Annotated in this window: 112 protein-coding genes, 3 tRNA genes and 1 pseudogene (1 of these 116 only partly in view); 58 read left to right on the plus strand and 58 right to left on the minus strand. The window is 62.3% G+C overall.

Annotated features, from left to right (window positions below):
- The 6 genes from SynM161_RS00840 to SynM161_RS00865 all read left to right on the plus strand — a co-directional run.
- Window positions 1-589, plus strand: partial view of a glycosyltransferase gene (locus SynM161_RS00840; protein ID WP_186541700.1) — the end only. It extends 671 nt beyond the left edge of the window; only the last 589 of its 1260 coding nucleotides appear in the window; its start codon lies beyond the left edge, outside the window; its stop codon occupies window positions 587-589.
- Entirely contained in the window at window positions 586-1758 is a 1173-nt protein-coding gene (locus SynM161_RS00845) for a glycosyltransferase (protein ID WP_186541701.1), read from the plus strand. Before SynM161_RS00840 ends, SynM161_RS00845 begins: the two co-directional genes overlap by 4 nt.
- 183 nt (window positions 1759-1941) lie before the next feature.
- The gene (locus tag SynM161_RS00850; RefSeq protein ID WP_186541702.1) at window positions 1942-2811 is read left to right on the plus strand and encodes a sulfotransferase; all 870 of its coding nucleotides are present in this window, start codon (window positions 1942-1944) and stop codon (window positions 2809-2811) included.
- A gap of 160 nt (window positions 2812-2971) precedes the next feature.
- Window positions 2972-3781, plus strand: a complete 810-nt coding sequence (locus SynM161_RS00855; protein ID WP_186541703.1) for a sulfotransferase — start codon at window positions 2972-2974, stop codon at window positions 3779-3781.
- A gap of 59 nt (window positions 3782-3840) precedes the next feature.
- Window positions 3841-4680, plus strand: coding sequence for a sulfotransferase (locus tag SynM161_RS00860; RefSeq protein WP_186541704.1), 840 nt, complete (start codon window positions 3841-3843; stop codon window positions 4678-4680).
- An 89-nt stretch (window positions 4681-4769) separates the two neighbouring features.
- Window positions 4770-6014: a CCA tRNA nucleotidyltransferase gene (locus SynM161_RS00865; protein ID WP_186541705.1), complete on the plus strand. Its 1245-nt coding sequence runs from the start codon at window positions 4770-4772 to the stop codon at window positions 6012-6014.
- A 9-nt stretch (window positions 6015-6023) separates the two neighbouring features.
- Here SynM161_RS00865 and SynM161_RS00870 read toward each other — a convergent pair whose 3' ends face one another.
- Window positions 6024-6587, minus strand: coding sequence for an HAD family hydrolase (locus tag SynM161_RS00870; protein ID WP_186541706.1), 564 nt, complete (start codon window positions 6585-6587; stop codon window positions 6024-6026).
- 162 nt (window positions 6588-6749) lie between these two features.
- On the opposite strand from SynM161_RS00870, the gene SynM161_RS00875 reads away from it, so the two are divergent.
- From SynM161_RS00875 to SynM161_RS00885, 3 genes are all read left to right on the plus strand, one after another.
- A complete protein-coding gene (locus SynM161_RS00875; RefSeq protein ID WP_255441830.1) occupies window positions 6750-7958 on the plus strand; it encodes an O-antigen ligase in 1209 nt (402 codons plus the stop codon).
- Between the two features lie 21 nt (window positions 7959-7979).
- Window positions 7980-10373, plus strand: a complete 2394-nt coding sequence (locus SynM161_RS00880) for a UvrD-helicase domain-containing protein (RefSeq protein WP_186541707.1) — start codon at window positions 7980-7982, stop codon at window positions 10371-10373.
- 213 nt (window positions 10374-10586) lie between these two features.
- Window positions 10587-12002 carry a hypothetical protein gene (locus SynM161_RS00885; RefSeq protein ID WP_186541708.1) on the plus strand — a complete coding sequence of 472 codons (1416 nt, stop codon included), beginning with the start codon at window positions 10587-10589 and terminating at the stop codon, window positions 12000-12002.
- Here SynM161_RS00885 and selD read toward each other — a convergent pair.
- Both selD and galE read right to left on the minus strand, forming a co-directional pair.
- Complete coding sequence (gene selD / locus SynM161_RS00890) at window positions 11950-13983, minus strand: selenide, water dikinase SelD (RefSeq protein ID WP_186541709.1); 2034 nt, start codon at window positions 13981-13983, stop codon at window positions 11950-11952. The two genes, SynM161_RS00885 and selD, sit on opposite strands and share 53 nt — an antisense overlap.
- Window positions 13980-15041 (minus strand): UDP-glucose 4-epimerase GalE, encoded by a 1062-nt coding sequence (gene galE / locus SynM161_RS00895; RefSeq protein ID WP_186541710.1) that lies wholly within the window; start codon window positions 15039-15041, stop codon window positions 13980-13982. Before galE ends, selD begins: the two co-directional genes overlap by 4 nt.
- Before the next feature lie 87 nt (window positions 15042-15128).
- Here galE and hisS point away from each other — a divergent pair, with 87 nt between their 5' ends.
- The 4 genes from hisS to SynM161_RS00915 are packed head-to-tail and all read left to right on the plus strand — an operon-like array spanning window position 15129 to window position 19796.
- On the plus strand, window positions 15129-16421 hold the full coding sequence (gene hisS / locus SynM161_RS00900) for a histidine--tRNA ligase (RefSeq protein ID WP_186541711.1): 1293 nt from the start codon (window positions 15129-15131) through the stop codon (window positions 16419-16421).
- A 2-nt stretch (window positions 16422-16423) separates the two neighbouring features.
- Window positions 16424-17374, plus strand: coding sequence for a UDP-glucuronic acid decarboxylase family protein (locus SynM161_RS00905; RefSeq protein ID WP_186541712.1), 951 nt, complete (start codon window positions 16424-16426; stop codon window positions 17372-17374).
- Window positions 17371-18774, plus strand: coding sequence for a nucleotide sugar dehydrogenase (locus tag SynM161_RS00910; RefSeq protein WP_186541713.1), 1404 nt, complete (start codon window positions 17371-17373; stop codon window positions 18772-18774). Before SynM161_RS00905 ends, SynM161_RS00910 begins: the two co-directional genes overlap by 4 nt.
- On the plus strand, window positions 18774-19796 hold the full coding sequence (locus SynM161_RS00915; protein WP_186541714.1) for an NAD-dependent epimerase: 1023 nt from the start codon (window positions 18774-18776) through the stop codon (window positions 19794-19796). Before SynM161_RS00910 ends, SynM161_RS00915 begins: the two co-directional genes overlap by 1 nt.
- 99 nt (window positions 19797-19895) lie before the next feature.
- On the opposite strand, the gene SynM161_RS00920 is transcribed toward SynM161_RS00915, so the two are convergent.
- The 6 genes from SynM161_RS00920 to SynM161_RS00945 all read right to left on the minus strand — a co-directional run bounded on the left by SynM161_RS00920 (window position 19896) and on the right by SynM161_RS00945 (window position 22108).
- The gene (locus SynM161_RS00920; protein WP_011363231.1) at window positions 19896-20096 is read right to left on the minus strand and encodes a photosystem II reaction center protein J; all 201 of its coding nucleotides are present in this window, start codon (window positions 20094-20096) and stop codon (window positions 19896-19898) included.
- Between the two features lie 10 nt (window positions 20097-20106).
- Window positions 20107-20226 carry a photosystem II reaction center protein L gene (locus tag SynM161_RS00925; RefSeq protein WP_006852026.1) on the minus strand — a complete coding sequence of 40 codons (120 nt, stop codon included), beginning with the start codon at window positions 20224-20226 and terminating at the stop codon, window positions 20107-20109.
- An 8-nt stretch (window positions 20227-20234) separates the two neighbouring features.
- Complete coding sequence (gene psbF, locus SynM161_RS00930) at window positions 20235-20375, minus strand: cytochrome b559 subunit beta (protein ID WP_006851435.1); 141 nt, start codon at window positions 20373-20375, stop codon at window positions 20235-20237.
- Between the two features lie 3 nt (window positions 20376-20378).
- The gene (gene psbE, locus SynM161_RS00935; RefSeq protein ID WP_006850675.1) at window positions 20379-20627 is read right to left on the minus strand and encodes a cytochrome b559 subunit alpha; all 249 of its coding nucleotides are present in this window, start codon (window positions 20625-20627) and stop codon (window positions 20379-20381) included.
- A gap of 71 nt (window positions 20628-20698) precedes the next feature.
- Window positions 20699-21700, minus strand: coding sequence for a photosynthesis system II assembly factor Ycf48 (locus SynM161_RS00940; RefSeq protein WP_186541715.1), 1002 nt, complete (start codon window positions 21698-21700; stop codon window positions 20699-20701).
- A 9-nt stretch (window positions 21701-21709) separates the two neighbouring features.
- Complete coding sequence (locus tag SynM161_RS00945) at window positions 21710-22108, minus strand: rubredoxin (protein ID WP_186541716.1); 399 nt, start codon at window positions 22106-22108, stop codon at window positions 21710-21712.
- An 83-nt stretch (window positions 22109-22191) separates the two neighbouring features.
- Here SynM161_RS00945 and SynM161_RS00950 point away from each other — a divergent pair, with 83 nt between their 5' ends.
- The 3 genes from SynM161_RS00950 to SynM161_RS00960 are packed head-to-tail and all read left to right on the plus strand — an operon-like array spanning window position 22192 to window position 23860.
- Entirely contained in the window at window positions 22192-22554 is a 363-nt protein-coding gene (locus tag SynM161_RS00950) for an NAD(P)H-quinone oxidoreductase subunit 3 (protein ID WP_038551549.1), read from the plus strand.
- A 2-nt stretch (window positions 22555-22556) separates the two neighbouring features.
- Window positions 22557-23297 (plus strand): NADH dehydrogenase subunit K, encoded by a 741-nt coding sequence (locus tag SynM161_RS00955; protein ID WP_186496844.1) that lies wholly within the window; start codon window positions 22557-22559, stop codon window positions 23295-23297.
- Window positions 23294-23860, plus strand: a complete 567-nt coding sequence (locus SynM161_RS00960) for an NAD(P)H-quinone oxidoreductase subunit J (RefSeq protein WP_186541717.1) — start codon at window positions 23294-23296, stop codon at window positions 23858-23860. The genes SynM161_RS00955 and SynM161_RS00960 overlap by 4 nt, the downstream gene beginning before the upstream one ends.
- Here SynM161_RS00960 and yvcK read toward each other — a convergent pair.
- Window positions 23854-25209: a gluconeogenesis factor YvcK family protein gene (gene yvcK / locus SynM161_RS00965; protein ID WP_186542323.1), complete on the minus strand. Its 1356-nt coding sequence runs from the start codon at window positions 25207-25209 to the stop codon at window positions 23854-23856. The two genes, SynM161_RS00960 and yvcK, sit on opposite strands and share 7 nt — an antisense overlap.
- A 149-nt stretch (window positions 25210-25358) precedes the next feature.
- Between yvcK and SynM161_RS00970 the strand changes: the two genes are divergently transcribed.
- On the plus strand, window positions 25359-26117 hold the full coding sequence (locus SynM161_RS00970) for an ABC transporter ATP-binding protein (protein ID WP_186542328.1): 759 nt from the start codon (window positions 25359-25361) through the stop codon (window positions 26115-26117).
- 5 nt (window positions 26118-26122) lie between these two features.
- On the plus strand, window positions 26123-26983 hold the full coding sequence (locus SynM161_RS00975; RefSeq protein WP_186541718.1) for an MlaD family protein: 861 nt from the start codon (window positions 26123-26125) through the stop codon (window positions 26981-26983).
- Window positions 26984-27000: 17 nt separating this feature from the next.
- Here the strand turns inward: SynM161_RS00975 and SynM161_RS00980 are convergent, their stop codons facing one another.
- Window positions 27001-29118 (minus strand): putative cobaltochelatase, encoded by a 2118-nt coding sequence (locus SynM161_RS00980; protein WP_186541719.1) that lies wholly within the window; start codon window positions 29116-29118, stop codon window positions 27001-27003.
- Between the two features lie 38 nt (window positions 29119-29156).
- Between SynM161_RS00980 and folK the strand changes: the two genes are divergently transcribed.
- Entirely contained in the window at window positions 29157-29642 is a 486-nt protein-coding gene (gene folK, locus SynM161_RS00985; protein ID WP_186541720.1) for a 2-amino-4-hydroxy-6-hydroxymethyldihydropteridine diphosphokinase, read from the plus strand.
- On the opposite strand, the gene SynM161_RS00990 is transcribed toward folK, so the two are convergent.
- Window positions 29584-31302, minus strand: coding sequence for an ATP-binding cassette domain-containing protein (locus tag SynM161_RS00990; protein WP_255441832.1), 1719 nt, complete (start codon window positions 31300-31302; stop codon window positions 29584-29586). The two genes, folK and SynM161_RS00990, sit on opposite strands and share 59 nt — an antisense overlap.
- A 62-nt stretch (window positions 31303-31364) precedes the next feature.
- Here SynM161_RS00990 and SynM161_RS00995 point away from each other — a divergent pair, with 62 nt between their 5' ends.
- Both SynM161_RS00995 and SynM161_RS01000 read left to right on the plus strand, forming a co-directional pair.
- Entirely contained in the window at window positions 31365-31925 is a 561-nt protein-coding gene (locus SynM161_RS00995; protein WP_114988091.1) for an NUDIX hydrolase, read from the plus strand.
- Window positions 31925-33358 (plus strand): FAD-binding domain-containing protein, encoded by a 1434-nt coding sequence (locus tag SynM161_RS01000; protein ID WP_186541722.1) that lies wholly within the window; start codon window positions 31925-31927, stop codon window positions 33356-33358. The genes SynM161_RS00995 and SynM161_RS01000 overlap by 1 nt, the downstream gene beginning before the upstream one ends.
- Here the strand turns inward: SynM161_RS01000 and SynM161_RS01005 are convergent.
- Window positions 33337-34578 carry a DegT/DnrJ/EryC1/StrS aminotransferase family protein gene (locus SynM161_RS01005; protein ID WP_186541723.1) on the minus strand — a complete coding sequence of 414 codons (1242 nt, stop codon included), beginning with the start codon at window positions 34576-34578 and terminating at the stop codon, window positions 33337-33339. The genes SynM161_RS01000 and SynM161_RS01005 overlap by 22 nt on opposite strands.
- 19 nt (window positions 34579-34597) lie before the next feature.
- On the minus strand, window positions 34598-35182 hold the full coding sequence (locus tag SynM161_RS01010) for a thioredoxin family protein (protein ID WP_186542329.1): 585 nt from the start codon (window positions 35180-35182) through the stop codon (window positions 34598-34600).
- A gap of 57 nt (window positions 35183-35239) precedes the next feature.
- Between SynM161_RS01010 and SynM161_RS01015 the strand changes: the two genes are divergently transcribed.
- Window positions 35240-35758, plus strand: coding sequence for a hypothetical protein (locus tag SynM161_RS01015; RefSeq protein WP_115009587.1), 519 nt, complete (start codon window positions 35240-35242; stop codon window positions 35756-35758).
- Here the strand turns inward: SynM161_RS01015 and SynM161_RS01020 are convergent.
- Window positions 35740-36180 (minus strand): hypothetical protein, encoded by a 441-nt coding sequence (locus SynM161_RS01020; RefSeq protein WP_115009586.1) that lies wholly within the window; start codon window positions 36178-36180, stop codon window positions 35740-35742. The two genes, SynM161_RS01015 and SynM161_RS01020, sit on opposite strands and share 19 nt — an antisense overlap.
- A gap of 15 nt (window positions 36181-36195) precedes the next feature.
- Complete coding sequence (locus SynM161_RS01025; protein WP_186541724.1) at window positions 36196-37107, minus strand: FAD-binding domain-containing protein; 912 nt, start codon at window positions 37105-37107, stop codon at window positions 36196-36198.
- An 83-nt stretch (window positions 37108-37190) separates the two neighbouring features.
- On the opposite strand from SynM161_RS01025, the gene fabI reads away from it, so the two are divergent.
- Genes fabI through SynM161_RS01040 form a run of 3 tightly spaced genes read left to right on the plus strand, consistent with a single transcriptional unit; the run spans window position 37191 to window position 40141 of the window.
- Window positions 37191-37973 (plus strand): enoyl-ACP reductase FabI, encoded by a 783-nt coding sequence (fabI, locus tag SynM161_RS01030; protein ID WP_186541725.1) that lies wholly within the window; start codon window positions 37191-37193, stop codon window positions 37971-37973.
- A gap of 29 nt (window positions 37974-38002) precedes the next feature.
- Window positions 38003-38611: an imidazoleglycerol-phosphate dehydratase HisB gene (gene hisB, locus SynM161_RS01035; protein WP_186541726.1), complete on the plus strand. Its 609-nt coding sequence runs from the start codon at window positions 38003-38005 to the stop codon at window positions 38609-38611.
- Window positions 38612-38671: 60 nt separating this feature from the next.
- On the plus strand, window positions 38672-40141 hold the full coding sequence (locus SynM161_RS01040) for a carotenoid oxygenase family protein (RefSeq protein ID WP_186541727.1): 1470 nt from the start codon (window positions 38672-38674) through the stop codon (window positions 40139-40141).
- Here SynM161_RS01040 and SynM161_RS01045 read toward each other — a convergent pair whose 3' ends face one another.
- The 6 genes from SynM161_RS01045 to SynM161_RS01070 form a co-directional block, all read right to left on the minus strand.
- Window positions 40142-41689, minus strand: a complete 1548-nt coding sequence (locus SynM161_RS01045) for a BCCT family transporter (protein WP_186541728.1) — start codon at window positions 41687-41689, stop codon at window positions 40142-40144.
- Window positions 41690-41707: 18 nt separating this feature from the next.
- Complete coding sequence (locus SynM161_RS01050; protein WP_186541729.1) at window positions 41708-42898, minus strand: FAD-dependent oxidoreductase; 1191 nt, start codon at window positions 42896-42898, stop codon at window positions 41708-41710.
- Window positions 42895-43950, minus strand: coding sequence for a Glu/Leu/Phe/Val dehydrogenase dimerization domain-containing protein (locus SynM161_RS01055; protein WP_186541730.1), 1056 nt, complete (start codon window positions 43948-43950; stop codon window positions 42895-42897). The genes SynM161_RS01050 and SynM161_RS01055 overlap by 4 nt, the downstream gene beginning before the upstream one ends.
- On the minus strand, window positions 43950-44987 hold the full coding sequence (locus tag SynM161_RS01060; RefSeq protein WP_186541731.1) for an SAM-dependent methyltransferase: 1038 nt from the start codon (window positions 44985-44987) through the stop codon (window positions 43950-43952). Before SynM161_RS01060 ends, SynM161_RS01055 begins: the two co-directional genes overlap by 1 nt.
- A 69-nt stretch (window positions 44988-45056) precedes the next feature.
- On the minus strand, window positions 45057-45638 hold the full coding sequence (gene rdgB / locus SynM161_RS01065) for an RdgB/HAM1 family non-canonical purine NTP pyrophosphatase (RefSeq protein ID WP_186541732.1): 582 nt from the start codon (window positions 45636-45638) through the stop codon (window positions 45057-45059).
- Window positions 45635-47098 carry a phosphoglucomutase/phosphomannomutase family protein gene (locus tag SynM161_RS01070; RefSeq protein ID WP_186541733.1) on the minus strand — a complete coding sequence of 488 codons (1464 nt, stop codon included), beginning with the start codon at window positions 47096-47098 and terminating at the stop codon, window positions 45635-45637. Before SynM161_RS01070 ends, rdgB begins: the two co-directional genes overlap by 4 nt.
- 53 nt (window positions 47099-47151) lie before the next feature.
- Between SynM161_RS01070 and SynM161_RS01075 the strand changes: the two genes are divergently transcribed.
- Complete coding sequence (locus SynM161_RS01075; RefSeq protein ID WP_186541734.1) at window positions 47152-48627, plus strand: TM0106 family RecB-like putative nuclease; 1476 nt, start codon at window positions 47152-47154, stop codon at window positions 48625-48627.
- On the opposite strand, the gene SynM161_RS01080 is transcribed toward SynM161_RS01075, so the two are convergent.
- Both SynM161_RS01080 and pyrE read right to left on the minus strand, forming a co-directional pair.
- Window positions 48609-49403 (minus strand): glycine cleavage T-protein, encoded by a 795-nt coding sequence (locus SynM161_RS01080; RefSeq protein WP_186541735.1) that lies wholly within the window; start codon window positions 49401-49403, stop codon window positions 48609-48611. The two genes, SynM161_RS01075 and SynM161_RS01080, sit on opposite strands and share 19 nt — an antisense overlap.
- Entirely contained in the window at window positions 49400-49972 is a 573-nt protein-coding gene (gene pyrE, locus SynM161_RS01085; protein WP_115081541.1) for an orotate phosphoribosyltransferase, read from the minus strand. The genes SynM161_RS01080 and pyrE overlap by 4 nt, the downstream gene beginning before the upstream one ends.
- Before the next feature lie 56 nt (window positions 49973-50028).
- On the opposite strand from pyrE, the gene SynM161_RS01090 reads away from it, so the two are divergent.
- From SynM161_RS01090 to SynM161_RS01105, 4 genes are all read left to right on the plus strand, one after another.
- Window positions 50029-50514: a hypothetical protein gene (locus SynM161_RS01090; protein ID WP_186541736.1), complete on the plus strand. Its 486-nt coding sequence runs from the start codon at window positions 50029-50031 to the stop codon at window positions 50512-50514.
- Between the two features lie 26 nt (window positions 50515-50540).
- A tRNA-Ile gene (locus SynM161_RS01095) sits at window positions 50541-50613 on the plus strand.
- 13 nt (window positions 50614-50626) lie between these two features.
- Complete coding sequence (locus SynM161_RS01100; RefSeq protein ID WP_186541737.1) at window positions 50627-51910, plus strand: hemolysin family protein; 1284 nt, start codon at window positions 50627-50629, stop codon at window positions 51908-51910.
- Between the two features lie 37 nt (window positions 51911-51947).
- The gene (locus SynM161_RS01105) at window positions 51948-52955 is read left to right on the plus strand and encodes a Gfo/Idh/MocA family protein (protein WP_186541738.1); all 1008 of its coding nucleotides are present in this window, start codon (window positions 51948-51950) and stop codon (window positions 52953-52955) included.
- A 15-nt stretch (window positions 52956-52970) separates the two neighbouring features.
- Here SynM161_RS01105 and SynM161_RS01110 read toward each other — a convergent pair whose 3' ends face one another.
- A complete protein-coding gene (locus SynM161_RS01110) occupies window positions 52971-56147 on the minus strand; it encodes a glycoside hydrolase family 15 protein (protein ID WP_186541739.1) in 3177 nt (1058 codons plus the stop codon).
- A gap of 48 nt (window positions 56148-56195) precedes the next feature.
- Between SynM161_RS01110 and SynM161_RS01115 the strand changes: the two genes are divergently transcribed.
- Entirely contained in the window at window positions 56196-56930 is a 735-nt protein-coding gene (locus SynM161_RS01115; RefSeq protein ID WP_186541740.1) for a WecB/TagA/CpsF family glycosyltransferase, read from the plus strand.
- A gap of 4 nt (window positions 56931-56934) precedes the next feature.
- Here SynM161_RS01115 and SynM161_RS01120 read toward each other — a convergent pair whose 3' ends face one another.
- Window positions 56935-57078: a photosystem II reaction center protein K gene (locus SynM161_RS01120; protein WP_025362038.1), complete on the minus strand. Its 144-nt coding sequence runs from the start codon at window positions 57076-57078 to the stop codon at window positions 56935-56937.
- Window positions 57079-57109: 31 nt separating this feature from the next.
- A complete protein-coding gene (gene tgt / locus SynM161_RS01125; RefSeq protein ID WP_186514539.1) occupies window positions 57110-58228 on the minus strand; it encodes a tRNA guanosine(34) transglycosylase Tgt in 1119 nt (372 codons plus the stop codon).
- Between the two features lie 29 nt (window positions 58229-58257).
- Between tgt and cobS the strand changes: the two genes are divergently transcribed.
- Window positions 58258-59028, plus strand: a complete 771-nt coding sequence (gene cobS, locus SynM161_RS01130; RefSeq protein ID WP_186541741.1) for an adenosylcobinamide-GDP ribazoletransferase — start codon at window positions 58258-58260, stop codon at window positions 59026-59028.
- On the opposite strand, the gene SynM161_RS01135 is transcribed toward cobS, so the two are convergent.
- A complete protein-coding gene (locus SynM161_RS01135; RefSeq protein ID WP_186541742.1) occupies window positions 58988-60109 on the minus strand; it encodes a sensor histidine kinase KdpD in 1122 nt (373 codons plus the stop codon). The two genes, cobS and SynM161_RS01135, sit on opposite strands and share 41 nt — an antisense overlap.
- A gap of 340 nt (window positions 60110-60449) precedes the next feature.
- Between SynM161_RS01135 and SynM161_RS01140 the strand changes: the two genes are divergently transcribed.
- Window positions 60450-60818 (plus strand): DUF3155 domain-containing protein, encoded by a 369-nt coding sequence (locus SynM161_RS01140; protein WP_011363271.1) that lies wholly within the window; start codon window positions 60450-60452, stop codon window positions 60816-60818.
- On the opposite strand, the gene SynM161_RS01145 is transcribed toward SynM161_RS01140, so the two are convergent.
- Window positions 60819-61391, minus strand: coding sequence for an alpha/beta hydrolase (locus SynM161_RS01145; RefSeq protein ID WP_186541743.1), 573 nt, complete (start codon window positions 61389-61391; stop codon window positions 60819-60821).
- Window positions 61392-61447: 56 nt separating this feature from the next.
- Between SynM161_RS01145 and purH the strand changes: the two genes are divergently transcribed.
- On the plus strand, window positions 61448-63010 hold the full coding sequence (gene purH / locus SynM161_RS01150; protein ID WP_186541744.1) for a bifunctional phosphoribosylaminoimidazolecarboxamide formyltransferase/IMP cyclohydrolase: 1563 nt from the start codon (window positions 61448-61450) through the stop codon (window positions 63008-63010).
- A gap of 54 nt (window positions 63011-63064) precedes the next feature.
- Window positions 63065-63523, plus strand: a complete 459-nt coding sequence (locus SynM161_RS01155; protein ID WP_114988117.1) for a DUF4079 domain-containing protein — start codon at window positions 63065-63067, stop codon at window positions 63521-63523.
- Window positions 63524-63530: 7 nt separating this feature from the next.
- Here SynM161_RS01155 and SynM161_RS01160 read toward each other — a convergent pair whose 3' ends face one another.
- The 4 genes from SynM161_RS01160 to sfsA form a co-directional block, all read right to left on the minus strand.
- The gene (locus SynM161_RS01160) at window positions 63531-64139 is read right to left on the minus strand and encodes a DUF1997 domain-containing protein (RefSeq protein WP_186541745.1); all 609 of its coding nucleotides are present in this window, start codon (window positions 64137-64139) and stop codon (window positions 63531-63533) included.
- A gap of 60 nt (window positions 64140-64199) precedes the next feature.
- Entirely contained in the window at window positions 64200-65399 is a 1200-nt protein-coding gene (locus tag SynM161_RS01165) for a 4-hydroxy-3-methylbut-2-enyl diphosphate reductase (RefSeq protein ID WP_186541746.1), read from the minus strand.
- A 110-nt stretch (window positions 65400-65509) separates the two neighbouring features.
- The gene (locus SynM161_RS01170; protein WP_186541747.1) at window positions 65510-66982 is read right to left on the minus strand and encodes an ammonium transporter; all 1473 of its coding nucleotides are present in this window, start codon (window positions 66980-66982) and stop codon (window positions 65510-65512) included.
- Window positions 66983-67085: 103 nt separating this feature from the next.
- Window positions 67086-67850, minus strand: coding sequence for a DNA/RNA nuclease SfsA (gene sfsA, locus SynM161_RS01175; protein ID WP_186541748.1), 765 nt, complete (start codon window positions 67848-67850; stop codon window positions 67086-67088).
- A gap of 68 nt (window positions 67851-67918) precedes the next feature.
- Here sfsA and murJ point away from each other — a divergent pair, with 68 nt between their 5' ends.
- On the plus strand, window positions 67919-69526 hold the full coding sequence (gene murJ, locus SynM161_RS01180) for a murein biosynthesis integral membrane protein MurJ (protein WP_186541749.1): 1608 nt from the start codon (window positions 67919-67921) through the stop codon (window positions 69524-69526).
- Here murJ and SynM161_RS01185 read toward each other — a convergent pair.
- The 3 genes from SynM161_RS01185 to SynM161_RS01195 are packed head-to-tail and all read right to left on the minus strand — an operon-like array spanning window position 69513 to window position 70382.
- Window positions 69513-69776, minus strand: a complete 264-nt coding sequence (locus tag SynM161_RS01185; protein WP_114988123.1) for a cytochrome-c oxidase — start codon at window positions 69774-69776, stop codon at window positions 69513-69515. The two genes, murJ and SynM161_RS01185, sit on opposite strands and share 14 nt — an antisense overlap.
- A gap of 27 nt (window positions 69777-69803) precedes the next feature.
- Complete coding sequence (locus SynM161_RS01190) at window positions 69804-70094, minus strand: DUF3181 family protein (RefSeq protein ID WP_114988124.1); 291 nt, start codon at window positions 70092-70094, stop codon at window positions 69804-69806.
- 42 nt (window positions 70095-70136) lie between these two features.
- The gene (locus tag SynM161_RS01195) at window positions 70137-70382 is read right to left on the minus strand and encodes a hypothetical protein (protein ID WP_186541750.1); all 246 of its coding nucleotides are present in this window, start codon (window positions 70380-70382) and stop codon (window positions 70137-70139) included.
- Window positions 70383-70470: 88 nt separating this feature from the next.
- On the opposite strand from SynM161_RS01195, the gene SynM161_RS01200 reads away from it, so the two are divergent.
- From SynM161_RS01200 to SynM161_RS01230, 7 genes are all read left to right on the plus strand, one after another.
- Window positions 70471-70544: transfer RNA gene (locus SynM161_RS01200), tRNA-Arg, on the plus strand.
- 95 nt (window positions 70545-70639) lie between these two features.
- Window positions 70640-71929, plus strand: coding sequence for a serine hydroxymethyltransferase (gene glyA / locus SynM161_RS01205; RefSeq protein ID WP_255441835.1), 1290 nt, complete (start codon window positions 70640-70642; stop codon window positions 71927-71929).
- Window positions 71930-72044: 115 nt separating this feature from the next.
- Entirely contained in the window at window positions 72045-73187 is a 1143-nt protein-coding gene (locus SynM161_RS01210; RefSeq protein WP_186541751.1) for a glycosyltransferase family 4 protein, read from the plus strand.
- Window positions 73180-74439, plus strand: coding sequence for a competence/damage-inducible protein A (locus SynM161_RS01215; protein ID WP_186542332.1), 1260 nt, complete (start codon window positions 73180-73182; stop codon window positions 74437-74439). The genes SynM161_RS01210 and SynM161_RS01215 overlap by 8 nt, the downstream gene beginning before the upstream one ends.
- Before the next feature lie 26 nt (window positions 74440-74465).
- The gene (leuC, locus tag SynM161_RS01220; RefSeq protein WP_186541752.1) at window positions 74466-75884 is read left to right on the plus strand and encodes a 3-isopropylmalate dehydratase large subunit; all 1419 of its coding nucleotides are present in this window, start codon (window positions 74466-74468) and stop codon (window positions 75882-75884) included.
- Complete coding sequence (locus tag SynM161_RS01225) at window positions 75884-76498, plus strand: 3-isopropylmalate dehydratase small subunit (RefSeq protein WP_186541753.1); 615 nt, start codon at window positions 75884-75886, stop codon at window positions 76496-76498. Before leuC ends, SynM161_RS01225 begins: the two co-directional genes overlap by 1 nt.
- Window positions 76499-76562: 64 nt before the next feature.
- Window positions 76563-77006, plus strand: a complete 444-nt coding sequence (locus SynM161_RS01230) for a pentapeptide repeat-containing protein (RefSeq protein ID WP_186541754.1) — start codon at window positions 76563-76565, stop codon at window positions 77004-77006.
- Here the strand turns inward: SynM161_RS01230 and SynM161_RS01235 are convergent, their stop codons facing one another.
- On the minus strand, window positions 77007-79784 hold the full coding sequence (locus SynM161_RS01235; RefSeq protein ID WP_255441979.1) for a DUF3769 domain-containing protein: 2778 nt from the start codon (window positions 79782-79784) through the stop codon (window positions 77007-77009).
- A 155-nt stretch (window positions 79785-79939) separates the two neighbouring features.
- Window positions 79940-80059, minus strand: a complete 120-nt coding sequence (locus SynM161_RS01240) for a photosystem II reaction center protein I (protein ID WP_006042333.1) — start codon at window positions 80057-80059, stop codon at window positions 79940-79942.
- Between the two features lie 64 nt (window positions 80060-80123).
- Here SynM161_RS01240 and SynM161_RS01245 point away from each other — a divergent pair, with 64 nt between their 5' ends.
- A complete protein-coding gene (locus SynM161_RS01245; RefSeq protein ID WP_255441836.1) occupies window positions 80124-83063 on the plus strand; it encodes a glycoside hydrolase family 38 C-terminal domain-containing protein in 2940 nt (979 codons plus the stop codon).
- On the opposite strand, the gene psbN is transcribed toward SynM161_RS01245, so the two are convergent.
- Window positions 83051-83191, minus strand: coding sequence for a photosystem II reaction center protein PsbN (gene psbN / locus SynM161_RS01250; protein WP_011363291.1), 141 nt, complete (start codon window positions 83189-83191; stop codon window positions 83051-83053). The genes SynM161_RS01245 and psbN overlap by 13 nt on opposite strands.
- Before the next feature lie 84 nt (window positions 83192-83275).
- Here psbN and psbH point away from each other — a divergent pair, with 84 nt between their 5' ends.
- Genes psbH through SynM161_RS01270 form a run of 4 tightly spaced genes read left to right on the plus strand, consistent with a single transcriptional unit; the run spans window position 83276 to window position 84605 of the window.
- On the plus strand, window positions 83276-83476 hold the full coding sequence (gene psbH, locus SynM161_RS01255) for a photosystem II reaction center phosphoprotein PsbH (protein ID WP_006849996.1): 201 nt from the start codon (window positions 83276-83278) through the stop codon (window positions 83474-83476).
- A 9-nt stretch (window positions 83477-83485) separates the two neighbouring features.
- A complete protein-coding gene (locus SynM161_RS01260; protein ID WP_115131609.1) occupies window positions 83486-83716 on the plus strand; it encodes a TatA/E family twin arginine-targeting protein translocase in 231 nt (76 codons plus the stop codon).
- A 14-nt stretch (window positions 83717-83730) separates the two neighbouring features.
- Window positions 83731-84348, plus strand: a complete 618-nt coding sequence (gene pth, locus SynM161_RS01265; protein ID WP_115161223.1) for an aminoacyl-tRNA hydrolase — start codon at window positions 83731-83733, stop codon at window positions 84346-84348.
- Window positions 84348-84605: a DUF3146 family protein gene (locus tag SynM161_RS01270; RefSeq protein WP_011363294.1), complete on the plus strand. Its 258-nt coding sequence runs from the start codon at window positions 84348-84350 to the stop codon at window positions 84603-84605. Before pth ends, SynM161_RS01270 begins: the two co-directional genes overlap by 1 nt.
- Here the strand turns inward: SynM161_RS01270 and SynM161_RS01275 are convergent.
- From SynM161_RS01275 to rph, 4 genes are read right to left on the minus strand one after another with little or no spacing between them, the layout of a single operon-like run.
- Window positions 84583-85029 carry a resolvase gene (locus SynM161_RS01275; protein ID WP_186541756.1) on the minus strand — a complete coding sequence of 149 codons (447 nt, stop codon included), beginning with the start codon at window positions 85027-85029 and terminating at the stop codon, window positions 84583-84585. The genes SynM161_RS01270 and SynM161_RS01275 overlap by 23 nt on opposite strands.
- Window positions 85026-86177 carry a DUF3084 domain-containing protein gene (locus SynM161_RS01280; RefSeq protein ID WP_186541757.1) on the minus strand — a complete coding sequence of 384 codons (1152 nt, stop codon included), beginning with the start codon at window positions 86175-86177 and terminating at the stop codon, window positions 85026-85028. The genes SynM161_RS01275 and SynM161_RS01280 overlap by 4 nt, the downstream gene beginning before the upstream one ends.
- 27 nt (window positions 86178-86204) lie before the next feature.
- Window positions 86205-86921 (minus strand): global nitrogen regulator NtcA, encoded by a 717-nt coding sequence (gene ntcA / locus SynM161_RS01285; RefSeq protein WP_186541758.1) that lies wholly within the window; start codon window positions 86919-86921, stop codon window positions 86205-86207.
- A gap of 58 nt (window positions 86922-86979) precedes the next feature.
- The gene (rph, locus tag SynM161_RS01290; RefSeq protein WP_186541759.1) at window positions 86980-87723 is read right to left on the minus strand and encodes a ribonuclease PH; all 744 of its coding nucleotides are present in this window, start codon (window positions 87721-87723) and stop codon (window positions 86980-86982) included.
- Window positions 87724-87868: 145 nt separating this feature from the next.
- Here rph and SynM161_RS01295 point away from each other — a divergent pair, with 145 nt between their 5' ends.
- Together SynM161_RS01295 and dcd are read left to right on the plus strand one after the other, a co-directional pair.
- The gene (locus SynM161_RS01295) at window positions 87869-88468 is read left to right on the plus strand and encodes a cob(I)yrinic acid a,c-diamide adenosyltransferase (protein ID WP_186541760.1); all 600 of its coding nucleotides are present in this window, start codon (window positions 87869-87871) and stop codon (window positions 88466-88468) included.
- Window positions 88468-89061 carry a dCTP deaminase gene (gene dcd / locus SynM161_RS01300; protein WP_006849961.1) on the plus strand — a complete coding sequence of 198 codons (594 nt, stop codon included), beginning with the start codon at window positions 88468-88470 and terminating at the stop codon, window positions 89059-89061. Before SynM161_RS01295 ends, dcd begins: the two co-directional genes overlap by 1 nt.
- 10 nt (window positions 89062-89071) lie before the next feature.
- Here the strand turns inward: dcd and thyX are convergent, their stop codons facing one another.
- Together thyX and SynM161_RS01310 are read right to left on the minus strand one after the other, a co-directional pair.
- Window positions 89072-89794: an FAD-dependent thymidylate synthase gene (gene thyX / locus SynM161_RS01305; RefSeq protein WP_186541761.1), complete on the minus strand. Its 723-nt coding sequence runs from the start codon at window positions 89792-89794 to the stop codon at window positions 89072-89074.
- A gap of 44 nt (window positions 89795-89838) precedes the next feature.
- On the minus strand, window positions 89839-90414 hold the full coding sequence (locus SynM161_RS01310; protein WP_186541762.1) for a thioredoxin domain-containing protein: 576 nt from the start codon (window positions 90412-90414) through the stop codon (window positions 89839-89841).
- Between the two features lie 63 nt (window positions 90415-90477).
- Between SynM161_RS01310 and SynM161_RS11970 the strand changes: the two genes are divergently transcribed.
- Window positions 90478-90981: a hypothetical protein gene (locus SynM161_RS11970; RefSeq protein ID WP_255441837.1), complete on the plus strand. Its 504-nt coding sequence runs from the start codon at window positions 90478-90480 to the stop codon at window positions 90979-90981.
- Window positions 90982-91065: 84 nt separating this feature from the next.
- On the opposite strand, the pseudogene SynM161_RS11975 reads toward SynM161_RS11970, so the two are convergent.
- A pseudogene (locus SynM161_RS11975) lies at window positions 91066-92961 on the minus strand (transglycosylase SLT domain-containing protein); the annotation flags it as partial.
- Window positions 92962-93096: 135 nt separating this feature from the next.
- Here SynM161_RS11975 and glmM point away from each other — a divergent pair.
- Window positions 93097-94491 carry a phosphoglucosamine mutase gene (gene glmM / locus SynM161_RS01320; protein WP_186541763.1) on the plus strand — a complete coding sequence of 465 codons (1395 nt, stop codon included), beginning with the start codon at window positions 93097-93099 and terminating at the stop codon, window positions 94489-94491.
- On the opposite strand, the gene SynM161_RS01325 is transcribed toward glmM, so the two are convergent.
- The 4 genes from SynM161_RS01325 to SynM161_RS01340 are packed head-to-tail and all read right to left on the minus strand — an operon-like array spanning window position 94478 to window position 98778.
- Window positions 94478-95431 (minus strand): BadF/BadG/BcrA/BcrD ATPase family protein, encoded by a 954-nt coding sequence (locus SynM161_RS01325; RefSeq protein WP_186541764.1) that lies wholly within the window; start codon window positions 95429-95431, stop codon window positions 94478-94480. The genes glmM and SynM161_RS01325 overlap by 14 nt on opposite strands.
- Window positions 95428-96744, minus strand: coding sequence for an IctB family putative bicarbonate transporter (locus SynM161_RS01330; RefSeq protein ID WP_186541765.1), 1317 nt, complete (start codon window positions 96742-96744; stop codon window positions 95428-95430). The genes SynM161_RS01325 and SynM161_RS01330 overlap by 4 nt, the downstream gene beginning before the upstream one ends.
- Window positions 96745-96753: 9 nt before the next feature.
- Window positions 96754-97458, minus strand: a complete 705-nt coding sequence (trmB, locus tag SynM161_RS01335) for a tRNA (guanosine(46)-N7)-methyltransferase TrmB (protein ID WP_186541766.1) — start codon at window positions 97456-97458, stop codon at window positions 96754-96756.
- A 24-nt stretch (window positions 97459-97482) separates the two neighbouring features.
- A complete protein-coding gene (locus SynM161_RS01340) occupies window positions 97483-98778 on the minus strand; it encodes an FIST N-terminal domain-containing protein (RefSeq protein WP_186541767.1) in 1296 nt (431 codons plus the stop codon).
- A 69-nt stretch (window positions 98779-98847) separates the two neighbouring features.
- Here SynM161_RS01340 and SynM161_RS01345 point away from each other — a divergent pair, with 69 nt between their 5' ends.
- Entirely contained in the window at window positions 98848-99459 is a 612-nt protein-coding gene (locus SynM161_RS01345) for a DUF3177 family protein (protein WP_186541768.1), read from the plus strand.
- A complete protein-coding gene (locus SynM161_RS01350; RefSeq protein ID WP_186541769.1) occupies window positions 99459-99752 on the plus strand; it encodes a hypothetical protein in 294 nt (97 codons plus the stop codon). Before SynM161_RS01345 ends, SynM161_RS01350 begins: the two co-directional genes overlap by 1 nt.
- On the opposite strand, the gene ileS is transcribed toward SynM161_RS01350, so the two are convergent.
- Both ileS and SynM161_RS01360 read right to left on the minus strand, forming a co-directional pair.
- The gene (ileS, locus tag SynM161_RS01355) at window positions 99737-102661 is read right to left on the minus strand and encodes an isoleucine--tRNA ligase (RefSeq protein WP_186541770.1); all 2925 of its coding nucleotides are present in this window, start codon (window positions 102659-102661) and stop codon (window positions 99737-99739) included. The genes SynM161_RS01350 and ileS overlap by 16 nt on opposite strands.
- Window positions 102662-102688: 27 nt before the next feature.
- Window positions 102689-103183 carry a Ycf66 family protein gene (locus SynM161_RS01360; RefSeq protein ID WP_186541771.1) on the minus strand — a complete coding sequence of 165 codons (495 nt, stop codon included), beginning with the start codon at window positions 103181-103183 and terminating at the stop codon, window positions 102689-102691.
- A 54-nt stretch (window positions 103184-103237) separates the two neighbouring features.
- On the opposite strand from SynM161_RS01360, the gene SynM161_RS01365 reads away from it, so the two are divergent.
- Window positions 103238-103319, plus strand: a tRNA-Leu gene (locus SynM161_RS01365).
- 54 nt (window positions 103320-103373) lie between these two features.
- Window positions 103374-104405, plus strand: a complete 1032-nt coding sequence (crtR, locus tag SynM161_RS01370) for a beta-carotene hydroxylase (RefSeq protein WP_186542344.1) — start codon at window positions 103374-103376, stop codon at window positions 104403-104405.
- 7 nt (window positions 104406-104412) lie between these two features.
- Here crtR and gatC read toward each other — a convergent pair whose 3' ends face one another.
- Genes gatC through SynM161_RS01390 form a run of 4 tightly spaced genes read right to left on the minus strand, consistent with a single transcriptional unit; the run spans window position 104413 to window position 106451 of the window.
- The gene (gene gatC / locus SynM161_RS01375; protein ID WP_115009536.1) at window positions 104413-104706 is read right to left on the minus strand and encodes an Asp-tRNA(Asn)/Glu-tRNA(Gln) amidotransferase subunit GatC; all 294 of its coding nucleotides are present in this window, start codon (window positions 104704-104706) and stop codon (window positions 104413-104415) included.
- Window positions 104703-105491 (minus strand): creatininase family protein, encoded by a 789-nt coding sequence (locus tag SynM161_RS01380; protein WP_115081579.1) that lies wholly within the window; start codon window positions 105489-105491, stop codon window positions 104703-104705. Before SynM161_RS01380 ends, gatC begins: the two co-directional genes overlap by 4 nt.
- Window positions 105492-105534: 43 nt before the next feature.
- The gene (locus tag SynM161_RS01385; protein WP_170950905.1) at window positions 105535-105678 is read right to left on the minus strand and encodes a hypothetical protein; all 144 of its coding nucleotides are present in this window, start codon (window positions 105676-105678) and stop codon (window positions 105535-105537) included.
- Between the two features lie 14 nt (window positions 105679-105692).
- Window positions 105693-106451 (minus strand): queuosine precursor transporter, encoded by a 759-nt coding sequence (locus SynM161_RS01390; RefSeq protein WP_186541772.1) that lies wholly within the window; start codon window positions 106449-106451, stop codon window positions 105693-105695.
- A 28-nt stretch (window positions 106452-106479) separates the two neighbouring features.
- Between SynM161_RS01390 and SynM161_RS01395 the strand changes: the two genes are divergently transcribed.
- Window positions 106480-107121: a DNA-3-methyladenine glycosylase gene (locus SynM161_RS01395; RefSeq protein WP_186541773.1), complete on the plus strand. Its 642-nt coding sequence runs from the start codon at window positions 106480-106482 to the stop codon at window positions 107119-107121.
- Window positions 107118-108167, plus strand: coding sequence for an aspartate carbamoyltransferase catalytic subunit (locus tag SynM161_RS01400; protein ID WP_186541774.1), 1050 nt, complete (start codon window positions 107118-107120; stop codon window positions 108165-108167). Before SynM161_RS01395 ends, SynM161_RS01400 begins: the two co-directional genes overlap by 4 nt.
- Here SynM161_RS01400 and SynM161_RS01405 read toward each other — a convergent pair.
- Together SynM161_RS01405 and SynM161_RS01410 are read right to left on the minus strand one after the other, a co-directional pair.
- A complete protein-coding gene (locus SynM161_RS01405; protein WP_186541775.1) occupies window positions 108107-108589 on the minus strand; it encodes a hypothetical protein in 483 nt (160 codons plus the stop codon). The genes SynM161_RS01400 and SynM161_RS01405 overlap by 61 nt on opposite strands.
- Window positions 108590-108660: 71 nt before the next feature.
- The gene (locus tag SynM161_RS01410; RefSeq protein ID WP_170951337.1) at window positions 108661-109041 is read right to left on the minus strand and encodes a DUF565 domain-containing protein; all 381 of its coding nucleotides are present in this window, start codon (window positions 109039-109041) and stop codon (window positions 108661-108663) included.
- Window positions 109042-109097: the final 56 nt, after the last annotated feature.

Genomic DNA, 109097 nt, shown 5'->3' on the forward strand with positions numbered 1-109097 from the left:
TCCTGGTGGTTTGAGGCTGCAGGATTCTCACCAGCCGAGTCACGATCAGCGGGAGATTCTGGCGGTGGCTCGTCTGGTGCCCCAGAAGGGTCTGGATGTGCTGATCCGTGCTTTCGCGTCTCTGCCGCCGTCGGTCCGAGATGGTTGGTGCGTCACCCTTGTGGGTGATGGGCCGGAGCGCCAAACCCTTGAAGAACTAGCAAGCGTTGCGGGGCTCAGGGATATGGTCCGTTTCGAGGGATTCCGCTCGGATCCGCTGGTGTTTGTGCGCCGCGCGTCGATCTTTGCGCTGCCTTCGCGGTTTGAAGGAATGCCCAATGCACTGCTTGAGGCCATGGCGGCAGGACTGCCCTCGGTGGTGAGTGATGCATCACCCGGTCCGCTGGAGATGGTGAGGGATGGTCAGCAGGGGCTGGTGGTGCCCAGTGACGATGTGATCGCTTTCGCTGCGGCACTCCAGCGGCTGATGCTCGATGGAGATCTGCGCCATCGTTGCGGTGTTGCTGCCATGGCAACGTTGCGGACGCTCGACTGGGATGTGGTGGAGTCCCACTGGCGTTCGGTATTGGCTTTGCCTGCGCAGCTATGAGTGAGGTCCCCGCCGGTCGCAGCAACTGCCGTGAGCGGGTGCTTGTTTTGGCCCCCACAGCACGCGCTGTCAGTGAAACGTTCATTCGCGCCAATCTCAACGGGCTGTCATTGGACTTGACGGCTTACTTCGGCGATGACCTTCCCTTGCATGCGCCTTGGCGATTGGCCTACGGCAGTGCCATCTTCATCAGCAAATTTTTCACGCGTTTGAATTGGCTGCATCTGGCTGGCTTGCCTGCAGCCTGTGTGGCCTTTGCCCTGATCCGTCGCCATCAACCGGAGGTGGTGATGGTTGAGTTTGGCTTTGAAGCCGTGCGGGTGATGGAGGCCTGCGTTTGGTCGGGCGTACCCCTGGTGGTGCATTTCCGCGGATCCGATGCTTCTGCACGGACTCGACTGGGGCTTCTCAAGAATCGTTATCGACGTCTGCTGAGCATGGCCTCCGGTGTGATCGTCAAATCCAGACCAATGGCCGACACCCTGTTAGCGCTGGGTGCACCGGCGGACCGCCTGCTGATCAGTCCCTCTGGCGCCAATGCGTCCTTGTTTCAGGGCAGCTCCCCGGCTGCGGCCCCCCCTGTCCTGTTGGCAGTGGGGCGTTTTGTGCCCAAGAAAGGACCTCTTGAAACCCTCCGAGCATTTGGCTTGCTTTGCCGTGATCCAGTGCTTTCTGCCTCCAAGCCCCAACTCTGGATGGTGGGTGACGGACCACTGTTGCCCTCAGCACGATCGCTGGTGATTGAACTTGGCCTTCAGGAGAGGGTTCGCTTTCTGGGTGTTTGCTCTCAAGTTCGTGTGGCGGAACTGATGCGGCAGGTCCGAGGATTCGTTCAGCATTCGAAGGTGGCCCCGGATGGTGACAGCGAGGGCAGTCCCGTGGCAGTGATGGAGGCTCAACTCAGTGGTTTGCCCGTTGTTGCGACGCGTCATGCGGGCATTCCTGAGGTGGTGCTGGAGAACCAGACAGGGTTGCTGGTGGATGAAGGAGATGAGTGCGCCATGGCACATGCGATGAGCTTGCTGCTGTTGGATCCTGCGTTGGCGGCAGAGTTGGGTGCCTGCGGACGCCGGCGCATTCAAGAGCAATTCACGGTTGAACATCATCTTCGGCAGGTCGAGCAGCTGTTGCGCGATGCCATCTACGACAGGAGAGCAGCGTGCTGTTGACGATTTATGGAGTGGTCGAAACCAAACTTGTCCCTACGACGGCTATCACTCTCGTCACTTTTTGCGAGGTCTAAGGTGGCTGTTCTGATGATGTGGTCTCGTTATGCTAAAGGTTTTAAAGAGATCCAAGAAGGGAATAAGTCACTTTATTTATTTTCGGAATCACCTCTAATTAATTAATTAATGACTTTTCCGCCTGACGCATCTGTAAGGCCAACTGTGGTTTACATCACAAGTAGGGGCCACAGTGGTTCTACTTTGTTGTCTCTAATACTTGGAGGTCATTCTCAGATTGTGAGTGGAGGAGAGTTGAAGATGCTGATTAATGCCAAGGATGAAAACAAATTATGTAGCTGCCACTTTGTAACTCCAGATCAATGCCCTTTCTGGAGTCAGGTGCAGCGTCATGTCATCGATTCTGTCGGTGTTCCTTTTGATGAGCTTGCTTTAATGGAGGATGGTGATGATGAGACTTTCTCACTGCATAATCAGGCTTTGTTCACTGCGATTGCTGATGTAAGTGGCTGTTCGATCGTTGTTGATTCATCGAAGTCTTTGATGCGTTTGTCCCGCTTACTTCGGGCGCAGGAAAATGGATGTTTTATCAATGTGCGGCCTATCCATCTTCATAGAGGCCCCTTGGGGTTTGCAAACAGTTGTCGAAGAAAAGGTCAAACATTATTCGCTGCAGCTGAACGTCATTCGAGGGAATTTTTTAGAACTCGCGAATTCCTCAGTGGCAAGTCTCATTTGTTTGTTAGTTATGAAAAATTTGCTCGTCAAACAAGGCCCTCGCTGTGCCGTTTGATGGGCTGGATTGGTTTGTCGATTGATGAATCTCAGTTACAGTGGAGGCAGGGTATTCGTAGAGATATTGGAGGAAATCGTATGCGAATTGGCGGCTCGTCTTTGATTCAAATCGATCAGAGTTGGAAGCATGATTTAACTATTGCTGAAATCATCAAGCTAACGTTCTTTACTCTGCCGATTCGTTTGCGTTCTAAATGGCTTTACTCTAGGTTCCGTAATCGCAGGATTAAATTTGGTTTATGAGTCTGGGCTTACGGATTCATTGTTGTTGATTTTGGCTTCTGTTCAGGCATTGCTATGCATGATTCCACTAGTCTTGAGTGGCAGGTTTGTCGCTCTTGGCAGTTCTTTTTCAGATTATACCTATGTTATAATAAGCATTATTTGTGAAAATCTATAAAAAATGACCTCCTGGAATTTGGTTTATATCACTAGCAATGGCCATAGTGGGTCAACATTGTTGGATATGTTGATCGGCTCCCACTCTGAGTGCATCACTTTGGGAGAAATTCATCAGCTCACGCTGAAGGCGAAAGGGGTATGTGCTTGTGGGGCCGCTAACTATAAAGAATGCTCTTTCTGGCGTGATATCGATTTACGACTTCAGTCTGATGGTGGACCTGAGTTGTCTGAATTGCATGTCGACTCTTGCCATCAAGACGAATTTCGGCGTAGTAATCATGCATTGCTTAGTGTTCTTCAAGAGAAAACAAAAGCTCGTTGGTTTGTGGATTCATCCAAGAAGCTGACGAGATTAAAAAGTTTGCTCGCTGATTCCTCTATCAACGTTTTGCCTGTACACATTGTTCGACGGCCTGAGGGTGTCGTCTGCTCAAACATGGCAAAGGGAAGAGGATTTTTATCTTCGTTGCGTTCCTATTATTCTGGCCTTTGGTCCAGATATAAGTATTTGCGAAGGAAACCCCATCTTCTTGTTTCTTATGAGGAACTCTGTTCTCATCCAGAACAAGTGATGAATCGGATTATGAATAAATTGGGTTTAGATTTTGAGTCTGAGCAGTTGGATTGGTCAAGTCATGACCACCATAATGTAAATGGGAATAAGCGCACACGCACAACTCGCCAGTCTTCAATTCGTTTGGATGAGCGTTGGAGGACAGACCTCAGTATCTGGCAGCGTCTTGTTGTGAAGCTGGCTACGGTTAAATTCAAGACTTGGCTTCGATTGCGCTATGGGGTCGAGTCTTGCTGAAAATTTCTTGCGAAGCTGATAGAATGAACTGAATTAATTCCATTACAGATCTAAAAAATATGCAAAAAATTGGACCTCACTTTATTGTCATCGGAGCGCAACGTTCTGGAACGACATGGCTTCATCGTGTATTGTCTCAGCACGATAAGCTTTGGCTTACTCCTGTCAAAGAGTTGCATTATTTTGATAAACAATCTATCAAGTTGGGAGTATTGAATAAGTATGAGCGTCATCGGGCTCGTTTCTGGAGCTGGAAGCGTGCGGCGATCGATCCGAGATGGTTTGGCCGCTATTGGTTCTTGCCTCGTGGTGATGAATGGTATGCAAAGCTTTTTCGTCGAGCCCGTGCAAGGGGAAAAATTACAGGAGAAATTACTCCTGCTTATGCTGCAATGTCTGATCAAAAATGGGTTCAGATTCATTCATTATTCCCTGATGTCCGTTTAATTTTTGTGATGCGAGATCCGATTATAAGAACCTGGTCTGCCCTTCGAAATAATATGAAGAAAGGTCGAATTGATCCTTTCTCTTCTGTAGAAGATCTTATTGAGCTGTCTTTGAAGCCGTCCATTGCTTCTAGATCTGATTACCTCCATGCAATTCAGATGGTGGAGTCGAAATTTGGGGCTGACCAGCTGCATTGCTGTTTTTTTGAGCAGCTCATAGCTGAGCCAACTGTTTTCGCGGATTCAATTTTTAAATTTTTGGGTGTAAATCCATTGGGAGAGGAATTGGTTGTTCCTGCGGCTGTTAATAGTGCAGCCGGCGGAGATCAACCTCCTCTTGCATTGCAGCGAGCTTTGGCAAAGGAGTATCTGCCTATGACCGATCAGTTGGCTGACCGTTTTGGTGGCATTCCACGAGAATGGGCGACAAAGTATCGGAAGCTTTTGGGCTGATTTTCGCTGGTTTTGGCTGATTCGCCGTTGCCTCTCCTGGTTCTTCTTTGGGCCATGACGATCGTGTTTGATCTTTCGCTTTGGGCGGTATGAGTCAATATCTTTCCCTTGATGCTCCTGATTTAGACAGCGATCTAATCGCTTTGTTGGCAGAACAGGCGGGCTTTTCTGGTGTTCGTCTTGCCCTGGTGGGAGGTGCTGTGCGCGACCTCATGTTGTATCAAATGCTCCGAGATCCTTGGCGTCCGCTGTCGGATCTTGACCTTCTCCTGGAAGGTTCATCCTCTGATTTTGTAAGTCATTTGCAGGATCTGTACGGACCTGATCGTGTCTCTGAGTTGCAGCTGCATGAGCAGTTTGGGACCGCTGAACTCGTGATTGATGGGTTGCGTTTGGATGTGGCCTGTGCCCGCACCGAGACGTATCCCGCGCCTGGAGAGAACCCTCATGTCCAGGCCGGCACTCTTGAGCAGGATCTCGCACGCCGTGACTTCACGGTGAATGCGATGGCTTTGGTGCTCCAACCGGATGGATCACCTCAATTGTTTGACCCCCATCGGGGTCGAGAGCATCTGTTGCAGCGTCAGCTTGTGTTCTTGCATGAAACCAGCGTCGCTGATGACCCCACCCGTGTTTTTCGTGGCGCCCGCTATGGCGCCCGCCTTGGTTTTCAGTTGGCACCCTCAGCGTTGGTTCAGGTGCAAGCCACCTTGGTCCAGTGGCCCTGGGCGTGGAAGCCAGGTGACGTCATGGACGCTGTGCCTCCTGCCTTGGGCACCCGGTTGCGCATGGAGTTGGAGCTGCTGTTCGAACGTGAACCCTGGCAAGAAGCACTCACGCTGTTGCAGCAATGGTCCGCAATGCCCTTGCTTGATCCTGCCTTGCAACGCGATTGTCGTCTCTGCCGACGGCTGGTTCAGGGAAGTCGGCTTGAACTCCCCGCTTTGATGGTCCTAGTGGCTGCTGCCGGCGATCCAGTCGGTCTGGCTTCACGTTTGCAGCTTCCCCACCAACAGCAGCTCTGGCTTAATCAACTGGTTGATATTCGTCATTGGTTGGCTGATGAGGTCAGCGAATTGCCATGGGATGGCTGGGGTGCCCTGGATTGGACCCGGCGCCTCGAGCAGAAGCGCTGGGCACCTGAGGTGGTGGCGCTTGCTGTGCTCGACAACAACGCATTCCGACGACCAATGCTGCGGTGGTGGGGGCGTTGGCGGCATGTGAGATCACCAGTGAGTGCCCGCGAGCTCATGGCTCAGGGCGTAACGGCAGGTCCCGCCCTTGGCGATGCGCTGCGTCGTTTGAGAGATCAACAACTTCAGCAGATGTGCTGAAGCAGGTGGTTAGTTGTTGCGATCCCGCCAGCCCTGGTCGGCAAGAGTTGTCCAGATCCCGCGGGCTTTCAGAACCCGCTCAGCCAGTTCGCGCACGGCGCCATGACCTCCCTTGTGATGCATCACTGCATCTGCTTGGCGGCGTATTGGCCCACAAGCGTCACTTGGCGCCAGTAGGAGTCTCACGTTGCGGCGGACGGCGAGATCGTTGAGGTCATCGCCCACAAAACCGGTGTTGTTTGGCGCAATCCCCAGGCGTTGTTGCAGTGCCTTGAGTGCGGGTGGTTTGTCTTGGATGCCCACCAGGCAGTGGTTGATGTTCAGTTGGCGTGCCCGTGCTTCTGTGGCACCGCCATGGCCACCGCTGAGCAACGCCAGTTCGATCCCGGCTTGTTGCAGCAGTTTCAGGCCGAGACCATCGCGAACGTCGAAGCGTTTCTGCAGTTGACCCTCCGGATCCAGCCATAGGCCTCCATCCGTGAGCACACCATCAACGTCCAACACCAAGAGCTGCAACTGGGCCAGTGGTGTTTTGAGCCGTTGCCAGTGCCATTCACGCAGCATTCGTCGCATCCTCTTGTCCCTCTCCTATTGCGAATCCGGTCTGTGCTCGATCTTGAATGTGCATGGTTCCCTGCAGCTGTCGGCCAAGCTTTCTCTGTTGGCCTCTTCGCTCGTGTCAAAGCCTTCAGTGGTTTGGTTCTGGCAGGCTGAGGATTCTTCCAATGGCTTGTCTTGCCAGGTTTGATTCACTACCTCAAATCTCCTTGGCTGGATCTGCTGCTTCCGCTCTCGCTGATGGGCTTCATTTGGGAGCGCAGTGGTAACCCAGCAGGCATGGTCTGCCTTCTCGCCACTTGGTGTGCTCTGAAGTTCGCACGATGGCTGCCCTCACAACCGGTGTACGGCGTGTTGATCGGGGTGCTCAGCATCATTCTCAGTGCGGTGATCCATCCCGTGAGCGCTTCGGCTCCCACAGATTTGTTGCTGGTGTTGCTTGCCTTCGCGGCTGGTCTTCAGCAATCCAAGGATCACTGGAGAGTCGCCCTCTGGATCGTGCTGGCGACCGTGATCGTTTCTCTTCCTTTTGTTGAGTTCGACCGATACAACAGCAATCTCGACGCCATCCCGTGGTCAGTTGTACGTGATCTCCTGCCTCAGGAAGCAGCTCGAATCCAGAAGATCACCATCAATCGTTCCGGTTATCTCTACGGGCTTTTCGCCTTGGTCGGATACGGACTTTTTCGGGCTGAAGTTCGGCCTTGGATGTCCCGTTTGGCGGCGGTTGTGGGCATGCTCAGTTTTGTTATGGCTTTAGGAACCGCATCTCGGGCCGCTGCTCTGTTCCCAATGGCAGTACTGGTCTTGAGCGAAATGTTCTGGCGAAATCGCCTTTGGGTGGCTCGGAGGGCTCAATCCCTCACGGCCGTTGTGTTGGTGTTGTCGTTGATGTTCAACGTGATTATTTATTGGCCTACCAGCCCATTGGCTGCTGGAGATCCTGCCGATGTGGGTCGAGCCAACATCGCTCAGTGTTTCGTGCGTCAGGCTGCACGCTCCTTGCCTGAGCTGGTGATCGGACAGGGCTACGACAGGGTGTCTGATCATTGTGCTGAAAGGGTGTTTCTTCCTGTTCCAGATCGCACGAAGGAAATTCCCCATGCGCACAACGTTTTTGTGCAGGCACTTGCAGATCAAGGCCTTGTGACCTTGATGCTCATGGTGATGGCTTTCGCTGTGATTTTGCATCGTTTGTTTCTTGGCCTTGGGGGTGATGCAGCACCCCTTTGCTTGATCGGTTTGTCCTGTGCCCTGTTCATCCTTGCGTCCGCGTTGGTGGAATCCACGTTGCTGAAAACATCCCTGCAGCAGGTGATCAGTGGTTACCTGCTGGCCGTTGCTTGGGTGGCACCGGCACCGCGTGGGCCCATGCGGCACAACTAAGAACTCTCGTAGCATCAGCCGATGGGTTTTTTGGCCGGCCTTAACGACGCCCAACGACGGGCTGTCGATCATCACGAGGGGCCTCTGCTGGTAGTGGCGGGCGCTGGCAGTGGCAAAACGCGCGCTCTCACCCATCGGATTGCTCACCTGATCGGTGAGCACGGTGCCGATCCCGCTCAGATCCTGGCGGTGACCTTCACCAATAAAGCTGCCCGCGAGATGAAGGAGCGGCTTGAGCTTCTCCTGGCGCAGCGTCTGGCCCAGAGCCAGTACGGCCAGCCCTGGAGCACCCTGCCCCCGGTGGAGCAGCGTCAGCTGCGCTCACGTATTTACAGGGAGGTGACCAAGGAGCTGTGGATCGGCACCTTTCATGCCCTGTTTGCGCGGATGCTCCGCTACGACATCGACAAGTTCAAGGACGCGGAAGGCCTCACCTGGACCAAACAGTTTTCGATCTACGACGAGGCCGATGCCCAGAGCCTGGTGAAGGAGATTGTGACCCAGGAGCTGCAGCTGGATCCCAAGCGGTTCGAGCCCAAAAAGACCCGCTGGGCCATCAGCAATGCCAAGAACCAGGGTTGGCTGCCGGATCAGCTTGAGGCGAATGCCGAAGGTCAGCGGGGCAAACTCACTGCCGATGTCTACCGGCGTTACCGCAAGGCACTGGCCGCCAACAACGCCCTCGACTTCGATGACCTCCTGCTGCTGCCAGTGCAGTTGCTCCAGCAGAACGAGCAGGTGCGCAGTTACTGGCACCGCCGCTTTCGTCATGTGCTGGTGGATGAATACCAGGACACCAACCGAACCCAGTACGACCTGATCAAATTGTTGGTCACCGATGGCAAGGATCCTCAGGATGTTGAGGACTGGTCAGGCCGTTCCGTCTTTGTGGTCGGTGACGCTGACCAGAGCATCTACAGCTTCCGTGCGGCTGATTTCACGATCCTTATGGGGTTCCAGGACGATTTCGGCGATCAGGCGCCGGATGAATCCACCCGAACGATGGTGAAGCTGGAGGAGAACTACCGCTCCACCGCAACGATTCTCGAGGCAGCGAATGCCCTGATCGCCAACAACAGCGAACGGATCGACAAGGTTCTGCGTCCCACACGGGGAGAGGGGGAGCTGATCACCCTCACCCGCTGTGACGACGAGATTGCGGAGGCGGAAGCCGTGGTGCACCGCTTCCGAACGATGGAAGCCGCCAACCCCGAGCTGAGTTGGGGTGATATGGCCGTGCTCTATCGCACCAATGCCCAGTCCCGTGCGATTGAGGAATCACTGGTGCGTTGGGGAATCCCCTACATCGTGGTGGGGGGGCTGCGCTTCTACGACCGTCGCGAAATCAAGGATCTGCTGGCCTATTTGCGGCTGCTGGTGAACCCGGCCGACACGGTCAGTCTGCTGCGGGTGATCAATGTGCCGAAACGGGGCATCGGCAAGACCACGATTCAGCGCCTCACCGATGCGGCCAATCAACTGGGGATTCCGCTGTGGGACGTGGTGAGTGATCCCGAAGCGGTGCGCTCCCTCGGCGGCCGTTCGGCCAAGGGTCTTCTTCAGTTCTGTGATCTCGTCAATGACCTGAAAGCCCGCAGTCGTGATGTGGCTCCATCGGAACTGATTCAGCAGGTGATGGAGAAGAGCGGTTACGTCAGTGAGTTGATTGCCGATGGCACCGATGAGGCTGAGGAGCGCCGCCGCAACCTGCAGGAATTGGTGAACGCCGCTCTGCAGTACCAGGAGGAAAACGATGAGGGCGACCTGGAGGGATTTCTGGCCACGGCAGCTTTGTCGAGCGATGCCGACAACAAAGACACTGCGGCTGATCGCGTCACCTTGATGACGCTGCACAGCAGCAAGGGTCTGGAGTTCCCGGTGGTGAGTTTGGTGGGTCTTGAGCAGGGATTGTTCCCCAGCTACCGCTCCCTGGACGACCCGGCTTCGCTCGAGGAGGAGCGTCGGCTCTGTTATGTGGGCATTACTCGAGCCAAGGAACGGCTGTTCCTGTCCCACGCCTGTGAACGTCGTCTTTGGGGTGGCATGCGCGAAGCGGCCGTCCCTTCGGTCTTTTTGTCTGAGTTGCCTGAAGCCTTGATTCAGGGAGATCTCCCCCAGACCGGTGGGGCAGCACTCCGGCGTGAGCGGCGCCTTGACCGGCTGACCCGCGTGGACCGCGACAAGCCGTCATCGGCCCCCGCCAATGCTGTGCGTCGCCGTCAGGCCGGTCCAGCCCCTGGGCGCAGCTGGCAAGTTGGCGATCAGGTCGTCCATGCCAGCTTTGGGGTTGGTGAAATCACCCACACCTTTGGAAGTGGCGAGAAGGTGTCCATCGCGGTCAAGTTCGCAGGGATGGGTCCAAAAATTCTGGATCCTCGCCTGGCCCCGATCGAGCCTGTGACGAGCTCCGGTTGAACCGAACTGGTGTCGGACCCCTGACTTCCTCAATGGATCCCACCCTGAAGAGCTGCTGCGTCATCCATCAGCTGCAGTGATTCTGGGCCTGGGCGGAGATGGGACATTGGTAGCCCGGTTAGGGTGAATTTGAGGAATGGTTCATCCCTGGACACCGCTGCATTGGCCCAGGACTGAGGTATGGCAGCGCAGTGCAGCCCAGGTTCGAAGCCGATGAAACGCATTGGGCTTGTTGTGGTGGCAGCTCTCTGCCTGGCTTTTGGCCTCCGGGCCTTGCTGTTGATCGATGCCACTGCGCTCTGGGGGGATGAGCTGTACAGCGTCGGTAAGAGTTTTCAGCCCAGCTTCAGCAGGTTGATGGCGATGTTGCGGGAGGACACTCACCCTCCGGCGTATTACACCCTGCTCTGGCTTTGGGGACATTTGGTTGGTCAGAACCCCATCAGCCTCCGATTGCTGTCTTGGCTGGCTTACGTGGCGGGTGGTCTGGTGATGGTGTGTCAGGCGATGGTCTTGGGCGAGAAGCGTCCCCAGGTGGCGGTCATCGCAGCGCTGCTTGTGTTCTGCAGTCCATATCCCATCCGTTTTGCGATTGAGGGCAAGAGCTACGCGCTGCTTGTTCTTTTGCTCTCCTTGGCGTGGTGGTGGCGTCGTTCAGCCCATCCCATGGTTTATGGAATCACGGCTGCGTTGGCCGGACTGACGCATTTTTATGGGCTTTTTCTGGTGCTTGCGGCTGCGGCTTGGGATGGTTGGCAGCGCCGTTGGTCCATGTCGACTGCCGCCTTGATCGGAGCCCTTCCGGCCCTGGCCTGGATGGCATATGCCGCGGACTACCTGTTCAGCTCTCGAGCAGGCAGCTGGATTGGGCCGCCGGATTACGCCCTGTTTGAAGAGATCTTGGCTCGCGGTCTTGGTCTGTGGCCCCTGCCCAAATTGGGACTGATCCTGGCGTTGCTGGTGGTTCTGAGGCGCTGGGGAGGGTTGCACCATTTGCCTTGGCCGAAACTTGATCTGCTTGATCGAAGCGGTCTGGTGCCGTCCTTGTTGATGGTGATCGGTGTTGTTGCTGTGTCGTTCGTGAAACCGATGGCCTTCAGCCGCTATTTCGTGGTGCTGGTGCCAGCGGTGGTGCCCGTCGTGGCGGTTCAGATCGGTGGTTTAGATCTGAATCGTTTGGGGCGCTGCTGTTCTCTGCTCGTGCTGGGTCTGTTGCTGGCCAGTTGGTGGGGGCCTGGTTTTGCCGAACTGGATCCGGTTGCAGGCGGTGCACGTGAACAGGATCAGTTCCGGCTGATCAGCCAGCGCACCAGCGGTTTGGTGGAGCGTTATAGCCCTCGATCCCGTTTGCTCAATCTGAGTGATCGCATGGAAGAGGTCATGGGTCGGATTCCCAAAGACCCTGTCCCTTGGGGGAATCGCCATGCTTTGGAGCGACGTTTGGCCATGCCACCCTTGCCGCGGGAGCTTTGGCTGGCCAGCAGCGGACCGTTGCCGAAATTGACCCGCAAGATGCAGCCGATGCAGGAGCAGGTTGAAAGGGAGGGATACACCTGTCGGGACCGCTCCGGTGATCTCAGTTATGCCCGACTGCTGCAATGCCAATCTGCCGCCAGGGTCCTTCGCTGAGAAGAGATGCGGCTGTGCTTTCTGGGCAGGCCAAAAGCAGTGGACCACAGGTCTGCGGATCCACGAGCAGTTCCAGTAGCCCCTGGGATGGGGTCTGGTTGAGCTGCACTGTGGAGTCCAGCCAGTGCCAGCTGCGTCGATTGGCGGGGGCGAGGCTGCTGGCTAAGCCACGTTCCAGCAGCTCGAGAGCCTGGGGATAGGCAGGAATGGAGTCGGCAAATAGCTTGACCTGCAGGGGTGCGCTGCTCTGCAGCATTTCTCCCAGATGGCCCAACAGCCCGAAGCCTGTGATGTCCGTGCAGGCATGGATCTCGTCCCGGTGCGGCCGAAGCTGGTCCAGCAGCCGGTGTTGGCTGCAGGTCATCACCGCTAGGACACCGTCGATCGCGGCTGGCGGCACCGCTCCCGCCATGGCAGCGGCAAACAGCACGCCGGTGCCCAGGGGGCGGCTCAAAAGCAGCGCATCCCCCGGCTGAATCCCCCCTTTCCGCCAGGACGTTCCATGGCTGCGTCCGTTGACACAGAGCGTCAGTTGAAGTCCCAGTTCCGCCGGTTTGGGTGCATCGCTGCGGGCTTCCAACGTGTGGCCGCCAATCAGGGATGCCCCCTGCTCCTGCAGGACTGAGTTCACCCCGGCCAAGGTCTGGGCCAACAGCTCCTGCTGATCCCGATTCTCCAGAGCTGGCAGCGTCACGATGGCTTGGGCGCTGTCCACAGTGGCCCCGCAGGCCCACAGGTCGGAGCTGGCGTGCAGGGCAGTCAAGCGACCGTTCATCCAGGGATCGCTCAGCAAGGCTGGGAATCCATCCACGCTCTGCAGCAACGGCGGTTCGCCGGGAATCTGGGCAGCATCCTCTGGAGATCCGCTGATTCCCACCTGTTGTAGCGCTGCTTCCAAAGGCTGGGCGGGGAGCTTGGCGGCGCAGCCACGGCAGGCCATCGGGGTGTTCGGGGCCATGGCACCGGCGTTCCGGAATGCTTCGAGAAAGCGTTGGTCGATCCGTCGCTTCCACCGCCAGAGCAGTGCTGATGGACCGAACTGCCAATCACCCCAACGGGCCCAAGCCTGTCCATGCTGGTCCCCGATGAGCTGCAGGGCCCGACGCTGTGGATGCCAGGGACGTAGGGCCCGTTTGCGGCAATGGGCTTCGAGGTTTTGGGCCAGTGGATGGGCAGCGCGAACGGCCCACACTCCTGATGCAGGCCGCGGCGCGTTGGAGATCACGGCGCAGTCGCCAGCAGCAAACACGTTGTCGTGCCCTTCCACTTGCAGGAATCGATTGGTGCGCACCCGGCCATCGGGGTCCACCGGCATCCCACTGGTTTCGATCCAACTGGGCGCCCGACTGCCGGTGCAGCGCAGGCTGGTGCAGCTGTTGCTGTCTACGTCGCCTTCCACGAGTTGCACCCGTGCTGTGGCAAGCATCTGGCGCTCCAGAGCTCCCAGTTGCTGAGGGTGGCTCTGAAGTTGCAGTGGGCGTTGGGGCCAGCGGCGGCGCAGGGCAAGCACCACTTCGAGGCCGGCAGACCCTGACCCCACCACGCGAAAGGGAGTTGCGCTGCTGGGCTCTTGCTCTGCCAGAAAGGCAAGGGCCGGCTCCAGGGGTTTGATGGCCACTCCTTCAGCGTCGCTGCCCCGGCTGACCGCTCCGACGTCCAAGCTCAGCAGGGCGTAAGGAAGGTCAGGGCGGTCGCTCAATTGCAGCAACTGCCGTCCTAGATCAACCCCGCAGATCTCCGCCTGCACGAAAGCCGCGCCGGCGCGATCGCAGAGCTGACGCAGGTCGATCTCAACGTTTTTCTGTTGTTCAAGGCCGGCAATCATGGCCGGCACCATTCCTGAGTACAGCGCTGATCCAAGGCGATTGACGAGCACGATGCGTCGATCAGGCCGGTGCTGGGGCCGCATGGCCCAACGTTTGAGCAGAAGTGCGTGGCTGTGCCCCCCGCCGGCAAGCACCAGTGCCCCAGCTGATGTCATGCGGATTTCCTGTAGCCCATTGGGTTGGCCTGCTGCCAGGTCCAGCCATCACGGCAGATGTCGTTCAGCGTGCGCTTTGTACGCCAGGAGAGGGTGTTGGCAGCTCGTGTGGGGTCAGCGATGGTGATAGCAGCGTCGCCAGGCCGTCGATCGACAAGGGCATAGGGGATGTGTTGTCCGCTGGCGGCGGCGAAGGCGTTAACCACGTCGAGAACACTGGCCCCGGCGCCGCTGCCGAGGTTGCAGATGAGGTGCTGTGGTTCAGCATTCAGGAGGCTGTCGAGGGCGGCTTTGTGCCCGTCGGCAAGATCCATCACATGGATGTAGTCGCGCACCCCGGTGCCGTCATGGGTCGGCCAGTCGCTGCCAAACACCTGGAGCTGATCGCGACGTCCGACGGCAACCTGGGATACGAAGGGGAAGAGGTTGTTGGGGATGCCGAGGGGGTCTTCCCCGATCTGGCCGCTGGGGTGAGCGCCTACGGGGTTGAAGTAGCGAAGGCAAGCGATCCGCCAGGTGTTGGGCGCGCTGGCGTTGAGATCAGCGAGCATTTGTTCAACAGCGGCTTTGGAAAATCCGTAAGGGTTGATCGGTTGAATGGGCGCTGATTCAGCAATGGGGACGTTTGCAGGGAAGCCGTAGACCGTGGCGCTGCTGCTGAACACGAGGGTGCGGCAGCCATGGGCCTCCATGGCGGCGAGCAGGGTACGGGAGCCAGCAACGTTGACATCCCAATAAAGGAGGGGCTTCTGGACGGACTCGCCAACGGCTTTGAGTCCGGCGAAATGAATGACGGCATCGAAAGGACGATCGTTGGCGGCAGCATCTGAAAAGAGCTGGTCAAGGGTGTGGGGGTTGCGGATGTCCCCGTGCTGGATCTGCAGCCGTGTGCTGTTTAGGGACACTCCGGAGAGGGCAGCCACCCTGCTGAGGGCTTCCGGAGAGCTGTTGGAGAAGTTGTCGAGGACGAGCAGGTCGTGGCCGGTTTCCAGGAGCACCAGGCAGGTGTGGCTGCCGATGAAACCGGCGCCGCCAGTCACCAAAACACGGCTGCCCATGCACCTCGGAGTTCCTAGCATCATCTGATTTTGAAGCAACTGCCGCCAGCGGGCAGACTGGTCCGCTGTTGTGATGGGTCCGGTGTTGTGAGTCAGCTCCAGAGCCTCAGAGGCATGGTGGATCTGTTGCCAGAGGCACTGCAGCGCTGGCAGGCGGTGGAGGCCCAGGCACGAGAGCACTTTCGGCGGTCCGGGTTTGGTGAGATTCGAACGCCGCTGTTGGAGTCGACCGATCTGTTCTGTCGTGGCATCGGTGAGGGCACCGATGTGGTGGGCAAGGAGATGTATAGCTTTAAGGACCGGGGCGATCGCTCCTGCACCTTGCGGCCTGAAGGCACCGCATCCGTGGTGCGTGCAGCGCTCCAGCACGGCTTGCTGAGTCAGGGTGCCCAGAAGCTTTGGTACGCCGGTCCGATGTTTCGCTACGAGCGCCCTCAAGCAGGGCGGCAGCGGCAGTTTCATCAGATCGGGGTTGAGTGGCTGGGGGCGGAGCGGGCTCGCAGCGATGTTGAGGTGATTGCGCTGGCCTGGGATCTTCTGGCCAGCCTTGGTGTGGGGGGCTTGCAGCTGGAACTGAACAGCCTTGGAACAGCGGAGGATCGTCAGGCCTACCGCAACGCCTTAGTCGCTTGGCTTGAGCAGCGGTCTGAGGCCCTCGATCCAGATTCCCAGGCGCGCCTAAGCGCCAATCCGTTGCGGATTCTGGATTCCAAAAACAAGGACACCCAGGCACTGCTGGAGGATGCTCCAACCCTGGCGGATGCCCTTGCTGATGCCAGCCGTGAGCGTTTTGAGGAGGTGCAGCGAGGTTTGGCTGCCCTGGGGATTCCTTTTCGGCTGAATCCGCGCTTGGTGCGGGGTTTGGACTACTACAGCCATACAGCTTTCGAGATCACCAGCGATCAACTCGGAGCCCAGGCCACCGTGTGTGGTGGTGGTCGTTATGACGGTTTGATCAGCCAGTTGGGAGGCCCTCAGACCCCTGCCATTGGTTGGGCCTTGGGAATGGAGCGGTTGTTGTTGGTGTTGGAGGCCGCGGCTCAGGCAGATCCCAATGGACCGGCGGCATGCCTTGTTGGCACACCTGTGCCTGATGCCTATCTGGTGAACCGTGGAGAACGCGCCGAAACCGTCGGTCTGTCGCTGGCCCGGTCGTTGCGGCAGCAAGGCCTGACGGTTGAGCTGGATGGTTCAGGTTCGGCCTTCGGTAAACAGTTCAAGCGGGCGGATCGCAGCTGTGCCCGCTGGGCACTGGTGCTGGGCGATGAGGAGGCCGAGCGGGGTGAAGTGCGGTTGAAGCCATTGCACCAGCAGGGAGAGGAGGTCACTGTTGCGCTGAGTGGAATCGCCGCAATCGTGGAGACACTGCGCACCCCCTGAGCATGCAGATTCACCTTGTTACAGGGGGTGCCGGATTTCTGGGCTCCCATTTGATCGACCGGCTGATGGAGGCCGGGGAGGAGGTGATCTGCCTCGATAACTATTTCACTGGGCGCAAGGCCAACATCGCCCAGTGGATCGGTCATCCCCGTTTTGAGTTGATCCGTCACGACGTCACCGAGCCGATCAAGTTGGAGGTGGATCGGATCTGGCACTTGGCCTGCCCGGCTTCTCCGGTGCACTACCAGTTCAATCCGGTCAAGACCGCCAAAACCAGTTTCCTCGGGACGTACAACATGCTGGGGCTGGCCCGGAGGGTGGGAGCGCGGTTGTTGCTGGCAAGCACCAGTGAGGTCTATGGCGATCCTGAGGTGCATCCCCAGCCGGAGAGCTACCGCGGTTGTGTGAACCCGATCGGCATCCGCAGTTGCTACGACGAGGGCAAGCGAATCGCCGAGACCCTCTGCTTTGACTACCAACGCATGAGTGGTGTGGACGTGCGGGTGATGCGGATTTTCAACACCTACGGGCCTCGAATGCTGCCCGACGATGGCCGCGTGGTGAGCAACTTCATCGTTCAAGCCCTGCGAGGTGAACCTTTGACCCTCTACGGGGATGGGTCTCAGACCCGATCGTTTTGCTATGTGAGCGACTTGATCGAAGGAATGATTCGCCTGATGAACGGAGCCCATACGGGCCCGATGAACATTGGCAATCCGGATGAATTCACCATCCGCCGGCTTGCTGAGCTGGTGCGCGCTCGGATCAACCCGGCTTTGCCGTTGATCGAGAAACCGTTGCCTGAGGATGATCCGATGCAGCGCAAGCCGGTGATCGACTTGGCTCGCGAGCAGTTGAAGTGGCAGCCGACTGTGTCACTGGAGCAGGGCTTGGACCCGACGATCGATTCGTTCCGTAAGGTCCTTGCACTACGAGATCAGCCTGAGGCGTGACGATTCGACGCATCTGCTGCATTGGTGCTGGCTACGTGGGCGGCCCAACGATGGCGGTGATCGCGGATCGTTGTCCGCAGGTGCAGGTCACGGTGGTGGACCTCAACCAGGCTCGGATAGATGCCTGGAACGATCCAGACTTGAGCCGACTACCGGTGTATGAGCCTGGTCTGGATGCCGTGGTGGGCCGGGCCAGGGGGCGCAATCTCAGCTTTTCCACGGCTGTGGAGGCCGCGATTGCGGATGCCGACATGGTGTTCATTTCGGTGAACACACCAACAAAGACGAAAGGCCTGGGGGCGGGCCAGGCCAGTGACCTGCGCTGGGTGGAGGCCTGCGCACGCACCGTGGCCCAGGCGGCCCAAGGCCACACGATCGTGGTGGAGAAGAGCACCCTGCCGGTGCGCACGGCGGCTGCAATCAAAACCATCTTGCAAGCGGCATGTGATGGAGAAGATCAGCGCACGTTCTCGGTGCTGTCCAATCCCGAGTTCCTGGCAGAGGGAACAGCCATCCGCGATCTGGAAGCCCCAGACCGTGTGTTGATCGGTGGTGACGATTCGACCTCCATCGATGCCCTTGCAGCGATCTACGCCCAATGGGTTCCGCAGCAACAGATCCTGCGCACCAACCTTTGGAGCAGCGAGCTCTCAAAACTCACCGCAAATGCCTTTCTGGCTCAGCGGATCAGCTCGATCAACTCGATTGCTGCTTTCTGCGAGGCCAGCGGCGCAGATGTGCGCGAGGTGGCACGGGCCATTGGCACCGACAGTCGGATCGGCCCGAAATTCCTCAATGCCGGGCCCGGTTTCGGTGGCAGCTGTTTCCAGAAGGACATCCTCAATCTGGTGTATCTCTGCCGGCATTTCGGTTTGCCGGAGGTGGCGGATTACTGGGAGAGCGTGGTGGCCTTGAACACCTGGCAACAACACCGCATTGCCCGCCTGGTGGTGCAGAAGCTGTTCGGCACGGTGACAGGGAAGCGTTTGGCGATTCTTGGTTTTGCCTTCAAGGCCGACACCAACGACACCCGTGAGGCCCCGGCGATTCGCATCTGCCGCGATCTGCTGGAAGAGGGTGCTCAGCTCGTTATCCACGATCCAAAGGTGGCAGCCGATCAGATGGCTCGGGATCTGAATCAGGAGCCGGCCTCTCAGGTGGATCGGTTGAGCGGTACCGGCAGTTGGGCTGAGGCCGGAAGCGTTGAGGATGCCGTGATGGGTGCCGATGCCGTGCTTGTGCTCACGGAATGGCAGCACTACCGCGATTTGAATTGGCAGGCTCTGGCTGCTCGGATGCGCAAGCCGGCCTGGGTCTTTGATGCCAGGGCTGTCGCCGATCCTGCTCAGATCAAAGCCGCTGGCCTCAGCCTATGGCGCGTTGGCGACGGAGAGGGTTGATGGCACGCACCGTCCTGGTCACCGGAGCTGCTGGTTTCATCGGAGCTGCCTTGAGTCAGCGCCTGCTTCAGCAGGGAGACCGAGTGGTTGGTCTCGACAACCTGAACGACTACTACGACCCAAGCTTGAAGCAAGCGAGGCTGCGTCAGATCGAGGCGGTTGCCCAGAAGGGTGCTTGGCGCTTTGTGGAAATGGCCTTGGAAGACGGCGATGCCCTCATGGCCCTTTTCGCTGCCGAGAAGCCGACCGTGGTGGTCAACTTGGCGGCTCAGGCTGGGGTTCGTTACTCCCTGGAGAATCCGGCGGCTTATATCCAGAGCAATCTTGTGGGCTTTGGCCATCTTCTTGAAGGTTGCCGCCACCACGGCACCGAAAACCTCGTCTATGCCTCGAGCAGTTCGGTGTATGGCGGAAACCGCAATCTGCCTTTCCACGAGCAGCAGCCGGTTAACCATCCGGTGAGCCTCTACGCCGCCAGCAAGAAAGCCAATGAGCTGATGGCGCACACCTACAGCCATCTCTATGGCTTGCCGGCGACGGGGCTGCGGTTTTTCACGGTGTATGGCCCCTGGGGCCGGCCCGACATGGCACCGATGTTGTTCGCCAAAGCGATCCTGGCGGGGAACCCGATACGGGTGTTCAACCACGGCCAGATGCAGCGCGACTTCACCTACATCGACGACATCGTGGAGGGAGTGCTGCGCTGCTGCGACAAACCCGCCACCGCGAACCCCGACTTCGACCCCCTGGCCCCTGATCCCGCCACGGCCGCGGCACCGCACCGGGTGTTCAACATTGGAAACAGCCACCCCACGCCTTTGCTGCGCTTCATCGAGGTGATGGAGGAGGCCCTGGGTTGCGAAGCCATCAAGGATTTCCAGCCCATGCAGCCGGGCGATGTGGTGGCCACTGCCGCTAACACCGCAGCTCTGGAGGCGTGGGTGGGCTTCAAGCCCTCAACGCCGATCGAAACTGGCGTGCAGCGTTTTGCCGATTGGTATCGCTCCTTTTATGGCGTCTGATCGCCTGTCGTTAGGCAGCAACGTCGTCGCAGCGTTGTTGCATCAAAAAAGCCCCCTGGTCAAAGACGAGAGGGCTTTGGCTGAATGAATGGCTTCCGATCAAGCGGAACCAACACCGGTGTAGGAGCCATAGAAGAACAGACCCACAACGAACAGAACGGCCATTCCACCTGCAGTGGCCACCAGCCAGAGGGGAAGGACGCCTTCGGTCCAGCGGCTTCTCCAGGGCACAGCTGGTGTGCCATCGGGATTGCGATCGGGAATACGACCGTCGGGATATGGGGATTTTTTTCCGCTCATCGAATAATCCTCAGTTGAAGAAGTAGCTGGACATGAGCACGCCGGTCACGAAGACAAACAGCAGACCCAGGTACAGGCTGGTGCGGTTGAGTTCAACCGGCAGGTTGTTGGGATTGGGATTGCGTTCCATGGGTTGGATCAGCGGCGGATGAACTGCATCGCGGCAAGGGCGCCAAGGAAAAACACCGTCGGGATGCCGAGGGTGTGCAACGCCAGCCAACGCACCGTGAAGATCGGATAGTTGCGTGGCGTTGTGGCGACGGGAGGAGCTTGGGTCATGACTTATTTCAGACGAATGTCGAGTTCAGATTTGCCCTCGTAGCGCTGGCTCACCACAGGAGCTTTGCTTTCCGAAGCCTGGAAATAGGCGTCGGGACGAGGTGTTCCGAAGGCGTCGTAGGCCAGGCCGGTGGACACGAACAGGAACCCTGCCAAAAAGATGGAAGGCAGTGTCACGGCGTGGATCACCCAGTAACGGATGCTCGTGATGATTTCGAAGAACGGGCGTTCTCCTGTTGAGCCGGCGGCCATGGCGTTGGGCGTGTCAGGACGATGATCTTAGGAGGTGGCTCAGGTGAGCTGAGGCTGAGGCGTTGCCGCAGTTACACAGCGTTGCCCACCCAACGCAGCAGGTTGCCCCGCTCACCCAGCACAAAGGCGTGCTCTCCGTCGAACACCATGCGGGTGAAGTTGCTGGGTTGACGGTCCCCGACGGGGTCGTTCTCCCAGCTGTCGCCGCCGTCGCGGCTCACCAGCAGGGTGCCGTTGCCACCGCCGGCCCAGATGGCGCCGTCGTCATCCCAGGCCAGATCCATGTAGCCGTAGCCGTTGGTGATCGGGATGATGGCTTTGCTCCAGCTGTCGAAGTTGCCGGGCTCATCGTTGAGTCGGATTTGTGCGCCGCGGGCCACCATCCACAGGTTCCCGTCGGGTTGGAAGCCGATGCTTTGCAGCCGCTGGCTGCTAACGCGCTGGTGCACCTGCCAGACGGAATCACCCGGTTCCCATGTGGCGTAGAAGTTGCCAAGGCCACTCACGCTCACGTAGCTGCCATCCCTGCTGCGACGCAGATCCCGGACCGCACCTGCTGCATCGGTCACCTTGGCTTCCCAGCTGCTGCCGTCGTTATGGGTCTCGTAGACCGCGCCCACGTTGGTGGCGAGCTCTGCGGAATGGCTGCCCAACGCTGTGATCAGGTAGGGCTCGCCGGGCAATTTGGTGTCGAGGAACAGGCGGGTCCAGTTCTGGCCGCCGTCGTCGCTGTGCATCAGTAGCCCGGGTTGACCGGCGATCCAGCCTTCATCGCCATCGAAGTCGATGCTGATCAGACGGAAGTTCTCTTCATCGGGCAGATCAAGGCTGCGCTCATTCCAATGGGCACCCCCGTCGTTGGTTTCCCGGATCATCCGGTTGCTGCCCACCAGGTAGCCGTGGCGGCTGTCGGTGAAGGCCACATCCAGCGGGTTGGCCTGGGTGTCGAGATCCATGGCCTGCCAAGGACTCGTGCTGGCCGTGGGCACGTGGGTGGTGACGCAGCCGCTGAGGCTGACCCCCAGCACAAGCACCAGCAGAAGCTGGCTGACAGAGTTCAACAGGCGTTTCATCAGTTGGCCTCAGCGCAGGGAATAAAGGGACAGGAAAAAGGCGAAGCCGAGAGCAAGGCTGCCGAAGATCAGAACATTCTTCTGCCCGGGCGTCATCCGGTTCACCCCGAGGCCGAAATCGAGGTTTTCGTCGAAACCACTGGCCTTGGCACGCGGACCGATGTCGCGGAAGGCCGCCACTTTGCTGCGGCAGACGGGGCAGCGGAAAGCCAGCGCGTCGAGATCCTCGAAGGCCGTACCGGGTTCAATCCCAACTTTCTTGACCCCTTCGTCGGGGTCATAGACGTAGCCGCAGCTGCGACATTCGAAACGGTGGGTCCGTGGGTCGATCTCCGGAGCGGTTTCAACCGCTGGTTCCACCGCTTCGGTGGTATCGACCGGCTGGACGGACTGTTGTTCGTCGCTCACCGCTGTGTTGCTGGGCCAATCGACTCTATCGACGACAACTCCAGGCGGTGAATGCCAGACTGGCCCGGTCTACGGGGACCTCCATGTTTGCCCTGCCCGGCTACGACGCCTTTCTGGGGTTTCTGCTGATTGCGGCTGCAGTGCCGGCCCTGGCGCTGATCACCAACAAGTTGGTGGCGCCGAAAAGCCGTGCCGGTGAGCGCCAACTCACCTATGAATCCGGCATGGAGCCCATTGGTGGGGCCTGGATTCAATTCAATATCCGCTACTACATGTTTGCGCTGGTCTTCGTCATCTTCGACGTCGAGACCGTGTTCCTTTATCCCTGGGCTGTGGCGTTCAACCGTCTCGGCTTGCTGGCCTTCATTGAGGCCCTGATTTTCATCGCCATCCTGCTGGTGGCTTTGGCCTACGCCTGGCGCAAAGGCGCCCTTGAGTGGAGCTAGTTATGTCTGAGAACACATCCCCCTCTATTGCTGCTGTTCGCGATCTGCGCGAAGCCAGCTGCGGTCCGATTGGTGCCCCAGCGGTCACCAACGATCTCAGCGAGAACGTCATCCTCACCAGTCTGGATGATCTGCATAACTGGGCTCGCTTGAGCAGCCTCTGGCCTCTTCTTTATGGAACGGCCTGCTGCTTCATTGAATTTGCAGCGCTGCTCGGGTCTCGCTTCGATTTCGATCGCTTCGGTCTGGTTCCCCGCAGTTCCCCGCGTCAGGCCGACCTTCTAATCGTTGCCGGCACCGTGACCATGAAGATGGCGCCCGCCCTTGTGCGGCTCTATGAGCAAATGCCCGAGCCGAAATACGTGATCGCCATGGGTGCCTGCACCATCACCGGCGGCATGTTCAGCGCTGATTCCACCACTGCAGTGCGCGGTGTGGACAAGCTGATTCCGGTGGATCTCTATCTGCCCGGCTGTCCGCCCCGCCCCGAAGCAATCTTTGATGCCGTGATCAAGTTGCGCAAGAAAGTTGGCGATGAGTCGCTAGCTGAGCGCCGTAAGCATCAGCAAACCCACCGCTACATGACGGTCTCCCACCAGATGAAGCGTGTTGAACCTGTGGTGACCGGTTCTTACCTTCGGGCCGAATCTCAGAAGGCTGCCCTGGCTGCAGCGCCGGCAGGGCAGACCCTGGCCACCGATGCCGCCGTGCTTACCCCTGCTGCTGAACCTGTCGAGTCATGAGCGAAACCCCTTCCAAGAAGACAGCCGCCTCGGATGAAGAGGGTGCAGTTGTCGCTCCCGAGCCTGGTCCGGTGAGCCAATGGCTGAACAAGCAAGGTTTTGACCACAACAGCCTCGAGCCTGATCATCTCGGTGTTGAGCAGATCGGCGTTGATGCTGACGTTCTCCCGATGATCGCTGCGGCGCTCAAGAGCAACGGTTTCGACTACCTCCAGTGCCAAGGGGGCTACGACGAAGGCCCCGGTGAGCAGCTGGTTTGCTTCTATCACCTCCTGGCGATGGCGGAACAGGTGGAGGCCATGGCGGCCGATCCTTCGGCCAAGCTGCGGGAAGTGAGGATCAAAGTCTTCCTCAACCGAGAAGGCACCCCCTCGCTGCCGTCGATTTACGGCCTGTTCCGCGGGGCCGATTGGCAGGAGCGTGAAACCTTCGATATGTACGGCATCCAGTTCGAGGGGCACCCGCATCCCAAACGGTTGCTTATGCCAGAGGACTGGAAAGGATGGCCGTTGCGCAAGGACTACGTCCAGCCTGATTTCTACGAAATGCAGGACGCTTATTGATCGCGTTCGCGTCGATGCGTCCGGTAAAAGCGCATCACTGCAAGGGCAAGGCTGCGCGAATCGTGGCGCAGCGTTGCTGTTGGTCGTACCCCCTGCAGTGGTGCCTGTGTGACGTCATAGCCGTCTGAGCGGAGCCCTTCCGCATCGCAACGCACGGGATCAGCGCCGCGGCTTTGGTAATAGCGAACCAGATCAGACTCGGGCAGATCGTCTTGGGCCAGGACGGCAGTGAACAGTCTGGGCTCAATGCCGAGAGTGGCGAGCTGTGCCTCGATCGCGCGGATGTGACCGCGCACATCCAGGCCATCGGTCTCGCCGGGTTGCGTCATCAGGTTGCAGATGTAGAGCCTGGGGGCCTTGCTGCGTTTGATGGAGTCCACCAGTTCCGGCACCAGCAGATTGGGGAGCAGGGATGTGTAAAGGCTGCCCGGTCCGAGCACGATCAGGTCAGCATTGGCGATCGCTTCGAGGGCCCGGGGCAGGGCCGGTGGTCGTTCAGGACTGCAGCCCAGGCGAACAATGGGGCTGGGGGCGTGGCCGATGTTGCTCTCACCCTCGATCCGTTGGCCGTTTTCAAGTTCGGCCCAGAGCTGCACATCCACGTTGGTGGCGGGCACCACCTGACCTTGCACGGCCAGCACACGACTTGATGCGGTGATGGCGGTTTCCAGATTGCCCGTGATCGCTGAGAGGGCAGAGAGAAACAGATTGCCGAAGCTGTGCCCCTCCAGACCGCTCCCGGCCGCAAAGCGGTATTGGAACAGGCGGGTGAGCAGTGGCTCTTCGGTGGAAAGGGCTGCCAGACAATTACGGATGTCGCCTGGGGGTAGCACCCCCAGTTCCCGCCGGAGCACCCCACTGCTTCCGCCGTCGTCAGCGACGGTGACGATCGCGGTGATGTTGCTGCTGTAGCGCTTCAGACCGCTCAGCAGGGTCGATAAGCCTGTCCCGCCGCCGATGGCCACGATGTTGGGCCCCCGGTTCAAGCGGCTTTTGGCCCGCAAGGCATCCACCAGAACGGTGTCCTTGTCAGGGGCGAGAGCCTGTTGAATCGAGCCGAAGCTGCGGCTCTGTCCCCACAGCAAAAGCCCGCTGCCGATCAGCAGCACCAGGGGTCCGGTGATTTCGCGCGGCAGCACGGTGGTGATGCTGCTCAGCAGCCAGCTGAGGGTTTCCAGGATCCAGTAGATCGGCTTCAGATCGGCCCAGACGGCGGCCCCTAGCAGTGCCGTCAACAGGCCCAGGCCGGAGGTGAGCAGCCAGCGCTTCACCACCAGGCCAGGTTGCAGCCAGCGCACGGCTCGTTGGGAGCGGGTCATCAGATCCCGTCGCCGCTGATCGCGCATCATCCGGGCTTGGCGTCTGCTTGTCGGGGGCTTCAGCGCCAAGGAATGGCTTGATGAGCAAGTTCACCGAACTGTACGGAGCTTGTGGAAAGGCGGCAGGATGTCAGTGTTTTTCGGCCCAGACCGTGCCGCAGTCTCAACCCGTCGTGGAGATGCGGGACCTCACGATGCAGTGGGGACCTCGGCCTGTTCTGGATCGGGTCAACCTGACCCTGCATGCGGGGGAGCGGTTGGCCGTGGTGGGCCCATCCGGGGCTGGAAAGTCCACGGTGCTGCGTCTCCTGGCTGGTTTGCAGCTGCCCACCGGTGGTGAGCTGCGCCTGTTCAACCAACCGCAGACCTACCTGCGGTTGGACCAGACCGATCCACCGGACGTGCGGCTGGTGTTTCAGAACCCCGCTCTGTTGGCGTCGCTCACCGTTGAGGAGAACGTCGGCTTTCTCTTGCGCCAACGCACGCAGCTGTCGCGGCAGGAGATTCGTGACCGTGTGCATGCCTGCCTGGAGGCGGTGGGGCTCTATGACGTGGCCCACCTCTATGCCGGGGAATTGAGTGGTGGCATGCAGAAGCGGGTCAGCTTTGCCCGTGCCCTGATTGATGATCCTCAGCGGGGGAATCCGTCGATGCCCCTGTTGTTGTACGACGAGCCCACGGCAGGACTCGACCCCGTGGCTTGCACGCGGATCGAAGACTTGATTGTGAAAACCACCACCGTGGCGCAGGGCTGTTCCGTGGTGGTGAGCCATGTGCGCAGCACGATTGAACGCTCTGCGGAACGTGTGCTGATGCTCTACGAAGGCCGGTTTCAGTGGGAAGGCTCGGTGGATGCGTTTCGCAGCACCGACAACCCCTATGTCGTCCAGTTCAGGACGGGTAGCCTGCGCGGACCGATGCAACCGGCGGAGCACTGACCACCATGCGGCGCAGCGTTCGTGATGCCATCGTCGGATTCACGGTGATCGGCGGCATCATCGGATTTGCATCCACTGCCCTGTGGCTTCGGGGTTTTCGTTTGGGGTCCAGTCATTGGACGCTCACCGCCCGTTTCAACGATGCGGCGGGCCTGGCGGAGCGTTCCCCTGTGACCTACAGAGGCATCTCGGTGGGTTCGGTGCGTTCGATTGAGGTCACCCCTGAGGCGGTGGTGGCTGAGCTTGAGATCAACCAAGCTGATCTGCGTTTACCGCTGCCCGTCACGGCCACGGTGGGGGCGGGCTCGCTGCTTGGGGGTGACGCCCAGGTGGCCTTGGTCAGCGCTGGACCTCCACTTCCTCAGAACGCCCCCTTGCCCCGCGGGGCCGCTTGCCAGCCAACGCTCCAGCTCTGCAACGGTGGAACTGTGGTGGGACGAGAAGCTCCCAGCCTCTCCACCGTGACAGCAACCATGCAGGCGCTGCTGGCCCAGGTTCAGGACGAGCGGGTGATTCCCAATGTGGCGGCGTCGCTTGAGCAGATTGAGGCCTCCACGAAGGAATTCGAGGCGTTGACGGTGCAGCTGCAGGATGAACTGGCCAAGGCCGCGCCTGTGATTCGCAATCTGGAGGTGGCCACGGCACATCTGAACAACATTGCCGCTTCCCTCGATAATCCCCAGACCCTGAGTGACCTCAAGCAGACGGCCGCCAATGCCGCCCAGCTCACGGCCACAATCGATGCCGTGGGTGGCGATGTGGCTCAACTCACCAGTGATCCTGAGTTCATGAAGGGTGTTCGCAATCTCACCATCGGCTTGGGGGAATTGTTTGGCGAAATCTTTCCAGCACAAACCGCTCAATAGGCACGATATCCTGCGTTCTAGATGTTGCTGATGGCGTCCATTGCAACCGCTGCAATCGCCTGATCGCTGGCCTTCGGCAACTGCACGTATTTGCCGCCTGCGGCTTCAGCCAGGTCTTTGCCCATGCCGCTGCCGATGAACTTGCGCTCGGTGTCGATCACCAGCAGCTTGATCCCGAGCATGCGGTAGCGGGCGGCAACGTCCAGCACTTCTTGTTTGAGGTCGGGTTTCTCTTCGCCTTCAAGTTCGGGCTGACCGAGAGAGGTGCTTAGGGGCACGTTGCCGCGACCGTCGGTGATGGCCACCACCACCACCTGGCCGAGATCCCCCGTGGCCAAGGCATTGGCACCAACGCGGGCCGCCTGGGTGAGGCCATGGGCCAGGGGTGAACCGCCGCCACAGGGCATTGATTCCAGCCGGCGGCGGGCCGCCGTGATCGAGCGGGTTGGAGGCAGCAGCACTTCGGCTTGATCGCCACGGAAGGGGATCAGGGCCACTTCGTCGCGGTTTTCGTAGGCCTCGGTGAGCAGGCGGATCACGGCACCCTTGGCGCTTTGCATCCGGTTCAGGGCCATTGAGCCGCTGGCGTCCACCAGGAATACCACCAGGGCACCGGCCTTGCGCTGCAGCAGCTTGGCCCGCAGATCGCCCTCCTCCACGATCACCGAGCGGCCTGGTTCCCGTTCGCGGCGAATCTTTTGGTAAGGCGCCGCTGCTCTCAGGGTGGCGTCCACGGCGATCCGGCGCACCGGTCCGCGGGGCAGCATCGGTTTCACATAGCGGCCGCGGCTGTCGCTGAGAACCACAGAACGGCTGCCGCTGTTGCCGCTTTTCGCCTTCGCGGCATTGAACAGCAGCAGATCAGGGTCCACTTCGATCGCTTCGGGATCGAGCATGAACTCCTCGGGTACCGCCGGTGGAGCCTGATCCTCCTCGCCGTCACCCTCGTCGTCATCGGAGTTGTCGTCGTCGTTGTTGTCTTCCGGAGGGTCGTTCTCCTCCTCGTCGGATCCCTCTGGCGGCGGCGGATTCTCCTGTTGCTGATCCCCCTGGTCCTGGGGCTGTTCGGGCGGTGGCGGTGGCGGTTCCTGGTCCTCCGGCGGCGGTGGTTCCATCTGCTGGTCCGGTGGTGGCATCTGGGACGCCCGCGGAGCGATCACCAGGGCCACGGCCACCTGGAGGTCGTCAGCTTCCACCTGATCCCGTCCGCTGAGGGCGGCATGGGCCTTGGCCACCCGCACCGCGTAGAGCTCGGAGCGGTGCCCTTCAACGCCGCCGCGGATGGCTTCGGTGACGAGGTATTCGATTTGCTCGCCGCTGATCTGAACATCCGGGAGCCACTGGCGGGCCAGCAGCAGCTGGGTAGCTAGCGCATCGGTTTCCTCGCTCCATTTTTCAGCAAAGCTGCGGCTGCATTGGCCATGGCTGATAACTGCGTTGGTGATCTCCACCCGCTGCTCGGTGCTCACCAACTGGTTGGCGGAGAGCGCAATCGCGAAGCGATCCAGCAGGTGATCGCGAACGTTGCCCTCCTCCGGGTTGTAGGTGGCGATCAGCAGCGGCCGGCAGGGGTGGCTGAGGCTGAGACCTTCCCGTTCCACCCGATTTTCGCCACTGCCGACGGCTGCCAGCATCAGGTTGACGATGCCGTCGTCGAGCAGATTGAGCTCGTCGACGTAGAGCACGCCGCGGTGGGCATCGGCGAGTAGCCCGGGCTGGAACACCGCACTGCCACTGGATAGGGAGGCTGCAACATCCACAGCGCCCACCAGGCGGTCTTCGGTGATGCCAAGGGGAATCTGCACGAAGGGGGCGGGAATCACCGTGGAGGGTGCTTCGCCTGTGATCCGCTCACGGGTGGCGTCGTCCCATTCATCCGGGTTCTGGGGATCGAGGTTGCGCCCCACACCCCCATCGGCCTCGAGGATGTCGATCGGGGGCAGCAGGGCATGCAGGCCCCGGGCCAACACTGATTTGCCGGTGCCGCGTCCCCCCGCGATCACCACACCGCCCAACCCAGGGTCGACGGCCGCCAGCAGAAGGGCCAACTTCAACGTCCCATGGCCCGTGATCGCTGCCAGCGGAAAGGCACGGGTGGCCTGATCGTCCTTCACCGCTACTCCGGTTGCCACCATGGACGCGTTCAGCCCGTTCGTGCGGGCCAGTCTCGCTGATGCCCTCCATCGATGACGCTTCTGTTGCAGTGGCGCTGGGGGCGAACCAGCCCAGTGCGGCGGGATCGCCGCGCGAGACGTTGGTGGCGGTGCGGCCTTTGCTGGAGAAGCTGCTGAGGGCTTGGGCCGGTCAAGAGCTGGTTTACCGCTGGTCATCCCTGCACGACACCGCCCCCATTGGTGGCCCTCTGGACCAGCCCCGTTACTGCAATGCTGTGATGCTGGTGGAGGGGCTGCAGGCCCCGCCGAGCGTGGCCGCCGCCCTGGAACTGTTGGATGCCTTACAGGGTTTGGAACAGCAGTTCGGCCGAAACCGATCGCAGGAACAGCGCTGGGGCCCGCGCAGCCTCGATCTGGATCTGCTGTTCTGGGGAGAACTGCGGCTGGAGCACCCGCGCCTACAGCTCCCGCATCCACGCCTGCATCTCAGGCGTTTTGTGCTGGCGCCGTTGCTGGAAGCGATGCAGGGCTCGGCTGCACCGTGATCACCTGATCGGCCTGGGCCAGGAGCTCCGGGTCGTGACTGCTAATCAGCATCAGCCGTTGCTCGGCGCGTTCGCGAATCACCGAACGAACCTGCTCAGCGGCCTTGGCATCAAGGAAAGCCGTCGGTTCATCGAGAACTTCGATTGGCTTGTCGCGGAGCCAGGCCCGCAGCAGCCCCAGCCGATGAATCTCTCCGCCGGAGAAGGGATCTTGCGCCAGGGCGAGCGGTGCATCCAGCCCGCCCTGGCGCTGAAGCAGGTGGGCCAGCCCCAGCCGTTGCAGCCAGGTCTCGATGTCGTCTTGGTGCCGATTCGCTCCTAGCAGCAGGTTGTCGTGCAGGCTCGCTTCAAACAGCACCGCGTTCTGAGGGGCATAGGCAATCAGCTGATGCATCTGCCGCGCCCCGGCCAGCCCGCTCAGTCGCCAGGTGTCGTCGGCGCAGTTCAGCTGCCAGTAACTGTCTTCCTCGTTGAGCAACCCACAGAAGCGATCGATCAGGGTGGTTTTGCCGCTGCCGGAGGGGCCGGTGAGCGCCACCAACCCGTTGGCGCTCAGGTCAAGCGACCTCAGGCAGGTGGAGGCGTTAGCGCTGCTGCTCCAGTGCAGCTGGCTCAAGCGCGCCGTGGAGAGCCCGATCAGGCTGGCCTCAGCAATCGTCTGGTTGCTGGCGTCGCCCTGTCGCGGAATCAGCTGCTCGCGCCGTTGGCTCAGGGCCTCATAGCCCGGCAAGTTGCCCAGGCAGAGTCTGCGTGCTTGCACCACCGTGCTCAGGGAGGCGCTGGCGCGGTAAGCCAATACCAGGGTGGTGGTGAGCGCATCGGCGGTCAGGGCCTCTCCTTGAAACAGCATCCAAAGACCGGCGACGGCCACCACCAAGGTGTCGCGCCAGGCGTTGTAGCTGGCCCGGCGGCGCACCCGTTCCCTCAGCAACCAACGCCCCTCCGCCGTTTCCCTGGCGAAACGCTGCAGCAGCCAGCCCTCTGCCGTTGCGGCGCGCAGGGCCTTGAGGCCATGCAGCCCGTCCCCGACGGTGCGCTGCAGGGCTGCATTCAGGCGACTCTGAATGCGCCCCAGGCCCCAGCTGCCGGATCGCTGCAGCAGGGCCGCTGCCGTGGTGGCCAGCAAGGCGAGCAACAGCGGCCAGGCCGTGGCCCGGCCGACCAGCACAACGCTGGTGAGGTAGAGGCCCATGGCCAGTAGCGACTGCCCCATCCGCACCGCCTGGTCCAAGCTCAGTGCTGTGCGGTTGATGTCGGCCATCAGCAGGGCGAGCAGTTCGCCGCGCCCAAGCCGCTCCAGCTGAGCCGAGGAGGCCTCGAACACCTGGTGTAGCAGTTGCTGCCGCAGCCGATCGGTGAAGCCCGAGCGCAACCGCTCCCGCTGAATGGCCACCTGGGCCTGGATCACACCGCGCAGCAGGATCAGGCCCACAAGGATTCCCAGACTCCCTGCCACGGGCAGGCCCTGAATCATCCCCCGTGAGCCCTTGCCCAGCAGCAGCGTCACCGCCAGACCCAGGCCAGCGATGTCGAGCAGGCTGCTGAGGATGCTCAGCCCGCTCAGCCAGGCCAGGTGTCGCCATCCCGCTTCCCGGGCCAGGGCTTTGAGCAGCTGGATCTGCCGCAGGCGGGCCAGCGGTGGTGGACCTGATCGGTTCAAGGCAGGCGGCACGGGGGGCTGGGCTCACCCGTCATGCTGGGCCATAGCAATGCCCGTGACCTATGGCGCCCCTGCCGTCACCGGAACCGTTCGAGCTGCTGGACACCGTTGAGGTGGTGGACGCTCGCAAGCTCCGTTTCGAGCGCAACCGGATCAAGCTGCCGATGGGTGTCGAGGCCACCTTCGGGATGATCCGCCACCCCGGCGCTTCTCTGGCGGTGCCGATCACGAATGACGGCCAGGTGGTGTTGTTGCGTCAGTACCGCTTTGCGGTGCAGGCCCGCCTGCTCGAATTCCCTGCCGGCACGCTTGAAGATGGCGAAGATCCACTGGAATCGATGCAGCGCGAGCTGGGGGAAGAAGCCGGCTACAGCGCTGCGCAGTGGGATGTGTTGGGGCCGATGCTCCCCTGCCCGGGCTATTCCGATGAGGTGATCCACTGCTTCCTGGCCCGGGAGCTCACGCCCTTGGAGAACCCGCCAGCCGGCGATGACGACGAAGATCTGGAGGTGGTGCTGATGAGCCCAGCGGAGCTGGATGCAGCGTTGGCATCGGGCGATGAATGGCTCGATGGCAAAAGTGTTACCGCTTGGTTCCGTGCCAAGCAGCTTCTCGGCCTCTGATGACCAGCTCCCGCGTTCTGTTCTGGCACCGCCGCGACCTGCGCCTGGCGGACAACCTGGGTTTGGTGTCAGCTACGGACATCAGCCCGGCGGTGACGGGGGTGTACGTGCTCGACCCGCAGCTGATCAACCCGCCGGATCATCTGCCGCCGATGGCGCCGGCCCGGCTGTGGTTTCTGATCGAGAGCCTGGTGGAACTGCAGCAGCGCTGGCGGGAGGCCGGCAGCCGATTGCTGGTCGTCAAGGGAGACCCGGTGGCGGTGTTGCCGCAGCTGGCGCAGCAGATCGGTGCTGAGGCTGTGGTGTGGAACCGCGATGTGGAGCCCTATGCCCGTGAGCGGGACCGCCAGGTGGCCAAAAAACTGCAGGCCGATGGCCGCAAAGTGGTGGTGGATTGGGATCAGCTGTTGATCGCTCCGGAGCTGCTCAAGACCGGTGGTGGTGACCCGTACCGCGTGTATGGGCCGTTCCTGCGCAACTGGCGCGGCCAGTTGCTGGCCAAGCAACCCAGCACCGTTGCCGCCCCCACCGGGCTGGTGGATCTCGATCCTGCACAGCTGCCGGCCGGTGAGTCCCTGGAGGCTCTGCGGGAGAGCCATGGTTTCAAGGGCGCTGAGATCTGCCCCTGCCGCCCTGGCGAGGTGGCGGCCTTCGAGCAGCTCACGCGCTTCTGTGATGGGCCGCTGCTCGGCTATGAGCCGGACCGCAATTTCCCCAGTACCGCAGGCACTTCCACCCTCAGTGCTGCCCTGAGCGTCGGCACCCTCAGCCCTCGCCAGGCCTGGTGTGCGGCCCAGGACTCCCGTGAGCAAGCCCGCAGCGAGGAGCATTTGCAGGCCATCGCCGTGTGGGAGCAGGAGCTGGGCTGGCGCGAGTTTTACCAGCAGGCTCTGTTTCATTTCCCGGAACTGGCCGATGGCCCCTACCGCGAGCAGTGGCGCCGCTTCCCCTGGGAGAACAACGAGGACTGGTTCGACTTCTGGAAGGAGGGGCAGACCGGCATGCCGATCATCGATGCCGCCATGCGCCAGCTCAACCAAACTGGCTGGATGCACAACCGCTGCCGCATGATCGTGGCCTCCTATCTGGTCAAAGACCTGATCTGCGACTGGCGCTGGGGCGAGCGCGCCTTCATGGAACTGGAGGTGGACGGTGACCTGGCCGCCAACAACGGTGGTTGGCAGTGGAGCGCCAGCAGTGGCATGGACCCCAAGCCCCTGCGCATCTTCAACCCTGCCACCCAGGCCTCGAAGTTTGATTCAGCCGGCGACTACATCCGCCAGTGGGTGCCGGAACTGCGCCATGTGAACACCAAGGATCTGATCAGCGGTGAGATCGGAGCCCTGGAACGGCGCGATTATCCAGAACCGCTGGTGGACCACAAGAAGCAGCAGGCGAAGTTCAAGGCGCTTTACGCCACCATCCGGTCCTGATCGCCGTCCTCGGTACGACGGAACTGGGCCGGCACGTTGGGCGCCAGCAGCTGGCGCACCGTGTCGATCACAGCCTCTTGTTGCTCTTCACTCAACTCAGGGAAGATCGGCAGGCTCAGCACCTGGCTGCAGAGCTGTTCCGTCACCGGTAAGGAGCCCTGTTGCAAGCCCAGATGGGCGTAGGCCGGCTGCCGGTGGATTGGAATGGGGTAGTAGATGATCGTGCTCACCCCACGCTCCTGCAGGGTCTGCTTGACCCAGTCGCGGCAGCAGCTCTCGGGGATGCCGTGCCGTGCACTGGTGGTGGAGGGGTTGCAGCTGGCGTTGCAGAGCGGCTGGCCGCTGGGGCAACTGCCGATGCGCACCACGAATTGGTTCCAGCTGTGGCCGTCGTCGGCTGTCGGCAGGGTGAGGCCGTTGAGATCGCCAAGGGCATCCCGGTAACGCTTGGCAATGCTGGTGCGTTTGCTGATCCACTCCTCGAGCTTCGGCAGCTTCACGTTCAGCACCGCTGCCTGAATCGCATCCAGCCGGCTGTTGTAGCCAAGGCTTGTGTGCAAGTACCGCTCGGGCATGCCGTGCACGGCGAGCTCACGCATGGCCTGGGCCAGTTGGGCATCGCTGGTGGTGACAGCACCGCCATCGCCCGCCGCACCGAGGTTCTTGGTGGGGAAGAAGCTGAAGCAGCCCACATCGCCGAAGCTGCCCACACCCTGACCATTCCACCGTGCTCCCGTTGCCTGGGCGCAGTCTTCGACCACCTTGAGCTGATGGCGTTCGGCAATGGCCATCAGCCGCGTCATGTTCACCGCACGCCCGAACAGGTGCACCGGCATCAAGGCCCTGGTGGCGGGAGTGATTGCGGCTTCGATCTGATCGAAATCAATCAGGTAGGTGCCGGGGTCGACATCCACGAACACTGGCGTGGCGCCGACGGCGCTGATGGCCTCAGCCGTGGCGAAAAAACTGAACGAGCAGGTGATCACTTCATCGCCGGCGCCAATGCCCAGGCCACGCAGGGCCAGGATCAGAGCGTCGGTGCCGCTGTTGCAGCCCACGGCGTGCTCGCAGCCAACGCTTGCGGCAAAGGCCTCCTCGAAGCGTTTGATTTGCGGTCCACCGATGTACTGACCGCTGCGCAACACCTCGAGCACCGCCTCTTCGAGGTCCACCCCGAGATCGTCGATCTGCTGGCTGAGGCTGAAGGGAGGTACCTGCATAAAGCAAAGCTTAAGTGGCTCAGCCGAACCACTCCGGCTCGCGTCCGGGGCTCCACTTCACATTGCAGCCCACCGAGGCGGTTTGGTCTGGATTCACCAAAGATCCTTTCAGCACGGCCTCGAGGGCGGCCCGCAGGTCACGACCATCGAGGGGCTGATCGTTGCCGGGTCGGCTGTCGTCCAATTGGCCGCGATAGCGCAGGCTCTGCAGGCCTTCGCCATCCGGTGAGAACAGGTAGAACTCCGGCGTGCAGGCGGCCCTGAGCGCTCGGGCCAGGGTTTGCTGCTCATCCAGCAGGTAAGGGAAGCTCCAGCCGTGCTGCCGGGCCTGCTCCGCCAGTTGTTCCGGCCCGTCCTGGGGGTGGGTGATCAGGCTGTTGCTGCTGACGCCCACCAGCTGCACCGCATTGCTGAAGTCGTGGTCCAGCTGAGTGATTTCGGGCTCCACATGTTTCACAAAGGGGCAATGGGCACAAAGCACCATCAGCAGCACGGGCCGTTGGTCCAGAGACCTGCTGCTCAGCCGGCCGCCGGTGACCTGGGGAAGATCAAAATTAGGCAGGCCTGTTCCCAGCGCCGGCATCGTGGATGGTGTCAGGGCCATAAGGCGCAGGCAGATGCAGCGAATCTGCTTCAGGATGGCCACCTTCGGTGGTGATGGATGCCGCGCCTGCAACTGCTTTGGGGAGTCGCCCTGCTGCTGGGGGCCTGCGCTTCTCCAAAGGAACCGCCCAGCTGGCGATTGTTCTCTCTAAAGCGCCATTCCCCCCATGACGGGGTAGCTGTGGTCAATCAGCCCGATGGCTACGGGGTCCACATCTATCTGGAGACAGACACCAGTTTCCCGGGGGTGTGTCGTCCCCGATGGCTGCCGGATCCGGCCCGTCTGTTCAACGGCAATGGATCCACACCGTTCAGTTCCGGGTTGGCGACCCGTGAGGAGTTTTTTGATGCCGTGGCCCGGCGCGATGTGCGTGGCCTGTTGAAGAGCGAGCTGAAAGCTCTGTGCCAGGCCCGCGCTCCGGAAGACCGCTGGCAGTGGATCGAGCCGCCCCGGAACGATAAGCAGGTGGTTCCTGTGCAGCTGCCCTCACTCGAGGAGGAAGATCTGCTTACCAATCCCGTGGAGGAATTGAAGCGGGCCCGGCAGCTGCTGAGGGATCAACGGGCTGGTGAGTAGCCCTCCCACACCACCGCTTCGGCATCGCGCCAGTAGCGGCTGAACCGCCCCAGTCGTGGTGGCCGCGGCAGTTCCACGAACGGTTCGGGATCCAGCAGTTCAAGCGGCAGTTCTGCGTCGATGGCCTCGCCGATTCGCTCCAGGCGTGGATCTACAGAGCTGCTGCTCACCACACCATCGGCCTGATGGCGACGGGCAAAGGCCAGCACCTCATCGGCCACATCCCCCTTGCGCAGGGTGAGGGGAAGGTCGAGGGCGTTTTCGTAGAGGAAGCCGAGCCGTTTGCGGCTGATTCGTGCCTCTTGGATCCAACGGGTGTCGAACACGAACACCGCTGGTGACTCTGGCCAGGCCTGCAGCGCTGGGTTGTTGGCACCAAGGGCCTCCTCGTGAATCCAGAGGATCGGGCGTTGAAATGTCATCGAGGAATCTCCTGCTTATCGCTTGGGACGGGCCAGGGCGGCACTGGCGCCTCCGCTGCTCCGGCGTTGGCGGTTGCGCTGCTGGTTGCGGTTGTTGCCGGTCTCCCGTATGGCCGGCATCGGGGCGAACAGCTGGCTCTCCAGTTGGTCGTAGCTGCCTTCGAATGGGCAGCTGTTTGCGCTGGGGCAGCTGTCGCAGTAATGCCCGTCGCTGTAGCGCTCCAGGTTGCCGCGGTTGAAGAAGTAGGGCTTGTGGCTGAATGTGCTGGCCACCCATTGCCAGCTCAGATGGTTGCTGGCCGGATCGCCATCCAGCAGGTGCTCCAGGAACCAGTCGGCTCCGGCTTTCCAGTGCACCCGTCGCCAGTGCACGAGCCAGGCGGCCATCCACATGCGGGCGTGATTGTGCAGCCAGCCGGTCGTCACCAGTTGATCGCGGAAGCCATCCATGCAGGCCAGCCCTGTGCTGCCTGCGCGCACATCAGCCGGCAGTTCCCGGGCATAGGCCCCGGCGTCATGGCCTGTTTTGAACGGTTCCTGATCGTCATGGATGCCATCCCCCAGATCGAGCCACATCCGTTGCCAGAAGTCCCGCCAGCCGAGTTCGTTGATCAACTTTCCGCCCTCATCGCGGTTGCGGATCCGTGCAAACACTGAATCGCGCACCTCCGCGAGGGTCAGCACGCCGTGACGGATGTAGGGCGACAGCCCGGTGACCGCACCCTTGAGGTGATTGCGACTTTTGGCGTAGCGCCTTGCGTCAATGCGCCGCAGTTTGTCTTCGGCTGCTTCACGCCCACCGCGGATCGGGCTGAGTTCCCCCTCCGCCCCTGGGAACTCTTGCGCCAACAGGGTGTTGAGGGCATCGCGGGACGCGAATTGCCGCGGCAGGTCGCCGTTGATCGGGGGTGACGCAGCGCTGGGCACCGGCCTTTGTCAGCAAAGGAGCGGTGATCTTGGCGGGGGATGGGGGAGAATCGCGCGAATTCAACCCGTTCCGGTCTGTCCCGATGCTGCTTGATCTCACCGGCAAGAAGATTCTCGTCACCGGCATCGCCAACAACCGTTCGATTGCCTGGGGCATCGCTCAGCAGCTGAAGGCGGCCGGTGCTGAACTCGGCATCACGTATCTGCCTGACGACAAGGGCCGCTTTGAGGCCAAGGTGCGCGAACTCACCGCTCCCCTCGAGCCCAGCCTGTTCCTGCCTTTGAATGTGCAGGATGCCGACCAGATGGCTGAGGTCTTCGGCGAGATCAAGGAGAAGTGGGGCGTGCTCGACGGGCTGGTGCACTGCCTGGCCTTTGCTGGCAAGGAAGAGCTGATCGGTGACTACAGCGCCACCACCGCTGAAGGTTTTGCCCGTTCCCTCGACATCAGCGCTTATTCCCTGGCCCCCCTCTGCGCCCATGCCAAGCCGCTGTTCAGCGAGAAGGCCGGTGTGATCACGCTCTCCTACCTCGGTGCTGAGCGGGCGATCCCCAACTACAACGTGATGGGCGTCGCCAAGGCGGCTCTGGAGGCTTCTGTTCGCTATCTCGCGGCAGAGCTGGGTCCCGAAAAGCAAGTGCGCGTCAATGCCATCAGCGCCGGCCCAATCCGCACCCTGGCCAGCTCCGCCATCGGCGGCATTCTCGAGATGATCCACAACGTGGAGGAGAAGGCTCCTCTGCGCCGCACCGTCACCCAGATGGAAGTGGGTGGTACCGCTGCCTTCTTGCTCAGCGATCTGGCCAGCGGCATCTCCGGTCAGACCATCTACGTGGATGCGGGCTACTGCGTCACCGGAATGTGAGGCACGATGAGGGCACTGAAGCTCGGGTGATGGCACGTCAGGGAACGATCCATCGGGTCACCGGTGAAACCGATGTGAAGGTGCGGCTGGATCTGGACGGCTCCGGCCAGTGCCAGGCCAGTACTGGTGTGCCGTTTCTCGACCACATGCTTCATCAGATCAGTAGCCACGGCCTAATCGATCTGGAAATCAATGCGGTGGGAGACACCCACATCGACGATCACCACACCAATGAGGACGTGGGCATTGCCGTGGGGCAGGCCCTGGCCCAGGCCCTGGGGGACCGGCGCGGAATTCATCGCTTCGGTCACTTCGTGGCACCGCTGGATGAGGCCCTGGTGCAGGTGGCCCTGGATTGTTCCGGTCGCCCCCATCTCAGCTACAGCCTCGAGATTCCCAGCCAGAAGATCGGCACGTACGACACCGAGCTGGTGAAGGAGTTCTTCGTGGCGGTGGTCAACAACAGCGGGCTGACCCTCCACATCCGTCAGCTGGATGGGGCCAACTCCCACCACATCGTTGAAGCCTGCTTCAAGGCCTTTGCCCGGGCCCTGCGCATGGCCACGGAGGTGGATCCACGCCGGGCCGGCGCCATCCCCAGCAGCAAAGGGGTGCTGGAGCAGGCCGGCGCCAGCTGAGCGCAGCTCCGCGCTTCACAGTCCGTTACGAGAGGATGGGCGGACGTTGATCGTTCGCCCGTGACCGTCGCCCCCGCCCGCAGCTACGACCGCAGCGACTGGGCCAGTTCCTTTGTGAACGTTGAGCAGGAACTCACCGATGTGGCGCTGACCCCGGTGCGTGGAACGGTTCCGACGGAGCTTCAGGGCACCTTTTATCGCAATGGCCCCGGGCGGCTTGAGCGGGATGGGCATCGGGTGCATCACCCCTTCGACGGCGACGGCATGATTGCGGCGATGCGGTTTGAGAACGGCAGCGTCTGCCTCAGCAACCGTTTTGTGCGTACTGAGGGTTGGCTGGCGGAGGAGAAGGCCGGCAAGGTGCTCTACCGCGGCGTGTTCGGCAGTCAGAAGCCGGGTGGTCGGCTGGCCAATGCCTTTGACCTGCGCTTGAAGAACATCGCCAACACCAATGTGGTGCGTCTGGGTGATCAGCTGTTGGCCCTCTGGGAGGCGGCGGAACCCCATGCGCTCGATCCCCGCAGCCTGGAGACCCGCGGCCTGTCGCGCCTCGATGGTGTCTTGAAAAAGGGCGAGGCTTTCAGTGCTCACCCCCGCTTCGACCCCGGCCACAACGGACGGCCCCGCATGGTCACCTTCGGGGTTAAGACCGGGCCCCGCAGCACCATCCGTCTGATGGAGTTCGCCACCGATGGCCCGGACGCCGGCACCTTGCTGCACGACCGTTCCGACAGCTTCCCCGGCTTCGCCTTCCTCCACGATTTCGCCATCACCCCCAACTGGGCGGTGTTCCTCCAGAACGCCATCGCCTTTAATCCCTTGCCGTTTGTGACCGGCGAAAAGGGTGCGGCCCAGTGCTTGGCATCTCAACCCGGCGGCAAGGGGCGCTTCTGGCTGATCCCCCGCGATTCCGGCCGCTTCGCCGGTCAGAAGCCCCGCATTCTCGAAGCTCCCGACGGTTTCGTCTTCCATCACCTCAATGCCTTTGAGGATGGCGATCACGTCGTGGTGGAGAGCATCGTCTACGACGATTTCCCGTCCATCGGACCTGATGAGGATTTCGCTGAGGTGAATTTCGACACGGTGCCGGAGGGAATCCTGCACCGTTGTCGCCTCGACCTCAGTCGGGAATCGGTGCAGACCGAGCGGATCAGCGAGCGCACCTGTGAGTTCGCTATGGTCAATCCCAAGCGTCAGGGCCTCAGCGCCCGCTTCGCCTGGATGGCGGTGGCGGAGCGGGAGAGGGGCAACGATCCGTTGCAGGCCATCCAGAAACTTGATCTGGATTCCGGGGAGACCCACACCTGGAGTGCGGCGCCCAGGGGCTTTGTGAGTGAGCCGTTGATGGTGCGTCGTCCCGGTGCTGAGGCAGAGGACGACGGCTGGGTGCTCGATCTGGTGTGGAACGGGGCCCGGGCCGCATCCGATCTGGTGATCCTCAACGCCCGTGATCTGTCGGAGGTGGCGGTGTTTGAGCTGCCGTTGGCCGTTCCCCATGGCCTGCACGGGAGCTGGGCACCCATCAGCTGATTAGCTGAGTCCTTCGCGCTTGGCTTCCCTCCAGGCCAGCCTTGGCGCGCTCCAGAGGGTGGCCAGCACCAAGGGAGTCACCGGCACCGCGGTGATCACGATGAAGGCTTGCAGGGCATCGATGGAGGTGCTGTCCCCCAGTCCCGAGCCGATTCGCAGCAGCACCAAGGTGAGGCTGCCGATCATCAAGGCCCAGAACAGGCGCAGCAGAGCAGGGGGCTCGTTGCGGCCGCTCACCACCATGGCCGCGGCGTAACTCATTGAGTCGGCGCTGGTGCACATGAACAGCACCACCAGCACCAGGCCGACCGGAATCAGCAGACCGGCCAGGGGGAGTTGGCTGAGGATGGTGAGCAGGGCCGCGGCGGCTCCGTTCTGGGCCAGGGCTTCGCTGATGCCGCCCCCCGCCAATTCGAGATGCAATCCGGTGCCCCCCAGCAGGGTGAACCAAAGGTTGGTCACGATCGGGCAGAAGATGGCCACCGCCAGCACCAGCTCACGGATGCTGCGGCCGCGGCTGACGCCGGCGGTGAACAGCCCCATCAAGGGCGCATAGCCGAGGAACCAGCCCCAGTAGAACACCGTCCAGCCGTTCACCCAGTTCGCCGGCACGGCATTGGGAGTGAGGGCCATCTGAGGCAGGTGGATCAGGTATGTGATGAAGCCGCTGAAGAAGTGCTGCATCAGCCAGAGGCCCGGGCCCAAAAGCAGCAGGCCCGCCGCCATGGCCAGGGTGAGCCACACATTGAGTTCCGACAGCCACTTGATGCCCTTCTGAATGCCGCTGACGGTGGAGGTCGCGAAGACGGCGGTCAGCAGCACCACCACCAGGGATTGCAGGCCGGCACTGTCGCTGAGCCAGGGCAGTTGCCCTGCGGCATTGCTGAGCTGCAGCGAGAGGAAACCCAAGGGGCCAACCGTGCCGGCGATCGCCGCCACCACAGACAATCCATCCGCCAGGTGACCGAGCGGACCATCCACCCAGCTGCGCGGCACGATGTTCACCAGCAGCGCGCGGGGACGCAGGGGTTCACCGCGTCGCTCCAGGATCGAGAAGGTGATCGTGGTGGTTGTGGCCACCAGGGCCCAGGCGAGGAAGCCCCAGTGCAGAAAACTCACCGCCAGGGCGGGATCCACCGCTGCGGCTGTGCTGCCCTCGACCCCCGCAAACACCGGTGATGGGGTCTGGAAGTGGTAGAGCGGTTCGGCTGCCGACCAGAACACACCACCCCCCGCCAGCAGGGTGCAGATCAGCACTGCGCACCAGTCGAAGAATTTGAGACTGGGCTTGCTCTCCGCGCCTCCAAGCCGGAGTTTGCCGACTGGGCTGATGGCCAGGATCAGCGCGATCAGAAACAGCAGCATCACCATCCATTGCCAAACCCCGCCGAGGGCATCACTGATCACGGCTTTGCCGTTGTCGGTGAATTGCTTGGCCAGCGCCAGGTCGATGGCCGACACCAGCAGAAAGATCAGCAGGGGAGCAGCCCCCACCCAGAGGGGGGGCTGGCGCCACCAGGAGCGCTGGTTCGCGGGGGTGTCAGACATCGGATGAGGGGTGAGGGTTCAGGCGCGGACGGCGGCGCGTTGGTGGCTCCAGCAGGAGAGATCCACCGCTGGTTGTTCTTCACTGGCGAGGCGTGCCAGGGAATCACCGATCAGGGGGGCGAACTTGAAGGCCTGGCCGGAGCCTCCTGCGAACAGGCTCAGCTTCGGGGTGAGCCGGTCCAGCACGAAGTTCACGTCGCTGGCCATGGAGTAAGGGCTGATCACGGTCTCCACCCGCTCCTGCACACCCTCCAGTTCGTTGAACAGGAAGGTGTCGAGCAGCTCCACCAGGCGAGCGGGTGGCTCGGTCACCATGGCGTTGGGTTCGGCGACGCGCAGCTCCTTCGGAGCCCAGTCGATGCCCGCCTTGATCCGGGGGCGGCCATCCGCCGTTTGGCTGAGGACGGGGAATCCGTAGTAGAGGCCACCGTCATCGCCGCGTTCCTGCTGGAAGCAGAACCACTGGGGGTAGCGATCGGCCAGTGCCGGGTCGACGGTGTAATGGGCCCAGAGCATCGGCCACACCTCCAGTTTGGGTGAGAGGCCAAGAGGAGCCAGCAACAGCTGGCTCCAGATCCCACAGGCCACCACCAGCTGTCCGGCGGCGATGTGTTCGCCGCTCTCCAGGGTGACGCCACCGCCATCGGCATCGAGGCCCGCCACGGGGCAGTGCTCGATCAGCTGATGGCCGGCCTTGCGGGTGGTGTTGATCCAGTGGGCCACGACCCTGTCGCTGCGCACGGCGCCGGCGGTGGGCTCGAACAGTCCGGTGAAGCCCGGCTTCGGCTTCAGCGGAAAACGGGCCGCGATCTGGTCGGCGTTGAGGGCCTGATAGGGGATGCCCTGATAGTCCATGACCCGTCGGGCCCCGGGGATCGACCCCTCGATCGTCTCTTCATCCCAGCTTTCGCCGTAGAAGAGCAGGCCGTGGGTCTCCCGCAGTTGCTGACCGGCGTGGTTTTCTTCCTCGCGCCAGAGGCGGTTGGCCTCCTGGGCGAGACGGCAGAGCACCGGGTCGGAATACATCTCCCGGAACATCCGGGTTTCGCCATAGCTGCTGGCTTTGGCGTGGGCCAGGGTCTGAGCTTCCAGCAGCACCACATCGCGCACGCCGCGACGGGCCAGGGATGCAGCGCAGCTGAGGCCGGCCATGCCGCCGCCAACAATCACGACGGCTGCCCGCCTGGGCAGGGACGCTGGTGTGCTCATTCGATTTCTCCAAAGCTGAGGCCGATGGGCTCGGTGGAGGGTGTTGCAGCCACCTCCTCAAGGGCTGCACCCACAGACAGGCCCTGTTCGCGCTGATTCAGATACTCGCTGGCCCGTCGGCGCACCTCATCGCGAACGAAGGTATAGACGTCCTTGGCACCAGCGTCTTTCCAGGCGTCGGGGGAGAACCGCTCGATTGAGTCGGCGATCACAGCTCCTGCATTCACCAGGGGGTCCGGCAGCACCCGCACACCGCGGCGACGCAGGTCATCCGCCAGTTGGGGTTGCAGGAAGGGGGCATTGGCGGCAGGCACCACGGCGGGGGTTTTCAGCGCCGTCGCCATTTCGGCGTTGATCAATCCGGAGATCGAGCAGGGCAGCAGCAGGTCGAGGTTCAGTTCCCACCAAGCACAGCTCTCCGGCAGCGGCGTTGCGCCGGGAAAACTGGCTTTCTCGCGGTCCAGATCCACGGTGAACACGGTCCAACCGTGCTCGACGAGATGGCGGGCAACGGTGCCGCCAACGGCACCGCAGCCGTGCACGAGGGCCCGGCCTGGGCGGGCGTCGTTGAGGTCCTTGTCCAAAACGGCCTCCACAGCGCCGAGGGTGCCGTGGGCGGTGGCGGCACTGGCGTCCACAGGGCTGCCGACCGCCGCCAGCACATGGGGGGTGAGCGCCGTCAGACGCTCCATGTCCTCCAGGCTGGTGTTGAGATCGCAGCCGGTGATCATCGCGCCGTCAAGCGACTCCAGCAGCTCGGCGGTGACGCTGATCAGCTCATCCTTGACGGCATCGGGCTCAGCGGCCCGGGCAACGATCTTGCCGCCGGCGAAACCGGTGCCGTAAAGATCGTGCTTGTGGGTCATCAACCCCGCCAGCCGCTGGCCGTCTGCGATGCAGGCCTCATCGCTCGGGTAATTGAGCACCCGCAGGCCTCCGTTGGCGGGGCGCTTGGCATCGGTGTCTTCCGCCACCACGAACACCGAGAGGTGGTCGGAGACGTGTTCCGCCAGCACCGACACGGTCGGCGCTGTTTTCTTGCCGCTGCTCATCAGGCCACCTTCTCCATCATCTGGTGGTGCTCGACGTAGTCGAGGCTCCATTCGCTGGGGGCTTCGGCGATGCGCTGCTGCAGCCGCTCGAACACCGTGTCTGCTGCGGTGTCGCCGGCAGCACTGGCGAAGCTGTGGCGGCTCCAGCTGCGGATCGTCGCCATCAATCCGGCGGCGAAAGTCGCCGTGTCACCGTTCTCGTTCCAGCGGCGTCGGTAAGGGCACTTCACGTAAACGGTGCGCTCGTCCACCAGCCGCAGGCCGTTGCGGTAGGCGGCGCTGCTCTCGTCCTTCAGCGGAGCCATGAACTCCTCGGGGGACTTGTAGAAGTTGAGAACTGTGCCTTGTTGGTACTGCTCCTGGCTGATCAGGCCTTCCTCGGCCATGCCCCGCCAGATCTGGTGCAGCTGGTCGTGCACGTTGCGGGTTTCGCCGCCGTTGTGGCCGAGATAGAGCCCTGCTTCATCACGGGAGAGATTCACCGTCAGCAGGCGGCCGCCCAGCTTCAGTTCGCGGCTGCGCAGCTCGAGGATGTGGTTCCAGTCCTTCATCGCCTGGGCGGTGAAGCGCTGAAGCGCGTCGGCATCACCGGACGCCAACACATGGGTGTGGCTGTTCAGGGGGCCGGGGGAGGCGCTCAGCCAGTGCATTGCCGTGGCGGAAAAACCGAAGCTCACCGAGTTCGGCGCCACGGAGGGCTCGTAGAAGCTGCGGGCACTCACCAGCACCGTTGGTTTCGGATCCCGGGGGATCTGCAGGGCCAGGTTGTTGGCCAAAGCAAGGTTGTCGTTGCTCGGCAGGTCGTTGCCGATCAACGTCAGGTGGGCCTTCGGCTGGTTGGCATGCAGGCGATCCAGCACCTGGTTCCAGAGCCCAACGGCGGTTCCACCATCGGCAGCTCCGTAATCGATCAGGACATGGCTGTCAGCAACAGCCAGTTGATTCACACAAGTCAGGGCCCAGTCCGAGGCGGCTTCGATGCACAGAAGAGCGCCCTCGGTCTGCGCGCTGTAACCCGTGGTCATGGCGATGGCCATGGACCTCGTCAGCGGCAGGCCTCACCGTACAGACCATGCCCCGAGAGCCTTTGTATCCGTGGTTCTTCTTCAGCTTGCTTCGATCAACTGGCGCAACTTGGGTTCCAGGAGGCTGAAGGCTTTGCCGCGGTGGCCGTGCTGCTTTTTCTCCGCCAACGGCATCTCAGCGAAGGTGCGGCTGGTTCCAGCAACTTCGAAGATCGGGTCGTAGCCGAAACCCTGATCTCCCCGGGGTGCGGCCGTGATCAAGCCGTCGCAGCGGCCTTCCACCTCCAGCAGGATCGTGCCGTCTGGGGCGGCGACACAGAGCGCGGCGCAGAAATAGGCCTGGCGTTGGTCTGAGCCGTTCAGGGCCTTCAGCAGCCGGGCAATGCGTTTCGGGTCGGTGGGGGCGTAGCGGGCGGAATGAACACCCGGAGCGCCATCAAGCGCATCAACGCTGAGGCCTGAATCGTCGGCCAGGGCCCATTCCCCTGTGGCGGCGGCAACCGCTTGAGCTTTGAGCCGGGCATTGGCGGCAAAGGTGGTGCCCGTCTCCTCCACCTCCAAGCCTTCTGGCTGGGGTTGCACGCTGACGGGCAGGGCCTGCAGCAGACCCTGGAATTCACGAATCTTGCCGGCGTTGCCGCTGGCGATCACAAGGGTCTTCATGCGGCCTCCGCAAACTGTCGGGCCCAGGCGAGCACCTCGTTCACCCGCTCGGCATCCGGCCCTTCGCAGTAGAGCCGCAGCAGCGGTTCCGTGCCGGAGAAGCGCAGCATCAGCCAGTGGTTCGGCCCCATCCTCAGTTTGATCCCGTCGGTGCTGATCACTTCCAGCACGTCTGCGCCGGCGACGGTCGAGGGCGTGCTCTGGTCCAGCAGCGTCTCGAGCCGTCGGCGTGCCTCCATGTCGGCCAGGCACAGGTCGAGTCGGTCGTAGTGACTGCTGCCTCCATGTTGTTGCTGGAGTGCATCCAGACGCGCACCCAGGGGTTGCTTTCCTTCCACCAGGGCTTCCAGCACCAGCATCGCCGCGAACAGGGCGTCCCGCTCGGGCAGGTGCATGCCGAAGCCCACGCCACCGGATTCCTCTCCGCCGATCAGCACATCCCCGGCCAGCATCTCTGCGGCGATGTACTTGAAGCCCACCGCGAGCTCCAGAACCTTGCGTCCCTGGGCCTCCGCCACCAGCCGCATCAGATCCGAGCCGCTCACGGTTTTGACCACGGCGCCCGGCAGCTGGCGGGCTCGGGCCAGGTGATCGATCAACAGGGGCATCAGCAGCTGGGTGCTGCAGAACCGGCCGGTTTCATCCACGGCAGCGATGCGGTCACCATCGCCGTCGAACACCAATCCCACCGCAGGAGTTCCGGCGGCCGTTGAGGCTTTAACGGCCGCGATCAACCCCCCGAGGTAGGGCGCCAGGGGTTCCGGTGGATGACCGCCAAACAAGGGATCACGGTCGCTGCGGATCTCTTCCACAACGCCAGCGGCTTCAGGGCCGAGCAGCTCCGTCACACAGCCGGCGGCTGATCCATGCATCGGATCGACGATCACCTTGAGGTTGATGGCCTTGAGGCCATCAACCAGGGCCTTCAGGTCCAACTTGCGGCGCAGCCCTTCCAGATGCTCGCCGCGCCCATCAAACCGGGGGACTTCCGCCTTGATCGGTGCCGTGATGCCGCCGGCCGCCAGACGTCGTTCGACTGCGGCCGTGAAGTTTCCCTCGACCGATCCACCAAAGGGGCCTTTGATCTTCAGCCCCAGCCATTCCGGTGGGTTGTGACTGGCGGTGATCACCAACGCTCCCAGGGCTTTGCGCTCCACCACGGCCCAGCTGCAGGCCGGCGTGGGCACAGCGGTGTCGGTGAGCAGGGGTTCCAGTTCACAACCCCGCACAGCGGCTGCGATGGCTTCCGCCAGTTCTGGAGCCAGAAAGCGCCGGTCGTAACCGATCACCACCGTTCGGCTGTTGAGACCTTCGGGGGCGCGATGGGCGAGCTCCTGAGCCGCGGCAGCAGCAACGGGCAACAACCGCTCAACCGTGATGTCGACGCCGGTGATCCCGCGCCAGCCATCGGTGCCGAACTTGATCGGAGCTGGACTCAGAGGGAGGGGAGCCGATGCCATGGCACAGCCTGCACTTCAGTGGATCTAGCAGCTGGCAGCCGTAGGGTCGGCGGATGGGTGACACCCCGGCTGCCGACAACGCTCTCACCGACCGGTTGCTGCGCAGTTGGCTGCGTTGCCGTCGCAAGGCCTGGCTCGATCGCCACGGGAATCCTGCCGAGCGGCGTTGGACGGCCCATCGCAATCTCCTGCTGGACGACCAGCAACGCTGTTTTGTGGCCTTGCTCCCCCGCAAGCCTGGCCATGGCATCGCTGCCTGTGCTGCCGGAGCCGAGGCCGTGGTGGGTCTGCGCCTGAAGGGGCTTGGCCCATCCGGTGAGCCGTTGGAGGCACACCCTCCACTGCTGCGGCGGGTCAAGGGGAAGAGCCGCTGGGGTGACTTCGCCTATCAACCGGTGCTGGCCCGTCAGGGCCGCCGCACCACCCGGGAACATCAGCTGCCGCTGGCGCTGATGGCCCTGTTGCTTGAGCAGCATCAGCAGGGGGACGTTCCGTCGATGCTGGTGCTCGGCGGTGGTGGCCGGCGCCTGGAACAGGAGCGGCTGCATCTCTCCAGTGGTCTGTGCCGACAGCTGTCGGAGGGGCTGCGCAAACTGCGCTCTGACCTCGAGCGCCCGGTTCCTCCTCCGCTGGCCGCTGACCGGCGCAAGTGCTCACTTTGCAGCTGGCGTGTCGCCTGCAATGCCGTGGCGGCGGAGGAAGGGCATCTGAGCGAGGTCAGCGGCATCGGCGCCAAGCGGCGCGAGATGTTGCTGGAGCTTGGGATTCGCGGCTTGTCCGATCTGGCCGCGGCTGATCCTTTGCAGCTCGCCGAGCAGCTGCAACGTTTTGGGGATCAGCATGGTGAGGTGGCCGCATCCCTGGTGGCTCAGGCCCGGGCGCAGCGGGATGGACGGGTGGAGCGTTTGGATGCCTCAGCGGCACTGCCGGAACTGCAGGACTGTCCTGGTGTGCTGCTCTACGACATCGAATCCGATCCCGACGCCCGTCACGACTTCCTGCACGGTTTTCTGGTGTTGCCCAGAACCAAAAGCGGATACTGGGATCTGGCATCTGTGGCATATCACCCGATCCTGGCCCTGGCGGAGCATGGTGAAGCCCGTTGCTGGCTGCGTTTGCAACGGTTGCTGAATCGCTATCGGGGTTGGCCGATCCTCCACTACGGGGAGACAGAAAGCCTGGCCTTAAGGCGTATGGCTGAGCGCCAGGGTGCTGCAGAGGCCGAGGTGCTGCAGCTTCGTCAGCGGTTGGTGGATGTGCATGCCCGGGTCAGACATCACTGGCGCCTACCCCTGGCCAGTTATGGCCTCAAGGCCGTGGCTGTTTGGCAGGGGTTCCAATGGAGTCAGGCCGGTGTGGATGGGGCCAGGGCCCTGCTCTGGTGGCGGCAGTGGCAGGGGGAGGGGCCCGATCGACGCGGCACCAGGCACGGGCTGCGCTGGATCTTCGATTACAACCGCGACGACTGCCTGGCCACCTGGGCCGTAGCCGACTGGTTGCTTGAACAGGATCAGGCGTCGGGATCCTGAAACGCCTCAGGTTGACGGATCTGGAGCTGTTCTCCGTTGGGACCTTCCAGCGTTGGACTGGCCAGGCACTGGCGGCGCACCAGGGCCAGCCCAAGCCAAGTGCCATCGCGTTCGAGCGCACTGGTGATCACCCCGGCTCGCTCGCCATCCAGCGTGAGCTTGGCGGCGGCCGCCAGCGGACTGGGGCAGCTCCAACAGCGCAGCTGTTGCTTCACCCCTGCCTGGCCGATGAGTTTGGCCATGGTCTCCTGGCCGAGGTAGCAGCCTTTCTCTGTGCTGACCTGCGCGACAAGCCCAAGCTCCAGGGGGTTGGTCTCGCCATTGAGTTCACCGGGTCCCGGGGGGAATCCGGTTTGCAGTCGCCATTGCTCCAGAGCCGTCGCGGTGGCTGCTTCCCCTGATGCCCAGGGCTCCGGCAGGGCCGCATCCGGATCGCACCACACGGCTGCAGCCATGGGCTCGAGCCACTGCAGTCGGCGCAACTGGCCCAGGGGTTGGAGGCGAACCCGATCGGCTGGAAAGATCACCTGATCAAATCCAGCGTGAACCGCAGAGGCCTCTCCCGCCAGAACGATCACATCGGCCCCCTCCGCATCGAAACGAAGTTCCAGCACGGCCCGCAAGCGTCCCGTTGCGGTCAGCCAGCAGGTCTGAAGCAGATCCCCGGATTGGAGTGCGTTGAGGTCAGCACTGGTCTGCCCCTGAAGAAACTGGCGTGCTCCGCTGCCGTTCAAGCGCAGCCAGGGAACCTGGGCGTTCCAAAACAACTTGCTCATGCCGGCGTGAAGGCGGCGATTTCAGACAGCTTGAAAAGGCTGATCAGTTCAAGATTTTCAGCCGTCATCGCAGCGTCACCCCCTTCTTCCCGGTCGACGATGGTGACGACCCGCTCCACCTTGTAGCCGGCGTCGCGCAGCTGCCGAACCGCCTTGAGGGATGAGCCTCCTGTGGTGACAACGTCTTCCAGAACGGTGATGCGTGCCCCGGGGGCAGGGAGCGGACCCTCCAGCCAGGCACCGGTGCCGTGGCCTTTGGCTTCCTTGCGCACGATCAGCGCATCAAGCTCCCGACCTCGATCGGCGGCGGCCATGGCAACACCGCTCACCAGTGGGTCTGCTCCGAGGGTGAGACCAGCCACGGCCAGCGCATCGGCCTCCACGTGGGTGAGCATCGCCCGGCTGATCAGCGCTAGGCCGGAACCGCTCAGGCTCACGGGTTTGCAGTTCACGTAGTGCTCGCTCTTGCGGCCTGAAGCCAGGGTGAAGTCTCCGCGTCGGTAGGCCAGCGTGGCCAGACGGTTCAGCAGTTGCTCCCGCTCAGTCGGGACACTCGACGATTCAGACATGGGGCTGGCCGCGCTTCGCAGATGTTCTTAGTTTGCGCTTAGAGCTGATTCATCCGGTGCTGCTGCGGTCGTTCTTTGGCTCGAGCCTGCTCCTGCTCGCCGGCCCGTCGGTGTTGGCGGGTCCGTTGGTCTGCACCACCAGTGTTGAGGCGCCTGTTCCCGGCAGTGGTGGTGCTCCCGTCGACGTCACGGTGTGCCACCCCACGGAGACCACCAGTGAGCTGGTCAACCGTCGCTTCTACTCCTGGACCTCGCCCATGGCCCGGGGGGTGGACCCCCTGCATCAATTGACCGATGTTCTGGGGATCGCGGTTGGCGGCATCGAGGGGAACCGGTTCATGGGATTCGGCTTCCCCGACCAGACGCTGATCTGGGATGGGTCTGCACTTCAGAACATCACGGGAGCTCTGCTGGAGGAACAGAGTCCGCCGCTGCCGATGCGAACCCTGGACATCTCGAGCGGTTTCAACGGCAGCCTGGCGGCCACCGAGGCCATCGAAGCCGTGCCGGATGGGCCCTCTACGATCACTTCCCCGGCGTGACTCCCCTGTGGTAACACTCTCCACATGGGGGTCTAGCAATCTGGTGAATGCAGCGAACTCATAATTCGCCTAAGGCGAGTTCGATCCTCGCGACCCCCATTCCCCCCTGTTGATGCGGCTTCTTCTGCTGGCTGTTCTGCTGGTTCTGCCGGCCTTCTTCGCGGCTGCAGAGGTGGCCCTGCTGCGGCTGCGCCCCAGTCGCGTTGAAGTGCTCGTTGAGGAAGAGCAGGCCGGGGCCCGTTCCATCCAGCGTCTTCAGCGACGCCTGCGGCGCGCTCTGCTGGTGTCTCAATTGGGTGCAACCCTTGCTCTGGTGGCCCTTGGCTGGGCTGGCCGTGGTCTGGGGGGGCGGCTCTGGTCGGATGGGTCTGTGGGTGTCGCTTGGCGCGACACAGCCTTGTTCCTCAGCATCGTGTTGCTGGCTACGCTGGTGGCTGGTTTGCTGCCCAAGGCCTGGGTGTTGAACCGTCCGGAATCTTCGGCGCTTCGCCTGGTGCCGCTGCTGGAGGTGGTGATGCGCTGCCTGGCCCCACTGCTCAATCTGCTTGAGGCGCTGGCGGGCCTGTTGATGCGCCTGCTTGGCCTGGCTCCCCAATGGGATGTGCTGGTGCCAGCCCTTTCCGCTGGTGAGCTGGAAACCCTTGTGGAATCTGGACGGGTCACGGGCTTGTTCCCGGATGAGAAGAACATCCTCGAAGGTGTCTTCGCCCTGCGGGACACCCAGGTGCGGGAGGTGATGGTGCCGCGCTCTGGGATGGTCACTCTGCCGGCCACGGTCCGTTTTGCGGAAATGATGGAGGCCGTGCACCACACCCGTCATGCCCGCTTTCCGGTGATCGGCCAGTCGTTGGATGACGTGCGCGGCGTGCTGGATCTGCGTCAGATGGCCGAACCGATCGCACGGGGTGAGCTCCAGGCCGATTCGTTGCTCGAGCCGTATCTCCAGCCTGCGGTGCCCGTGCTGGAGACCTGCACGCTGGCGGAACTGCTGCCGATGATCCGCAGCGGTCAGCCGCTCCTGCTGGTGGTGGATGAACACGGTGGAACCGAGGGTCTGGTGACCGCTGCGGACCTCACCGGAGAAATCGTTGGTGATGAGGATCCCGCCGAGACCGACGAACCGGATCTGCTCGAAGAGGAGGACTGCCTCGGTGCCTGGCTGGTGGCCGGAGATCTGGAGATTTTCGAGCTCAACCGACAGCTCGATCTCGATCTGCCCGAGGCCGATGACCATCACACCCTGGCGGGCTTCCTGCTGGAGCGGCTCCAGCACATTCCGTCCGCGGGGGAAGGGCTTCATTTCAACGGCCTTCAGTTCGAGATCACAGCCATGGCAGGGCCGCGGATCGAGCGGGTCCGGCTTGTTCTCCCCAGCTCAGAGGAAGATTCCGACTGAAGGCCGATAGTCTTCTCCCAATCGACCGCCTGCGCTGATGTCTCCCGACCCCATGGTCCCTGTCAAGGTCGGGGTGATCGGCATCGGCAACATGGGCTGGCACCACGCGCGGGTGCTCAGCCTTCTGCGGGATGCCGATCTGGTGGGCGTCGCGGACCCGGATGCTGAGCGCGGCAAGCTCGCCACCGAGCAATTCGGCTGCCGCTGGTTCGCCGATTACAACGCCATGCTCTCGGAGGTGGAGGCCGTCTGCATCGCGGTTCCCACGCTGCTGCATCATCCCGTCGGTCTGGCCTGCCTGCGTTCGGGTGTGCACGTTTTGATTGAAAAGCCGATTGCGGCCAGTCAGGACGAAGCCACCGCACTGATTGAGGCCGCTTCAGGGGCGGGGTGTCTGCTGCAGGTGGGCCATATCGAGCGGTTCAACCCTGCCTTCCGTGAGCTCACCAAGGTGGTGGCCAACGAGGAGGTGGTGGTTCTTGAGGCGCGTCGCCACAGCCCCCACTCCGATCGGGCCAATGACGTCTCCGTGGTGCTGGATCTGATGATCCATGACATCGACCTCGTGCTGGAGCTGGCGAAGGCACCGGTGGTGCGGCTTGCCGCTGCCGGCGGTCGCAGTGCCGAAGGCCCGATCGATTACGTCAACGCCACGTTGGGTTTCGAGAACGGTGTTGTGGCCAGCCTGACGGCGAGCAAGATGAGCCACCGCAAAATCCGCAGCCTCAGTGCCCATTGCCGTTCGAGCCTGGTGGAGACGGACTTCCTCAACCACACCCTGCATGTTCATCGCCGGGCCCACGAGTGGTATTCAGCTGATCACGGCGAGCTGCTGTATCGGAATGACGGCTTCATCGAGGAGGTGAGCACCACCTCGATCGAACCGCTCTATGCCGAGCTCGAGCACTTTCTGCAGTGCGTTCGCGGCCGGGAGACCCCTGCGGTGGATGGTCTTCAGGCTTCGCGGGCTCTCAAGCTGGCAGACCTGATCGAGCAGGCCGTTGAACACCCGGATACGGGGGCGCCCCTGTGCGCACCGATCTGAGGGCTTTCACTGGGATTACACCAGCCCCTGCTGTTCGGCCAGTTCCCGCAACGCCGTGACCTGCCAGCGGCGGCAGTCACCGGGTGAGGACCGATAAAACTGCCCCCAGGCCTGGGCCTTGTGTTGCGGGTAGTTCTCTGGACGCAGAGAGGGATGGCTCTGCTGCCAGCCCACCCGGACGGCATGACCGATCACCACGTCGAGGGCCAGGTCATCCTCGAAGCGCACCTCTGGATTGGCTTCGACGAAGGCCATCAGCGAAAGCAGGCATTCGCTGCAGAGTTGTCGGTATTCAGGTGCCTTGATCCGACTGAGCAAATGGTCGACCTGGGCGGCGAAATTGCGCTCCCCAGGTGTTTTCTCGAGAATGAGGTTGCTGTTGAGGCGATTGCGTCGTTCCAGCTTGTCGCCAATCACCAGGCCGCGGCAGTGCTGCAGCAGCGACCAGATCCCGGCATAGAAATCGCGGGGAACTTTCTGGAAGGATCCCAGGCGGATGCGGTGTTGAAGCCAGTCACCCCCCCCCGGTGTTTCCTCCAACGGGTCAGGCACTGACCACTGCACCCGGCCGCTCACGTGCAGCTGTTCGCCGCGTTGCAGGGCTGCTCTGGCATGGTCCACATCGGCGAGCACGGCGCGCAAGCGCTTGCGAATCGCGTGGGGTGCTTCGCTGCAGAGGGCTTCAAAAGCTTCGTCCTGACTCAGTATTTTCTCCACGGCCAGTTCTGATGTGAGCAGCAGCAGCAGCTGCCCCAGCTGCAGGGTGAGGCTCCCCTTCAGCAGCGCGGGCTCCCGCCGCGCCACGCTGTCGAGGGCGAGCAGGAGTTCCTGTTCGAGCATGCGTTCACGGCCGTCGATTCCGCTGGTGGTTTCAATCCGCTCGGCGATGGCGGCACTGTCCATCGGCTGAAGCAGCCGGGAGTCGCCGGTGTAGTTGCGCCCCACCACCACCTGTTTCTGGCGCACGAGCAGATCGGTGAGGGCATCTTCGAGTTGGGGATGCACCATCCCCATGGCACCAGCACAGCGCCGCACCACATTCCAGTCTTCACAACGCAAGCCCCGTTGATAGACCTCCTCAAGCAGGGTGCGCAGGGCCACGGGATGGCCCTCGGGGCTGCGTTGAATCCCCTGGGGGCCAAGACGCCGTTGCAGCAACTCGAGCACTTCCGCCTGTTCATGCAGCAGAGCACTGTTCCAGAGGCGCTGGCTCAATTGTTCGATCGGTGTGTCATCCAGCTCCTGCTCCTCTGCGGCGGTCAGATCCCGCAGATCGGTGGCGTCGCGCAGAAGCGGTTTGGCTGGCTCGGAGCATGGAACCGGTTTCTGTTGGAGCGGCGGCAGCTGCACCTCCTGCGCCTGATCCACCAGTTCACTGAGGCAGCCCAAGCGGACGGGGATGCTTTCAATGACGCCGCTGCCGAGTTGCCGGGCCAGTTTGAGGATGACATCGCGGTGCTGCAGGAGGGCTGCGTCGCGAATGGGGATCACCAGAAGGGGACATCCAATGCCGCGCCAGTGCCGTTGCAGCAGATGCAGCTCGTCCACAACGGTTTCCACCAGCTCCTCCGGGTCATCGGCCAGATAGCTGCTGACGTCTTCCAGCACGGACGGGGTGAACACACTGATGGCGCCGTCCTGGCGGTAGACCCGAGCCGTGTCCTCGGTTTCCACCCGGTGCCCGGGGCGCCCGGTGAGCTCAAGCCGTGGATTGGTGCCGGCGGCTTTCAACCGTTGCTTCAGCTCGTCGGACGACTGCACGGAAATCATTGAGGTTGGGTCGATCGGCACCTCTGCAGCCAGCAGTGCCTGGCGCACGTCATCCGTCTCCGCAGCCATCGCCACAAGAACACTGTCGGCGCCGAGCGACTGCGGCTCCCTGCGTCCACAGGGGTCAATGTCCTCGGGACGGATCAGATCGTCCAGCAGCATTTCCCCAAGCCACACCAGGCTCTGGGTCCAGATCAGCGGCAGGTTGGTGTTGGCCACCCGCTCTTGGCTGCCTGGATTGAGCCGTTCCTGATCGACGGCACTGGCCGGGACCTGATAGAGCTCGGGGTAGAGACGTTCCCCGTCCTGTTCAACGGCCAGGGTCTTGAGCTGGCTGTGAAGGCGCCGGGCCTCCTCCCAGCGTCTTTCGCAGCATGCGGTCACCAGTTCGAAGGCCAGAAACAACGGCCACTCCGACTCGATTCCTTCAAAGGCGGCGAGCTCCTCCGGTTCGTAATGCAGACGGTTGACGTCTTCCACCGCCGTCTGGTGACCATCCCGGAGGAAGCGTTTGTAGCCGTAGGCCCCGCCGAGTTCCCGTCGAATCCGCCGGCCTGTGCGCTCCACCAGGGCGGCATCCTCCACCGCCCAGGCGGGATAACCAATCACTGAGAGGCAGGCACTGTCTGCTTCCTTGCTGGCGGATTCCCGCGGCAGGAGCCCTTGCAGGGCGCGACGGAGGCGCACGATGGCCCCCTGGGGAATCAGCAGGATGCAGCTGCCGTCGCCATGGGGGCCGTAGAGGTCAAGCCCATCCAGGGCCTCCAGGGCGGCTTTGGCCATGCCGATGGAGCTGGCATTGCGCTCCGGTAAACCATGGTTGCCTTTGTCGCCCCGTTCCCAGATCCCGTAGTCGGGGGTGCGGTAGGCCCTGGCGATGTAGTGCACCAGGTTCTGGAGGAAATCCACTTCATCACGGCTCTGCACCACCGCGCAGTCGCCCTTGGTCAACTGCGCCAGCTGCAGCAGAAACAGGGAGGTGGCATCGAGTTGGAGATGCCCCCAGGCGTCGTCAGCCACCACCGGCTCGCCGGTGCAGCTGTCGTATTTGGCGTGAAGGGCGTCGAGGGGGTTAAGGCTCTCTTTGAAGCGCTCCACCTTCTCGGCCTGCCGCATCATCGAGCGCATCAGGCCGCGCATGAGGGCCACCACCCGCTGCTCCAGCTCCCAGGCGCGCAGGCTGTTCTTCCCCTGCTGACGGCGGTAGGCCAGGGCCAGGCCCCAAACGCACTGCACCGAATAGACGCAGTCCCGCACCCAGGCATCGCCGTAGTTGCCATGGATGGTGTGAGCGGTGCTGGCGGGGAGCAGGCCGCTGATCGGGTCCTGCCGATCGAGGACCACGCGTTGGATGGATTGATCCAGACGCTGAAGGGTCGTGGCGTGGTTCTGCGGAAGGGTTTCCGTCGTCGTCACAAACATGCCCTCATGCTTCACCACCCCTAAATTCTCCAACGCAGCCCCATGGCCATGGACTCTGTCAGCACCGCCCCCGACGACCGTCGCCGTTGCCAGGTGCTCGGCGTGCCGGTGGATGCCTGCCGTGATGTCTGTGCAGCTGCTCTCGGTCTGCATTCACGGGGCGGCGGACGCATCGTCACCCTCAACGCTGAGATGACGATGTCGGCTCGGGCCGATGCCGCTTTGGGGCAGGCGATCGGAACCGCTGATCTGGTGATCCCGGATGGAGCGGGAGTGGTCTGGGCCCTGGGCCGTCAGCAGATCCGGGTTGTCAAAACTGCCGGCATTGAACTGGCGTGGACCTTGCTGGAGTACGCCGCAGCCCACCAATGGCGTGTGGCGCTGGTGGGGGCGACACCTGAGGTGATGGCAACACTGCGTGCGGAGTTGCCGCAAAGCATCCGTGGCCTCAACCTTGCGCTCGCGGTGGACGGTTATCAAGCTCCCGAGGCCTGGCAGGGCGTTGAAGCTCAGCTCAGGGCGTTGAAACCTGATCTCGTTCTGGTGGCCCTGGGGGTGCCGCGCCAGGAAACCTGGTCCGAACGAGTGGCGGCCGGCCAGCCTGGACTGTGGATGGGTGTCGGCGGCAGTTTTGACGTCTGGGCCGGCATCAAAAAACGCGCCCCTAGTTGGATGTGCCGGATGCAGCTTGAGTGGCTGTATCGGCTCATTCAGGAACCGTCACGCTGGCGACGCATGCTGTTGCTGCCAGCGTTTGCTTTGAAGGTGATCCGGTTGGGCTGAGGCTTCAGCGGAAGCCCACAGAGGCCTGCCAAACGAAGGCCAGGAGCAGGAAGAAGACCGGGATCAACGGAAGAATGTCGATCAGCGGAGAGAAGGCCTGATAGGCCTCGGGCAGCTGTGCCAGCAGGTCGAGGGTGAAGGCGGCCATCCCTTGCATCAAAAAGGCGTTGGGCTGGACGCTACCACGTGTGATGGGCTGGAGAGTCTGGCTCCCAGGGAGCGAAATCCTCTGAAAAACAGCCGTCGCGAATCGCTTGTGCCATGGCCGAGGTGAAACGCACCAGATGGGTGATGTTGTGAATGCTCAACAAGGTGAGGCCCAGCAGCTCCTCGCTGCGAATCAGGTGATGCAGGTAGGCCCGGGTGTGACCGGTGCAGGCCACGCAGGAGCAGCTCGGATCCAGGGGAGTGTGGTCGTGGCGGAAGCGTGCATTGCGCAGGTTCCAACGTTCACCGCCCACCAGGGCGGTGCCATGACGGCCGAGTCGGGTGGGCAAGACGCAGTCGAACAGGTCGATCCCGTTGGCCACGGCAATGGCCATCTCGCGCAGGGTGCCGATGCCCATCAGGTAGCGCGGTTTGTGTGAAGGAAGCAGGGGCGTGACGTCCCGCACGATGCGATGCATCTCCTCAGCGGGCTCACCAACGCTGACGCCACCGACAGCAATGCCCGGCAGATCAAAGGAGGCGACGGCCATGGCACTCTCCCGCCGCAGATGGGGGAAACAGCCGCCCTGAACGATGCCGAACAGCGCCTGATCTTCGCGGGTGTGGGCTGTGACGCAGCGCTCGAGCCAGGAATGCGTGCGTCGACAGGCATCGATGACGTCGTTCTCCGTCGCCGGATAGGGCGGGCACTGGTCAAAGGCCATGGCCACATCCGCCCCGAGGGCCATCTGGATCTGGGTGGCATGTTCCGGGGTCATGTCGATGGTGCGTCCATCGCGGGGGTTTCGGAACACCACCCCACGGTCATCGATCTTGTTCAGGTCCCCCAGGCTGAACACCTGAAAGCCGCCGGAGTCGGTGAGCATCGGGCCGTTCCAGCCCATGAACCGGTGCAGGCCACCGGCCGCCGCCACGATCTCCTCCCCCGGTTGCAAGTGCAGGTGGTAAGTGTTCGAGAGCACCATCTGGGCTCCCGTGCGCCCCAGCTGCTCCGTGCTGATGCCCTTGACGGTGGCCAGGGTTCCCACCGGCATGAAGCGTGGTGTGTGCACCGGCCCATGCGGGGTCTCAAAGGTGCCGCACCGTGCTGATGTGTTGGCGCAATGCGCGTTGATTTCGAAGCCGAACACGACTGATCCGCCCCTGCATTGACCCTACGGTGAGGGTCGACTGCATCCCTCGCGCCATTCCCAGGATCGTTCCGCCCTGGCTTTCCGATCTGGCGGGAGCCTGGATCTTCTACACGGTGCTGCCCGCATGGCCCTGGCCGCAGCCCTCGTTTCAGCGCATTGCCCGCTTCGCCCCCTGGATGGGGCTGCTGATCGGTGCGTTGCAGGGGCTGCTCTGGATTGGTCTGTCCAGGCTCTCCTGGCCTCCGGCTGCCTGTGCCCTTTGCGTGGTGGCTCTCGGCATCCAGCTCAGTGGTGGCTTGCACCACGACGGCCTGATCGACACGGCGGATGGCCTCGGGGCGCCAGCGGAGCGGCGGCTCGAGGCGATGGAGGACAGCCGGGTGGGCGCCAGCGGTGTGCTGGCTCTCGTGATGGTGCTGCTGCTACAGGTTGCGGCATTGATCCAGCTGGGGGGGCAGGCCCCGCTCGGGCTCTGCCTGGCGGCGTTCTGGGCCCGGGTGGCGCCGCTCTGGGCCATGGCACGTTTCGACTACCTCCGCGCTGATGGAACCGCAGCGTTTCATCGCGAGCACGGCAGGCCGCTCTGGGATGCCCTGCCCTCACTTCTGGTGGTGGTTCTCTTGGCCGGTTGGGTGGGGGCCATGCCCCTTTTCCTGGGGGGCGTGGTGGCGATCCTTGTCGCCCAGAGCCTTGGGCGACGATTGGGGGGGCACACCGGTGACAGCTATGGAGCAGCTCTTGTGCTCACCGAGATGATCACATTGTTGGGTCTGGCCTTGCTCCTGCCGGCCAGCTGAGGACGAATGCATTGCCCTGAGTGGGCAGATCGGGAGCGATTGTGGAAGGCTCCACGCAGAGCGTGAGCTTGCGGCCCTGCTGCTCCGCAAGGGAGCGTGCAAGGGCGAGACCAAGGCCGGTGCCCGCCCGGTCTTGTCCGGTGGACCCCCGTGCTCCCCGCTTGAAAATCAGGTCGCGCTCCTCCAGGGGGATCGGCGGCCCGTTGTCCCAGACGCAGAGCCCATCGGGCAACAGGTACAGCCCCACGCTGCAGCCCGCTGGGCTGTAACGGAAGGCATTCTCAAGGAGGTTGGCGACGATCTCCGCGATCGTTCCGTCCTGGGACGGTTGATCAATCCACTGGGGCCAAAGGTCTGGTCCCCGCCAGGGTCGGCCCTGCAGGCTTGCCGTCGCTTCCGCCCGCTCCAGCAGAGGCATCAGCAGGGTTTGCATGGTGGCCTCACCTTCGGCAGGCCCTGGGGGCAACAGGGTGGGGCCAAGGGGGTCCTGTTCGGGGAGACGTTGTTGCCCGAGGCCATCGAGCACGTCGATGTATTGGCCGAGTTGGCGTTGTTCCGAGAGCATTCCCTCCACGAGTGGGCGGTGGGAGCTGTCGGCTTCGAGCCGCCGCAGCAGCAGTTGGGCGTAGGTGCGCAGGGCAGCCAGTGGATTGCGCAGCTGATGCACGAGGGTGCGCAGCTGCTCGTTTTGTTGGCTGAGTTCCTGGCGAAGTTGCAGGCATTCCAGGTCACGCCCCAGGGCGTGGCTGATGGCGGCGGCACTGCGCCGCATCCGTTGGTCCAGGGTCAGCGTCCAGCTCCGCTGCGGATCCAGGTCCGCGCGCAGGGCTCCCAGGATCAGACCGGCATCCTGGAGGGGGTACCAGCGCCGACTCTCGTGCGGCAGGCGCAGGTTCGGGTCTGCGTCGGCAGGGGGAAGCAAGCGTTCATTGGCCGACCATTGCCGGATCAGCAGAAGTGGCGGGCCTTGCTGATTGGGTGGCGCACTGACGTAAAGCCCCAGATGCTGGATGCCTTCTTTGGCGGTTAGATCAGCCAGCTGTTGATCGGTGAAATCGAAGAATCGATCGGTGAGCTGCATCAGTTCCGGACGATCAATTCAGGTGCTTGAGCAAGCCTGCGCCAGGGGGACTTGAAAAATCTGGGAAAAGTCTTAAGATCCTCTTATCGACCGAGGCGCTGTTCACCATGAACAGACGCCCGCCAGCTCTCGCAACGGTTGCAATTGCTTCGCAACCAAAGCTACAGCAGAGGTTGCAGTGTCCTCCGCTGGTTCCCGCTTGGGTGTTGGTGTCCTGCCGGTGATTGTGGTGTGTCTGCAATTGCCCCGACGCTCCCCTTGCGTCTGGCGTTTTCGCGCCGACAGCACCCGTTTGTTCTGACGATCCACCCCGTTCTTCCTTTCGTACCGGAGCCCTTCCATGTCCAAGAAGCGCAAGCGCATTAGCCGTCGTCGCCTGGCAGGTCAGCGGGTCCTGGCCCATGTGCCAACCCATCACCTCGAAACCGGTGAGTACAAGCCCGTGACGGCCGCTCGTCGTTACATCGCTGAGGGTGGACTGGTGCCTCCGGCGTTGCTGAACGTGCGCCGCAATGAGCACACCACCGACCGCTTCTTCTGGGGTGAGAAAGGTCTGTTCAGCGCTCAATACGCCGAAGAGAACCATTTCCTCTTCCCCTCATTGCGCACCATTGTTGATTCCATCGGTGAAGACAAGCTCTTCGAGGGTCTCGAGCTTGGCGCCGATGATTGGGAGGAAATGGAGGAGTACGAATACGCCTTCGTTTGATCACGCGTTCTCCAGAACACGCTCGATAAATATCAGGATCGGCTGCACCGTCTCATCAGGGATGGTGTGGCCGTTTTTGAATGGAACTGTCTGACATTGATCGGGCTGCAACTGCGCAGCGATCGACTGCATGGCCTGGAACGGCACCACGGAATCGTCTGAACCATGCATCAGCAACACAGGGGGGTGTTGCTGGGGCGGAGCCCAGTTGGGGTGTGGATAGCCGCTGCAGCTGATCAGCCCTGCAATCGGCAGGGCGCAGCCGCCTTCCAGGGCCATGGCTCCCCCCTGGGAAAAGCCGAACACCACCGTTCGTTCGAGTCCAAGACCTGGGCTGTTCAGGCACTGAAGTTGAGCCTTGAGGCGCTCAACGGCCGCGGGAACGGCATCCCACTGGGCTGGGAACAGGCCATACCACTGACGCCCTCCCGGTTGGTCGGGATGGAGCTCAGGAGCCTCTAGGCACACCACATCAAGGGTCTTGGAACACTCTCGCGCCAGGCGATCGCCCAGGGGTTTGAGATCCTCTCCGTTGGCTCCCCAGCCGTGGAGCAGCACCAGCCGGCCATCCATGGGGCATGAGCATCACTGCTGCGTAGGTTGGCTCACGACCCAGTCACGACCCTTCGATGGCTCCTGTCGCTCTGCTGAGTGTTTCCGATAAGTCCGGGCTGGTGCCCCTGGCGGAGGCCCTACATCGGACCCATGGCTATCAGCTGCTCTCCAGTGGGGGCACGGCCAAGGTGCTCGAGCAGGCCGGCCTTCCGGTGACCCGTGTGTCGGAGCACACCGGGGCTCCAGAAATTCTTGGCGGTCGTGTGAAAACGCTCCATCCAAGGGTGCATGGCGGGATTTTGGCCAAGCGGGGTGATGCGTCCCATCAGGCCGATCTTGAGCAGCAGAACATCGCCCCCATCGATGTGGTGGTGGTCAACCTCTATCCCTTTCGCGAGACGATTGCTCGGCCTGACGTCACCTGGGATCAGGCGATCGAGAACATCGACATCGGTGGCCCCGCCATGGTTCGGGCGGCCGCCAAAAACCATGCTGATGTGGCTGTTCTTACCAGCCCTGACCAATACGACCGTCTGTTGACCGCCATGGCGGAGTCGGGCGGGAGCGTGCCTTCAGAGCTGAGGCGCCAACTGGCCCTGGAAGCGTTTCAGCACACGGCGTCGTACGACACGGCGATCAGCCGCTGGATGGCCGACCAAACTGCTGCAGAAGACAGCCCTTGGCTGGAGGCGGTGCCGCTGCGGCAGACCCTTCGGTACGGCGAAAATCCCCATCAGAAAGCGCGTTGGTTCAGCCATCCCAAACAGGGTTGGGGTGGGGCCATTCAGCTGCAGGGCAAGGAGCTGAGCACCAACAACCTGTTGGATCTCGAGGCGGCCCTCGCCACGGTGCGGGAGTTCGGCTACGGAGCCGATGGTTCCGCACCGGCCTTGCAGCCTGCCGCCGTGGTCGTCAAGCACACCAACCCCTGCGGTGTGGCGATCGGAACTTCCATTCCTGCTGCACTGACGCGGGCCCTGGATGCCGATCGTGTGAGTGCCTTCGGCGGCATCATCGCCATCAATGGTGTGGTGGAAGCCACGGCGGCCCGTGAGCTCACCAGTCTGTTTTTGGAATGCGTCGTGGCACCGGGCTTTACACCCGAGGCACGGGAGGTGCTGGCGGCCAAAGCCAATCTGCGCCTGTTGGAACTGGCTCCGCAGGCCATTGACCTCGCCGGCCCCGATCACGTGCGCAGCATCCTGGGTGGTCTCCTGGTTCAGGACCTCGATGACCAGGCGATCACGCCGGCCGACTGGACCGTGGCCAGCCAGCGGCCGCCCACACCGCAGGAAAAGCAGGACCTGGAATTTGCCTGGCGATTGGTGCGTCACGTTCGCTCCAACGCCATCGTTGTGGCCAAGGATGGCCAGAGCCTCGGCGTGGGTGCTGGTCAGATGAATCGTGTGGGCTCAGCGCGGATTGCCCTGGAGGCTGCGGGTGAGAAAGCCCAGGGGGCTGTTCTGGCCAGTGATGGTTTCTTCCCGTTTGACGACACGGTGCGTCTGGCTGCCAGCTACGGCATCACCGCCGTGATCCATCCCGGCGGAAGCATGCGCGATGCCGATTCGATCAAAGCCTGCGATGAGCTCGGCCTGGCGATGCAGCTCACGGGGCGCCGCCATTTCCTGCATTGACGCTGGTGGGGGCCGCCGGCCCCCTAGCCTCGCGGCACTGAAGAGTCCCCTTCAATGCTCGCCACCCTCCCCTTCAGCCTCAATTTCGCTCACCCCCTAGCGGAGTGGGGCCTGCTCGCCGTTGGTGGTTGGGCTCTCTACCTGGGAATCAAGGCCAAGAAAACGCGCACCGGTACCCCAGAACAGCGCAAAGAACTGGTGCCGAAAAAGTTCGCCCAGCGCCATTACCTCTGGGGCAGCATCCTGCTGGCCGTGATGACCCTCGGGACCCTGGGCGGCATGGCGGTCACCTATCTGAACAACGGCAAGTTGTTTGTTGGTCCGCACCTGCTGGTGGGTCTGGCCATGACCGGGATGATTGCCGTTGCCGCCTCGCTCTCACCCCTGATGCAGCGGGGCAATGTGATTGCTCGTAAGGCTCATGTGGGCCTGAACATGGGCATGCTCACGCTGTTCCTCTGGCAGGCCGTCAGCGGCATGGAGATCGTCAACAAGATCTGGACCAACCGCTGAAGATGCTTCAGAAGGCTGCCCGCTGACGGGGCGGGCAGCTCAGGCCATGGGCGGCGTGGAAATCTTCCTGGACCTTCCAGGTGAGCCGTCGTGAGATCTGACGGACAATCTGCTTGAGCAGATGATCACCACTGCTCTGGACCAACTGATCCGGGAGCATGGTGATCACCTTGGGCAGACGGATCCAGACCTTGAGATCCAGGTCCCACTGGACGGAGGTGTGGTCCTGTTCGGGGATCAGGCGCATCCCCGCGCGGAAGTCGACGTCGTAGTGATGGCGCAGGGCGAGCGACTGCGGCACGGTTCGAACGGTTTCGATCCGGTAGATCCCTTCCTGCTGTGGCAGTAGCCGCAGAGCGATCGTGGGCTCCACCTCGAAGCCGAAGTTGCCGAACCGCCCCAGGGTCAGGCTGTAGGACTGCCGATCGATGGCCTCGACCTGCATCGGGCTGGCGCAACGTTCAAACCAGCTCTGATGGTCATCCAGGTAGCGAGCTACCACCGCTTTGGGCGCCAGCATCTGCATCGAATCCTCGAAGTGGCTGCTGTAGCAGCGCACCTGCGGGTCGGCACCGTGAAGCTGATTGTCGGTTTCGGTGGGCGACAAGACCGTCACGGATGGGGAGCTGCCGGCGGAGGGCGATTAAAGATGAACCAATGTAAAGCTCTCTGCGCTTCAGTTTTCGCTCAATTGCATCAGTTTTTCGATCACCTCTTCCACCGCCCGATCCGGGGTTGAGGCACCGGAGGTGATTCCCACCCGCACGGGGCCTTCAGGCAGGAAATCGCCCTCACGACAGAGGTCGGCTGCCAGTGGTTTGTGCTCGATCGAATTGCTGCCGACATCGATGCGCTCGGGCGTGTCGATGTGGAACGAGCGAATGCCACGGCTGACGGCAATCTCCTGCAGGTGGGTGGTGTTGGAGGAGTTGAAACCACCGATCACCACCATCAGGTCCAGAGGTTCATCCACCAGGGAGAACATGGCGTCCTGACGCTCCTGGGTGGCGTCGCAGATGGTGTTGAAGGCCAGGAAGTGGTCGTTGAGTTGGGTGGGACCGTATTTGCTCAACATCGTGCGTTCAAACAGGCGTCCGATTTCCTCTGTTTCGCTCTTCAGCATCGTGGTCTGGTTGGCCACACCCAGACGTTCGAGGTCCCGATCGGGATCGAACCCTGGAGAGCAGGCTTTGGCAAAGCGTTTGATGAAGTCGTCACGGTCCCCATTGCCGAGGATGTAGTCGGCGACGTACTGGGCTTCCTCCAGATCGAGCACCACCAAATAGGTGCCTGCAAATGAGCTGGTGGCCAGTGTTTCCTCGTGCTTCACCTTGCCGTGAATGATCGAGCTGAAGGTGTGCTTTTTGTGTTTCTCCACGGTGTTCCACACCTTGGAGACCCAGGGACAGGTTGTGTCAACGATGTGGCAGCCCCGTTCGTTCAGCAGCTGCATTTCCTGAACGGTGGCGCCAAAGGCCGGCAGGATCACCACATCACCGGAGGTGACACCGGAGAAATCCTTCACTCCCTCCTCGACGGGGATGAACTGCACATCCATTTCCCTGAGGTGATCATTCACGGAAGGGTTGTGGATGATCTCGTTCGTGATCCAGAGACGCTCGCTGGGGTAGTGCTTGCGGGTCTCGTAGGCCATCGCCACAGCCCGTTCAACACCCCAACAAAAGCCGAAGGCTTCCGCCAACCGGACGTTGAGCCGGCCGTGTTCCAGTCGGTAGCCGTTGTCCCTGATCGTGCCGATCAGGCCGCTCTGGTAGGCCTGCTCAAGGCTTTCCGCCACTTCCTCGGCGCGCCCGAAGCCTCGCCGGTTGTAACGCTCGGAATGGTGGAGGGAGCGCTTGAAGGCGTGGGTGTCCATGGAGGGCGCTGGAGTGGGGCAACTCTATGTGGCCTGAAGCAGCGCTTCAGGCAGTAAAAAAGCCCGGCCAGTCGGCCGGGCTTGAGATAAGCAGCTGATCCGAAGCGGACTCAGTTGTTGGTGGTGGAGAAACCGGCGTAGGCCTCCATGCCGTGTTCGCCGATGTCCAGACCTTCGGACTCTTCCTGTTCGGTGACGCGGATGCCGCCGAAGAGGGAGCCGATGATCTGCCAGGCGATGAAGCAGGTGACCACGGTCCAGATGGCATAGGCAGCAGCACCCAGAGCCTGGATGCCGAGCTGCTCAACGCCGCCGCCGACCAGAAGGCCGAGGCCAGAGCCGTCGCCCTGGACGTCGTAGCCCCAGAGACCGATCACGATCGTGCCCCACACGCCGCACACACCGTGCACGGAGAAGGCGCCGACGGGGTCATCAATGCCTGCGGCATCGAGAGCGGCGACGGAGAAGACGACGATGATGCCGCCCACTACACCAGCCACCCAGGAACCCGTCAGGGTGAGGTTGCCGCAACCGGCAGTCACGCTCACCAGGCCGGCCAGGATGCCGTTGATAATCATGGTGAGGTCAGGCTTCTTGGAGGTGATCGTTGAGATCACCGTGGCGCCGATGGCACCACCTGCTGCACCGAGGGTGGTGGTGACGGCCACGTAGGGGACCCACTGGTCCATGGCCAGCTGGGAACCGGGGTTGAAGCCGTACCAGCCGATCCAGAGGATCAGAGCGCCAAGGGTGGCGATGGACATGTTGTGGCCAGGGATGGCCTGAACCTTGCCATCGACGTATTTGCCGATGCGAGGTCCAAGCAGCATGGCGCCGACCAGGCCGGCCCAGGCGCCAACGGAGTGCACGATCGAGGAACCAGCGAAATCGATGAATTCGACGCTGCCAACACTGTTGAGCCAGCCACCGTTCCATTCCCAGCTGCCAGCAACTGGATAGATGAAGGCGGTGAGGACCAGGGCGAAGATCACGAATTCGCCGAACTTGATCCGCTCAGCCACAAGACCGGAAACGATCGTGGCGGCGGTTCCGGCGAAGGCCGCCTGGAACAGGAAATCAACGGTGGGAACCAGGCCTGCATCGCTGATGGTCTCAGCGGTGACGGTCGGGTCGAAGAAGAGGCCCCCGAAATACAGCCAGCCGTCGATGACGGAGTCGCCGTACATCAAGGAGTAGCCCACGAACCAGTAGGCGGTCACCGCGAGGGCGAACACGAACAGGTTCTTGGCGAGGATATTGACGGCATTTTTTTGCCGGCACATGCCTGCTTCGACCATGGCGAAGCCGGCATTCATGAAGATCACCAGGATGGTGGCGACCAGAAGCCAGAGGTTGTTGGCCAGGAAAGCGGCGGAGAGCTCAGGAAGCTCTTCGGCTTTGGCCGACAGGGTGAAGATGCCAAGGCCCATGAGCGCCAGGGGCGCACAGGCGAGCCAGGTCATGGCGCGGTTGGAACTGAAGCCCCGGATGCTCTTCAGGAGCAGCATCGGGCCTTCCAGGAGGCTGGCCTCCTGAAGGGTTTTGCGCCGCCTTTGCGGTGGCGCGTGGAATGCAGTTGTCATGAACGAGGGTGCAGAGCTGCGTGACACGCCTAGTTGTAACTAGGCGAACCAGACCACGCTGCACGTCAGTCTCGTCTTTCTATGTTCGATCTGCTACCAAAAATCAATCTAGGTGGACTAGGCGTGTCCCCTGCCAGTGCACCGCATCGGCGCTGAAGCTGAAGCAGCACGGCAGAACTTTCACACCGCTGTTTGTGGCCTGGCGAAACAGCTCTCCATAGCGCGGATCGGCGCTGTCACCGGGTGCAAAGGCAGTCACGTCCGGCCGGCTGAGGCAGGGCACCAGCACCGCCCGCGCGTCTGGAAGGACCCCCATCAGTTCAATCAGATGCTTCTGCCCCCGTTCGGTCACCGTGTCGGGGAATAGAGCCGTGCTGCCGTCGGTCCAGGTGGTGTTTTTCACCTCCAGGTAGATCAGTCGTTGATCGGGGTTCTGCGCGGCTGGCGTCAGCAGGAGGTCGATCCGGCTGCGTTTGTTGGTGCCGTAGGCCACTTCAGCGCGGATCCCCTCAATGGCCCCGAGCTGGGCCTCCAGGCACCCCGCTTCGACCGTGGCGCGAATCAGTCGGTTGGGCAGGGCCGTGTTGATGCCCACCCAGCAAGGTTGGCCATCGGCGCCTGGCACCTCGGCTTGCTCCCAGGTCCAGGCCAGCTTGCGTTTGGGGGAGGGGGCGTAGCGCAGACGCACCCGTTGGCCAGGGATCAAGACTCCGGTCATCGGGCCGGTATTGGCGCAATGGGCGGTGACGGTCTCACCGCTGCTTAGCTTCACATCGGCCAGGAAGCGTTTGTAGCGCTTCAGCAGCACGCCCTCCGTTAGGGGTTCAAAGCGCAGCAGGGCATCGCCCGGAGAGGGAAGGCCAGTCATGGCAGCAGCCGAGATTGGCCCATGGTCTCGTGTGGTGCCTCCACAATGCGCCCAATGCTGGGGGCCGAATGGCGCGTTCACTGAAGGGGATCGCACTGGTGGTGACCCTCGGCACCTTGCTGAGCAAGGTGGGTGGCCTGATTCGGCAGCTGGTGATCGCAGCGGCCTTCGGGGTGGGCGCTGCCTATGACGCCTACAACTACGCCTACGTGCTGCCTGGATTTCTCCTGATCCTGCTCGGGGGAATCAATGGACCCTTCCACAGCGCCATGGTGAGCGTGCTGAGCCGGCGCCCCCGGGCTGAAGGGGCGCACATCCTTGCGGCGCTCAACACCAGCGTCAGTGCTCTGTTGCTCCTGGTCACCATCGTTCTGGTGCTGGCGGCGGATCCTCTTATCACCCTTGTGGGTCCTGGCCTTGCCCCCGAGCTTCACGCCATCGCACGGGTCCAGCTGCAGGTGATGGCGCCGATGGCGCTGCTGGCGGGGCTGATCGGGCTCGGCTTCGGGTCCCTTAACGCCGCCGACGAATTCTGGATCCCTGCGATTTCACCGCTGATGTCCAGCGGGGCCTTGATCCTGGGGGTGGGACTGCTCTGGTGGCAGCTCGGCGCTGATATCGCCTTGCCGTCCGCCGCCATGGGAGGGGGTGTGGTGCTGGCCTTGGCCACGTTGGTGGGGGCCTTGCTGCAGTGGTTGATCCAGCTGCCGGCGTTGATCCGGCAGGGGTTGGCCCGTTTCCAACTGGTCTGGGACTGGCGGCACCCGGGCGTGCGGGAGGTGTGGCGTGTGATGGGGCCGGCGACGTTGTCGTCAGGAATGCTTCAGATCAATGTGATCACGGATCTGTTTTTCGCCTCGGGCATCGTCGGTGCGGCGGCGGGTCTGGGGTACGCCAATTTGCTGGTGCAAACCCCTCTGGGCCTGATCTCGAATGCACTGCTGGTGCCCTTGCTGCCCACTTTTTCCAGGCTCACGGCTCCGCAGGATCGTCCGCAGCTGATCGATCGGATCCGCCAGGGGTTGATGCTGTCTGCGGCATCGATGATCCCTCTGGGGGGACTGTTCATTGCGTTGGGTGGCCCCATCGTCGCCCTGGTGTACGAGCGTGGTGCTTTCGATGCATCAGCCGCACAGCTGGTGACGGGCCTGTTGATGGCCTATGGCCTCGGCATGCCGGCTTACCTCGGCAGGGATGTGCTGGTGCGCGTCTTCTATGCCCTTGGCGATGGAACAACGCCTTTTCGGCTCTCGCTGGCGGGGATCGGTCTGAACGTGGTTTTTGACTGGCTGCTGGTGGGTGGTCCGACCCCTTGGGGGAATCAGTCGCCGTTCAATTTCGGTGCGCCAGGGTTGGTGCTCGCCACGGTTGCCATCAACCTGCTCACCTGCCTCGCCCTGTTGGTGGGTCTGCAGCAACAGGTTGGAGGCCTGCCGCTGCGGCGCTGGGGGATGGACCTGATGCGGCTCGCCATCGCCGGAGTTCTGGCAGCGGGGGGTGCGGGAATCCTGGTGACCGTTGTGCCTTGGCCGGCAGGGTTGCTGGGCCTAGTGCTGCAGGTGTCTGCCCCTGGCCTGCTGGGTTTGGCCTTGTTTGCCTTAATCGGTGCACAACTCAAGGTGCCGGAGGTGCGTGAGGTCACGCAGTTGGTGGTGGGTCGGTTCAGGGCTCGCTGAGACGAACATCCAGCTCTTCACGCACCTGAATCGGAAGTTCCAGTTGCTCGCGACCCACGAGTTGCGGGCCCTGAACAGACACTATCCGTGCCTCGATCCCAAATTCTTTAAAGGCGGTTTCCAGTTCCTGGATCAGGGCTTTTTCAACCTGAGCCTCCGCATCCACGACCCGACCGATCAGCCGTTCACCAAGGCGGCCGATGCGTTGGCGCACCAAATCTCTGGAGTTGGTGACTTCAATGATCAGCACACCAACCGCTGCGGATGGACTGCAACCTTATCTGCAGTACGGCTCGAGGATCTCTTCAAGATCCCTCAGCTGGGCGGGGGGAATCAGCTTGGAGAGCGGGAGCTGACTGGCGCCTCCTGCCAGGGGCACCTTGACGGCGTCGAGGGCCTGCCGGGCCGCTACTTCAGCACCTTGATTGACGCGGGCACTGCATTCAATCGCCAGGGCTGAGGCCAGGTCGGCATCGCCGAGGTAAAGATGCCAGCCGCTGATCTGCACGTAGAGGCGGTCAGCCAAAGCACTCTGAAGGTCCTGCAGGTCGCTGGCGGAGAGGGACATCAGCCCGGAAGGATCGAGGTGGGGATTGCATCCATGCTGGCTTTATTCCTCCGGCTTGGGGCGCTGAAGAATCACCCAGATCAATTGGCTCAGCCACAGGCTTGCCCAGAGGCTGGTGACCCAGGTCAGGCTTCCTTCGGGGAAGGGGTGGCGCATCTCCTGCAGAAACCAGCCGCCGCTGTTCACCGCGGCGAACACGCCGCCATGCAGGCACAGGTTCACGATGCGTTCGAAATGCCGGTAGGTCGGATCCTCAGGGTTAGCGGGGCCATACCAGCGGATCGGCATTGCTCAGGCTCAGAAACACCTGAATCCTGACGCGGCCCGCACCCAGTTGACGAGCGGACCCTCGATGGGGTCTGATGGTTTGGCGCAAGCGCTTGTAGCTCAGCGGATTAGAGCATCTGACTACGGATCAGAGGGTCGGGAGTTCGAATCTCTCCAGGCGCGTTCCAACTGCCCCATGTGGGCAGTTTTTTTTTGGTTGATCGCTCGGGCTGATCGCTGCGGTTTCTTACGATTGGTCAAAGCTTTACTGACATTTCATGGGCCAGATTTCTGGACGCGCCATCGACGCTGATCTGGCTCAGTCGGATCCGGATATCGCCGCGTTCATCAATCAAGAACGGCAGCGTCAGGAAACCCACCTGGAACTGATCGCATCGGAGAACTTTGCCTCCCGTGCGGTGATGCAGGCCCAGGGGTCTGTGCTCACCAACAAGTACGCCGAGGGGTTGCCCAGCAAGCGGTATTACGGCGGTTGTGAGCACGTTGATGCCATTGAGGAGCTGGCCATCGAGCGGGCCAAGCAGTTGTTTGGTGCCGCCTGGGCCAATGTCCAGCCCCACAGTGGGGCCCAGGCCAACTTCGCTGTTTTCCTCGCCCTGCTGCAGCCCGGTGACACGATCATGGGGCTGGACCTGTCCCATGGCGGCCACCTCACCCATGGTTCCCCGGTCAACGTCAGCGGCAAGTGGTTCAACGTTGTTCAGTACGGCGTCGACAAGGAGACCCAACGCCTTGATATGGAGGCGATCCGCCAGCTGGCTTTGCAGCACAAGCCGAAGCTGATCGTTTGCGGCTATTCCGCTTATCCACGCACCATCGACTTCGCCGCCTTCCGTGCCATCGCTGATGAAGTGGGTGCCTATCTGCTCGCCGACATGGCTCACATCGCTGGCCTCGTGGCCGCTGGTGTGCACCCCAGCCCGGTGCCCCATTGCGATGTGGTGACCACCACCACCCACAAGACCCTGCGCGGCCCCCGCGGTGGCCTGATCCTCTGCCGCGACGCCGAGTTCGCCAAAAAGTTCGATAAGGCCGTGTTCCCTGGCAGCCAGGGCGGCCCTCTGGAGCACGTGATCGCTGCCAAGGCTGTAGCCTTCGGTGAAGCGCTGCAGCCTTCGTTCAAGGCCTACAGCCAGCAGGTGGTGGCCAATGCGGCAGCCCTCGCTGAACAGCTGATCGCCCGCGGCATCGATGTCGTCAGCGGCGGCACCGACAACCATGTGGTGCTGCTGGATCTGCGTGGCATCGGGATGACTGGAAAGGTGGCTGATCTGTTGGTGAGTGATGTGCACATCACGGCCAACAAAAACACCGTTCCCTTCGACCCCGAATCGCCCTTCGTCACCAGCGGCCTGCGGCTGGGAACCGCTGCGCTCACCACCCGTGGTTTTGATGGGCAGGCCTTCCGGGAGGTCGCTGATGTGATTGCTGATCGTCTTCTCAATCCTGAGGATGATGCGATTCGTCAGCGTTGCCTCGACCGGGTGGGTGCTCTCTGTGAGCGCTTCCCCCTCTACGCCGACAGCAAGCAGCCTGTTCTGGCGTGAGGCTTGGCCCTGGCTCTCGAATGGGCCGGGGCGGTGCATGGTTGAACGGTTGCAGGCTCCCTAGGATTGGGGTGACTCCTTCTGACCGGGGGATCGTCTCTTTCCTGGAGCCTGCGTGAACCTCTTGGCCAGCCCTATCGCGGTCGCCTCGGTCAGTTTTCTTCTGGCTGCGGTGACCACCATGGTGCTGGTGCCCCAAGTGCGCCGGATGGGGCTTCGCTTCGGGTGGACCGATCAGCCCGATGAGCGCAAGCAGCATGTCACCCCCATGGTGAGGCTGGGGGGCATTGCCATGGTGATGGGCTTTGGAACGGCTTTGGCGGCGGTCTGGTCCTTGGGGGGCTTCGGCCTGCTGGCGCCGGCCAAGGATCAGCTGATTTGGTGCACCCTGGCCGGTTCGCTCTGCTTTTTTCTGATTGGCCTGGCGGATGACCTCTTCGCCCTCTCTCCCTGGCCGCGGCTGGCTGGACAGGTTGCTGTGGCTTGTGCCGTCTGGAGCCAGGGCGTTCGGATTGGAGCGATCGATCTTCCCTGGTTCACTGCTTCGGCCGGTCCGATTGCTCTGTCCGACAGCCTCAGCCTGCTGGCCACCGTTGTTTGGCTGGTGGGAATCACCAACGCCATCAACTGGCTGGATGGCCTCGATGGCCTTGCTGCGGGAGTGGCTGGGATTGCCGCTGTCGGCCTGGTGTCTGTCAGCTTTTCGCTGCATCAGGTGGCTGCCGGATTCCTTGCCGCAGCGCTGGCGGGCTGCTGCCTCGGCTTCCTGCGCCACAACTTCAACCCGGCCCGCATCTTCATGGGGGATGGGGGCTCTTACTTCCTTGGCTTCACCCTCGCCGCCGTGAGCATCGTGGGACCCGCCAAGGGGCTTACGACGGTGAGCCTGCTGCTGCCGTTGCTGATTCTTTCGTTGCCCCTGGCCGACATGTCGGCCGTGATCATGGGCCGTCTGAGGGAAGGCCGTTCCCCCTTCTATCCCGATCGGCGTCACCTCCATCACCGCCTTTTGCGCGCCGGGTTCAGTCATCGGCGCACGGTGCTGTTGATCTACGTCTTCACCCAGTGGCTTGCTGCCCTGGCCCTGGTGGTGGCCAATGCCGAGATGCGCTTTCTCTGGCTGGCCTTGGCCACGGCCATCCTGGTGGCAACGGTGGTGATCAGCCGTCGTCAGCTGCAACATGAGCGAGCTCTGTTGAACACCAACCTCTGTTCCACCCCTGTTGACCCTGCGGCCCTTGGCGAACCGCGTGGCTGAATCGGGTGTTGAAATCCTGTGCGTAGGCACAGAGCTGTTGTTGGGAGACATCCTCAACGGCAATGCCCGATGGATTGCCGAACAGTTGGCGGGTCTGGGGCTGCCGCATTACCGCCAAACCGTTGTTGGCGACAACAAAGAGCGTTTGATCTCTGCCGTACGCGAGGCATCGCAGCGCTGCAGGGTTCTGGTGACGACTGGAGGTTTGGGCCCAACCCCCGATGACCTCACCACCGAGGCCCTGGCCGCTGCTTTCGACACTCCCTTGGAGGAGCGGCCCGAACTCTGGCTGGAGATCCAGCAGAAGTTATCGGCAGGTGGCCGGCCGGTTGCTTCCAGCAACCGCAGCCAGGCTTATCTGCCCCGTGGAGCGGAGGTTCTTCCCAATCCAAAGGGGTCGGCACCGGGAATGATCTGGTCTCCCCGGCCTGATTTCACGATCCTCACCTTCCCGGGTGTGCCTGCGGAGATGCGGGCGATGTGGATGGAAACGGCCGGCCCGTGGCTTCAAGCCAATGGTGGGGCTTCCGGCGTATTCGTGAGCCGTCAGCTTCGCTTCAGCGGTATTGGCGAATCCGATCTGGCTGAGCGCGTTGCCGATTTATTGGAGTCGACCAACCCAACGGTGGCTCCCTATGCCTCCCTCGGCGATGTGAAATTGCGGCTCACGGCCTGTGCGTCCAGTACCGATAGCGCTGCTCAGCTGTTGGTCCCGCTCGAGGCTGAGCTGCGTCGTCGCACGGGCAATCACTGCTATGGCGTCGATGCGGACAGCCTGGCGTCGGTGGTGATCGACCTGCTCAAGCAACGGCACCAGACGCTGGCGGTGGCGGAGTCCTGCACCGGTGGTGGATTGGCGGCAGCCCTGACGGCTGTTCCAGGCTCTTCGTCGGTTTTCCAGGGTGGCGTCATCGCTTACAGCGATGCGGTGAAACAGGCTGTGCTTGGGGTGTCTCCGGATCTGCTCACTGCCCATGGCGCTGTTTCACAGCCTGTGGTCGAGGCGATGGCGCGGGCAGCCCGGGAGAAACTCAATTGTGATTGGGCGATTGCCGTCAGCGGCATCGCCGGCCCTGGCGGTGGCAGTGCTGAGAAGCCGGTGGGCCTGGTGCACCTGGCCTTGGCTGGCCCTGATGGCTGTGAGGCCTGGGTGCAGCATTTCGGTGAGCGGCGGGGTCGTGAGGCCATTCAGAGGATGAGCGTGATCCGCGGCTTGGACCGCCTGCGTCTTCGCTTGCTCGCTCAGGTTTAGGGTCGACGGTTCTTGCGGCTGAACTGTTGAGTTCCGGCACCCTCTACGACAAGGTGTGGGATCTGCATCGGGTGGCGGAGCTCCCCGGCGGATCCACCCAACTGTTTGTCGGTCTGCATCTGATCCATGAGGTCACCAGTCCTCAGGCCTTCTCGGCGTTGAAGGACAAGGGGCTGACGGTGCGCTGTCCTGAGCGCACGGTGGCCACGGTGGACCACATCGTTCCGACCACGTCTCAGCAACGGCCGTTCGCCGATCCTTTGGCGGAGGAGATGCTCAGCACCTTGGAGCGGAACTGCCAGGAGCACGGCATCCCTCTCAACAACATTGGCAGCGGCCGGCAGGGCATCGTTCATGTGATCGCCCCGGAGCTGGGCCTGACCCAGCCGGGCATGACGGTGGCCTGCGGTGATTCCCACACCTCCACGCACGGCGCCTTCGGGGCGATCGCCTTCGGGATCGGCACCAGTCAGGTGCGCGATGTGTTGGCCAGCCAGAGCCTGGCCATGAACAAGCTCAAGGTGCGCCGGATTCAGGTGAATGGCCGTCTCGCCGAGGGCGTGTCAGCGAAGGACCTGATCCTGCATGTGATTCGCCATCTGGGTGTGAAGGGCGGCGTTGGCTACGCCTATGAGTTCGCCGGCTCTGCCATTGAGGCGTTGTCGATGGAAGAGCGGATGACCCTCTGCAACATGGCGATCGAGGGGGGAGCCCGTTGCGGTTACGTCAATCCCGATCAGGTCACCTTTGACTATCTGAAAGGTCGTCCCCATGTGCCCGAGGGTGAGGCCTGGAATCGTGCTGTCGCCTGGTGGAGCTCCCTCGCGACGGACGCCAACGCAACGGTCGACGATGAGGTGGTGTTTGAAGCCGCTGCGATTCCACCCACGGTGACCTGGGGCATTACCCCGGGCCAGGGACTGGGGATCGATGAAACGGTGCCAAGCCTTGATCAGCTGGATCCAGGCGAGCGTCCGATTGCTGAGGAGGCCTACCGCTACATGGATCTCCAGCCGGGAACGGCCATTGCAGGGGTCCCTGTGGATGTCTGTTTCATCGGCAGTTGCACCAATGGTCGTCTCAGCGATCTGCGTGCTGCGGCAGATGTTGCCCGTGGGCGCCAGGTGGCTGAAGGCATCAAGGCGTTTGTGGTTCCCGGTTCGGAGCAGGTGGCGAAGGCTGCTGAAGCAGAAGGGCTGGATGCGGTGTTCCGTGCCGCAGGTTTTGAGTGGCGGGAGCCCGGCTGCTCGATGTGTCTGGCGATGAATCCGGATCGGCTGGAGGGGCGTCAGATCAGCGCCAGCTCCAGCAACCGCAATTTCAAGGGTCGGCAGGGATCGGCCAGTGGCCGGACCTTGTTGATGAGTCCTGCCATGGTGGCGGCAGCTGCCGTTAACGGTCGTGTGACCGATGTCCGTACTTTGATTTCTCCGTCCGCATCGTGATGGCTCTCTTCCCGACTGGTCCGATTCAACAGGTGAGTGGAACGGCCATCGCCGTTCCCGGTGAAGACATCGACACGGATCGGATCATTCCGGCACGGTTCCTCAAATGCGTGAGTTTCGAGGCGCTGGGTGACCAGGTGTTTGCCGACGATCGCCTTGAACTCTCCGGTGAGCATCCCTTTGATCAGGCCCGTTATCAGGGGGCCTCGATCCTGGTGGTGAACGGTAATTTCGGCTGCGGTTCCAGCCGTGAGCATGCTCCTCAGGCGTTGATGCGCTGGGGAATTCGCGCGGTGATTGGGGTGAGTTTTGCCGAGATCTTCTACGGCAACTGCCTCGCCCTTGGCATTCCCTGTGCAACGGCCGCTCCAGAGCAGATCAAGGCGATTCAGGCCCAGGTGGATGGCGATCCGGGGCGCTGCTGGAGCCTCGATCTTGCCGGTTTGCAGCTGACCTCAGCCGACTCCAGTTGGCCTGTGTCGATCGATCCCGGCCCTCTGGACATGTTGCGCAGCGGTCGTTGGGATGCAACGTCCCAGCTCCTGGACCATGGCCCCCAGGTTGCGGAATTGATGCAAACACTGCCTTACATCAACCAGTTCGCCGCCAAGTAACAGCCAAGCGCGACTCCTGTGTCTATGAAAGAGATAGGAGGTTGCATTCGGAGGTTGGATCTCAATGGCCCATTTGCTGTCGCGGTTGTTGTTGCCGTTGGCGCCCCTGTTGGTTGTTGCCGGTGTGGCTCCCGTTGTTGCCGTTCCGCTTCAGATTGAGCCCCATGATCCGTTGGACCGCAGCTGTCCAGGCTGTGACCTCCGCGAGGCGGATTTCCGTCAGGCCCATCTGATCGGTGCTGATTTTCGGGGCAGTGATCTGCGCGGTGCTGATCTACGGGAGGCGAATCTTGAAGGGGCAGATCTGACCGGAGCCTTGCTGGAAGGTGCTGACCTGCGGGGAGCCAACCTCACCAATGCTGAGCTGTCCGGCGTGGACCTGCGCAATGCCGATCTGCGGGAGGCTCAGGTGATCAATGCCTATGCACCGAACGTGCGGACCTCCGGCATGCGCTATGCCGGAGCTTCACTGTTCGGCAGCGATCTGATCATCGGGGGCGGTGATTGATCAGAAGGGTCGGTCCGCCTTGGTGGTGTTCATCCAGCTTGTTGGGGTGTATGGCACAAACGGCACGCCTGTGCCGTTGAAGTCAAAGTCGTGGAGGCTGAATCGGAAACCACCGATGCCTTCGTAGGGATTGAAGTAAAAGCCGAAGTCGTAACTGCGCTTTTGCCAGCGAAGTTCGATATTCGAGTCGATCACATCACCGTAGTAGTCGGAGCCTGGATCCACATTGATGCCGACTCCGGCATTCAGGACCAGGGGGCCGGCGATCTGCTGGGTGATGCCGATGCCAAGGGTGCCCAAGTCGATGGCTTGGTCGAACGCAAAGGGGCTGGCCCCCTGGGTGAAGGTGACACCAGCACCGATCGAGAGCTGTGTGTAATCCAGGAAGGGTTTGCTGAAGGTCCCCAGAGTGAGCGTCGGACCTGCCGACAAGTTGATCTGGGTTTGACGGGTGCCATCGCCATACGCCGTCAGAAGGGTGTTCAGATTGGTGTTGAGGCGGAGACCCGGAACGATGGCTGTCGGTGAGTAGCGGTAAGCGTCTTCAGGGGTCAAAGGCGCTGCTTTCCCGCGCCAGATCGGATAGACGCTGTTGATGGATCCATAGAAGTTGGCACGCAGGCTCTCGGTGAGGTTGTTGTCACTGAAGCTCTCCGCCTGGTAGTTGCCCACACCGACACGCCAGATGTAGGCATTACTCAACTTGCCCCATCTGAACGCCTGCCTCTGCTCAATGAAACCGCCCAATGCGCTGTAGACGTTGGTTTCGCCCAAGGATCCGTTCCAGGTGCGATATCGATAGGCGCCAAACAGGCGGGCGGTGACGTCCCCGATCCAGGGCAGCTCAAAGTTGTTTTTGATGCTGCCCCAGTAGCGGCTGCCGTCGGCGAAATCCTGAGGGTTGAAGGTGCTGATGTCGGCCTCCAAAGTGGTGCCCCAACCCCAGATCTGGCCTTTGAGTTCAGCTTTAAGGCCGAATAGCTCACTGACAGAGGAGGTTTGGCCGTCAATGGCGCGTTGGACCAGGAACTGGGGTTCCAGGCTCAGGGTGTAATCACGGCTCAGTTCAATCGGTTTGAGATTGCGACCAACGAAGAAGCCATCGCGATCCTTGTTGTCAATGCCAAAGACCCAGCGGTTCTCCACTTCCTCCTCCTTCTGGATGAGTTGCCGCCTGGTCACCGGGATGGGCAATTGTTCTTCGATGATCAGGCGGTTGCGCCGCGCCGAAATCAGCACGTCACCATTGACTTGTTCCTTGGCGACCACACCCTCTGCATCAATCCTTGTTTGCGCCGGTGTGAAGGGGTCATTGCTGAAGCCCATACGGTCGGCTTCCCAGCCACTAGGTGTGATCAGAATCTTTGCGGCCTGAACTCTCCACCGGCTGATCGTTCCATTGAGCAGTTGGCTTTTCCCCTGGCGTTTCAGTTGCGGGGGTTTGACTGCGCCGAATCGAGTTTGAACCGAATTCGGGCGCTGGACAGGGAGGCCGGTGCGTCGTTCGATGCTGAAACTGCCCTGGTAGGTGATGTTGGAAATCCGCTGATCGATCTGGGCGATCGCCTCGTTCCGCATGGCCTGCTGCTCGGCCGGAGGGATCGACAGCTGCTGGGTTGTCTTATTGCTGGAGACATGCCGCTGAGGATCACCTCCGTCGCCGAAAGCAATCGAGTCGAGGCGGTCGGAGAGGGACGAGGATTTGACTCGCTGGCCTCGATCCGGGTCGTCACACTCAGGTAGAGGCGGCATCATGGTGCTCTCCGGCTTGGAACTATCCCGCCCCCAGCGGTAGCGCAAGCCCAGCAAATAGCCATTACTGCCCTCTGAGACCCCTGCATAGGTGCCGAACGCACCGGAGCGGTGGTGAATCCGACCCACGAAAGACAGCTCGGAAGACAGCGCTGCCTCAACCTCGAAGGCGAGGTAGTTCAGCAGCTGGTTGTAATTCTCGCGGAACGTTTTCTCGTAGAGGCTGACATCGGTGTTGTAACTGACGCCTTCAACAACGCTGAAGCTCAGCCAAGGCTGCACCCAGACGCGTGCTCCGATCCCGATCACCGCTTCGCCGAAGTTCTGGGGGGGCAGGTCGGCGTAGGGCGTGTTCTGGTTGTATTCGCCGCCCTGTTGCTGCTGGGCAATGTGGCTGAACAGGTCAGCCTCAATTTCAACGGCGAGTGGACCAGCGCGCATGATCCGTTTCTGCACGCCGACGCCCAGCAAAGATTCCGGACGCATGCGTCCGTTGGATAAGAAGGTATCCCCGAAGGGGGCATCAATCATCTGCCCGCCCCAGGCCGTCACTGCCCAGGGCTGGGGATGCCAGTCGGGGATCGGAGGAAGCAGTGGCGGACAGGCCACGGTCGGCATGTCCTCACGGCTGGCAAGCGTGGGTGACTCCGGTGGGGCTGATGTTGCTCGAGAGCTGGTTAATGGATTGGTGAGGGGCTCCTCGAGGTCGATGACCCCGTAAACATCATTGAGCAGTCCTTCCTGCTGGACGAGGTTGTAGCGGAAGCTTGACGCTTGAAAATAGTGACTGCCACGCCTGAAGCGGACAGCGCCGCGTGCGTAGAGCGTGCGGTAGGCGGCATCAAATTCGATCCGATCGGCTTGCAGTTCGGCGCTCCCGAGCTGAACTGAGACGTTGCCTTCTGCGACGTTGGCTTTCGATTTGGTGTCGGTGTATTGGCGGTCAGCTCGAACGTTCAGGCTCGCCGTTGCTGAAGCAACTGTCTCTGGCGTTGATTCAGCCGAACCTGCCGCTGCGGGCAACACGGATATCGACCCTGTGATCAGGGTTCCGGTCAATGCAAAAAGGAGGCGGAGCGCCGCCAAAGCAATGCTGCTGCGGCCCATGAGCTTGCCAGCTCATTTCAGAATTGATGCTCCGATCAGACCAGTGTGTGGCGCGGTCTGTTTAGGAGACAGCCTCAATCTTCCAGGTCTTTGCGGCTGGGGGTGCGGCTTGGATCGCTCGCAAGGAACCCGAACACGAAGATGCCGAGAAAGAAGAAGACGACCGAGTAAACGGAGATCTTGAGGGCGAGCATGGAGACCGACCGGCGTCTGTGACAAGGGCATCATCCTATGGGGCATGACAGCGTCAGCAGGGGAATGAACCCTGATCAAGTCGGTCGATCGGAGTGGATTGAAACGTTTCGCAGTCGCTCGCGGCGTGATCTGCGTGCCGGTTGGCGCCGCTCAGGCGCCGCCCAGGCTGGGTTTTTTCTTGATGAAAGCTGGGGATCAATGCACCGGCCGGACTGGGCCAAGCGTGGCCTGCTGATCTGGCCCAGGGGACGCCAATGGCTGCGGCTTGAGCAGCGGTTGAGCTGGCCTGATGGCTGGAGTGCCAGTGATTCCTGCCGTGCCCGGCTGGTACTGAGCTGGTGGGCCGAGCAGATGCGTCTCTGGGTGGATGGCGTGCTGGTTCATGAGGGGGATCTGTTCGATACCGCCTGTCGCTGGACGCTGCCCCAGAGATGTCGTCAGGGGGCTGCACTGGATCTTGTGCTGGAGCTCTGCAGTCCCCTGCATGACGATGGAGCTCTGATCAGCAGCCATCTCGACCTGGAGCCGCAGACCGCAGGCCTAGACCCCGAGGGCACGCTCTTGCCTGCGGCCCTGGAGCTGCATCTGGCGGCGGACGGAGACCTGCCGCCGCATTGGGCGGATCTGGATCCCAGCGGTGCAGAGGCGCAGGCTGCTGTTGCAGCGCACTTGCACCAGGCAGAGCCGCCACGGGGGTTGTTGCATTGGCTGGGTCATGCCCATCTCGATCTGGCTTGGCTTTGGCCGGTCGCTGACACCTGGCAGGCCGCTGAACGCACCTTCCGATCAGCGCTGGCGTTGATGCGTCGCTGGCCCGAGCTGCGCTTTGCCCATTCCACGCCGGCGCTTTATGCCTGGATGGAGCAACATCGGCCAGCTCTTTTTGCGGAGATCCAGGCGGCCAGCCGGGCTGGCCGCTGGGAACCGATCAATGGCCCCTGGGTGGAGACCGACTGCGTGCTGGTCAGCACGGCGTCGTTGTGGAATCAGTTCGCTCTCGGTCAGGACGACAGCCGCCGCCGTTTCCCGGAGTGGACCCATGAGTTGGCCTGGTTGCCGGACAGCTTTGGCTTCGCTGCTGGCCTGCCTGCCGTGGCGGCCGCCACCGGAGTGCGCTGGTTCTGCACCCACAAGCTGGCATGGAATGCTGACAACCCTTTCCCCCACCGCTTGTTCCGCTGGCGCGCACGGGGACGGTCGGAACTGCACAGCCTGATGCTGCCGCCGATCGGGCGCCGCGCCGATCCCGTTGAGATGCTGGACGAGCAGCGGGCCTGGCATCAGGCCACGGGGCTGGAGGCGGCGCTCTGGATTCCAGGCGTTGGTGATCACGGTGGTGGTCCCACCGAGGAGTTGCTGGAGCAGATCGAGCTCTGGGAGGACCAAGCGGCAGCTTTGCCCACCCGTGCCGGCACGGTGCGGGAATTCTTGACCGAGCTGGAGCAGGGCGATCAGGCCTGGCCGGTGTGGCGTGATGAGCTCTTCCTGGAGTTGCATCGCGGTTGCGCCACCAGCCGTCCGGATCAGAAGCGCCACAACCGAACGCTCGAGCGGCTTTTGCGGGAGGCTGATGCAGTCTCAGCCCTATTGGCGATCGCAGGTCGCGACAGCGGTTGCAGCGATTGGCGCCCGCTGTTGTTTCAGCAGTTTCACGACATCCTTCCGGGAACCTCGATCCCGGAGGTGTTTGACCAGTCGGAACCGGTCTGGTGCTCGGCCCGGCGCCAGGCCCGCCAGGAACGCGATCGGCGGCTGGCAAGGCTGCCGCGTCCGGAGGACACAGCAGCGGTGTGGAGTTGGTGGGGTCTGCAGCCCTTGGCGTCCTGGTCGCCTCTGGTTCGCCTTCCTGCGGGATCGTGGTCAGCGGACGCCGCTTCACTGCCGCAGCAAAACGCCGCTGCTGGTGGTACCTGGGTGCAGCTACCGCGTCAGCACGGGATTTGTTCGGTGCCGCTCCGGCGTGAACCAGGCTTGGCGTCCTGCGCGGCTGAGCCCCGTCAGGCTGTGGTCATCACGTCGCTGGGGGCGGGAGTTTGGCGTGTGGGTAATGGTCTGATCGAGCTCGATGTCTCCGCGGCCGGACTGCTGGCTTTGCGGGATGGCGATGGACGGGATCAGTTGTCGTCTTCCTTGCAGTTGGAGCGCTATCGGGACCGGGGCGAATTCTGGGATGCCTGGGATCTTGCGGCGGACTACCGATCTCAGCCCCTGGGCGTGCTCCGTACGGATTCCCTGGAGTGGCTCGACCAGGGCCCCCTGGTGGCGCATCTGGTGCTGCGGCGCCAGCTCGGTGCCAGTTGCATGCGTCTGGACCTGCGGCTGAAGGCCGACACGCCCTGGCTGGAGCTGATCTGCGGTATCGACTGGCGCCAGCCCCATGAGTTGCTGCGTCTGGAGCTGCCGCTGGCGACCCCCGCCGTCCGCATCGCTGCCGACACCAGTGGAGGGGTGATCGAACGGCCGGCTGCACCGATCACGGCTCGGGAACAATCCCGTTGGGAAGTGCCTGTGATCTCCTGGTTCGCCTCGCAGTCGGCGGCTCCCGGAGGCGGGATGGCTGTGTTGCTGGACGGCCCCCAGGGTGTGGATTGGTCTTCAGACCGACTCGGCATTTCGCTGCTGCGGGGCCCGACCTGGCCAGATCCCAGCGCTGATCAGGGGTGGCATCGCCAGCGCTTGGCCCTCATGCCGTTCGCCGGCTCATGGAGCGATGCCGGCGTGTCTCAGGCGGCCATTGCCTTTCGTGAGCCCGGGTGGTGTGCGGACTTGCCGGCGGAGCAGCGTCAATGGTTTCCATCGCTGCCGATTCAACTCACGCCGGTGGGGTTGGAGCGCCATGCCGATGGTTGCGTGCTGAAGCTGCTCAATTCGGGAGCAGCGCGCTGTCGCTGGACCCCCGGAGCGGGGTGGAGGGTCCGCAGGGAAGCCGACTCAATGGCCGCTTCTGCCGTGGTGATCACCCCAGGAGAACTCGTCTCCCTGGTGGTGGATCAGTCCTCGTGATCGTCGAACGGGTCGTCGAGTGCTTTTGATGGAGGGCCAAAGGCCTGATACACGCCAAATCCGGTGAGTCCGAACAAAACGGCGAGCACGCCAATGGCGACGGACAGGGCTGGGGACGACGTTTCCATCACATCTCTCGACAGGATCAACCCCGAACCGGAGTCGGCCCCTACAGTATCGAGACTTCAAACCACCCGAGACCCAGCGTCGCCATGGCACAACGCACCCGTCTGGGAGACCTTCTCCGCCCACTGAACTCCGAGTACGGCAAGGTGGTTCCCGGATGGGGCACCACTCCCGTGATGGGCATCTTCATGGTGCTGTTCCTGGTGTTTCTGCTGGTGATTCTTCAGCTTTACAACAAGTCCCTCATCCTCGAGGGCATCAATGTGAACTGGAACGGCCTCGGCTGATCTGCACCCATGAACATCTTCGGCGTCGGTCTCCCCGAAATGGCGGTTATCGGCGCCGTTGCCTTGTTGGTTTTCGGGCCGAAACGCCTTCCCGAGCTTGGTCGGACTCTTGGTAAGACCCTGAAGGGCTTCCAATCCGCGTCCAAGGAATTCGAACGCGAGATCAACAAAGCCATGGCTGAACCGGAAGTTTCCGGTGAGGCTGCGAAGCCGGTTGAAGAACTTCCCCCCAGCGACTGAGTCGTTCCAGCGGTATGACCACTGATCTCAAGCTGGTGGTGGGTCTGGGAAATCCGGGTGCGAAATACGCCGGCACCCGTCACAACATCGGCTTCATGGCCCTCGAGCTTTTGGGTGAGCGCTCTGGGTTCAGTTTTCGTCAGCAAGCCAAGTTGCATGGTCTTGCAGCCGATACAGGGGTTGGTGAGCAGCGGCTGCGCTTGCTTATGCCTCAGACCTACATGAATGACAGCGGTCGTGCCATTCGTGCAGCTCTCGATTGGTTCGGCCTGGAGCCTCACCAATTGCTGGTGCTGGTGGACGATATGGATCTTCCGCTGGGTCGTTTGCGGTTGCGGGCCCAGGGCAGTGCCGGCGGGCACAACGGTTTGCGCAGCACCATTCAGCATCTCGGGACCCAGGCGTTCCCCAGGCTGCGGATCGGCATTGGTGCGCCGGCTGAGAACCCTGCCGAACGCCGCGCCCGAACGGTATCCCATGTTCTTGGTCCGTTCAGCAAGGCGGAGCAACCCTGTGTGGGCGCTGTTCTCGATGCTGTTCTGGATGGGATTCAACGTCTCCAGCGCCAGAGCTTTGAGCGCGCTGGAACCTGGATCAACGGGTTCCGCTACGACCTGGAGTCGGTCGACTGATGCCGGCACTTCCGGCGACAACGGCCCATTTGCGGGTGCTCCGCCAGTGTTTTCAAGCCAAGTGCGTGGAGGGTGAAGTTTCTGCTGGAGGGTTTGAGTGGCAGTTTTCCTGGGCCTTTGATCGCGGTGAACTGGTGGTGGAGCCATCCCTGGGACGTGCCCTGATCGAGGATGCCCTGAGGCGTTTTCTGGTGCGTTCTGATTACAGGCTGGAACCGGGGGGTGATTACACCTTCATGGTCCGGGCCAGGTTCTGAGCGAGAACGTCGGAGCAGGCTCAGGCCATTTCAGGCGGCATTGCAGGTGCTCCTCAAGCATCACCAAAGCTGCAACAGCATCAAGATCCACCGGTGGAATGCGCAGTCCTGCCGGCAGCATCCGTCGCCAACCTCGAGCCGGCCATAGTGCCCAGTAACGCTGTCTCGCCCTCAGGGTTGTTCCCTGCTCCGGAACCACGGTGAGATGGCCCAGCCGTTCCAGTCGCTGGATCCAGGCTCGGCTTCCCGTGCCATCGCCGATCAGGATGCGGTCGAGAGCTTGGTCTTGATTCCAGTGCTCCAACCAGGGTTCGACGGCCTCCGGGGCCAGCACATGCCCTTCGCGCACGAGGCCGAGCTGAAGATCGGCCAGCACAAGACCACATTTGCAGCGGCCTGGATCGATGACGGCCACCCGTTTCATGGGGAGGCCTGAATGGTGACGACGACAGGATCGGCACTGTCGCTGACCCCTGCGGAAATCACGTCCAAGACCACGCTTTGGCTGGGTCCTTCCATCAGGGTCTGGGCCAGTTGGGAGAGGGCTGATCCATCGAACTGAAGGCCTTCGGTCAGGGATCCCCGCCGCTGCACTTCGGCATAGGCCGAGGCCAGGAGAAGGTTCAACCGTGTGCGAATGCCCTCTGGAGTGCGTTCATCAGGTTGCAGTGTGGTGGTGGCCAGCACGTCTCCGCGTTGGGTCACCGGCCGGTTCGGACGCACCTCTGGGAAGGCGTAAACCGCTGTTTCACCTCGCAGCACATTGGTGGCTGAGCGCAGCGAGATCACCCAGGTCTCCGGTTTGCGGATGATGCTTTGCAGGCGTTCCACATCGCTGCGCGGAACGCGGATCAACTGGCGTTCGGGTGCTTCGCCAGGTCGCACTTTCCCGTAGGCCTTGAGATTGGCCTCCTGCAACAGCCTGTCGACAGCCTGTTTGGCCTGGTCCGGAGCATCGAGTCGAACCGTTGCTCTTGCCAAGGTCTGTCCGCTGCTGATCACCACCGATCCACGCCGCAAGGCGACCAGATTGCGTTCCAGTTCTTTGAGTTCCTTCTCACCGGCTCGGATGCGGCTGCGAACGCTGTTGAGTTCGGCTTCCGTGCGCTCGATGTCCGCATCGCGGGAGGCGATGTCCTGGCTGAGGCGTTCACGTTCGGCTTCGAGTTGGGCCAGCTCCTTCTGAAGAGGAGCCAGTTCGAGGCGCAGGGTGTTGGACCGTTGCTGCGATTGCTCGAGCTCAATGGCGATCCGTTTGGTTTCCGTTTGGGTCTTGTCCCGTTCCCGCTCGGCTGCCTCCAGCTGCTGACGGCTGTCTTGGAGTTTCTCCTGCAGGGCATCCAGTTCAAACAGGCCCACCCGCAACTGCCGGCTCACCAGAAGCATCAGGCCAAGTGAGAGTGCGCTGATCAGGCTGCCGGTCAACACCGTGATCAAAACGGCGGTGCGCCGTGGGCGCATGCTGAACAAACTCAGTCGCGCTTTGCCGACGCGGCTGCCCAAGCGGTCGCCCAGGGTCGACAGCACGCCCCCGAGCACCAACAGAACCAGGATCAGTGCCCAGCCGCTCATCGCTGCACAAGTCGGGCGATGGCAGGCCTAGCTGAAGCGTTTGGCCAGCGCGATCGGATCCAGAACCGTGATTTTCTTGCGGTCAATCTGAACCAGACCGGATTGACGCAAGTCTCCCAGCAGACGCGTGATTGTGACGCGTGTTGAGCCAATTGCTTCAGCGATGGCCTGATGGGACAGGCGCAGGTCGATGGTGATGCCCAGCTGATCTGCCACGCCGAAGTCCCTGCAAAGCACCAACAGGAAGCTCACCAGCCGGGATGACATGTCCCGATGGGTGAGGGTTTCAATCATCGTCTCGGTCTGCAGAATCCGGCTGGAGAGACCCTGAAGCAAGCGCAGGCCAACGCTGGTGTCTGCTTCGATGGCGGCCTTCACGGAGGTCGCTGGTGCCGTCACCATTTCGACCCGGGTGAAGGCCACAGCGTGATAGAAGCGGTCGGACCGTTGACCTGTCAGCAGTGACAGCACCCCGAAGAGGCTGTTCTCGCGGAGCAGGGCCACGGTGATTTCTTCTCCCGATTCGTAGACGCGGGACAGACGAACGGCTCCCCGGCGGATTAGATACACCCGTTCTGCGGGATCTCCAGGGAAAAAGATGGTTTTGTTGCGGTCCACCAGTTCAGTGCTGGCGCCATCGAGATCCCGGATGATCTCCAGCAGAGAGCGGTTGGCGGGCTCTGCGCTGGGAGCTGGAGCCACCATCTGCGGGGCGTATCGGCTGAAACCTCGGCTACTGGTCATGACAACCCCCTGGTGAAGCGAAGTTACGGAGCCGGCGGTGGCCGCCATGTAGCGGTTATTACGTAACGCTGCTGTGCTCGTTGAAGACCTGGCGTTGCGCCTGCATCAGGGATGTCAATCCCGGCTCCGCTAAATCCAGCAGCTCATTGAGTTGGCTGCGACTAAAGGGCGCTCCCTCCGCAGTCCCCTGGATTTCCAGCAGACGGCCATCGCCGGCCTGCACAACGTTCAGGTCCACCTCGGCTCGACTGTCTTCGCTGTAGTCCAGATCCAGCAAGGCTTGGCCATCAACCAAGCCAACGGATACGGCTGCCACCTGATCGACCAGGGGAGATCGCTCCAGCACTCCTTGTTCCACCAGTGATCGGCAGGCTTGGTCCAGGGCGAGCCATGCCCCGGTGATCGAGGCCGTCCGGGTGCCGGCGTCGGCTTGGATCACGTCGCAGTCGATCAGCAAGGTGCGCTCCCCTAGGCGCTCCATGTCGATCACGGCGCGCAGGCTTCGGCCGATCAGCCGCTGAATTTCCTGGGTGCGACCCGAGAGTTTCATCAGCTCCCGTGATTGCCGCTGTGGGGTGGATCCAGGCAGCAACCGGTATTCGGCGCTGAGCCATCCCAGCCCTTCTCCCTTGCGCCAGCGGGGAACTTTGTCCTCTAAGCAAACGCTGCAGAGAACAGCGGTTCGGCCGGTGTGAACCACAAGGGAGCTCAAGGCAAACCCCATGGGATTCCAGGTCACCGAGAACGGTCGCAACTGCTGCGGGCGACGGCCATCAGTGCGGCGTTCAGGGGATTGGCTCATTGGTGGTGTGCAGTTCGTCAAGCCTGGCAGGCGGTTGGTTCTCGCCCTGTCCAAACACCATGGGTGGTGTCAATCCCCTTGTGGAATGTGATCTCGCCGCTACATTCAAGGTCTTGCCGGGGTCGCCCGGACAGATGCTTCCGTGATGACCACAAGCCTCGCCGACCCCCAAGCCTTCCAGAATTCCCTGGATCGGGATCAGCAGGCTTTACAGCGGGCGGGCCTGAGGCCTTTGCCTGCCGTCACTGATCCGCCACCCCTACATCTGGTGGCTCCCGAAGGACAGGTGCAAGTGCATACGGCGCCCTATCGAGGCAGTTTTGCCAGTGTTCTCAGCCAGGCCATGCGAGCTGCCGGCTTGGGCAGTCGTGTTCTGATCAGTCAGTTCCTCAAAGGGGGCGTGCAGCAGGGACCGGCCGGCCGGGTGCAGCTCTGCGGAGGTCTGGTCTGGCTACGGCCGGAAGTGCCCCTCTGTCTCTCCTCGCCGGGGCATCCCGGTGGTGCGGAGGCGGTTGCTGAGGTTTGGTCCATTTGCCGCCAGCATCTGATCCAAGGAGATCTCGATCAGCTGGTGTTGGATGAACTCGGCCTGGCCGTGGCCTTCGGATACCTGGATGAAGCGGACGTGATTGCAGCCCTTGAGCAGCGGCCCGCCTCGATGGATGTGATCATCACTGGACCTGCAATCCCCGCCGGTGTGGTGGAGATGGCAGATCAAGTCACGGAGTTGCGCCGAGGTTTCTGATGCTCAAGTGCGATCGCTGGATCACTGAACAGGCCGGGCAGGGAATGATCGAGCCATTCCAGAGCGGTTTGGTCCGTCACCTGGAGCCGGAGCAGAAGCTGCGGCCAGTGCTGAGTTTTGGTTGCTCCTCCTACGGCTACGACCTACGCCTTTCTCCCCAGGAATTTCTGATCTTCCGGCATGTTCCAGGCACGGTGATGAACCCCAAGCGGTTCAACCCGGCCAACCTCGAACCCACTCCCCTGCATGAGGATGAAGACGGGCGATATTTCATTCTCCCGGCCCATTCCTATGGCCTCGGTGTGGCCTTGGAGAAGTTGCGGGTTCCCCCCAACATCACCGTGATCTGTTTGGGCAAGAGCACCTATGCCCGCCTTGGAATCATCGTGAACACCACCCCGGCAGAAGCGAGCTGGGAGGGTCACCTCACCCTTGAATTCAGCAACAGTTCTGGTGCTGACTGCCGCATCTATGCCGATGAGGGCATCTGTCAGCTGCTGTTTTTTGAGGGTGATCCATGCTCGACCACCTACAGCGATCGACAAGGCAAGTACCAGCACCAACCGGAACGGGTGACGCTGGCCAAGGTCTAGTGCTCTTTGATTAGGGGGCCAAACGCGCCCGGTGCAGCCTGCTCTTCTCATACCAGGCTGCAAATTCTGGGGCCCACTCCACCATGTGGGGCCACATCAGATCACAGAGCTGGCGGATCTCCAGCTGTGCATCGAGCTTGGCCCGCAGGTCCATGAAGTGCAGGAACGCCCGCAGGCTGAAGCTCACCACAAAATGCTGGCGGTAGTCGAAGGGAAGGATGCCGCGGGCGTGCTCCTCGGCGAAGCCCGCCCTGAGCAGATCCCTGTAGCGCTCGGCGGCGCTACGGCAGAGATCAAGATCCTGTTGGCGTAGTGCTTCGGTGTAGGCGTATTTCTTGCCCTGCCGATCGCTGTACTCGCCGATGGGCCTCAGATAGAACACCTCTTCCAGGTTCAGGGCTCCATCCGCTGCACGGCAGATGCGTTCACCGGTGTAACGCATCGACTGCACATCGAAGCTCACCCCAACCCGGTGGGTGCGGGCCTGCTGCATCACCGAGTGCGGGAACCAGCCCACGTTCAGCACGATCTGTGCATGCTCCATCGGGCCGTAGTGGCCGCGCTCTCCCGACAGCAGGCGTTTCACACAGATCTCTCCAGCCCGCTGCTCATCAGGCCAGTTGGCACGATCTCCGGCCACGAATCCTTCGCTGTAGTCCTGATGCATGGCGGCGTACACGCATTGCTGCGGGTTCGGCGTAGCTGCGATCAGATCGACCCGAAAGCGGTCCATGGGAGCGTCAGAGTGACGAGTTGTGGTGATCATGGCGAGGCGTGTCAACCATGGCTGCGGGGCCCCGCGTTGGCTGGGCTCGAGGCCCCTGCCATCGCGTTGTTCGCGGAGGGGGGCGTCAGCAGCTGGCTGATGTTGCCGACGCCAGGCAAGGCCGGCAACGGCTGATTTTCAAGCAGTGCTGTGGTGAGCAGCTGGAGTTCCTCAGCGCTGCGCAAGCCGAGGGATCGCCCCTTGGCTTCCCCCTCAGCGTTGAACAGGTTCAACTGGGGAATGCCGTTGACGTCGTAGCGATCAACCAGATCTTGCCAACGGGGGTTGTCGACGTTGACCAGAACAACATCGAGTCGATCTCGCGATTGCTTCTCCAAAGTCAGCATCGAAGGTGCCATCTCTCTGCAGACCTGGCACCAATCGGCGTAGAACTCGATCAGCGTTGGGCGTCCGTTGGTTAACGCTGTTTGTGGGTCGAGGGATCGTCTCGCCAGCTGCTCCATCGGACTTTCGCTCTGAATGCCACCGCGTAGGACAACCAGGCCCATGGCCAGAGCCACCGCAATCAGCACCAGCACCCATCGCTGCGCTGTGCCCAGGGGCGAAGACTCCGGGGTGCCTGTCATCGCACGTCAACCGCAGCGATCACTCTGGCAGCTCCTTCGAAAGGCCGCCGCTACCTTGACGCCATGCCAATTCTGCGACTGCTGAGCCTTCCGGTTCGGGCGCCGTTGTTGACGGTGCTATTTCTCGTTGCGGTTGTGCTCGGCAACCATTGGCAGATTGTTCAGCCCTCCTTCACGTCTCTCTATGGCGTGAGTGCGGCCTGGTTCTGGTGTCTCGTGCTGCTGCAGACGCAGGTGGTTGTCGTCTTCTGCACCATGCCCGATCTGCTGTTGCGCCAGGTGTCGTTGCTGATGGCGTCGAGCCGGGTGATGACGTTGGTGGTCACGCTGCTGGTGGTGATCACCGGTGGCATTTATCTGCTGAAGCTCAATGTGCTCACCGACGTGTTGATCCTGGCCTCAGCCGTGCTCTTGGCCAGGCTCGATCTCATCCGCATCGGTGTTCTGCCCGCCGCCGGGATCTGCCTGCTTCTGATGAGTTTGGTCGTGATCGCTGGCATCGTCGCCGGCACGCTTCTGCCCCATCCCAGCGCCAGTCTCGTTGCAGAACGATTGATTGCCGCCTAGGTAGCCGAGCAGATTGTCCAGCACTTTCTTGGTGTAGAAGCGTGTTTCCGGGTAGGGAATGCGTTCCACCCAGAGCGCATCGTCGTCTTGATTCGTGGGTTGCACCCAAGAGGCCACAGCACCAGGCCCGGCGTTGTAGCTGGCAATGCTGCGAAAGGGGTCGTTTTCCCATTGCTCCAGCAAGTGGTTGAGGTAGCGCGCGCCCAGTTCGAAGTTTTCGGCGGGATCCTTCAGCATCAGCGTGCTGGTTGGTGCGTCAGCCATCTCTGTGGCTGTGGAGGGCATCAATTGCATCACGCCTACGGCCCCAGCAGGGGAGACGACACCAGGAGCAAAGCGTGATTCCTGTTTGGCGATCGCTCGCAACAGATTGGCCTGAACGCCTGCTTGCTCTGCCGCTGTCTGTATCTCAGCTTCGAAGAGGCGAGGGAATTGGCTGCGATGCAGGAGAGTCCGTTGATGGCAGCTCGGATCACGCCAGCGGAGGCTGAGCCACCAGAGCTGGTCCAGTCCCATCCAGGTGTCCCCGACGGCAAGGCGCAGCCTGGCTTCGGCGAGACGTTCTTCAGGTGGCGGTGGGGCTGCGGGGTCTGCCTCGGCCTGCCAGGCCTCCCAGGCGGCGTGCACCTGGCCCAGTCGCCAAAGCTCGTTCACCAGGCGGTGATGGCTGTTGAGCGGTTGCCAGGCTGGCGGCTCCTGCTGCGGGTCTGGGGATCGCAACGCCAGGGGTTCGGCCACACCCAGGTGCTCCATGGCGCGCCATCGGTAGTAGCCCCCGGGGAAGGCCTCGATCAGGCGGCGCCAGGTGCGTTCTGCCTTTGTCGTTTCGCCGAGTTGCTTGTGGCTAAGCCCCAACCAGAACAGCCGCCGCGTCTCCAACGGTGGAGGCAGGGGGTCATCCTCATCGGGGCGTTCCAGCAGGGCGCGGGCGCGATCCCAATCCTCAGCCAGAAACGCTTCGCGGGCGAGGTCCCATTGGAGTTGCCAGATGTCGGGGTCGTTGGGCCAGCGGCTCAGGGCGGCATCCGCCCCGTCGCCGCCGGCGAGTCGTACGCGAGCTGCGGCAACAGCGGCTGAGCGCTCCTGAAGGGCGGCCGGAAGGGCATCCAGGACCCCATGCTGGGCATCAAGCGGTTCGCTCAGGATCCGCGCTGCTTCAAGGCTGGCGGGGTGGCTTGGGTGGCTTTGCGCCAGCGTCAGCAGCTGGGATGTACCCGCACCTGGGTCGCCATGCAGCAGCAGGGAACGACCGATGGCCAGCTGGGTCTCCGGGGAGGCATCGAGCTCCTGAAGACAGGTCAGTGCGGTGTCGGCATGGCCTTGTTTTGCGAGTGCTTGCGCCAAGGTTTGGCGTTGGTGGGGTTGAGGTGCCTGCGCCCCCGTGGCCTCGCAGGCGTCACGCATCAGCTCAAAGGCGCCGTCTCGGCGCGTATTCCAACGGGCTAGATGCAGGGCGCCTTGATGGCTTGCCAGCGCTTCGGAGCCATCCCGAGCCGCCAGGGTCAGTGCTGCGGGGTGCGCGGGTTGCTGCTGGAGCAGCTGCTGATGAAGAACGGGGTTGTTGTCGCCAAGCGCCAATCGCGCCCATGCCGAGCCGGGTGCTTCGGGAAAGCGATCCAACAGGAGCTGCCAGATCTCAGCAGCGTCGGATGTCTCGCCCTTTGCGTCAGCGGTGAGGGCTGCCCGTTCGAGCACCACGGCCGCCATCGGATCGCGCCCCCAGCCTTGGCCATGGAGCAGTTGCGGTGAACCATCCCTGGCCAGCATCAACAGGGCGGCTTCTCGACGGGTCTGCGGATCGATGGCCCAGCGGTAGTGCTGCCAGAGCCTTGCCTGCGAGACCTCAGGCGTGAGGCGCTGATGCTGCTTGTTCAGCAGTTGCTGCCCGCCCCATGCAGCCAACCCACTGAAGCCAGCAACCGAAAGCAGTAGCAGCGTTCCGATTCGCGGCCCTGCCTGCACACCCAACTTGGAGCTCATCTCATTCTGATGCTTCAAAGACAGTTGGCGAGCCTTTGATCACCTGCAGGCCGTGGAGGGCAGAGCTGCACCTGTCACGTCCTTGGGAATCAGCCTCAGAGGTGGTTCCTATGGTGCTGTCCACGATTGAGACCCATGGTTCAAGAGGCGTGCTCCCCGATCGGCCCCGCTCTCGGTGACGCTGCGCCAGGGTTTGGAACCGACGGGATCCGTGGGCTCGCCGGCACGGTTCTCACCCCCGCCTTGTGTCTTCAGGTGGGCTATTGGGTCGGTCGGGTTCTGCAGGCGGAAGGTCCTGTTCTGATCGGGATGGACTCCCGGACCAGCGGCAGCATGGTGGTTGCTGCCCTGACGGCCGGTTTGACGGCGGCTGGTCGCGATGTGTGGACCCTTGGGCTCTGTCCGACGCCGGCGGTTCCGTTGTTGATTCGCCAGCTGGGGGCCGCCGGCGGCCTGATGGTCTCCGCCAGCCATAACCCCCCTGCAGACAACGGCATCAAGGTGTTTGGGGCCGATGGCGCCAAACTCAGCGCCTCCCGTCAAGCCCAGGTGGAAGCCGGTCTGCAGGGGCAGACGCCCATGGCTGAGCAAGCAACATTCCGCTGCGGTGTGGCGCGATCCAGCGCCGATCTCCTGGATGGCTACAGAGAGGTGTTGCAACAATCGGTGGCTGAACGCCGACTGGATGGCGTTCCCATCGTTTTGGACCTCTGCTGGGGATCCGCGACGGCGTGCGGTGCCGATGCCTTCCGTGCCCTGGGGGCTGATCTCACCGTGCTCCATGGGGAACCCGATGGCTCCCGCATCAACGTGGCTTGCGGGTCAACCCATCTGGAACCGCTACAACGGGCTGTGATCGAGCGCGGCGCGGCGATGGGTTTTGCCTTTGATGGTGATGCCGATCGGATGCTGGCGGTGGACGGCCGCGGCCGGATCATCGACGGCGACCACGTGCTGTTTCTCTGGGGATCCGTGCTGCAGGAGCAGCAGGCGCTCCCCGATCAGCGGTTGGTGGCCACTGTGATGTCGAACCTTGGCTTCGAGCGTGCCTGGAAGCAGCGGGGCGGCACCCTTGATCGCACGCCGGTGGGAGATCAGCACGTCCATGCCGCGATGGTGGCCAGTGGCGCGGGCCTCGGTGGAGAACAATCCGGCCACATCCTTTCCGCCTCCCATGGGCTGTGTGGCGATGGTGTTCTGACCGCCGTTCAGTTGGCCACCTTGTGCCATGCCCAGGGCATCAGCCTGAGCGATTGGTTGGACCGCAGTTTCCAGGCCTACCCGCAGAAATTGGTCAATGTGCGGGTGATCGACCGTTTGCGCCGTAAGAACTGGAGCGCTTGCACTGCTCTCACCGACGCCATTGCTTCAGCGGAGCAGTCGATGGGCCAGACCGGTCGCATTTTGGTGCGGGCCAGTGGTACGGAGCCCGTCTTGCGGGTGATGGTGGAAGCCGAGCAGTCGGACGCTGTGGAGCATTGGACGGGGCATCTGGCCGCCGTTGCCGAGGATCATCTCAACGCGGCCTGAGGCTTAAGGCCTCGGCCATCAAGAGGGCGCCATCACAGGCATCGCCCTTGGCCTTGCCCCATCGGGCTTCGGGAATCGACTGATGGATGGCCTGTTGCACGGCTGTGCGGAACCCCTGGAGATGGGTGACGGCTCCTCCATGGCAGATCACCAGGGGGGACCGCAGGGAAAGCTGCTGGGCCACGGTGCTGATGCAGCGGGAGAGGGCTGCTGCAGATCCCTTAACGATCTCCTCCGCGCCAGGGCAGTTCTTGGCTGCGGCTTCCACCACCAGTGGAGCCAAGGCTGCAAAGTCAGCCGTGCCGAAGTCCTGCTGCACCACCCGGGCTTTCACTGCGGCGTGGCTGTCGCAGCCCAGCTGATTCCAGATCTGCAGGCGCAGCGGATGGTCGGGCAGGCGTCCATCGGCCATGCGCAGGGTCAGCTGCAATCCCTGGTGGCCCAGATCAAAGGCCGAGCCGGCTCCATCGAGCAGCCATCCCCAGCCGCCACAGCGGTGTTCATGGCCGTTCTCGTCTCGGCCCAGCACGATCATTCCGGTGCCGCTGATCGCCAGGATTCCTGCGCCTTCAGGGATCGCACCTCGCAAGGCGGTGCGTTCGTCTCCGGTGACCAGCACCTTGGTCAAGCCTGTGTTAACACCGATGGCCAGGGCTTGCCCCACCAAACGTTCAGCACGCTGTTGCAGTGCCGTTCCGTGTTCGATGCCGCTGGCTCCCACAACGGCCGCCTGGATCACGCCATCGGGGTGATTTTTCAGGGCCTCCTGCGCACTGGCGCTGATCGCCTCGAGGAAACGACGCTCACCCTGGGGGGCATCCAGGTGGCTCACGCCGGGGCCCTCGCCTTCTCCAACAGGCTGGTGCACGCCGTTCTGAACCACGCTGAGGCGGCAGCGGGTGTGCGTCTGTCCGGCATCGAATCCAGCGAGCAGCTTCATGATTCCGTGGGTCGACTCACCAGGCTGGCCAGAGCAAACCAGCCGATCAACTGCACTTCGGGGCGGAAGAAGATTGTGTCGGTGCTGCCCTGCATCAGCAGGCCAGCGATGGCAGCGAGGCTGGCGATGGATGCCAAGGCGCTTGGAGCATCGGCATTGAGCTGCTTGAGGCCCTGCCTCAGGCTGCTGGCCAGCAATCCCAGGCAGGCCAGCAGTCCGGGAATGCCGTTTTCTACCAGGATTTCCAAGGGAACGGAGTAGGCACTGAGGGCGTTGAACTTCGGTTGCTGATACAGGGGATAGATGCTGTTGAACGCCGTATTGCCAGGGCCGATGCCCAACCAGGGACGGTCTTGCACCATCTGGATGGCCGCCATCCAGACGTTGATGCGGAAGTTGTTGGAACTATCCCCCCGTCCCGCCAGCAGGCTGGTGATGCGCGTGCGGATCGGATCGATCTGGGTGGCCGCCACCACAAGGAAAGCGGCTCCAACCAGCAGCACGGCCAGAGGCACAAGACGTCTCCAGAGCGGAGGCCAGTGGCGTGTCCAGCGCAGCAGCAGCAACAACAGCAGCACGGCACCGGCAGCAACCATTCCCAGCCAGCCGCCGCGGCTGTAGGTGAACAGCGTGGCTGTTGCTGCCAACACCAATGTGGTTCCGGCAAACAGCTGGGCTCCCACCCCACGCCAGCGCACCAGTGCGATCGCTGCGAAGGGAATCAGCGGCAGCAGGTAACCCGCCAGGAGGTTGGGGTTGCCCAGGGGGCCGTAGATCCGAATGGTGCCGGTGCTGATGGAATTCGGATCGGCCCAGCCCGCCAGTTCCTCGCTGGAGGCATACAGCTGTCGCAAAGCCAGAACGCTGCTGAGCAGCCCGCCACTCAGCAGTCCGGCGACCAGACGGTCCCACCATTGGCTGTTGCTCAGCAGCAGCTTGCAGAGCAAGGCATAAACGCCCAGGTAGCTGAGCAGTTTGATCAGGCCTTTGCTGGCGGCAATTGGAACCGGAGAACATCCGGTGGCCACAATCGCGATGGCCAGAAAAAGCATCAGCCAGCGCGAGATGGTTCCGATGCGCTGAGGTGGCGGACTGCAGAGGCACCAGAGCAGCCATAGAACGCCGCAGGCTGCAATCACCAGGGCCAGGCCTGTGCGTGTGAAGAAAGGAAGACCCGTGACCAAGGCCAGCAGCAGGAGTCCCGCCAGCCCTTCAAGGCGTTTCAGCACCGCCTGATCCGTAGTGATCACCCCCTGCCAGCGCACCAACAGGGCCCCACTGCTTGCCGTCTGGGTTGCATCCGCAGAGGCCATCGTGGGGCTTCAGGTGGTGAGTGCTTCCGCCGGATTATCGATCTCCTGCCAGCGCTGTTCCAGATCTGACACGGAAGGAAGTGGATTCTGGTTCCGGCGATAGAGCACCCGGTAGACGGGGAGGTTTTGCTCAAGCACGTAGCGCTCCCGTTCCGTGGGAACCGAAAGCGGGTTGCTGGCGCGCCAGGGACGTTGGTCCTCGGCGGGGCGGTCGAAACAGTCGCTGAGTTCGGTGAGAGCCACCATCGGCTCAATCACGTCCAGAATATCGCTCTGCAGAAACAGCTCACGGCCGGGCTGCAGGGCCGTTGCAATGGCGAGCAGAAGCGCCGGCTGCAGGACCCGGCGCTTGTGGTGCCTGCGTTTGAACCAGGGATCGGGGAATTGGATCGAGACCCGCTGCAGTCGGTCCTGCTTCAGGGCCTTCATCCAGCCTTCTAGGCTGATGTTGGCGTTGCAGAACAGGATCCGAACATTGCCGTGCTCCGAGGCGAGCGCGTCTTGATCGGCAGACGTCACCAGCGGTCGGCGGATTTCAACGCCGAGATGGTTCCAGTGGGGATCACGCTCGGCCAAGCCCAGCAGGCAGCGGCCACGGGCGCAGCCGATATCAAGGTGGATCGGCTGATCAGGAACGCGAAACAGCTGCTCGGGTGGTGGTAATTCCAGCGGCAACTGGAAGAAGCTGCTGAGGGGATTGACGTGCTGACGCAAGGTTCTGAAGCGGTGCGATCCGGTTCAATCGAGATTGTCAGAGCCACTCCCGGAGGAGCTGTCGGGGTCCTGGCGCAGCAAGCCCCAACAGGCGGTGTAGCCATGCAGATGTGTTGTCCCGCCGACGGGTCCGATCTCACCGTTGCAGAACGCTCCCGCCACAGGCAGGTCTGGCATTAGTTGACGCGCCAGGCTGATGTCGCCATCGGCTCGACCAAACAGCCCCTGGCCCCGTCCCAGGCAGGCCATGAGCAGTCCGAAGTGGACCGTGTCGCCAGAATCAGTTGTCGCTGCTTTGAGCAGGGCAACGGCTTCGTCCTGGGAGGCCGTTGCTTCGCGCAGGTGGAATTGCACGTTTTGGCCGGCGCGCACCCGCTCTGCAACGGCCACGGCGCCATTGTTGGGATCGACTCCGATCAGGTTGCGGATCAGGAAGGCACTCGCTTCCGAGGCTGCTCCGTTGGCGTTCAGCCGCAGGCTGCTGCGTTCCACACCGAGGAACAACGAGTGACGCACCAGTTCGCGCTCCCGTTCGCTGAGGTCCGCCAGAATCCGTTGCAGGCAATTGATGGGGCTGGCCTTGGTGCTGCCATCACTGAGTTCCAGCAACACGTTTCGCTGCACCTGCTCGATTGAGAAGACCGGGCCGATGGGGCGGCATCCCTGGGCCACAACGGTTTCGAGCCGCCAGCTTCCCCCGATGGAACACACCACTGCGCCGGTGACGACCTGGTCATCCAGCAGCAACGATCCGTGCGGACTGTTGTGGGGTGCGGCGATGCCGCCAATCTTTTCGGCACTCGGATAGGCGTAGTCCAGCCCGCTGATCAGGTCATTGATTCCACTGCTGGTGGGGTCGATCAGCAGGATCTGGCTGCGGGCAGCCTCGGGGGTGATGCCAACCCAGTCTTGCCATTGCTGGGCGGCTCCATCCAGATCAGGCAGCTCCTCGATGCTCAGGTGTTGAGTGGCGATCGATGCCCCCGGCAGGGAGAGCAGCGTCACGCTCAAAGCAGGTGTCTGCTCCAGTTCCGCGGCGCTTCCGTCGCCGCGGGTGCCCACCACGCCGCCACCGGTGCATCCGATCCAATGCTTCGCGCTGATCTGGGCGCGAAGCATCGGCAGCAGCCGCGGCAGGTCGGTGGCGTAACCCGTGGAGGTGAAGACGAGGGCGAGATCGGCTTCGCCCTTGGATCGGCCCAGTTGCTCGACCACATCCCTTACTGCTTCATCCAGGGACGCTTTGCCAGACAACCCTGTCCGGCAACTGGCTTCAGCGCCCCCGGAGCGAAACCAGCTGAACGGTGCGAACGGTGCCATGAAGCGGACCTTATCAACCCTGGAGCACAGCTCGGGACGTTGATAATGGCGGCACTGTGACAGTCCCCAGTGAACGAGCTCACGTACCGCGCTCTGGTGTGGCTGACCTATCGCCTGGCCGCCACCTTCGCCGTTGGCGTGCCTTTGGTCCTGTTGATCTGGTCGTCCTGGCGTCGCGAGCCGTTGGTGCTTCGGCTGCTCGGGATCTATTGGAAAGTGGCCAGCCTGATGGCAATCAGCCTCTTGCTGCTGACGGATCAGCGGCCCTTGGGCTACGCCCTGGCGGTTGTCGCACCGGTGTTGATGGTGATCAGCCTGTGGTTCTGGGTCGACATCAATGAGGAGCTGGCCGACCAGCCGCCCTGGCGTCCGCTGCCCCTTGCCGTGAAGGTGTGGCGTTGGGCATTCAGTGGGTTTGCTCTCATCAGCCTGGGCATGAGCGTGACGGGTTTGGGCTGCATGCAACAGCTGGCGTCCTCGGCATGCCTCACCTGGCTGGAAGCTCCTCAGGGCATCCATGGTCTTGCGGCCACGGTGTTCAATTTTCTGTTCGGTGGTTTGTGGACCGAGGCCGTTGCTGCCTTTGTGGGGTACGTCGCCCTGGTGGCTTACCTGGCTGGTTTGCTGCAGTGGCTGTTGGTGCGTTTGCCCCGTTACGGCCGCGTGGCGGGGGATTTCTGATGACTGACCAGGCGCTGGTTCAGGCCCTGGAAGAGCGAACGCGTGTTCAGCCCCAGCGAGTTGTCCGCCTACGGGGTCAGGTCGTGGATGAGCCGTTTGAGTTGCTGATCTTCCGTGGGTTCAGCAGCAGCACCACCCATCCAACCGCCTTTGACCCTGATGCCTGCGTTCTCCCTGAGGGAACCAGCCTCGATCAGGCTGAGCTGCTGCAGGGGCCCTTGTCGCCAGGTCAAGAGGTTGTCCTGGCTGGACCGATGCCGCCGAACGATCTCCTGGCTCAGGCCAACTGGTGAGTCCGGCGTTCCAGAACGCCAACACAGCGTCCGCAGATGTGGGGATGCTCCGGGTGCTGACCCACATCCCCCTCGTAGTGCCAGCAGCGCTCGCATTTGGTTCCCCGCGCTCGGCTCACCTCGATCGATGCGAGCTCGTCGTCCTGGCTGGCCAGCACTTCGGCCCAGGGCTCGCCGCCAATCTGCAGTTGTGAGACCAGCAGCCAGTCCCGCAGACCGTCCACCTCGGGATCCCCCGTCTCACTCAGCCAGGAGAGAGCGGCCTGGAGTTCCGGACGGCGGGCGTCAATCCGCACGGCTGCCTCAAGCGATGCGCCAAGTTCCTGACGGCCGCGGCAATCTTCAATCACTTTGTTGACGGCGGCGCGGAGCTCCCGCAGCTCTTGAACCGGAGCGCTGAGAGCAGCATCACACCACTCGACTGGAACCGTCGGCCAGCCCCGGTGGAAGACCGATGTCTCCTCCACGGGGTAAGGCAGGTTCTGCCAGATGTCTTCGGCCATGTGGCACAAGACAGGAGCGATCAGTCCGGCCAGGCGTTCGATGATCAGGGCCATCACGGTCTGGCAGCTGCGCCGGCGATGGTCGGCGGGGGCACTCACGTAGAGCCTGTCCTTGGCGATGTCGAGGTAGAAGTTCGACAGATCGGTGACACAGAAGTTCTGCAGCAGCTGGAAGAAGCGGAAGAACTCGAAGCTTTCGAAGGCTTCTGTGATGTCGTCCATCACCTCGGCCGTGCGCTGCAGCATCCAGCGGTCCAGCAACGGCAGTTCCGCAATCGGGATCGCGTCGGTTGCCGGATTGAAGTCGTGCAGGTTGCCCAGCAGATAGCGGCTGGTGTTGCGCACCTTGCGATACACATCGGCCAGCTGGCGCAGAATCCCGGCTCCGATCGGCACATCGGCGGAGTAATCCACCGAGCTCACCCAGAGCCGCAGCACATCGGCGCCGTAGGGCGGTTCCTGTTTCTGGTTTTTGCCCCCCTCGATGATCACCATCGGGTCGACCACGTTGCCGAGGGATTTACTCATCTTGCGGCCCTTCTCATCCAAGGCGAAGCCATGGGTGAGCACCCGCTTGTAGGGAGCGTGGCCATTCACGGCGACCGAGGTGAGCAGTGAACTCTGGAACCAGCCGCGGTGCTGGTCGGACCCTTCCAAGTACAGGTCGGCGGGATAGCTCAGGTTGTCCTGCTGGCTGGCGACGGCAGCCCAGCTTGAGCCGGAGTCGAACCACACGTCCATGGTGTCGGTGCCCTTGCGCCACTGATCGGCCTGGTCGGCGTAGGCGGGCGGCAGCAGATCCGCTTCGTCTTTCTCCCACCAGACGTCGGCGCCGTGCTCGGCGATCAACGCCTGGATGTGCTCCAGGGTGTCGGCGTTCAGCAGCACCTCGCCGTTGCTGCGGTGATAAAAGACGGGGATCGGCACCCCCCAGGTGCGCTGACGGGAGATGCACCAGTCGCCCCGCTCCTTGACCATCGATTCGATCCGGTTGCGACCGGAAGCAGGGGTCCACTCCACGGCGGCGATCGCATCCAGGGCCTGTTGACGGAACCCTTCCACGGAGGCAAACCACTGTTCCGTGGCCCGGAAGATGGTGGGTTTCTTGGTGCGCCAGTCGTAGGGGTAGCGGTGGCCATAGGCCTCCTGCTTGAGCAGGGCCCCGGCGGACTCCAGCGCCTCAATGATCTTGGGGTTGGCATCCTTGAGCACATTCAGGCCCGCGAACGGCCCGGCCTCGTCCGTGAGGTTGCCGGCTTCGTCCACAGGGCAGAGCACCGGCAGGCCGTTCTTCTGGCCGGTGTGGAAGTCGTCGACGCCGTGACCAGGTGCGGTGTGCACGAGGCCTGTGCCTGATTCGGTGGTGATGTAATCGCCCCCGATCACCACCGGACTGGTGCGATCCAGCAGCGGGTGGCGGTAGGTCAGCCCAGCGAGCAGAGCGCCTTTGACGGTGGCGCGCCGGCTCAGTGGGCGCGCGAGGGTGCCGCTCAGCGTCTCGATCAGATCGGCAGCCACCAGCAGCAGTCGGCCTTCGCCGTCGTCGGTCAGGGCGTATTCGAGCCTTTCATTCACCGACACCGCCAGGTTGGCCGGCAGCGTCCAGGGGGTGGTGGTCCAGATCGCCACCTGCAGGGCCTTCCCAAGGGCGTCCGTCTCCGTGGGCAGGTCCAGGCCCTCGGCCTTGAGTGCATCCCGCAGCGCCGCTGGAAGCTCCACGGCTGGGAAGGCGGCGTAGACGCTGGGACTGGTGTGGCCGTCGGGGTACTCCAGTTCGGCTTCGGCTAAAGCGGTGCGTGAACTCGGGCTCCAGTGCACCGGTTTCAGGCCCCGGTAGATGTGCCCCTTGAGCACCATCTCGCCAAACACCCGAATCTGAGCCGATTCGTACTCCTTTTGCAGAGTCAGATACGGCTGCTCCCAGTCCGCCCAGATGCCCCAGCGCTGGAAGCCCTTCATCTGGCCATCCACCTGTTTGCGGGCGTAGGCGGCGGCCTTCTTGCGCAGCTTGATCGGTGTCAGCGCCTTGCGCTGCTCCTGATCCATCGACTGCAGCACCTTGAGCTCGATCGGCAGACCGTGGCAGTCCCAGCCCGGTACGTAGCGCACTCGCCGTCCGTTCAACACCTGATATTTGTTGATGACGTCCTTCAGCACCTTGTTGAGGGCATGCCCCATGTGCAGAGCCCCGTTGGCGTAGGGCGGGCCGTCATGGAGGGTGAAGGTTGGGCCGCTGTTGTTCAGGCCCAGCTCGCCGTCGATGCCGTGGTCTTTCCAGAAGCCCTGCAGTTCAGGTTCGCGTTGGACGGCATTGGCGCGCATGCCGAATCCCGTTTGCAGCAGATTGAGGGTGTGTTTGTAGGAGGGGCGTTCCTCAGCGGCGGCGTCGCGCGTCTCCTTGCTCACGTGGTCCCTGCTCTGGCCTCGGGATTATCAGTCTTCGCCCTCTGGAGATGTGACCTTGGCGGCTTCGGCTGATTCGGTGTCGCTTGTGTCAGTGGTTTCGGGGGACTCGGGACGCACCCATTTTTTGCCCGTAACCCCTGATTTCCCGGCCGGTTTGAGTTGTTTGGCAATGCCGCTGATGCCTTCGCCCACTCGGCCTGTGGTGATCAACAGTTGTTGAAGGCTGGTGCGCCAATGATCGGGCGAGGTGAACCGCTGCTGCTCGGTTTCGCTGAGGCTGTTCCAGCGGGCCTGTCCGACCTCGGATCCCAAGCGTGCGATCAACAGGCCGGCGCAGAGAACCGCCAGCATCGGTGCTCCCCGCAGACGGTCCGTGCTGGTGACCAGAACGAGACCCAGCAGCAAGACCACAGCGCCCCAAACACCATCGCGGGGACGACTGAGTTCAACGGCCAGAAGGGGAAGCAACAGGAGTGCCAGGCCGAGCAGGAGGCAGAGATCGCCGCTGAGGGTCGCAAGCATCCGAGGTGTGGCGGTCTGCTCCCATTCTGGTGCGATCTCTAAAGTCGGGGCGTTGCCCACCTGGCGGAATTGGTAGACGCGCTGGTTTTAGGTACCAGTGGCTTTGGTCGTGGGGGTTCAAGTCCCCCGGTGGGCATTCCTTTCCCTACCGTGGTTCGGGATCGTTACAGACTTGTTGCCTGACCTCCGGATGCATCAGAGCACTGCTCAACAACAGCAGCCTCGTCCGGTCGGAATGGGCTATCGCTCGGTTCCACGCGAATTCGTTGACCCGCCGGCCTTCTGGAACCCCACCGTTGGCCTCTTCCTAGGCGGTTATGCCCTGGCGGCTCTGACCATCTGGGGCTGGTTTGTGGCGGCCTTGCCCCTGCCGGTGCTGCTTTGCACGGGCTTTCTGGCGCTGCATCTGGAAGGGACGGTGATCCATGACGCCTGCCACAACGCAGCCCATCCCAATCGATGGATCAACCAGGCCATGGGCCATGGCTCGGCGCTGTTGCTCGGGTTCAGCTTTCCCGTGTTCACGCGAGTGCATCTTGAGCATCACGCCCATGTGAATGACCCGAAGAACGACCCGGACCACATCGTCAGCACGTTCGGGCCGCTCTGGCTGATCGCCCCGAGATTTTTCTATCACGAGTGGTTTTTCTTTCAGCGTCGCCTCTGGCGCCGCTGGGAGTTGATGCAGTGGGGGCTTGAGCGCAGCATTTTTGTGGTGATCGTGCTGGCGGCTGCACGCTTTGCCTTCCTGCCGTTCATCTTCAACTGCTGGTTTGCCCCTGCCCTGATGGTGGGCGTGACGCTGGGTTTGTTCTTCGACTATCTCCCGCATCGGCCGTTCACCTCCCGCAACCGCTGGACGAATGCCAGGATCTACCCAGGCAGGCTGATGAACTGGCTGATCATGGGGCAGAACTATCACCTGGTTCATCACCTCTGGCCATCCATTCCCTGGTTCGAATACAAACCGGCCTATGAGGCCACCAAGCCTCTGCTCGACGCCAAGGGATCTCCCCAACGGTTGGGAATTTTTGAGACCCGCCGGGATGGTTACAACTTCCTTTACGACATCCTTGTGGGAGTGCGCAGCCACAAGCGCCGCAGCGGAAAGATGAGGCGCGCAGCACGTTTCATGCCCGGTCGGGGGCTGCGTCGCCACTGGCTCGGTTTTGTTGATCGCATCGCGATCAAAACCGAGCCCAAACGTTCGGTGTCCCGCTGATCCGGGTTCAGTCGGCCAGGATTTTCGGAACCCGGAAGAAGTCACCCTCTCTCTGGGGTGCCTGGTTGAGAATGTCTTCGCGAACGGGGGTCGGCTGCACACCATCGGCCCGGGTGACGTTGGTCACCTCCACGGCTCGGGTGGTTTCCGGAACGCCTTCGGTGTCCACCTGCTGAAGCTGACCCACGTACTCGAGGATGGACTCGAGCTGACCGGTGTAGGTCGCAATCTTGTCCTCGGGCAGATCAAGGCGGGCGAGCTGGGCCACCTTGCGGACGTCGTCGCTGGAAATCTGGCTCATGACTCGCCGAGGAACGTGCGCAGATCCTCGCTCAACGCGGTGGCAGCTGTCTCCAGCAAGGCCTCACCGTGCTGGGCGGTGGCCAAGGAGGGGTGGGACCCCATGCGTCCATCGGGGTGACGGCGCCGGAAGTCGTCCGGTCCATGGATGGGGCCTGCTGGCGCGGGGTCGGGCAGCGGTCGCTGCTTGCTCTGCAGGCTCGGCTCCATGGCGAGGGTGACAGCGATTTCGCTGGGCGTGGCGTGATGGCCTTCTTTGTCGCCATACAGATCGCGTGCCTGGCGCATCACGGGGCCGGCCATGAACCAGTTGGCCAGCCGACAACGCAGCTGCGGGGCAACGGGGAGATTGCGGGTGGCGGCGGTGCCGTGGGCCTGGGCAAAGGCGGCTTTGGCCGTTGCAATGTTGCCGCCATGGCCATTGATCACGAACACCCGTTCGAAGCCATGGCGGCCCAGGGACAACACCAGGTCGTGCAGAACGGCCAGAAGCGTTGCTGGCTGCAGGCTCATCGTTCCCGCGAAACCAAGATGGTGTTCCGCCATGCCGAAGGCCTGGGCTGGGGTGACCAAAACGCCGGTGCGACGACCCACCTCAAGGGCCACCGCTTCTGCGGTAAGGGCGTCTGTGCCGATGGCGCCCGTGGGACCGTGCTGCTCGGTGGATCCCAGGGGGATGATCACCCCCTTGCAGCCTTGGAGGTAGCTCTCCACTTCAGGCCAACTGCGCAGGGCGAGGCGAATGGCGTCCGTGCTGTCGACAGGACCGGGAGTTGCAGCGGTCATTCAGGCTGAACCAGTGACCCGATGATCGCTCAACTCCCGCCGATCAGTGGGCGGTGCCGTTGCCGTCGTACTGATCGGTGTTGTAGTAGCCGCCGCGCGTTCCGAAGAACAGGCAGGCCAAGGGGAACAGCACGATGCTGGCGAGAAGCACAGTGCCGAGGTTGAAGCTGGAGGTGGCTGCGTCCATCACCTGGCCTGAACTCACATCAGTTTGGAGTGGATGCGCCCTTCATGCATCGATGACGGGGCTTCTGTTGTGAGTTCGCCTTCTTGTTCAGGAATGTCCAGCCAATCCCGCAGCCATCCCGTGAGCCAGATGAAGGGAAGCGTGTCGCTCAACGCCGCCAGCACTTTGAACAGGTACCCGCTGCCAATAAAGCTGATCAGCTGGGGCAGCACGGACCGTTCCGGCTGCACAGGCAGCACATGGGCGCCGTAATGGCTGATCAGCACCACTGCACTGGTGTCCACCAACTGGCTCACCAGGGTGGAGCCGTTGTTGCGCAGCCAGAGCGCCTTGCCTTTGGTGAGCTGTTTCCAGAAATGGAACAGCCGCACGTCCACGAACTGCGCCGTGAGGTAAGCCACCATCGAGGCGCCAACCGAACCGAAACTGAGCTGCTGAATGGTGCGAAAGGTGGTGTCATCGCTGCCGCTCATGCCCGGCAGAACGCCCCCCAGCCAGAGGATCAGCAGAACCCAGCCGTTGAGCAGCAGCCCGACCCACACCACTTGATTGGCTTTCTGTTCTCCCCAGAGTTCGCTGATCAGATCAGTGCAGAGGAACGTGATCGGGTAAGGCAGTGCGCCAACGGCCACCACGATCGGCCAGCCGCCGATGCTGCCCAGTTGCAGGAAGCGCGTCAGGCCCAGAATGTTGAGCATGCCGAGGGTTCCGAGGAACAAACCCGCCAGCACCAGAAACACCCCATCACGCCGTGCCTGGAGGTTGCTGTCCACAGCCTGCAACGTTCAAGCTGAAACAAGCGTGGCCGCCAGCCGGCAGCCTGTCATCGATTTCGTTTCGCTTCCGCTCAATTTTTTTGCCCGTCCGGCTCAGATCGTGGGCCCCGATCTGGTGGGCTGCAGGTTGGTGAAACGCCAAGCGGACGGCAGTTTGCTTTGGGGGGTGATTGTGGAAACAGAGGCCTATTCCCAGGACGATCCCGCCTGCCACGGCTACCGCAGGCGTTCGCCGCAGAACGAAACGCTGTTTGGTGAGCCAGGGCGGTTTTATGTGTATGTCAGCTATGGCATCCACCACTGCGTGAACGTGGTCACCGATCGGGCCGATTGGGCCAACGGAGTGTTGCTGCGTGCCGTGGCACTTCCCGATGAACCGGAGCGGATTGCTGCAGGGCCCGGCCTGCTGGCACGACGTTTCGGGCTTGATCGCTGTGATGACAGCCGTCCGGTGACGGGCGAACATGACGTGTGGATGGCCCCAAGGTCAGACACATTTGCCAGCCAGGATCTTGTGACAACCACCCGGATCGGCATTTCCCAGGGCGCTGCAACCCCATGGCGCTGGTACCTGCGGAGCAGTCGCAGTGTCAGCAGACGAGCTCGGGGAGATCGCATGCCACCCAAGGCACAGTGCTGGGCGCCATCGCTGGAGTCGTCGTCATGAGTGGCTGGCCGCATCGACACGTGCTGGATCTCGCCTCGTTTTCGCGGGAAGACTTTGCAGCTGTGCTTGAGCTGGCCCAGCGGTTTCGTTCACTGCCCGTCACTGGTGCCCGCAAACTGCCCGCCTTGCAGGGCCGTCTGGTGGCAACGCTGTTCTTCGAGCCCAGCACCCGAACTCGCAGCAGTTTTGAGTTGGCGGCCAAGCGTCTCTCGGCAGACGTGATGAGCTTTTCACCCTCCAGCAGCTCACTCAGCAAAGGGGAAAGCGTTCTCGACACAGCGCGCACCTACGTGGCCATGGGGGCCGACGTTCTGGTGGTGCGCCACCGTTCCACCGGTGTGCCGCAGCAACTGGCGCTGGATCTGCAGCAGATGGGTGAGCGCACCGTGGTGCTTAATGGGGGCGATGGACTTCACAGTCATCCCAGTCAGGGACTGCTGGATCTGCTCACTCTTGCCCGGCATTTCTCACCCCAGTACCCCATGCCGGAAGCGCTGCAGGGACGCCGGATTGTGATTGTCGGAGACATCCTTCACTCGCGGGTGGCCCGTTCCAATCTCTGGGCTTTGACGGCCTGTGGCGCGGATGTGGTGTTGTGCGGTCCTCCCAGCCTTGTTCCCGAGGATTTTTCGGTCTTCGTGGATGCTCCGCCCCCTGGTCTGCTGAAGGATCCGGTGCCGCATCGGGGCAAGGTCAGCGTGGTGCGGCGCCTGGAGCATGCGCTGCCGGGCGCCGATGCCGTGATGACCCTGCGGCTTCAGAAGGAACGGATGGGCCAGCAGTTGCTCACCAGCCTGGAGCGCTATCACCGGGACTTCGGGCTGAGCCATGAGCGCATGCAGCTCTGTGGGGAGAACGTTCCTGTACTGCACCCCGGCCCGGTCAATCGCGGCGTCGAATTGAGTGGCTCGCTTCTGGATGACCCGCGCGTCAGCCTTGTGGAAGAGCAGGTCAGGAATGGCGTGCCCACCCGGATGGCCTTGCTCTATTTGATGGCAGCTTCCGAATCCGCAACTGAGGCCTCCTTGGTGTCGAGCAGCTCCTGAGTTTTGGGGAGGCCACTGAGCTGATGGGCGTAGTAATCCATCGCTGCCTTGAGGGCGGCATCGGGTTCTGCGATGGAGGGACCTTTGCCGCTGGCCATCGGGAAGTGGGCATCCTCAGCATCAAGCGCTAGATGCTGGCTGGGCATTCCTGTTAGCAGAATCGAGGCCCGTTGCCGGGTCGCCAGGGCGTACAGCCATTTGATGCTCAAGGTGATTCGGTTCTCTCGGTTGGGGATCAAGGCCAGGTGAACGATGGCCCACAGCAGCAGGCCCAGGCGTCCGGAAAATCTGAAGCCATGCAGGTCGGCGAATGCACTGGCTTGGACCCTTGCAAAGCCGCCGCCGCCGATGACCACATCCGGTGCATGACGCAGCTGCTCCGCTGGCGGTTCAAGCTCCAGGAAGTAATGGTTGCTCGCCATGTGCATTCCAACGGATTCATTCCGAAGGGCTTGAGTCGCAATCTTGGTTGGCTGTTTTGAACGGTTCTGCTTCAGATCAGCTTGAACCCTTCGAGAAAGAGGCCGTAGAGAAATCCAATGCGACCAAGATCCAGGAGCTGTTGGGGCAGCTTCAGTGATGGTTCGGAGCTGCGTCGGCGCCGGATCGTGAGTTCAGTGCCAAGAACCACCACAAGCGCAGCCACGGGGTCCATCTGCCCGAGAACGCCTGCCACTGATGTGATGGCGCTACCGATCAAAAAGCCAATGAGTCCGGCAAGGGCCAGCAAGGAAAACCGCCGCCAAGGATTTCGCGCCCATCGATCCAGCCTTTGAAATGCTGCTCCAACGTTGGTTTGCAGCCGGGTGGATTGAAGCCGTTGCACGGCACTGGTTTCAGGGGAAGAGGCAGGGTCGAAACCAGTGATCCCCATCACCCGGCCATGCCCCTGCCAGCCCCTGTTTACACCACCCGTAGGCAACCTGCAGG

Source organism: Synechococcus sp. M16.1, from assembly GCF_014279895.1.
Classification (GTDB): domain Bacteria; phylum Cyanobacteriota; class Cyanobacteriia; order PCC-6307; family Cyanobiaceae; genus Parasynechococcus.

What these genes read in the sequence shown, in the direction of transcription:
- SynM161_RS01020 (WP_115009586.1), bottom strand. Translation starts at nt 36,180, where the DNA reads ATGACATTTCAACGCCCGATCCTCTGGATTCACGAGGAGGCCCTTGGT.
- rph (WP_186541759.1), bottom strand. Translation starts at nt 87,723, where the DNA reads ATGAGCCAATCCCCTGAACGCCGCACTGATGGCCGTCGCCCGCAGCAG.
- SynM161_RS00865 (WP_186541705.1), top strand. Translation starts at nt 4,770, where the DNA reads ATGAGTCAATATCTTTCCCTTGATGCTCCTGATTTAGACAGCGATCTA.
- SynM161_RS01055 (WP_186541730.1), bottom strand. Translation starts at nt 43,950, where the DNA reads ATGAGCAGCGGCAAGAAAACAGCGCCGACCGTGTCGGTGCTGGCGGAA.
- SynM161_RS01405 (WP_186541775.1), bottom strand. Translation starts at nt 108,589, where the DNA reads ATGGCGAGCAACCATTACTTCCTGGAGCTTGAACCGCCAGCGGAGCAG.
- SynM161_RS00980 (WP_186541719.1), bottom strand. Translation starts at nt 29,118, where the DNA reads ATGGTGGCAACCGGAGTAGCGGTGAAGGACGATCAGGCCACCCGTGCC.
- SynM161_RS01350 (WP_186541769.1), top strand. Translation starts at nt 99,459, where the DNA reads ATGACTGACCAGGCGCTGGTTCAGGCCCTGGAAGAGCGAACGCGTGTT.
- SynM161_RS00885 (WP_186541708.1), top strand. Translation starts at nt 10,587, where the DNA reads ATGAAACGCATTGGGCTTGTTGTGGTGGCAGCTCTCTGCCTGGCTTTT.
- SynM161_RS00950 (WP_038551549.1), top strand. Translation starts at nt 22,192, where the DNA reads ATGTTTGCCCTGCCCGGCTACGACGCCTTTCTGGGGTTTCTGCTGATT.
- SynM161_RS00925 (WP_006852026.1), bottom strand. Translation starts at nt 20,226, where the DNA reads ATGGAACGCAATCCCAATCCCAACAACCTGCCGGTTGAACTCAACCGC.
- SynM161_RS01170 (WP_186541747.1), bottom strand. Translation starts at nt 66,982, where the DNA reads ATGACAACTGCATTCCACGCGCCACCGCAAAGGCGGCGCAAAACCCTT.
- SynM161_RS01000 (WP_186541722.1), top strand. Translation starts at nt 31,925, where the DNA reads ATGACCAGCTCCCGCGTTCTGTTCTGGCACCGCCGCGACCTGCGCCTG.
- pyrE (WP_115081541.1), bottom strand. Translation starts at nt 49,972, where the DNA reads ATGTCTGAATCGTCGAGTGTCCCGACTGAGCGGGAGCAACTGCTGAAC.
- SynM161_RS01110 (WP_186541739.1), bottom strand. Translation starts at nt 56,147, where the DNA reads ATGTTTGTGACGACGACGGAAACCCTTCCGCAGAACCACGCCACGACC.
- glyA (WP_255441835.1), top strand. Translation starts at nt 70,640, where the DNA reads ATGGGCCAGATTTCTGGACGCGCCATCGACGCTGATCTGGCTCAGTCG.
- thyX (WP_186541761.1), bottom strand. Translation starts at nt 89,794, where the DNA reads ATGGACCGCTTTCGGGTCGATCTGATCGCAGCTACGCCGAACCCGCAG.
- SynM161_RS01400 (WP_186541774.1), top strand. Translation starts at nt 107,118, where the DNA reads ATGAGTGGCTGGCCGCATCGACACGTGCTGGATCTCGCCTCGTTTTCG.
- SynM161_RS01015 (WP_115009587.1), top strand. Translation starts at nt 35,240, where the DNA reads ATGCCGCGCCTGCAACTGCTTTGGGGAGTCGCCCTGCTGCTGGGGGCC.
- fabI (WP_186541725.1), top strand. Translation starts at nt 37,191, where the DNA reads ATGCTGCTTGATCTCACCGGCAAGAAGATTCTCGTCACCGGCATCGCC.
- murJ (WP_186541749.1), top strand. Translation starts at nt 67,919, where the DNA reads ATGGCGCGTTCACTGAAGGGGATCGCACTGGTGGTGACCCTCGGCACC.
- SynM161_RS01310 (WP_186541762.1), bottom strand. Translation starts at nt 90,414, where the DNA reads ATGACAGGCACCCCGGAGTCTTCGCCCCTGGGCACAGCGCAGCGATGG.
- SynM161_RS01270 (WP_011363294.1), top strand. Translation starts at nt 84,348, where the DNA reads ATGCCGGCACTTCCGGCGACAACGGCCCATTTGCGGGTGCTCCGCCAG.
- SynM161_RS01045 (WP_186541728.1), bottom strand. Translation starts at nt 41,689, where the DNA reads ATGTCTGACACCCCCGCGAACCAGCGCTCCTGGTGGCGCCAGCCCCCC.
- SynM161_RS01165 (WP_186541746.1), bottom strand. Translation starts at nt 65,399, where the DNA reads ATGGACACCCACGCCTTCAAGCGCTCCCTCCACCATTCCGAGCGTTAC.
- ntcA (WP_186541758.1), bottom strand. Translation starts at nt 86,921, where the DNA reads ATGACCAGTAGCCGAGGTTTCAGCCGATACGCCCCGCAGATGGTGGCT.
- SynM161_RS00940 (WP_186541715.1), bottom strand. Translation starts at nt 21,700, where the DNA reads ATGAAACGCCTGTTGAACTCTGTCAGCCAGCTTCTGCTGGTGCTTGTG.
- SynM161_RS00870 (WP_186541706.1), bottom strand. Translation starts at nt 6,587, where the DNA reads ATGCGACGAATGCTGCGTGAATGGCACTGGCAACGGCTCAAAACACCA.
- SynM161_RS00855 (WP_186541703.1), top strand. Translation starts at nt 2,972, where the DNA reads ATGACCTCCTGGAATTTGGTTTATATCACTAGCAATGGCCATAGTGGG.
- SynM161_RS01060 (WP_186541731.1), bottom strand. Translation starts at nt 44,987, where the DNA reads ATGGCCATCGCCATGACCACGGGTTACAGCGCGCAGACCGAGGGCGCT.
- SynM161_RS00850 (WP_186541702.1), top strand. Translation starts at nt 1,942, where the DNA reads ATGACTTTTCCGCCTGACGCATCTGTAAGGCCAACTGTGGTTTACATC.
- SynM161_RS01230 (WP_186541754.1), top strand. Translation starts at nt 76,563, where the DNA reads ATGGCCCATTTGCTGTCGCGGTTGTTGTTGCCGTTGGCGCCCCTGTTG.
- selD (WP_186541709.1), bottom strand. Translation starts at nt 13,983, where the DNA reads ATGACATCAGCTGGGGCACTGGTGCTTGCCGGCGGGGGGCACAGCCAC.
- SynM161_RS00970 (WP_186542328.1), top strand. Translation starts at nt 25,359, where the DNA reads ATGCGGGACCTCACGATGCAGTGGGGACCTCGGCCTGTTCTGGATCGG.
- purH (WP_186541744.1), top strand. Translation starts at nt 61,448, where the DNA reads ATGGCTCCTGTCGCTCTGCTGAGTGTTTCCGATAAGTCCGGGCTGGTG.
- SynM161_RS00995 (WP_114988091.1), top strand. Translation starts at nt 31,365, where the DNA reads ATGGCGCCCCTGCCGTCACCGGAACCGTTCGAGCTGCTGGACACCGTT.
- SynM161_RS01260 (WP_115131609.1), top strand. Translation starts at nt 83,486, where the DNA reads ATGAACATCTTCGGCGTCGGTCTCCCCGAAATGGCGGTTATCGGCGCC.
- SynM161_RS00960 (WP_186541717.1), top strand. Translation starts at nt 23,294, where the DNA reads ATGAGCGAAACCCCTTCCAAGAAGACAGCCGCCTCGGATGAAGAGGGT.
- SynM161_RS01195 (WP_186541750.1), bottom strand. Translation starts at nt 70,382, where the DNA reads ATGCCGATCCGCTGGTATGGCCCCGCTAACCCTGAGGATCCGACCTAC.
- SynM161_RS01275 (WP_186541756.1), bottom strand. Translation starts at nt 85,029, where the DNA reads ATGAAACGGGTGGCCGTCATCGATCCAGGCCGCTGCAAATGTGGTCTT.
- SynM161_RS01120 (WP_025362038.1), bottom strand. Translation starts at nt 57,078, where the DNA reads ATGGCCGCCTTCACCCTCGACCTGCTGGCACAGCTGCCCGAGGCCTAT.
- rdgB (WP_186541732.1), bottom strand. Translation starts at nt 45,638, where the DNA reads ATGAAGACCCTTGTGATCGCCAGCGGCAACGCCGGCAAGATTCGTGAA.
- SynM161_RS00905 (WP_186541712.1), top strand. Translation starts at nt 16,424, where the DNA reads ATGCAGATTCACCTTGTTACAGGGGGTGCCGGATTTCTGGGCTCCCAT.
- SynM161_RS01155 (WP_114988117.1), top strand. Translation starts at nt 63,065, where the DNA reads ATGCTCGCCACCCTCCCCTTCAGCCTCAATTTCGCTCACCCCCTAGCG.
- SynM161_RS01410 (WP_170951337.1), bottom strand. Translation starts at nt 109,041, where the DNA reads ATGGGGATCACTGGTTTCGACCCTGCCTCTTCCCCTGAAACCAGTGCC.
- SynM161_RS00975 (WP_186541718.1), top strand. Translation starts at nt 26,123, where the DNA reads ATGCGGCGCAGCGTTCGTGATGCCATCGTCGGATTCACGGTGATCGGC.
- SynM161_RS01010 (WP_186542329.1), bottom strand. Translation starts at nt 35,182, where the DNA reads ATGGCCCTGACACCATCCACGATGCCGGCGCTGGGAACAGGCCTGCCT.
- sfsA (WP_186541748.1), bottom strand. Translation starts at nt 67,850, where the DNA reads ATGACTGGCCTTCCCTCTCCGGGCGATGCCCTGCTGCGCTTTGAACCC.
- SynM161_RS01240 (WP_006042333.1), bottom strand. Translation starts at nt 80,059, where the DNA reads ATGCTCGCCCTCAAGATCTCCGTTTACTCGGTCGTCTTCTTCTTTCTC.
- SynM161_RS01115 (WP_186541740.1), top strand. Translation starts at nt 56,196, where the DNA reads ATGGACTCTGTCAGCACCGCCCCCGACGACCGTCGCCGTTGCCAGGTG.
- glmM (WP_186541763.1), top strand. Translation starts at nt 93,097, where the DNA reads ATGGTTCAAGAGGCGTGCTCCCCGATCGGCCCCGCTCTCGGTGACGCT.
- SynM161_RS01280 (WP_186541757.1), bottom strand. Translation starts at nt 86,177, where the DNA reads ATGAGCGGCTGGGCACTGATCCTGGTTCTGTTGGTGCTCGGGGGCGTG.
- SynM161_RS01080 (WP_186541735.1), bottom strand. Translation starts at nt 49,403, where the DNA reads ATGAGCAAGTTGTTTTGGAACGCCCAGGTTCCCTGGCTGCGCTTGAAC.
- folK (WP_186541720.1), top strand. Translation starts at nt 29,157, where the DNA reads ATGCCCTCCATCGATGACGCTTCTGTTGCAGTGGCGCTGGGGGCGAAC.
- yvcK (WP_186542323.1), bottom strand. Translation starts at nt 25,209, where the DNA reads ATGATGCGCGATCAGCGGCGACGGGATCTGATGACCCGCTCCCAACGA.
- SynM161_RS00955 (WP_186496844.1), top strand. Translation starts at nt 22,557, where the DNA reads ATGTCTGAGAACACATCCCCCTCTATTGCTGCTGTTCGCGATCTGCGC.
- gatC (WP_115009536.1), bottom strand. Translation starts at nt 104,706, where the DNA reads ATGAGCCAGATTTCCAGCGACGACGTCCGCAAGGTGGCCCAGCTCGCC.
- SynM161_RS01140 (WP_011363271.1), top strand. Translation starts at nt 60,450, where the DNA reads ATGTCCAAGAAGCGCAAGCGCATTAGCCGTCGTCGCCTGGCAGGTCAG.
- SynM161_RS01225 (WP_186541753.1), top strand. Translation starts at nt 75,884, where the DNA reads ATGGCTCTCTTCCCGACTGGTCCGATTCAACAGGTGAGTGGAACGGCC.
- SynM161_RS01325 (WP_186541764.1), bottom strand. Translation starts at nt 95,431, where the DNA reads ATGAAGCTGCTCGCTGGATTCGATGCCGGACAGACGCACACCCGCTGC.
- psbN (WP_011363291.1), bottom strand. Translation starts at nt 83,191, where the DNA reads ATGGAAACGTCGTCCCCAGCCCTGTCCGTCGCCATTGGCGTGCTCGCC.
- SynM161_RS01050 (WP_186541729.1), bottom strand. Translation starts at nt 42,898, where the DNA reads ATGAGCACACCAGCGTCCCTGCCCAGGCGGGCAGCCGTCGTGATTGTT.
- crtR (WP_186542344.1), top strand. Translation starts at nt 103,374, where the DNA reads ATGCATCAGAGCACTGCTCAACAACAGCAGCCTCGTCCGGTCGGAATG.
- SynM161_RS01005 (WP_186541723.1), bottom strand. Translation starts at nt 34,578, where the DNA reads ATGCAGGTACCTCCCTTCAGCCTCAGCCAGCAGATCGACGATCTCGGG.
- SynM161_RS00915 (WP_186541714.1), top strand. Translation starts at nt 18,774, where the DNA reads ATGGCACGCACCGTCCTGGTCACCGGAGCTGCTGGTTTCATCGGAGCT.
- SynM161_RS01360 (WP_186541771.1), bottom strand. Translation starts at nt 103,183, where the DNA reads ATGCTTGCGACCCTCAGCGGCGATCTCTGCCTCCTGCTCGGCCTGGCA.
- SynM161_RS01100 (WP_186541737.1), top strand. Translation starts at nt 50,627, where the DNA reads ATGCGGCTTCTTCTGCTGGCTGTTCTGCTGGTTCTGCCGGCCTTCTTC.
- psbE (WP_006850675.1), bottom strand. Translation starts at nt 20,627, where the DNA reads ATGGCCGCCGGCTCAACAGGAGAACGCCCGTTCTTCGAAATCATCACG.
- SynM161_RS11970 (WP_255441837.1), top strand. Translation starts at nt 90,478, where the DNA reads ATGCCAATTCTGCGACTGCTGAGCCTTCCGGTTCGGGCGCCGTTGTTG.
- SynM161_RS01105 (WP_186541738.1), top strand. Translation starts at nt 51,948, where the DNA reads ATGTCTCCCGACCCCATGGTCCCTGTCAAGGTCGGGGTGATCGGCATC.
- SynM161_RS01070 (WP_186541733.1), bottom strand. Translation starts at nt 47,098, where the DNA reads ATGGCATCGGCTCCCCTCCCTCTGAGTCCAGCTCCGATCAAGTTCGGC.
- SynM161_RS01135 (WP_186541742.1), bottom strand. Translation starts at nt 60,109, where the DNA reads ATGCAGCTCACCGATCGATTCTTCGATTTCACCGATCAACAGCTGGCT.
- SynM161_RS01245 (WP_255441836.1), top strand. Translation starts at nt 80,124, where the DNA reads ATGAACCCTGATCAAGTCGGTCGATCGGAGTGGATTGAAACGTTTCGC.
- dcd (WP_006849961.1), top strand. Translation starts at nt 88,468, where the DNA reads ATGCTCAAGTGCGATCGCTGGATCACTGAACAGGCCGGGCAGGGAATG.
- galE (WP_186541710.1), bottom strand. Translation starts at nt 15,041, where the DNA reads ATGGGCAGCCGTGTTTTGGTGACTGGCGGCGCCGGTTTCATCGGCAGC.
- SynM161_RS01330 (WP_186541765.1), bottom strand. Translation starts at nt 96,744, where the DNA reads ATGGCCTCTGCGGATGCAACCCAGACGGCAAGCAGTGGGGCCCTGTTG.
- SynM161_RS01190 (WP_114988124.1), bottom strand. Translation starts at nt 70,094, where the DNA reads ATGTCCCTCTCCGCCAGCGACCTGCAGGACCTTCAGAGTGCTTTGGCT.
- SynM161_RS00845 (WP_186541701.1), top strand. Translation starts at nt 586, where the DNA reads ATGAGTGAGGTCCCCGCCGGTCGCAGCAACTGCCGTGAGCGGGTGCTT.
- psbH (WP_006849996.1), top strand. Translation starts at nt 83,276, where the DNA reads ATGGCACAACGCACCCGTCTGGGAGACCTTCTCCGCCCACTGAACTCC.
- SynM161_RS01075 (WP_186541734.1), top strand. Translation starts at nt 47,152, where the DNA reads ATGGGTGACACCCCGGCTGCCGACAACGCTCTCACCGACCGGTTGCTG.
- SynM161_RS00860 (WP_186541704.1), top strand. Translation starts at nt 3,841, where the DNA reads ATGCAAAAAATTGGACCTCACTTTATTGTCATCGGAGCGCAACGTTCT.
- hisB (WP_186541726.1), top strand. Translation starts at nt 38,003, where the DNA reads ATGGCACGTCAGGGAACGATCCATCGGGTCACCGGTGAAACCGATGTG.
- SynM161_RS00920 (WP_011363231.1), bottom strand. Translation starts at nt 20,096, where the DNA reads ATGAGCGGAAAAAAATCCCCATATCCCGACGGTCGTATTCCCGATCGC.
- SynM161_RS01380 (WP_115081579.1), bottom strand. Translation starts at nt 105,491, where the DNA reads ATGACCGCTGCAACTCCCGGTCCTGTCGACAGCACGGACGCCATTCGC.
- SynM161_RS01145 (WP_186541743.1), bottom strand. Translation starts at nt 61,391, where the DNA reads ATGGATGGCCGGCTGGTGCTGCTCCACGGCTGGGGAGCCAACGGAGAG.
- psbF (WP_006851435.1), bottom strand. Translation starts at nt 20,375, where the DNA reads ATGACCCAAGCTCCTCCCGTCGCCACAACGCCACGCAACTATCCGATC.
- SynM161_RS01385 (WP_170950905.1), bottom strand. Translation starts at nt 105,678, where the DNA reads ATGGACGCAGCCACCTCCAGCTTCAACCTCGGCACTGTGCTTCTCGCC.
- SynM161_RS00880 (WP_186541707.1), top strand. Translation starts at nt 7,980, where the DNA reads ATGGGTTTTTTGGCCGGCCTTAACGACGCCCAACGACGGGCTGTCGAT.
- SynM161_RS01340 (WP_186541767.1), bottom strand. Translation starts at nt 98,778, where the DNA reads ATGGCACCGTTCGCACCGTTCAGCTGGTTTCGCTCCGGGGGCGCTGAA.
- SynM161_RS01295 (WP_186541760.1), top strand. Translation starts at nt 87,869, where the DNA reads ATGACCACAAGCCTCGCCGACCCCCAAGCCTTCCAGAATTCCCTGGAT.
- pth (WP_115161223.1), top strand. Translation starts at nt 83,731, where the DNA reads ATGACCACTGATCTCAAGCTGGTGGTGGGTCTGGGAAATCCGGGTGCG.